Raw genomic sequence first — 115,343 nt, 5'->3', positions numbered from 1 at the left:
ATTCGGGTCCGCGACCTGAATAATCCGGATTTGGTACCGCCAAAAGGCGATGGGACATACACGGTTACCAGCAATATGGAGTACGGAATCGGTGCGTCAAAAGCGCCGTATGAATATGAGCTGGTCAGTGACGACAGATGGGGAATCACGAAGGAACTGATCAGGCAGGACGGAAACACGTATAAAGTGAAAGAAGAAAACGGCTCTAAGACAGTCGTAGTAGCATATAAAGTGAGCCTGGGGCTTGTGGCAGGAGAGACGGAGAAAGGACTCAGCCTTGTTCCCGCCGGAGAGGCCGCTTATAAGGAAGCAGGCAGAGTTCCGTTTGCAGACGGCAGCTTTATGATTACGGATACCCCGCAGGCAGAAGGAAAGAACGGTCTCATTTCTCCGGAATCCATAAAGATCTGGAAGATGAAAGACGGCCACAAACCGGACGGCGCGCCCATTTCAACAGATGGCATAATTAACACGTATGATACAAACGGCAACAGCGGCGACAACGAATTTAACGTGGATGAGGGAGCGCCTTATTATACGGAATATTATGTGGAAACAGAATATCCATATGAAGCCTTTGAAGTGGACTTCTGGGAATCGGCGGCCAACGAACCGTCCAAATTCCCGGTGGACAATACGGCCGTTCTGAACTACAAACTGGCAGGAAGTCCGGATGAAGCGGTGGTAGAGGCAACCGTCGGCACTACGGTGAAATTTGTCAGGAACAAGGCTGTTCTGAAAATTACAAAGAAAATCAAAGTTCCTTCCAATTTAAACGGCGGATTTACGTCCGAACGGTATGATGAGGTGATGGGAACGGAATTCGGCGGATATGCGGAATTTAAGATTGAAAAGCAGGATCCGTCCAACTCTGCAAAATGGGATTTGTATGAAGAAGCTCAGGTGGAGATGAAGGATGAAGACGGCAATACCACTTACCTGCCTGTGGAAGGCCGGCCGTATATCAACCCTGTAAAAGATGCCCAGGACGGTGACCGGATTGCAGTGGGAAAAGACGGTACGATTACGCTCTATGTAGAGCCGGGTACATACAGGATAACGGAGGAAACAACACCTGACAGAACGGAAAAACCGGCCGATGGGTATGTGAAAAATACAGGGAAGCTGGAAGCCGGCACTACGAAAGAGGTTACGATTGAAAACGTGGCTCCTGAAATCGGCGGAATCCTGTTTGAGAAAAAGGGCCTTAATAAAGACGGAAGTGAAACCGTACTGGTAGGTGCGGAATTCGGCGTGTGGAAGGGCAGCACCACCGCAGGGGAGCCGCTTCTGACAGAAATATCCGGCAGCGATGGAACGGTTGCTTTTTATCCTTTGGAAAAAGGCGATTACATGATTCGGGAAACGAAAGCTCCGGCCGGGTATGTGCTGGATGACAGGGAGTATTCTGTTACGGTTGAAGGCAGTAAACTCACGACTGTTTCCGGCGGAACGATTGTCAATAAGGTCAATGAAGGAAGCCTGACCGTTGAGAAGATGGTTGAAGACGGCAATTCTTATGTGACGATGGGAGAATATCCGGCTGCCATTGCCGACTATAACGGGGCATTTACGATTCAGCAGAGTTTGGACGGGAATACATGGTCGGACTGGAAAGTGGGAATCTCACTGGGGACTGAAGGAGAAAGCCAGGGAAAGATTCAGGAAACGGTTCCGGTTTATCAGCTGGATGAAACTGGAGCAGTAACAGGCACTTACCAGTACCGGATCGTTGAAAATGTTCCTCAGGGATATCAGTCCTTATCTTCCGACAGCCTGGAGCAGGTTTATGACGAAACCGGAAGAACCGTTACCACAAAAGAAAAGCTTCTCCGATGGGATGAACCTTCCGGAAAATACGTTCAGACCTACAATGTTTACAATATTCCGGAAGGACAGCTGAATCTGATCAAAAAGCAGCTCAGTTACGATGAGGAGTCGGGAGAGTTAAAAGACACCGTCCAGCCGGGGAAGACCTTCTGGCTGTTCCGGAAGACGGATGATGGACGTTACGAGAGAGTCGTCATAACCGGTCCGGAAAATTCCGTGATCGATTCATGGATCAGTGATGAAAACGGCAGAATCAGCCTTGCGGGACTTTTGATCCGGGAAAATGGTACTGCTGTGGAGTATTACTGGTATGAAGCGGATACGGCAGAACATGAGATTTTCCATGGCTACAGCAGCGCGGATACGAAAGAGGAAAATGACAGAACGACGGAAATTGCTGATTTGCCGGGAGTGACGGGAACAGCTAGGCTTGCAGGCCCGTTTGCGGCAACTCCGTATATGACAAAGGACGACAGTCAGGTCGCAGCTGCTTACGGATACAATGTGGTACAGAAATTCCCGCTGTGGATAGAGAAGCTGGACGGCATGACGGATCAGAAGCTGAACGGCGCGAAGTTCGCCGTCTATGAGGTGAATGAGGACGGAACACTGCAGGAGAATCCGCTGTCCGGTTATGAAGAAGTCGAGGCAACAGAATCAGTGCCGTCATGCTGGATACCGGCAGGAAATATGCGGTAAAGGAAACATCGGCTCCGGAAGGATATTATGGATTTAGCGGAGAAGAGGGAAAAGATTATATACTGGTGGACCTGACCGGTATTCTTGTCGGGCCGGATACGAAGACAGATAAAGAAAAAATATTCGATAGGGGTGCCCTGCCGACTGGCAATAAGGTATCCTTCGAGAATATACCGAAACCTCAGCTTCAGGTAGTGAAGAAGCAGTATGACAAGGGCAACGGAAAGACAGCGCCGGAACAGAAAAACGATGTTGTATTCGACATTTTCCAGGATTATGAGAATCCGGAAAGCAAAGTCGGCACCATCAAATCAGGAAGTGAGAGGCTCACCCTGAATGACGGCGTATATTATCTGAAAGAACAGCTGACAGTGGATGTAATCAATCCAAACTCCTATCTTACGGCGGAATCTGAGGAAGTGATGAGCGGGAAAGCCGTGATCGGAAGCGACGGTGAAGTCTACTGGAAGGTGAATCTGAAAAAACCGTCCGCATCAGGGACGGGGGCTGCGGAAGCAGAAATTATACAGACAGTGAACATTGACAACTATAAAAACAGCGGCTCCGTAACGGTAAAGAAATTCCACGCATGGACGAAAGCCGACCTTTCAGGGGCCGCCTTCAGTCTGTACCGGGTCGATTCAGATGGGGCCGGCGCAGAATCAGAAACACTAATCGAGACGCTGCCGGGAGCAAACGGTAAGCAGGCTTCTACGTTTACGTTTAATAACAAGCCGATTTACGGTGATGACGGCCGGCTGATTACTTACCGGATTCGTGAGACAAATCCGCCGCAGGGCTTCCAGAGCGACAACAGCTATTTTGAATTCCACTTAAACAGGGATCAGGTGGTAACAAAGGGCAGAAAGAACGGCTCCGGAGAAAATACGGATATTTCCTTCTATAATAAACCGCTTATAAGCCTGACCGTGAAAAAATTCGGCAGGGATAGATGGGAATCGGAGTTCCAGCCGATCAACCATGAGCTTCCCGGTATTCATCTGGCGCTTCTTCACGAGGTGGAAGGTAATGTCGTACCAGTGCTGGATCAGAACGGCGAGCCTGTAATAAAGACGACGTCGGCCGACTGGGCACACGTCACTTTCGATAATCTGAGCCTGGATGAGACGTACTACATCGCAGAAGTCTATCATCCCGGAAACAGCTATGTGATTCCGGACGGAAAGAAACCGCTTCTGGATGCAGACCGAACCGGCAAGACGCTTGCGAATGCAAAGAATGAACTGAAGGGCTTTAGCCAGCCGGCAGCTGATTTCCTGAATACGTTCTACGGTGTAAAATTCAATGGGGAAACAGACGTTTCCGCAGACGACAAGAAGGCAGGAAAAGACGCCTTTGAACTGGATCCGATGGTCAATGAAAAGAACTGGGTTCAGTTTGAGGTCAACAAGGTTGAGAAGCATAAGCTGGTGGAGATTCAGGAAGAGGCTTTTCATGAACTGCCGCCGGATGAGAGATTGACGGTTACAGATGATAACGGAACGGTTCACTATTATAAGAAGGTTCCACTGAACAATTCTGAAATCAAGAATCTGAATGGAGCAAAATTTGAGCTGTATTCTCAGAATGCCGACGATTTCAAGACAGGTGACCACGGATATGGCTCCGTAGCCTTCGACAAGACGAGGCGGATTATATCGGCGCATATGAGAGCGGTACGATTCTGGATGCAGAAGGCAATCCAGTTGACGGACTTCTCAGAACGGATATTTTCAACGATACCTCAAAGATTTACTGGATGGTAGAAGTAAAGGCTCCGATCGGCGGCGATTACGTTGAGTATCCTGCAGGCACTACGATCGCATTCATCCCCGAATTTATGGGAGATATTGACGGTGACAACTGCACGGTTCAGCCTTATAAGCCGAATGAAATCGCAAAAGCAGAGATAGAAAACTACAAAGATCCCGGTTCCGGTGGCTATGGCGAAAACCCTGTAGCCAGTCTGAAGCTCAATAAGTGGCTGGCAGCAGGAGACGGAAATGGTTCTTATAAACCATTAGGCGGCGTTAAATTCCAGCTGAAGGTGAAAGGGTATGACTACGTCCTTTCCGAACTGACCACTGGTCTTGAAAATGATTTTACGACTGAGGATCAGCTCACAGCCTCTGCAATGACGGGATATCTGAGATGGGAAGATGAAAAGAACAGCTTCCAAACATGCTGATGGAGTCTCAGAAGAACACGGCAGAAGAGGCTGGAGTGATTGCCGATGAGGTCTTTGGTACCAAGGAAGCCGGTAAGAAAGAATACGCGGTGGAGTGCAGTCTGGTGGAAACTTATGCTCCTCAGAAAGTGGAGATGAGCCAGAGCTCCTACGACGTCACTCTCAGATTCAATACCGATGAAGACACGGTCAATGAACAGTATTTCTACTATGAAGACAGCGATGGGACACCTCACAATACAAGGATCATCAACTACCTGCGCGATCAGTATCCCGTAACCGTTCATAAGTTCGGATACCGCGCTACCGATGAAATACTGGCCCAGAAACCAACCGATCATATTCTGAAGGATATAGAAGACCTTCCTGGAAAGAAGCCTCTTTCCGGAGTGCTATTCGTACTGGAGAAGTACAACTATGTCACGGGCAAATACGAGGCATATGGATTTGATACGGCAGAAAAGCAGCAGGGAGCAAATGCAGCGAAGGGAGAGTTTAAGTCCAGAGGTGACGGAACTTTCAAGTTCGACAAGGGGCTTCCGCTGGGAGATTACCGGATCTATGAGAAGAACCTGGGAGATAATAAAGGATATTATAACATGTATCCTGGCCAGAAGAACGATGGCTCAGGCGCATGTAAGTACTTTACAGTAGGAACAGACGGTGCGGACGTATACATTTTCAACCCGGAACTGCTGAAACTGGAAGTGGAGAAAACCCTTCTCCCCGGAGCAGACGAAACTGGCGTATCGTTGAACGGAATTAAGTTCCAGCTGAAAGGCAACAACAGGACAATAGATAAAGAACTGACAGGACAGACAGATAAGGTTCTCTTTGGCAGTCAGGATCCCCTGCAGCCGGGAACGTATACTCTGACAGAGACCCTTGGCAACAACAGCGTGACAAACGCCTACTTCAACAACTATTATCCGGCAGCTTCCAGAAAAATCTATCTGGGTTATGTGAGAAAGTGGGATGGGAATACGAAGACACATCGCCTTGAAAAGCTGACCGGAAAGGACGGCGTCGTTCCTGAACTGAAATCCAGTGAAGACGGCACGTATACGATAGCCAGCTTGGCGTACGCCAACCCGCGTACCGGCGGCCTGGAAATTGCGAAGGTGGATGCAGAAGACAATACGCTGCTGCTGGAGGGAGCAACGTTCTCATATGCATTTGCTAAATTCAGAAATGAGGATTTCGTTAAGAACGGAGGAAAAACTCAGCTGAAGAGCCTGGAAGAACTGACGGATGAAACGAACATGGCGGGTCTGGGAAAACTGACATATGAGACTAAAAAGGATAAGCTGACAACGGGTGCTGACGGCAAGGCGAAGGTGAACGGCCTGATCCCGGGATGGTATAAGATATGGGAGTCGGCGGCACCAAAAGGATATGCCGCGGATGGCACGCCGAAGTATGTGGCGGTGACAGGCGACATGGCCTCTAAAGACGGCGCGTACCATTATGCAGAGTACACGGGAGTTACCTTTGAAGACAGAAAAACCGTGCAGCTGAACCTTGAGAAGATTCTGGACTACGGAAATCTGAATCTGCAACTGATCCAGGAAAGCGACCGGGCGCCTGAAAGCGTCACATTTGAGATATTTAAGGGAACAGCACCTGAAAATGCAGTGACGACCGGAATCTCCCATACATTCAGTAAGGCAGATTTTACGGCGGATCAGGGAATTATCAACGCATGGAAGGAACTGACAAATAAACTTCCTCAGCTGGCATTAGAGTATGAACATTATTATCTGAAGGAAGAGGTCAGAATAAAAGAAGGCCAGAACTGGTATTACCTCTATGGTGACGCGGCTCCTAAGGGCAGTCAGCAGGAGAACAGCCTGACTCAGGGCTATGGCGGTATGATCCAGATCGACAGTCTGAAATCTGAAGGCGGCCGTTTCCGTGTGAAAGAGGATGTGTCCGTATCGCTTACAAACCGCATCGGCATGGCACAGATCACAGTTAAGAAGGTGGATAAGAACGACCATTCGAAGCCTCTTTCCGGAGCAGAATTCGCCGTATATGACGGAGCTCCAGGAGCAGACGGCAGGCCGACAGGAACGATCGTGGCTTCCGGAACGACAGACGAAACAGGAACGTGCGTAATGAACGTATGGCTGGGAGATCTGGATGAAAATGGAGAGGATGCGTTCTGGATTTTAGAGACAAAAGCGCCGTCACATTACGTGCTGAATGAAAAAGCAGTTTCCGTAAAAGTGAAGCCGGGCGAAGTAGCAAGCTATGATAAAGCAGCGGACCATGTGAGGGTGTATGAAGACCTCCTGTTTGAAAATGAAGCTGGCATCGATATAAACCTTACAAAGTACAGGGATACCTATGAAAATCTGTTCGGAGAGGACGCGTCAGAATCCAATCCGGAAAATCAGGTACAGGAAAAGGATGCGTTCTTTGACCTCTATACGGCCGATCTGGATGATTATGAAGCGGGCCGGCCTGTATGGGTGAAGGTGAAAGCTGGAAGCGGCATTGAGATCGCGCCGGAAAACGGTGAGGTCAGCGGAACAGGGAGGCTCAGTTGGACTGGACTTCCTGTAGAAGGAAAGGTATATGCACTCTATGAGCATGAAATCACTTCTGGCGATTATAAAAATTATATGCTGAATTCCGTCCACAGAATGGACGGAAACGGGCCGTCGGAAGAAAAGCTCACCTTGCTTGAGAATGCAGAGACGAAGGAAAGTGCCGACAGCACAGACTCGGCAAGTAGAAATATTTATCTTCTTGGCGATGGTTCTGTTCTCGAAAGCGGAGCTGCCTATGGATTTGCGGCGTTTAATAAGCCTGCTGCCAGAGTGCGGATTCTGAAAGAGGCGGCGGAAAATGACCCGACTGCGAATGCGCCGCGGGCTGCGTTCCGGATCGTGGACATTTCTGATCCTGAGAATGAAACCATTGTAGAAGACAGAATCGAGACACAGCCGATTACTTATGAAACGGATCTTCCGGATATCAGACGATATACGATGGCCGTGGTTCCGCTGAAAGAGGGAAGATACAGAATCGAGGAAATCGAATCACTGACGGATGGATTTGCCATCGTGAAGAACGATTCCAGAGTTGTATGGAAGCAGGAGATTACAATTCCTTCAAAAGAAGGTGGAAACAGCTATGTATTTGCAAATTTAAAGACGGATGAAAGCCTGGCTATTGATAAGAAGGCGACGAACGGACCTCTCGAGAATCTCTGGTGGACAGACGAGCAGACGGCTTCCTATGATATTGCTCTGAAGATTTCCAACAAGCTTCCGCTTACTTCCTTTACATTCACTGACAAGGGTCTTTCCATGATGGATGGAAATGGGACGGAGCTGGAGTCTTCGTATAGCTATGAAACGTTTTCCCTGAAGGAACTGGCGATCCCGGTGCCGACAGCGGATAACCGGTTTGTAGCAGATGAAGACGGAACGCCTTATCAGACGGAAGAGGAGAGTGCAGCTCCTCGATTACGGCCACAGTTGTACTTTACGGATTTGATAAGCAGAAGATAGAGACCAGCAGCCCGATCGCCGCAGTTGTAGCAGATGCTGCTGACGCGGACGGCATGTGGAAAATCCATATACCAGATTATACGAATGAAAAGGTGGAATCTTTTGAAGTCATTTACGAGGATAAAAACCTTTCTGAAAAGTCGGGTGGAAAATACAAACTGGGAAGAGATTTCACCCCGGGAACGCTGAAAGCTGATTTCATCATATGGAAACAGGAGCGTCTGGATTCCAACGGCAATGAAGCAAAACAGATTACGCAGGTTAAGAATACGGCTTTTGCTGAAATGACGTATGATAAGTACGACAGCAGGGGAGAACTGACAGCAGGGACGAAGGATGTGACGAGTCTGGCGGCTGTCGACGTAAAAGAGCCTCCGGTTCCGACAGTTGCGCTGACCAAGGATGTGGCGAAACAGAAAGCGGCAGGTGATATCACCGTTAAAGTGGATGATGCTCTGACGTATACGCTTAATCTTGAGAATGTCAGCACAGATATTGAGGTTCCGATGGTTAATCCCGTATTCTTTGATAAGCTGCCATACGGTATGGAGCTTCAGGGAGCCGGTATCGACAAACAATTTGCAATCAGCGCTCCGGACGGCGTAAAACTGGATAAAGACAACGCTATCACCAGTGTAATCGATGGAAATACGTATATCTATCTGCCGTTCAAGGGAGATTTCAAAAAAGGCGAAAAGATCACCATTTCCTACAGTGTAGACATCAAGGCAGGAATCATCAGCAATCCGGAAGACATTCCGAACTATGTATACGTTACAAGCCCGAAAAAAATGGAGCCGTTTACAGGCAATGCAGGAGGAGCTTCCTTCAAGGCAGCCGGCAGCTCTGCATGGCCGGGTACCAAACCGGAACTGGATTCTGCAATTGCCAATTTCGATCATGAGCTTTTGGGTAACGGCTGGATTTCCGCTTACAAGAACGTAGGCTACCGCAGCGGAGCTGCTATCGACGTTCTGAAGGAAGAGATGGGCGACATGGACAGTGCGTTCGTTTCAGGAACCACAAGTGCAAAAGCTTCAATTGATGACGGATGGGTCCGCTACCGACTGACTGTTGTTAACAGTGATCAGACAAATACCGTTAATAACCTGAGAATCCTGGATATTCTTCCGGCAGTAGGGGATACGGATTTGGGCTCTACCAACCAGAGATACAGCAAGTGGCAGGTGGAAGCGCCTGACCTGGAAGAAGCGGGCACAGATGATTTTATCGTTACAAAGTATGACAAGAACGGGAAGGGAGAAGATATCCGTTCAGATGTCAATGTATATTACAGCAAAAAGAATTCTTTCAGCGATAAGGCTGACAGAAGCAAGTTCCTGAACAATGATATCCCAGATTCTGCAGACTGGTCGGACGGATATCTGCCATCCAGAGCCGCGGCGCTTATGTTCGATATGGATCAGAACATTATGCTTGAGCCAGGGGAGCGTATTGTCATTGAGTTCCTTACAAATGTACAGGAATTCAAGACACAGGCAGAAAAGGAAGAGGCAGTATTTACCTATGCCGTGAATAACTTCTCCCTCAGATACAAGATTAAGGGCAGCAACGGAAGCGGAGACGTACTCCAGGATATCGTACCAAGCAATAAAGTCAACGCTCTACTTTCACCAAGCCGTGTGAAAGTAGGAGGAAAGATATGGATTGATGCCAACAACAACGGCATACAGGATGAGAACGACACATATCTGGAAGAGAAGGTACAGGAACTCTGGAACAATGGATATTTCGGAATCAAACTTTACAAGTCGGGAGAAGAGGCAGGAATTGTAGACGGTACGCTGAATGGCGACAACACCTTCCTGTTTGACCATTTGATTCCTTCCAGACCGAAGACGGCGGACCAGAAGGGGCTGTACACCAAAGGCTCCGAAGCGGTCAAAAACATTCTGAATCCTGATAAGCTGCGTGGTGACAACCCTGAGAATTTTATAATCAGAATTACAACGCAGGAAGAGAACGGGTTAGGGATTATCTGGAGAATTGCGCATACAACGACCCAGCTGGACAACGGAAAGATGACGGCGAATCAGGATTCCGGAAAGTCCAGAGTTCCGGATGATACGGATCTGTATGGAGAAAACAGCAGAGAATCTGTAGACAATAACTTCTATACAACATCTGATTCTGAGGGTCACCGTACGGTCGCTTCTGAGAAGTTCTTCCTCTGGAAGGCAGGAAACGACAGGGAAGGCAACGAGTGGTACGACCACACGAAAGACCTTGGTATCGTTCCTTACCGCAATATCAAAGTCAAGAAGACTGATGAAGACGGCCGCGGGCTGCAGGGTACGAAATTCTCGATTTACGGTCCGTTTGCAACGCCTTTAGAAGCGAGCGAGGATCCGGAAAAGCTGGTCTATCCGCTTACAAAAGACAGGGATGCCGGAAGGACCAATGAAAACGGCGAACTGGAGAATCTGCCGGAACTTCTCTACTATCAGAACTATCTGCTTGTAGAGGAAGAGGCGTCTGCCGGATTTGTGGTTTCAGGGGCAGAGGCGGATCTGGAAACAGCTTCCGTAGGTGAAGGAAAGTCCGGCTGGATTATTCCGAATATGGCAGCGGTGGACAGCAGTCAGCTTTCATCGGCAAACGACATCCACGTCAAAGATCCTTACGACACAGGTATGCTGAGGTACAGAAAGATCGACAAGTCCTCGAATGAGAACCTGGAAGGAGCAGGCTTTGAACTGATCTGGACCTATGATGGAGTACAGGCGAACAAAGGAATGACGGAAGAATCCGCCAGGGCCGCATGGGAGGAATACAGAAGCCGTTTTGCAGTCGAAGCCGATCTTTCGAAGGGAATCCGCAATAAGAATGTACCTGCAGATCATGAGAATAAAATTGCCTTTGAAACGGACGGAACGGGAGAAATCGCTCTGAACGGCCTGCCATACGGCAGCTATCTCTTAAAAGAGACGCTTCCTCCAGAAGGGTATTCTGACATGATCGATAAATGCCAGAAAGAATTCATTATTGACAGAGATCACAAGTCCGTTCCTGACGTGAAAGAAGAACTCGTCTTTACAAACGAAAGACTGCCGTTTAATCTGAAATGGCAGAAGAAGAACATTTATGGAAGCTTTGCAGATGGTATACAGTTCAAGGTAGAAGGGCCTGGTGTCTATAAAGAAGGCATGATCTTTAAGAGCTTCCATGAGAATGAGACGCTGCCAGAGGGCTGTTTACGACAGAAAACGGCGGCATTACGGTCAACGGACTTCTTTATGGAGACTATAAGATCACCGAGATGGCTTCCACTGTGTATGAGGAGATCAAGCCGTTTTATGTCCGGATCAGTAAAGACGGAACCATTTCCCTCCTTACGGATGCAGGCGGAAAGGCAGAACTGAATTCTTCCGTGCAGAACGAGATCAACTTTACCGTAACAAATACACCTCTTACCGGAGCGGTAACCCTTGAAAAGGTAGATAGGGAAGCTGCTTCCAGAAAGCTTGCAGGCGCTGAATTTAAGCTTACCGGTTCAAGTGATGTGGAAGAGGCATTTGAAGAATATGTCAAGACGGTATATGGAAGCGGAATCACCGTTCTTTCCACCGGCTCAAAAGGAAATCCGGAGATTGCGTTCCGCGTAGACGGAACGAAGAACATTTTCGGCAGTTCAGATGGAGAAGGCAGCATTACGAGACTGCATACGCACCTATACACTGACAGAGACGAAAGCCCCTGAAGGATACGTACTGGGAGATGTGCCATGGAGCGAATCGTTTACCATCAGTAAGGAAAACAGCCATGTATGGTTCAAGGATGGACAGCTGAATTCCGAAGGCTCCGTACAGAATGATCCCCACCGGCTGAATGTGACGAAAGTGTCTTCAGACGACGGAAACAAGAAACTGGCTCATGCTTCCTTCATTCTCCGTGCAGCAGACGGAAGGTACGTAGTACTGAAAGGCGGAAGCTTCTCAGGCTGGACGACAGAGGAAAGCAAAGCGACATCCTTGAAACGGATGCGAACGGCCAGGCAGAGATCAAACGTCTTCCGTCTGGAACGTATACGCTCCTTGAAACGGTTTCACCTTCCGGATATCTGATTAATAAGGATATCCCGAGCTTCTACGTAGGCGACAGCCATACGGCAGTTATCGTAGCTGATCAGCCGAGCAGCGGCGGAAGCCACAGTGGTGGCGGAGGCGGCGGTAGCGGCGGCGGTGGCGGCGGAACGCCGACAGAAACACCGACTACCACTATTCCGGAAAATCAGGTTCCGCTCGCAAACCTGCCGAACCAGATTATAGAAAATCCTGTCATACCGATCGATGATATGGAGGTGCCTCTCGGCGCTCTTCCAAAGACAGGAGATTTTGCCAAGAATCACGGTTTAATGGCCATCATTACAGCAACGCTCGCGCTGTTTTTGCTATTGTCAGGAAAGAAAAAAGAGGATGAAGACGGTTAAACGCTTCATTGCCAAAGGCTCCGACAGCCAGCCCTGCATACCATGCAGGCAGGCTGACGGAGCCTTTGTTCCTTTCCGGGAAAGACCTTGTTCTTATAAAGTACTTGATTCCTGGAAAGTAAAAAGCGCTCCGCTATGGACATCATGCCCCGCTTTATCGAACTCTTTGTTACGCATTGGAGAAAAATTTTCCCTGCAGCAGAAACTGCTTTATAAAGACACCGTATGAAAATCTTATTGATTTATGAAATGATATCGGGTATATTATTTAGTAGATTATTGTTAGAATAAAGTTAGGCAAAAGCCGGGAGGAGAGTCAAATGGTCAAGATAGCAGTAGATGCCATGGGTGGTGACAATGCGCCGGGAGAGATTGTAAAAGGCGCGGTCCAGGCTGTGAATAAAGGAACTGATGTTTCTGTTGTCCTCGTTGGAAAACAGGAAGCGATCGAGGAAGAGCTGAAGAAGCATTCGTATCAGAAGGATCGAATTACGATTCAGCCTGCCTCGGAGGTTATTGAAACAGAGGAACCTCCTGTCACGGCAATTCGCTCCAAAAAGGATTCCTCCATCGTAGTGGGGATGAATATGGTAAAATGCGGGGAAGCGGATGCCTTTGTCTCTGCCGGCAGTTCAGGAGCAGTTCTCGTAGGAGGTCAAGTGATCGTCGGCAGGATAAAAGGTGTGGAGAGACCGCCTCTGGCCCCCCTGATTCCCACAGAGAATGGAGTTTCCCTGCTGATTGACTGCGGTGCCAATGTGGATGCTAGGCCTTCTCATCTCGTTCAGTTTGCCAGAATGGGAGCTATTTATATGGAGCACGTAGTAGGCGTAAAGAATCCCAGAGTGGCGATTGTAAATATCGGCGCAGAGGAGGAAAAAGGCAATGCTCTTGTAAAAGAGACGTTTCCTCTGCTGAAAGAATGCCATGACATAAACTTTATCGGCAGCATTGAAGCAAGGGAAATCCCTCATGGAGGCGCGGATGTTATCGTATGTGAAGCCTTTGTGGGAAATGTAATTCTAAAGCTTTACGAAGGCGTAGGCGCGACCCTTCTTTCGAAAGTGAAGGATGGCATGATGACAAGCCTGAGGAGCAAGATCGGAGCTGCTGGTTAAGCCGGCTCTGAAGGCGACTTTAAAATCCTTTGATGCAAGCCAGTACGGGGGAGCGCCTCTGCTGGGACTGAAGGGCCTTGTTGTGAAGACGCACGGCAATTCCACAGCCAATGAAGTCTGCAATTCCATTATCCAGTGCGTTACTTTTAAGGAACAGGCGATTAACGATAAGATAAAGGCCAGTCTTGGAACAAAACGCCAGGAAGGAAGCCAGGATGGAATTTGAGAGAATGAGGGCTGTTCTTGCAGATCAATTCAACATCGACCCGGAGGAAATAACAATGGGTTCCAGGCTGGTAGCGGATTTCGGAGCGGATTCTCTGGATATCGCAGAACTGATAGCAGCGATTCAGGAGGAATTCGATGTGTATATCTCGGAGGAAGCGGCAGAAGGGATTGCAACAGTTGGTGACCTGCTTGAGAAAATTCGGTGAATAAATTGATGAGAGTGCTGTAAACTAAAATCAGACATGCCCCCGATACCAGATTTCGTTCCAAGGCAGTGGCCAAGTCACTCCGTCTGGTATACGGGGGCAATGCGTTTTTCTTTGGTGACATACTCTGCCAGACAGGAAATCAAGAAGGAAGGACATATAAAAATATATGAACAGAAAATTAAACGACTTAGAACAGAAGATCGGTTATGAATTTAAAAACAAGGGACTGCTGTCCCATGCGATGACCCACAGCTCCTATGCGAATGAAAAACGGTGGGAGAAGTCAAGATGTAATGAACGGCTGGAATTTTTGGGTGACGCTGTACTGGAACTGGTATCCAGCGATTTCCTGTTTCATAAGAATGATAAAATGCCGGAAGGGGAGCTGACGAAGACGAGGGCCAGTATGGTGTGTGAGCCAGCTCTTGCATACTGTGCAGGCGAAATCCATCTGGGAGATTATCTGCTTCTGGGAAAGGGAGAGGACGCGACAGGGGGCAGGGAACGCAATTCAGTCGTATCAGATGCGATGGAGGCGCTGATTGGCGCGATTTATCTGGATGGTGGTTTTGCTAGTGCGAAAGAGTTCATCCATCAGTTTATTCTGAACGATATGGAACACAAGCAGCTCTTTTACGATAGCAAGACTATCCTGCAGGAAATGGTTCAGAGTATAGGGGACACTCCTCTTTCCTATGAACTGCTCAGGGAGGAGGGCCCTGATCATAACAAGACATTCGAGGTATGCGCAAAGATCGGTGAAGAAGAGATCGGCCGGGGGACGGGAAGAACAAAAAAGGCCGCGGAAGCTGCGGCCGCTTATCATGGAATTCTAAAATTAAGGAAATCACAGGTGTAATATGTATTTAAAAAGTATCGAGGTACAGGGTTTTAAATCATTTGCAAATAAAATACTGTTTGAATTTCACAATGGAATTACAGGCATTGTAGGGCCAAACGGCAGCGGTAAGAGCAATGTGGCGGACGCGGTGCGGTGGGTTCTGGGAGAGCAGAGGATTAAACAGCTGCGCGGCGCCAGCATGCAGGATGTCATCTTTGCAGGTACGGAAGCCAGAAAACCGCAGGGATTTGCTTCTGTTGCCATTACGCTGGATAATTCAGACCATGAACTTGCGGTGGAATACGACCAGGTGACGATTACCAGGAGGCTTTACCGTTCCGGAGAAAGCGAATACCGCCTGAACGGGAGCGCGTGCAGGCTGAAAGATATTAACGAGCTGTTCTATGATACTGGAATCGGTAAGGAAGGATATTCCATCATCGGCCAGGGCCAGATTGACAAGATCCTGAGCGGAAGGCCGGAAGAGCGGCGCGAGCTCTTTGATGAAGCGGCAGGAATTGTGAAGTTCAAGAGAAGAAAGGTCATTGCCCAGAAAAAACTGGAAGATGAAAAACAGAACCTGCTGAGAATTACAGATATCCTGACAGAGCTGGAAAAGCAGGTTGGACCGTTAAAAAAGCAGTCGGAAGCGGCCAGAGAATATCTGAGGCTGAGGGATGAGCTGAAGAAATACGATGCGAACCTGTTCCTGATGGAGACGGAAGGCTTAAGAGCAGAACTCCACGAGACAGCCAGAAAGGAAGAGATCGCCTCTGCGGAGCTGAAAGAAGCCGTAGAGAAGCAGGAAAGCCTGAAGACGGAGTACGAGGCCCTTTCCCAGGTAATCGAAGCTCTGGAACGTGAGATCGCTTCCATGCAGGAAGAACATTCCAGGGCCAACGGAATGAATGGCAGTCTGGAAGGCCAGATCAACGTCCTGCTGGAACAGATCAATACGGAAAAAATGAACGCAGAACACATCAAGGCACGGATGGCCGCCATTGATGAAGAACTGAGGGAAAAGCATCAGAAGAAAGAAGAGTATGAAAAAGAGCGAGAAGGGATTTCTGCCGAAGCGAAGGAAGCTCTGAAGCGTCAGGAAGAGGCGGAGAGCAATCTGAAACGGGCCGAGGAGGCAATACGTAAGCTGGATGAGGACATTGAAGCGGACAAGAACAGGATGATTGGGAACCTCAATGAGAAGGCTGCCCTTCCGGAAACAGCAGCGCTACATGACTATGCTGGAACAGGTACAGGTCCGCAGGTCGGAGGTCTGCCAGAAGCTCCTGAAATTTAAAAGCGATGAATCGGTTCAGGAGGAGCAGCTTAAAGAAGAACAGAAGGCTCTGGATATGATCAGCCTGATGATCGATGAAATGGAAACATCTCAGACAGAGGCGGAGGAACGGATCACTTCTTTGGAGCAGGATGTAAAGCGGCTGAATAAAAATCTGAATGACGTCCAGCAGGAATATCATACGTGCTATACAAAACTGGAGTCGCTGAGGAATCTGGCAGAGCGGTATGAAGGATACGGCCAAAGCATTCGGCGCGTGATGGAAGCCAAAGACAGGGTGAAGGGCATTCACGGCGTTGTGGCGGACCTTATAACGACAGAGAAAACGTATGAAACAGCCATCGAAACGGCCCTTGGAGGCAGTATTCAAAATATCGTTACGGATTCTGAACAGACGGCGAAACAGCTGATTGAGTATTTGAAAAAGAATAAATACGGAAGAGCGACCTTTCTTCCGCTTACGAGCATTGGCGGAAAGAACGCCTCAGTCAGGAAAAGGCGCTGAGGGAGCCGGGAATTATCGGGCTGGCCAGCGACCTTGTACACGTGGAAAAACAGTATGAAGGGCTTGCAAAATACCTCCTGGGCCGCGTGGTGGTAGCGGAGAACATCGATTACGCCATTGCCCTGGCCAGAAAATTTCAGTATTCTCTGAGAATCGTAACGCTGGACGGCGAACTGTTAAGCGCCGGCGGCTCCATGACGGGCGGTGCCTTCCGGAATTCCAGCAACCTGCTCGGACGAAAGAGAGAGATCGAAGAGCTGGAGGCCGCATGTAAGAAAGCTCTCGTCAAGGTGGATGAGATACAGCAGAGCCTGGTGCTGAAAGAGGGGCTTCTGGAGGAAGAGAAGGAACAGATTGAAGTCCTGAAGAAACAGAAGCAGGAGCAGTATTTAAAACAGAATACGATACGCATGAACATTGCGAAAATGGAAGAGAAGAAATCGGAAATCGCCGAATCTTCTACGGATCTCGTTCAGGAAAATGCCCAGCTGGAAGAACAGCTGAAGGAAATCGCGGCAGAAAAGAAGAAACTGGAAGAGGAGACCGCCGATCTGGAAGATACGAACAGCCGCCTGAGCGAAGAGATGGAGCGGCTGTCCCAGACGCTGGAAGAGGCGAAAACCAATCGGGAAGAGATGGCGAGACATCTGTCCGAGGTACAGATGGAGACGGGAAGTCTTCATCAGAAACATCAGTTCGCCCTTGAGAATATCAGGCGTGTACGCGATGAGATGATGAAGCTGGACGAGGAAAAAGACGGTCTGGGTGCCGGAACAGAGGGAAGCGCCCAGGCAATTGAAAGCAGGAATTCAGAAATAGCCCATTTAAAAGAGCTGATAGCAGACACCAGGGAGAACATGGAACAGCTTTCCGGGCAGATTGCTGAAAAAATGAGGGAAAAAGAAGAGAGCACAGGAAGGCAGAAGCGTTTTTTTGAAAAAAGAGAAGAAGCCGCCGACATGGTCAGCCGCCTGGACAAAGAGATGTTCCGCCTTCAGAACCAGAAGGAAAAGATGGATGAGCGAATGGACAGCCATGTCAATTATATGTGGAATGAATATGGCCTTACGTTCTCTACGGCAGAAGAATTCCGCAATCCGGAGTTTACATCTTCATCAAGCATGAAAAAGCAGATCGACAGCCTCAAGTCCGCCATCAAAGGCCTTGGCAGCGTCAATGTCAATGCGATCGAGGATTATAAAGAGATATCGGAGCGGTATGAATTCATGAAGGCACAGCATGAGGATCTTATAAAAGCGGAAGAAACGCTCCTAAGGATCATAGAGGAACTGGATACTGGCATGCGCCGCCAGTTTACGGAAAAATTCAAGGAAATCCGAAGTGAATTCGACAAGGTCTTCAAGGAAATGTTCGGCGGAGGTCACGGAACGCTGGAACTGATGGAGGACGCAGATCTTCTGGAGGCGGGAATCCAGATAATCGCCCAGCCGCCGGGCAAGAAGCTGCAGAACATGATGCAGCTTTCCGGCGGAGAAAAAGCGCTTACGGCAATTGCGCTTCTGTTTGCGATTCAGAATTTAAAACCGTCGCCGTTCTGCCTTCTCGATGAAATCGAAGCGGCTCTCGACGATTCTAACGTGGACCGCTTTGCAAAATATTTACATAAACTGACGAAGAATACCCAGTTTATCGTGATTACCCACCGAAGAGGAACCATGGTGGCCGCAGACAGGCTCTATGGAATTACCATGCAGGAAAAGGGTGTATCAACACTTGTATCCGTCAATCTGATTGAGGATGATATGAAATAAAATACTCTGCCCCATTATGCAGGGTACGAAATTAGGAGGACAACGTATGGAAGAGCAGAAAAAAGGATTTTTCAGCCGCCTTGTTCAGGGGCTGACCAAGACCAGGGATAACATCGTTTCGGGAATCGATTCGATATTCAGCGGTTTTTCGGCTATTGACGACGACTTTTATGAGGAGATTGAAGAGACTCTGATCATGGGCGATATCGGTATTCAGACTACCATGTCCATCGTAGAGCATCTGAGGGAGACGGTAAAGGAAAAGCATATCAAGGAGCCGGCGGAATGCAAGGCTCTGCTGATTGAGGGAATCAAAAAGCAGATGGACCTGGGAGAAAATGCGTATGAATTTGAAAACAGGAAATCCGTGGTGCTTGTGATCGGCGTAAACGGAGTGGGAAAAACGACTTCCGTTGGGAAGCTGGCCGGACAGTTAAAAGACGGAGGCCGAAAGGTACTTTTAGCGGCAGCCGACACCTTCCGCGCGGCGGCGATTGAACAGCTGACGGAATGGGCAAACCGCGCCGGCGTGGACATTATTGCCCAGCAGGAGGGATCGGACCCTGCGGCTGTCATCTACGACGCCGTGGCTGCGGCAAAGTCCAGAAATACGGACGTGCTGATCTGTGATACGGCAGGCCGCCTTCACAATAAAAAGAATCTGATGGAAGAACTGAAGAAAATTAACCGGATTATTGATAAAGAATACCCGGATGCCTATCGAGAGACGCTCGTTGTGCTGGACGGCACGACAGGGCAGAATGCCCTGGCTCAGGCGCGCCAGTTTATGGATGTGGCCGATATTACAGGTATCATTCTCACGAAGCTGGACGGAACGGCAAAAGGAGGAATCGCCGTCGCCATTCAGTCGGAACTGGGGATTCCTGTAAAATACATCGGAATCGGCGAGCAGATCGACGATCTCCAGAAATTCAATGCTGACGAATTCGTCAGCGCACTGTTTGACGTAAGGAAGTAGACAAACCGTATTGGTTCAGACGGCTTTATCCTACTGACCGGAAGAAGGCGGTCAGGAAGCAACGGATATCCATCCGATGTGAACATTCACGCAGAAAACGGTTTACAAGGCAGCTTGACGCTGTTTTCTGTGCCAATGTCCCAGCCGTCTGAACTGTTACGACAAAATTAAGATAAGGAGTAATAAAATTATGGCAGAAGCAATGACATTAGAAGCGTTTGAAGAGGCATCGGAACTGGTAAGCAAAGTGACTTCAGAAACTAAACTGGTATACAGTGAATATTTTTCTGAACAGACAGGAAACAAAGTATATTTCAAACCGGAAAATATGCAGTATACGGGCGCGTATAAGGTAAGGGGTGCTTATTATAAAATCAGCACTCTGACGGAGGAAGAGAAGGAACGCGGCCTGATCGCAGCTTCTGCAGGCAACCATGCACAGGGCGTTGCATACGCGGCGAAACTGGCAGGTGCGAAAGCGACTATCGTTATGCCGAATACGACTCCCCTGATTAAGATTAACAGGACGAGAGGGTACGGCGCCAACGTCGTGCTTTACGGAGATGTCTTTGACGAGGCTCTTCATCACGCATTTGAACTGGCAGAACAGAACGGGTATACATTTATCCATCCGTTCGATGATCTGAACGTAGCGACAGGACAGGGAACTATTGCCATGGAAATCATCAAGGAACTTCCGACGGTCGATTACATCCTGGTGCCGATCGGAGGCGGCGGACTGTGTTCCGGCGTTTCTACTTTGGCAAAGCTTTTGAACCCGAAGATCAAGGTGATCGGCGTAGAACCGTCCGGTGCGGCGTGTATGAAAGAATCTCTGAAGGAAGGCCATGTAGTAGAACTTCCGGCAATCGATACGATTGCTGACGGCACGGCTGTAAAACGCCTGGTGAAAAGCTGTTCCCATACATACAGGAAAATGTAGACGACATCATTACGATTCCGGACACGGAGCTGATCGTTGCCTTTCTGGATATGGTAGAGAACCATAAAATGGTCGTTGAAAATTCCGGCCTTCTGACCGTAGCCGCGTTAAAACATATGAATGTACAGAAAAAGAAAATCGTATCCATATTGAGCGGAGGAAACATGGACGTAATTACCATGGCTTCCATTGTACAGCACGGATTGATTCAGAGAGACAGGATCTTTACCGTATCTGTACTTCTGCCGGATAAGCCAGGCGAGCTCGCAAAAGTTTCCACGCTTCTGGCAGGTGAACAGGCCAATGTCATCAAGCTGGAGCACAATCAGTTTATCAGCATAAACCGAAATGCTGCCGTAGAACTGAGAATTACGATGGAAGCGGATGGAACAGACCATAAGAATAAGATCGTCAGCGCGCTGAATGAAGCTGGCTATCGTCCGAACTCGTTAAATCAAAAGGCGTTTACAGTGACTGATAACTGATATCGGAAACGGAAATAGCAGAGGTGACGAAAGATTATGTACCGCTTTGAGACGAATACTCCATGGGGAGACAATCTCCATTACTTTTTAAAATGGACATGTATTTCCTGCTTTATCGGCCTTCTGGTAGGCGCTGTAGGCATGATTTTCGGTTACGGCGTCCAGTGGGTAACGTCGGTCTGGAAAGAGCACAGCTGGACGCTCTATCTCATGCCGGTTTCCGGCGTGGTGATTATCTGGCTGTACAGGACGTTCAATGAGGAAAAGAATAAGGGAACGAATATGGTGCTGGAGGCGATCTCTTCCAACAGAAACATTTCGTTTGCAACAGCGCCCCTGATCTTTATCGGAACGCTGCTGACCCATATCGTAGCCGGCTCTTCCGGCCGTGAGGGAGCGGCTCTTCAGCTGGGAGGCAGCCTGGGCAATCAGATCGGACGCCTTCTGGACCTGGATGAAAAGGACAAAAAAATTGCCGTTATGTGCGGAATGAGCGCCTGCTTTGCAGCACTGTTCGGAACGCCCATGGCGGCCGGAGTCTTTTCCATGGAAGTGATCAGCATAGGGATTATTTATTACGCAGCTCTCGTACCATGCCTGTTCTCTGCCTTTATCGGAGCGGGAATCGCCAGGCTGTGCGGCCTTGCGCCGGAACAGTTCCTGATCCAGTCCGTACCCGCATTTACCCCGCGTACCGCAGTTTTTACGGTAATACTCGGTATGCTGTGCGCGGTAGTCAGCGTCCTTCTGTGCGTTGTCCTTCATCAGTCTGAGCACATGTACCGGAAGTATTTCCCGAATCCTTATCTCAGAATCATAGCAGCCAGCCTGATTTTCATCTTGCTTACGCTGATGGTGGGAAGCCGGGATTACAACGGCAGCGGAATTCATCTGATCGCCCGCTGTATGGAAGGAGAGTCTGTGCGGTATGAAGCGTTTCTGATGAAAATGATCTTTACCGGCGTTGTTTTGGGCGCGGGATTCAAGGGCGGCGAGATCGTTCCTACTATGTGCGTCGGAGCGACATTCGGAGCGGCTGTGGGAGAAATCTGCGGATTTGATCCCGTGCTCTGTGCGGCATGTGGTGTAACGGCTCTGTTTGTAGGCGTAACCAACTGTCCGATCGCAACGGTACTGCTGGCATTTGAGATGTTCGGTTACGGAGCAATGCCTTACTTTTCAATTATAGTTGCCGTAAGCTTTACGCTGTCCGGCTATTACGGGCTGTACAGCAGCCAGAAATTCATCTATTCGAAAATCAGGACGGAGTATATAAACATCAAGTCACACTGAGGTAGAAACCATGAATATAATCATTTCTCCGGCTAAGAAAATGCAGGTGGAGGCCGATATCATAGAGAAAGCCGGCACACCTGTATTTTTGGACCGGGCAAAAAAACTGCTGGGTATTCTGGAAGGATATACGAAGGAAGAACTGAAAATGCTGTACAAGGCGAATGACAGCATTACGGATCTGAATTACAGGCGGCTGAAGGAGATGAACCTGGACACAGCTGTCACACCTGCCGTACTGGCATATGTGGGCCTGCAGTACCAGTCCATGGCTCCCCGGATTTTTACGGATCGCCAGTGGGAATATGTGAAGAAGCATCTGTTCATTCTCAGCGGGTTCTATGGCATACTGAGAGCGATGGACGCGTCGTGCCTTACCGCCTGGAGATGCAGGCAAAGCTGGAGGCGGACGGAATTCCGGATCTGTATGGATACTGGGGGGACCGCCTGTACGGAGAACTGGTAAAAGAGAGCCGTACAATTGTAAACCTGGCTTCCAAGGAGTACAGCCGGGCGGTGGAGCCTTACCTTGCGGATCAGGACGTATTTATTACTTGTGTTTTCGGAACTATGATTAACGGAAAGATAAAGGTAAAAGCGACGGAAGCAAGATGGCCCGTGGCTTTATGGTCAGCTGGATGGCGGAGCATGAAATCGAAGATGCAGAACGTCTGAAAGATTTTTGCGAGTGCGGTTACAGGTACGCCCCTGAATATTCAGGAGAACGGGAGTTTGTATTTTTAAAGGGAGGCAGAAATGAAAGTACAAAAGAGACATAAGCGGTTTTTCAGGACCACTGCGGCCGTCTGCATAGCCGCAGGCATGATTCTTCTGTCCGGCTGCGGAAAGAAGGAGCCGGGGGAAGAATTTAAACTGGACATAGGAAATGCGGATTCCGTTACGATCTATTATGGAGAAAACTGCTACTCTTTCTACAGCGAAAAGGCGGAGGACGTCCGACAGTGTGCTGATTTTTTTCAGGGCCTGCGTGTAGAAGATACGGAAGAAGCCATAAATAAAGAAAAAGAGTTCAGCATTTATTTCACTGGTCCGGACGGACAGAACGCTCTTGTCTGCGCCGACGACAGCGGAGTCTTATGGACAGGAGAGAGCCAGAAGTTTTATAAGATCGTATCCGGTAGCTTCCAACACGAAGAACTCCTGAAATTATATCTGAACGGCATGTACGCAGATGGATTCGACGGCAACATGTGTACGGTACCATCAGGAGAAGGGGAAGGGCAGACAGAAGCTTCCGGGACATTCCAGGAACTGAATCCTTGATGTGCCTATTTGAGAAAGGAAAGAGAAATGATGAATGTCAACGGGCTTCTGAAGCAGGAAAAGGTGTTGAAGGCTCTGGAAATCATAAAAGACAGCGAAAAGAGAACGATTGAAGAACAGCTGGAACTGTGTGTGATTCCGGCCCCTTCCGGCAGGGAGGAGCGGCGGGCCGCCTGGGTAAAGGAAAAATTTCAGGCGGCAGGGCTTTCTGATGTACAGGAAGACGAACTGCACAATGTGACCGGCATGATACGTGGAGCTGCCTGGCCGGAAAAAGAAGGAATGGTCGTTCTGGCCGCCCATATGGATACCGTTTTTTCAGAGGACACGGACCTGACGGTCCGGGAAGAGAACGGGACGTATTACTGCCCCGGAATCGGCGATGATACGAGAGGGGTGGCAGAGCTGGCGGCGGTAGCAAAAGCCATTGCTGCCAGCGGAATCCATCCGGAAAAGACGATTTTGTTCTGCGCCAACGTCTGTGAAGAAGGTCTGGGCAATCTGGCGGGAACGAGACATCTGTTCCGGGAGAAAAAGCAGATTGAGGCATTTGTATCCATTGATGACGGGGAAACGGGAAAAATCATATATGGAGCTACTGGCAGTCTACGGTATGAGATACGTTTCCTGGGACGCGGCGGCCACAGCTTCGGAGATTTCGGCCTTCCGAATCCAGTGCATGCCATGGGCAGGGCAATTGCTGAAATCAGTGACTTCCAGGTGCCGGCAGTGCCGAAAACGACCTTTAGCGTAGGTGTTGTGTCAGGAGGAACTACGGTTAATACCCTTCCTGCAAGAGCTCCATGCTGGTGGATATCCGGTCAGGAGATGATAAAGAAATCAAACGGCTGTCAGAGTGCCTGCTGAAGGCTGTGAATTCGGCTGTCAGAGCAGAGAATGAACGATGGCATGTGGCAGCAGACGATCATACAAAGGCTGTCAGGGCTGAAATAATCGAAAAGGGAAACCGGCCGGGCGGAGCCCAGTCTCCGGATGATCCCATTATCCTGGCGGCCTGCGAAGCCGTAAAGGCCGTTGGGCTTGAACCGTCTTTTCTTGGGGAAGGCAGTACGGATTCTAACATCCCCATCAGCCTGGGAATTCCGGCAGTAACTGTTGGTATGGGTGGTAAAGGCGGAGGAGAACATACGACTGGAGAGTGGTACCGGCCTGATGAAGCGTGGAAAGGCGTACAGAAGAATATGCTTTTAATTTTGTCACTTGCCGGTTTGAATCTTTAAATGAAGAAGGGATCTGCGTGAAGAAAATCAGAATGATAACGGCTGCCTTCTGTTTGTCAGCTGCTGTGACGGTGACATCATACGCAGGCGCATGGAAGCAGGAAGAGGCCGGATGGAAGTATGAGGAAGATAATGGGACATATGCTGCCGGCGGTTTAAAAACGGTAGACGGCTTTTTGTACTGTTTTGATAACGAAGGCCGAATGACGAAGGGCTGGACTGTTGTGGAAGGCAAGTATTATTATCTGGAACCGTTTGGAAATTACTGCAATGGAATATGGCTGCCGGAAGGCGCGCTGTGGACGTCTTCATGGACGCCGGACGGCTGGTACGTGGACAGAAACGGCGTATGGGACGAAGCGGCCGGACAGAGACCAGGGCTGCAAGATGAAACGATCACCTCAGAGCCGGAAGACGGCGGGACCTTTATTTCTCTTGACGAACTGGAGAAAAACGAAAACTTCAGGGACAGCCTAGCAGAGGAGCTGATCGGCTGCGTCAACAAACGGCGCCGGAATGCCGGACTGAAAAAGCTAAAGACGAATGAAAAGCTTATGAAACTGGCCAAGGTGAGGGCGCTGGAACTGGCGTCTTCCTATACGTACAGCCGGCCGGATGATTCCGGGTTCGAGACGCTTTTTCTGGATTACGATATGGATTACAGAATCTGCGGACAGAGCATCAGCGGCGGAGGCGATATGAGAATTCCTGAGGCGGTGGAAAACTCCTGGAACCGGTCGGAAGCGGACCGCGATCATATCCTCAATAAAAAATTTGAAGAGACAGGAGCAGCGTGTTACTGTATCAATGGCTTTTATTACTGGGTGGAGCTGTATTATACAGAATCATGAGAAGAAAAGCAGGCATATAAGCGCCTCTATGATTTCACAGGACGGCTCTTCCAAGTAAAAATCAAAAATATAATGGCGTCAAGAAAAAATACTTGACACCACACTTTTTCTAGTGTATGATAGCACAGGTGACAGGAATGGAAAAAATCGTAAGACAGGGTCAGCTCTATGATTTCTATGGAGAACTGCTGACCGATCATCAGAAAAAAATATATGAAGACGTCGTATTTAATGACCTGTCATTGAGTGAGATCGCAGCAGAACAGGGGATCAGCCGTCAGGGCGTCCATGATCTGGTTAAACGCTGTGACAGGATATTGGAAGAGTACGAAGAAAAGCTCCGCCTGCTGGAAAAGTTTCAGAAGACAAGACAGATGGTGGAAGAGATCAGAATCCTTGTGAGACAGTACCAGGAGACAGAAGACAGAGACTTGATTAAGAAGATCGACGAGATTACAGGAGAGATCATAGACCTGTAAGAAAGGCGGATTTGGCCGCTGTATTGGAATCAGGAGGATTGTAAATGGCTTTTGAAAGCTTATCCGATAAATTGCAGAATATATTTAAGAATCTGCGCGGGAAAGGCCGCTTGTCCGAAGCGGATGTAAAGGCTGCCTTAAAGGAAGTCAAAATGGCCCTTTTAGAGGCAGATGTCAGCTTCAAGGTAGTGAAGCAGTTTATAAAAACCGTGCAGGAACGTGCCATTGGACAGGATGTGCTGAACAGCCTGACGCCAGGGCAGATGGTGATTAAGATCGTCAATGAAGAGCTCGTTTCACTGATGGGTTCTGAAACCACGGAAATTGCACTGAAGCCGTCCAATGAAATTACGGTCATCATGATGGCGGGCCTTCAGGGCGCCGGAAAGACGACGACGACGGCAAAGATCGCCGGAAAATTAAAAGCGAAGGGAAGAAAGCCTCTTCTCGCAGCGTGTGACGTCTACCGTCCGGCAGCGATTAAGCAGCTGCAGATCAATGGTGAAAAGCAGGGCGTTCCCGTGTTTTCCATGGGTGAGCATCACAGCCCGGTGAACATCGCAAAAGCAGCGGTGGAGCATGCCAGAAAAGAGGGCATGAACGTAGTCATCCTGGATACGGCTGGCCGTCTCCATGTGGATGAAGAAATGATGGAAGAACTGGTGGCCATCAAGGAAGCTGTGGAAGTATCCCAGACAATCCTTGTCGTAGACGCGATGACTGGTCAGGATGCAGTCAATGTAGCCGGTATGTTCAATGAAAAAATAGGTATCGACGGTGTCATTCTTACAAAACTGGATGGCGATACACGAGGCGGCGCGGCTCTTTCCATCCGTTCCGTTACGGGAAAACCGATTTTATATATAGGTATGGGAGAAAAGCTTTCCGATCTGGAACAGTTTTATCCGGACCGAATGGCTTCCAGAATTCTTGGAATGGGAGATATCCTTTCCCTGATTGAAAAGGCAGAACTGGAAGTAGATCAGGAGAAAGCCAAAGAGCTTTCCCAGAAGCTCAGAAAAGCGGAATTCGATTTCAACGATTTTCTCGATCAGATGCAGCAGGTCAAGAAGATGGGCGGAATGACGAGCATTCTCGGGATGATGCCTGGAATGGGACAGTTGAAAGATGCGGATGTGGACGAAAAGGCCATGGACCGCGTTGAGGCCATTATCCTTTCCATGACGGAGAAGGAACGAGCCAATCCGGCGATTTTAAATCCTTCCAGAAAGCAGAGGATTGCGAGAGGCGCAGGAGTGGATATCAGTGAAGTCAATCGTATTGTGAAGCAGTTTGAACAGATGAAAAAGATGATGAAACAGCTTCCGGGCATGATGGGCGGAAAGAAAAAAGGCGCCTCGGCAGTCTGGGCGGCATGATGGGTAAGTTTAAAATGCCGTTTTAAATTGTGACAACAACTCAGGTTTCCTGTGTTTGTTATATATAGTCAGCATAAATCCAAGGAGGTGAAATTACAATGGCAGTAAAGATGAGACTTAGAAGAATGGGACAGAAGAAGGCTCCTTTCTATAGAATCGTAGTAGCAGATTCCAGATCCCCGAGAGATGGAAGATTCATCGAAGAAATCGGTTATTATGATCCGACCGTAGACCCAAGCGTAATCAAATTCAACGAAGAGGCAGCTAAGAAGTGGTTAGCAACAGGTGCTCAGCCAACTGAAACAGTAGGTAAACTTTTAAAAATCGCCGGCATCCAGTAAGTGAGAGGTGAATGGTATGAAAGAATTAGTTGAAGTTATCGCGAGAGCATTGGTTGATAACCCCGACGAAGTTGTCGTTACAGAGACTGAGAAGGAAGACGCGACCGTAATTGAGCTCAAGGTTGCCGCTTCCGATATGGGCAAGGTAATCGGAAAGCAGGGACGTATTGCCAAAGCAATCCGTTCTGTTGTGAAAGCAGCAGCTTCGAAAGAAGAAAAAAAAGTGATTGTAGACATTCAGTAACTGCGAAGAGGGCGTTGCAAAAGTGAAATCAGATACGTTCCCGAAGTCAGAAGTTGTTCCAGGGCGTCAGCCAGGTTACTAAATCTGATACGGGACGATGCTTTTTTCCTTTTTGCATCGCCCTTTTCTTTTTATCCTTCAGAAAGCAGAGAAAGGGACAGATATGGAAGATTTATTGCGGGTTGGAGTGATCTCCTCTACCCATGGAGTACGCGGTGAGGTGAAGGTATATCCCACAACAGACGATGCCCAGCGCTTCAAAAAGCTGAAAGAGGTGTTGATGGATACGGGCAGAGAGAACATAACCATGGAAATCGAGGGCGTAAAGTTCTTTAAAAATATGGTGATCCTGAAATTCAAAGGTTATGACAATATAAATGATATAGAAAAGTTCAAGGGGAAAGACCTGCTGATTCCCCGGGATCAGGCAGTGCCGCTCGGAAGTGATGAGAACTTTGTTACCGATCTGATCGGACTTACTGTCAAAACGGAAGAAGGCAGCGGCTTGGCACGTTGAAGGATGTTCTGTTCACAGGAGCAAACGACGTCTATGTGGTAGAAATGGAAAGCGGAAAAGACCTGCTGATTCCGGCCATTAAAGAATGCATACGGAAGGTGGATCTGGAAAAACAGGAGATGACGGTTCATCTGCTAGATGGCCTGCTGGATCTGTAGTAAGGGGGACGGCAGCATGAATTATCATATTATGACACTTTTCCCGGAGATGGTTATGGATGGTTTAAATACCAGCATCATCGGGCGGGCTGTGGAGAAGGGAACGATTTCCATAGAGGCAGTCAATATCCGTGACTATACGAAGGAGAAACACGGCCATGTGGATGACGCGCCGTACGGCGGAGGCGCCGGAATGGTCATGCAGGCCGACCCGGTGTGCAGCTGTTATGAAGCGCTGTGCGAACGAATCGGAAAACGTCCCCGCGTGCTCTATATGACGCCTCAAGGGAAGGTATTCAATCAGAAAATAGCAGAAGAGCTGGCGGCGGAGGAAGACCTGGTGTTCCTCTGTGGCCATTACGAGGGGATTGACGAAAGGGCTCTGGAACTCATCGTAACGGACAATCTCTCTATCGGTGATTACGTTTTAACAGGAGGAGAGCTGCCTGCAATGGTGATGATCGACTGCATATCCAGGCTCGTTCCAGGAGTACTGAACAACGATCTGTCAGCAGAAGAGGAATCCTTCCACGACAGCCTTCTGGAATATCCTCAGTATACCAGGCCGGAGGAATACAGAGGAATGAAGGTGCCGGAAGTGCTCCTGTCAGGCCATCACAAAAAAATTTATGAATGGCGCCGCAGAGAATCGATCAGACGGACAATGGAGAGAAGACCGGATCTCCTGCCTCTGGCAAATCTGGATAAAAAAGAACGCCAGTTCCTGGAAGAACTGGAAAAAGATCATGAGTCCAAGGCGTGAAAAAGGTTTTTTTTTGTTGAAAATACGGTTATTTTATGGTACAATGTCCGCTATGCGGGCATTGTACCTGCGCATATTAAATTCTGCGTCAACCGCAGAATTTAAGCGCTGAAATCCGCCGGAGGCATTGTATCCGCACAGCAGATATAATACAATGTCCGCTATGCGGGCATTGTACCTGCGCGGAACGGGTATTACGGCCTTTGCGCTTTATAGTGCTACTAAGAAAAAGAGAGAGGAAGTTTTATTTATGAAAAAGGCAATAAGCGTTGCTTTGACAGCAGCTATGATCGCAGTAATGACAGCAGGCTGCGGCGGCTCTTCCAGCAAGACACCGGACGCCGGAAGCTCATCTGCTGCAACAGCAGAATCAGGAACACAGGGAACGGCTGCAACAGGAGACAAATACGTGAATTATGCGGCAGTAGATCCTCAGGTTGCTCTTGACCCACAGAGAAATACTTACAGTATTATCATGAAAATGACAGACAACATTATTGAGTCTCTCGTTACGACAATGGATGACGGAACTTTAGAGCCGACACTGATCACAGCACTCCCGGAATTGTCAGAGGACAAGCTTACTTATAGTTTTGAGCTGAAAGACGGCGTGAAGTTCCACAACGGCGAGACAGTTACAAGTGAAGATGTCAAATATTCTTTAGAGAGAGTTGTTAAAATGCAGAAGATGGCCAGCCTTATGGAAAAGGTAGAAGGCTATGAGGCTCTTGCAAGCGGCGAAGCCGACGAGCTGACAGGTATCAAGGTTGTGGATGATACGCATTTCACAATTACTCTGACAAGCGTTTATACACCATTTGTATCCGTACTTTCCACACCATACTGCGCTGTTTATCCAAAAGCGGCATGTGAAGAGGCAGGAGAGAACTGGGGCAAGACTGTACTGATCGGTACAGGCCCGTTCAAAATGGACAGCTACACCACAAGCGTTGGCTGTGATATCTCCAGATTTGATGATTATCATGGAGAAAAAGCAAAGCTGGACGGCGTTCATTTCAAGTTTATCGAAGATGTGAACACACAGGTAATGGAATATCAGAAGGGCAATGTGGACTATACAGATTTGGACACTTCCCTGTATCCTGTATATGCTAATAATCCTCAGCTCAAGGATCAGATCCACGGATTCCAGCCGGTAGGCGGATATTCCATGTCATTCAATGTTAAGACGATCTCTGATCCGAAGGTAAGAGAGGCTATTTCACTTTCCATTGACCGTCAGGCGATCTGCGAAAGCATCCTTCACGGAACAGCTACGCCGGCTTCCTCTTATATTCCGGACAGCCTGATCGGCCATGACGACAGCCTGGAAGTATTCCCATATGATCCGGAAAAGGCAAAACAGCTTCTTGCAGAAGCAGGGTATCCGGACGGTTATGATTTAAGAATCTCTGTAAATACGAAATACAGCGTATCTGTTGCGCTGGCAACAGCCGTTCAGGAACAGGCAAAGGCTGCTGGCATCAATGTTCAGATCGAACAGGTTGACTCCGCTGCATGGTCCGATATGAAACTGGCAGGCGGTATTGACTGCTCAATCAGCAACTGGTATGTGGATTACAATGATCCTGACAGCATGCTGTACCCGGTGAACGAAACGGCAACCCAGACAAACTCTACTTTCTATCAGAATGACGAATTTACAAAGCTGATGAATGAAGGAATCCAGACGGCTGACGAAGCTGAAAGAGATGAAATCTACAAGAAGGCTGAGCACATTCTGACAAGAGAAGACTGGGCAGTTGCTCCGCTTTACAATGAGACAAAGTACTATCTGCTGAATCCGAGGGTAACCGGCTTTGAGATCGGCTCCACCTTCCGTACATTCTTTAAGAATGCAGATATCCAGTAGTCTGTCTGCAAAGTGAAACGTCTGAGTAGGCTTTCGTTTTAGTCTGGCGTATATATCATAAGCAGGGTATGGCTACGGCGTCTTTGACACCGTAGCCATTTTCTGCGAAAAGGAGGACTTATATGGCTTCATATATTTTAAAGCGACTGGGGCAGACGGTTCTGGTACTTTTCGGTATCAGCCTGATTACTTTCATCCTTCTTCAGGTTGTCCCCGGTGATCCGGTGGCGCTGATGCTGGAAAAAAGAGCGGATCCGGCAACGATCGAAAGAATCCGCCACGAAATGGGACTCGATCTTCCTCTTTATGTACAATATTTCAATTTTATCAAAGGTGCCATCCATCTGGATTTCGGCACTTCCTACTTTACGAAGGAAGTCGTAACCGTAGCGCTTTTCCGCTGCTTTAAGGTTACGCTGAAACTGGCTTCCATGTCGTTTATCTTCGCTGTTGTAATCGGTATTCCATGTGGTATGGTAGCGGCGATCTTCCGTGGAAAATGGGTAGATTCCGCCCTGATGACACTTTCCATTATCGGCGTGTCCGCGCCGTCCTTCTGGTTTGCGATTCTGCTTCAGATTTTCTTTGGACTGAAGCTGGACCTGCTTCCGATTTCCGGTTTTGAGACGCCGATCTACTTTATTCTTCCCAGTATCGCACTGGGCGCCCGCTATGCAGGCAGTATTGCCCGAATCACCCGTACCAGCATGCTGGATGTGGTCCGTCAGGATTACATAAGGACGGCCAGGGCAAAAGGCGTAAAGGAAAAGATCGTCATTATGAAACATGCGTTAAAGAATGCCATGATTCCGATCATCACTCTGGTCGGTACGGAGCTGGGCTACATGCTGACTGGTTCCATGCTGATCGAGAAGGTGTTTTCCATTCCGGGTATCGGCAAGCTGGCTGTGGATTCCATGGCCAACCGTGACCTTCCGCTGCTGGAAGGAACTGTTATGTACATCGCATTTATTTTCGTTATGGTGAACTTAATCGTAGACATTTCCTACGCGTTTATCGACCCAAGGATCCGCTACGGGAAAGGAGCTAATTAATGAAGATTTTAGGATTTTTAGGAAAACAGAAGAAGTTTGAAGCAGACGTGTTAAATGGGGAGATGGAGTATTCCAGCTACTACAAGGACAGCTTCAAGCGCTTCCGCAAAAATAAAATGGCAATGTGCTGTCTTGTGGTGATTATCCTGCTGATTCTTCTGGCAGTATTCGCCCCGCTGATCGCACCATATGATCCGACGTACCAGGATTATGCCAGCGTTCTTCAGGGACCGTCCGCAAAGCATCTGCTGGGGGCAGACGAATTCGGAAGAGATATCCTTTCCAGAATCATTTACGGAACGAGAGTCTCTCTGAGCATCGGTATTTTCGCGCAGGTTCTTGCATCTATTATCGGAATCACCCTGGGTTCCCTGGCCGGATATTTCGGCGGATGGGTGGATACTACAATTTCCCGTATTATGGAAGTATTCGCAGCCTTTCCGGACCTTATTTTCGCAATGGCGATAATGACCTTTATGGGCCAGGGAGTGGTGAACCTCTACATCGCAATGGGACTTCTTACGTGGGTAAGAACGGCCCGTCTGATCCGTGGTTCTGTTATGCAGCTGAAGGAGAAGGAATACGTAGAGGCCAGTAAGGCCAGCGGAGGAACGTCCTTCCGCATTATTGTGAAGCATTTGATCCCCAACTGCCTGTCCACAATTATCGTCCTGATCACTCTGGGTATTCCGAACGCCATCATGTATGAAGCGTCCTTAAGCTTCCTGGGACTGGGAATCCAGCCGCCTACGCCAAGCTGGGGCAACATGATCAGCGCGGCCCAGACTTTTATCGGTTTCCTGCCGCTCTACAGTATCATGCCAGGTATTGCGATCATGATCACAGTAATCGCTTTCAACATCTTTGGTGACGGTTTAAGAGATGCGCTCGACCCGAAACTGAGAACCTGATAGGAGGAGAGAAGATGGCTGAGAATAAATTGCTGGAAGTTAAAAATTTAAAGACGTATTTTTATACGGATAACGGCCTTGTAAAGGCTGTAGACGACGTGTCCTTTTCTCTGGAAAAGGGAAAAACTCTTGGAATCGTAGGAGAGTCCGGATGCGGAAAGAGCATCACCTCACTTTCGATTATGGGGCTTGTAGAATGTCCTCCTGGAAAGAACGAAGGTGGGGAAATCCTTTTCGAGGGAGAGGACCTGTTAAAGAAAAGCAGTGATGAACTGAGAAAAGTAAGGGGAAAGAAGATCGCCATGATCTTCCAGGAACCGATGACCTCATTAAATCCAGTATTTACCGTAGGACAGCAGATCACAGAAGCACTTAAAATTCATGAAGGACTTGATAAACACGCGGCTAAGGAAAAGGCGATCGAGATGCTGAAAATGGTTAAGATACCTCTTCCGGAACGCCGTTTCGGAGAGTATCCCCATCAGCTTTCCGGCGGTATGCGCCAGAGGGTAATGATCGCCATGGCGCTTTGCTGCAATCCTGACCTGCTGATCTGCGACGAGCCGACCACGGCTCTTGATGTTACAATCCAGGCGCAGATACTGAACCTGATTAATGAACTGAAGGAAAAATCGGGTACCTCCGTTATGATGATTACCCATGATCTGGGAGTCATTGCGGAGGTGGCTGACGATGTGATGGTCATGTACGCAGGCAAGGTTGTGGAGCAGGCAACGACGGACGAAATTTTCGAAACGCCGCTGCATCCGTATACGGCTGGCCTGATGAAGTGTATTCCGAAGCTTCATGAGAATGTGGAGGAACTGGCGACCATCAAGGGTATGGTGCCCAGCTTTGACGATATGCCGAAGGGCTGTGCATTCTGTCCCCGCTGTGAGGAATCCAGAAAGATATGTGAAGAGCAGATGCCGGGCCTGACGGATGTGGACGGCAGAACTGTGCGCTGTTTTAAATACGAGAAACAGTATAAGGACTTGTGGAAGGAGGAAAAATGATGGAGCAGAATGAGAAAAAAGAGTCTCTGGAAAAGGCGCCTTTGCTGGAAGTAAAGCATCTGAGAAAATGGTTTTCTGCAAAATCGTCTCCATTTTCCACGAAGAAATATTATATTAAGGCCGTCGACGATGTGAATTTTACATTGAATTACGGCGAAACACTCGGTGTGGTAGGAGAGTCCGGATGCGGAAAATCCACGATGGGCCGTTCCGTGCTGAGGCTTTTGGAGCCGACGGATGGGGAAGTGTATTTTGAAGGCAGGGATTTTAGAAAGCTTAAGGATTCCGAACTGAGGAAAGCACGCAGCCAGATGCAGATCATTTTCCAGGACCCGTATGCTTCGCTCAATCCGCGTATGACGGTAGGGGAAGTCATTGCAGAACCGCTGGATATCCAGCTGAAGCTGAGCAGGGAAGAAAAAAGAGACCGTGTGTTGAAAGCTATGGAGACGGTAGGACTCAATCCAAGATATTACAACCGCTATCCTCATGAATTCTCCGGCGGACAGCGCCAGAGAATTGGTATTGCCAGGGCGATTATCCTGCAGCCGAAGCTGGTGGTATGTGATGAACCAGTTTCCGCACTAGACGTATCGATTCAGTCCCAGGTAATTAACCTGTTAAAGGATCTTCAGAAGGAAATGGGAATGGCTTATATCTTCATTTCTCATGACCTGAGCGTAATCAAGCACATTTCCGACCGTGTAGCCGTAATGTACCTTGGCCACGTGGTGGAGCTTGCCGGCAAGGACGACCTGTACAATCAGCCGCTTCATCCATATACGAGGGCGCTGATGTCGGCAATTCCCGTACCGGACAGAAAATATAAAAAAGAAAAAATTATTCTGGAGGGAGATCTTCCGAGCCCGGCCAATCCGCCGTCCGGCTGTATTTTCCACACCAGATGCTATATGGCGCAGGACATCTGCAGCAAAGAAGTGCCTGAGTTCAAAGACTATGGGAACGGCCATTGCTGCGCATGCCATTTCTGCGGCGGTGAAGCGAACAAGGATCATTAAGTCGTATACGGAGGGATAAAAAATGAAGATTACGAATGTAGAAGTAAAGAAGGTAAAAGTGCCGCTGATCGAACCGTTCCGAATTTCCCTGGGGGTAATCACACATGCGATCAGCGCAGTCGTAAAGATCGAGACAGATGAAGGTCTTGTGGGATATGGAGAAGGCGCTCCAGGCGTTCTCATCACAGGAGAAAACCTGGATGGAACCATCGCAGAGATCAATATGCTTGCCGATAAGCTTAAAAATACGGATCCGACGGATATGGAAGCCGTATACTGGGTAATGGACCGTGCTTCCGCACACGCGCCGTGTGGTAAAACAGCCATCGATATCGCCTGCCACGACCTGCTGGGAAAAAAGGCCGGACTGCCTGTTTACAAGCTTCTGGGCGGATATGAAGGAACGATCGATACGGATATGACGGTCGGGCTTAATGACGCAGAAGTTATGGCTTCAAAGGCTGCAAAGCATGTGGCCGCCGGTTTTGATACCATTAAAACAAAGGTAGGAACAGGGCTGGAAAGCGATATCGCCCGCGTAAAGGCAATCCGTGAAGCGGTCGGACCGGATGTGAAAATCCGCCTGGATGCAAATCAGGGCTGGACGGCCAAAGAAGCGGTTAATATTATCGAACGCCTGAACGAATACGATATCGAACTGGTAGAACAGCCTGTTCCGTATTATGATATTGCCGGACTGGAATATGTGACGAAAAATACAAAGGTTCTGATTATGGCTGATGAGAGCTGCTTTACGGCAAAAGATGCCCTTCGCCTGGCGGAAAGAAGAGCCGTTGACCTGGTAAATATCAAGCTGATGAAGTGCGGCGGTATCCGTGAAGCGCAGAAGATCAATGCAGTCTGCGAGGCTGCCGGAATCCAGTGCATGCTGGGCTGTATGGGCGAAGAGACGAATATCGGCGTAACAGCTGCCGCAAGTCTCGGAGCTGCAACGAGAAACATCACGAGAGCAGACCTGGATGCGACCTTCTCCCTGAGCGAACTGCCGTTTAAGGGCGGAATGATCGTAGAGAATGCAAAGCACATTATTCTTCCGGAAGAGCCGGGCTTCGGCTTCAGAGGATTTGAGGAGGCATAAGTGTGATTACAGTTTCCGAAGAAAACAGGGAAAAGTTTGAGCGCTTTGTGGAAGCGGTGATGGAAGCAGGGAAGGCCCGCGGCCTTGCCGCTGCTGTCATAGATAAAAACGGCAGCATCATATATGAAAAATACTGGGGATACAGAGACGAGGAGAGGCAGCTCCCCATCAACAGGGATACCATATTCGGCCTGGCATCCGTTACGAAATCCTTTACCAGCCTGGCAATTATGAAGCTGGCAGAAGACGGTCTGATCTCCATCGACGATCCGGTCAGCAGATACGTACCTGAATTTACGAACAAGAATCAGACCGGCGCCGTTAAAATATGGCATCTGATGTGCCATACGGGAGGTTTTTTTCCGCTTCCGCGTATCGTGGTAGACAAAGTGGCAGAGGAGATGGGACTGGATGAAGCTGTCTGCGGCGATCTTGCCTACAGGGAGGATTTCGCAGCAGAAGGCGTGAAAAGAGTCGCATCCCGCCTGGATGAGCAGACGAAATTCTTAGGCCGTCCGGGCGAGCTGTTCAGTTACTGCAATGACGGCTTCGGACTCCTGTCTGATATCATCCGCCGCGTATCCGGTATGTCATTCGCAGAGTATCTGGAGGAGCGGATCTTAAAGCCTCTGGGAATGGACAGGAGCTGCTGCGGCTTTGTCAGCCCTTCCGAAGATGACAATGCCGCTGTCCTTTACAGCCTGGAAAACGGCAGCTGGCGGGCGGACAGAGACTATCACAACGACGCGTTCGTTCTTAACGGAGGCGGGGCGATGAAGTCCACAATCAGCGATATGGCAAAATACATCTGCATGTATCTGAACGAGGGAATTGGTCTGAACGGAAGGGAGATAGCAGGCCAGTACACGGTCAGAGAAATGATTAAACCACGTATCGACTGCCGCCCGGACGAATACTACGGCTACGGCCTGGAGACAAAACAGCTGGGCCTCATCAACGTCCATGAACACGGGGGAAGCCTTCCGGGCGTTTCTTCGAATCTGGCATTTTCCTATGAACTGGGAGCAGGAGTTATGATCCTCTGCAATACGATGGACGTGTCTGTGGGAGCCGTTTCCGACGCGGCAATGCGTATGATCAGCGGATGTGATCCCATTCCAAAACGACCGGAATATCCCAAAATTTCCTGGACGGAAGAATTTATCCGACAGATATCGGGAGACTATGTTTCAGGAGAGGGGGACGCGTTCCGCCTGTGGCTGAAGGAAGATGGTACGCCGGGGATGGAAGTGAACGGTAAGGAAGTGGAACTTGTGCCGGTCTGTGAATACCGCGGGCTGGTTAGAAAGCGCTTCGGCGACATGTTCCTTCAGATCGAACATGACAGGACGCGGGGAATCTGGGGCGCCAGATACGGAAGCCGCGTATTTCCGAAGATATAGATAATAATAAGGGCCATTTGAAGTGATACGAATAATGAAAGAAAGGCGGGTAAGGGACCATGAAGAAAAACAGGTGGTTCATACTGCTCTTAATACTGGCGGCATATGTAGCCGTGACGAGTCTGACAATCGGCTGCCCAATTCGCTATGTGACGGGAATTCCATGTCCGGGCTGCGGAATGACCCGGGCCTTTCTTTCCCTGCTTTCCGGCCACGTCCGGGAAGCATTTTCCTATCATCCGCTTTTTTGGGCGGTGCCCGTTTTATTTTACGGCGTCTACCGGTATGACAGGAAAGCGGACAGAGCCTCCATTGTGATATTGGGACTAACGGCTGCCATGTTCCTGGCTGTGTGGCTTTGCGCCTTTTAACCGGTGATCCCGTGATGAGAGAAGGGACAGAGGGCGGCCTCTTCCTGCAATTGAAAAATCTGTATGATGTCCTGATAAAAATACTATACTGATACTACACAAAGTGGTATAATCGGAACGTAAGGTGAGGGGGTTTCACCGAGTCTGTTTCATGAGGATTCCGGGCTTTAGGAACAGCGATACATAAGCTTTAAGACGTTTTAGTATTTTTGGGAATGGAAAAGGAGAAAACGTATGAAGAAGAGAAATTTCTGGATGATGCTTTTGCTGACGATCATCACATGCGGTATCTACGGAATCTACTGGTGGTACTGCTTCGTTGAGGACATGAACGCATTATGCGAGGGAAGATCAAACGAAAAACCAAGTCCGAATTATATCATCGTAATACTTTTGTCATTTGTAACATGCGGTATTTACAGCCTTATATGGATGTACAAACAGGGAAACCGCATGGCTGACGCAGCCGAGACATATGGTATCCGTACAAACTTTAACGGAACGACGCTGCTTCTCTGGTTTGTAGTAGGCCAGCTGCTCTGCGGCTTTGGTCCGCTGATCGGCCAGTATATGTGGATCGATCTGTTCAACCAGATGGCTGACGCATACGGTGTAAAATATTAATGCTTGAGTAATGAATAAGGAAGTTCCTGCGGCAAAGCAGTGGCAGATCCCGGAACTGCAGCCGCCGCGGACTTCTTTTTCACTTTACGGGAAAGAACCTGTTCTTTTAATGTTGGCTGAATACGCTAAGAACTTGAATTCTGCGTAAAAGACTAAATTTAGACTTGCAATTAAAAATAATTTATGGTAAACTAGACCGGTGTGAAAAATAAGAGATGGTCCTCTGCTGCCGACAGACAGGCATTAAGAACATCGAATAGATTCAGGAGGTTCAGAATGAACGATATTATCAAAAACATCGAAGCAGCACAGTTAAAGGAAAGCGTACCGGAGTTCCACGTTGGAGATACTGTAAGGGTACACAACAAGATCGTCGAGGGTACTCGCGAGAGAATCCAGATTTTCGAAGGAACAGTAATTAAGAGACAGAACGGCGGCGCAAGAGAAACATTTACCGTTAGAAAGAATTCCAATGGAATCGGCGTTGAGAAGACATGGCCAGTACATTCTCCTTCCGTTGCTAACATTGAAGTTGTTAGAAGAGGTAAAGTAAGAAGAGCAAAACTGTACTACTTAAGAGACAGAGTTGGTAAAGCAGCTAAGGTGAAAGAATTAGTAAAATAATCAGAAACCGGCGGAAGGGACAATGTAAATTGTCCCTTTCTTAATAGAAAGATTTAACAGGCGGATGGGGGTTCATACATGGAGTTTTACCAATATGAAGAAAAAAGTATGCTTCGGCGTATGATCAGCTGGACGGTTGATGTCATCCTTGTTATCGCCTTTGCATGGTTTACCGTTTTTACATTTGGAACTGAAATTAAAATTGCAGGGCATTCGATGTCACCGTATCTTGAGAGCGGCGATGTGGTCCTGATGAACCGTCTGATCTATGACGTTGCCAGCCCGAAACGCTTCGACGTCGTTGTCTTTGAACGGGAGGATAAACGGACAAATGTAAAGAGAGTAATCGGTTTGCCGGGTGAAACAGTCCAAATCCGGGACGGATATATTTTTATTGATGGAAAACAGCTGAAAGCAGAAAACAATTTAGACGCGGTTTCTCTCGCAGGGCTGGCTGAAACGCCGATTACACTGGGAGAAGGAGAATATTTCCTTCTGGGCGATAATCGGGACAGCAGCGAAGACAGCCGGTTTATAAACGTGGGAAACGTAAAAAAAGACCAGATATTAGGCAAAGTGTGGATTCGAATCCTTCCGATTATAAAGTTCAGTATAATCGGTTCATGAATATAGAAGAGTTTAGGTGATAGAATGAATATACAATGGTATCCAGGACACATGACAAAGGCAAAACGTGCCATGCAGGAAAGCATAAAATTAATTGACCTGATTATAGAGCTGGTAGACGCGAGAGTGCCACTTTCCAGCAGAAATCCGGATCTTGATGTTCTCGGAAAGGGCAAAGCCCGCCTCATTCTGCTGAACAAATCGGATATGGCAGATGAACGCTATAATGATGCGTGGACAAATTATTTTAAAGATAAGGGCTTTTACGTGATAAAGGTAAATTCCCGCTCCGGCGCCGGATTAAAGCAGATCAACAGCGTCGTACAGGAAGCATGCCGTGAAAAGATTGAAAGAGACAGAAAGAGGGGAATCCTGAACCGTCCGGTCCGCGCCATGGTGGCGGGAATACCGAACGTGGGAAAATCCACCTTTATTAATTCGTTTGCAGGAAAGGCATGTGCAAAAACGGGCAATAAACCAGGTGTGACAAAGGGAAACCAGTGGATTAGGCTGAACAAGGCTCTGGAACTGCTCGACACGCCCGGAATTCTCTGGCCAAAATTTGAAGACCAGCAGGTAGGCCTGAAACTGGCGTTTATCGGCTCTATAAACGATGAAATCCTGAATAAGGAGGAACTTGCCTCAGAGCTGATTCTGTTCCTGATGAACAATTATCCGAAGAGCCTGAACGAGCGGTATCAGTTGGATGCGGAGCAGGAGGCGGGCAGTTATGAGGATCCTTCCAGCCGCGCATACGCTGTGCTCGCCGGAATTGCAAAGGCAAGAGGCTGTCTGCTGAAAGGGAATGAGTATGATACGTCCAAAGCGGCTAATCTGTTGCTGGATGATTTTAGAAGCGGCCGCCTCGGCAGAATTACGCTGGAGTTTCCGGAGGCTGCAGGAGAGATTTAATATCAGGACAGGGAATGGAATATGGCAAGAAAACTGACAGAAGAAAAGCTTCAGGCAGAACTGGAACGTCTGGAGAAGATGAAAGAATATGAATATACGTATGCGGCGTGCGACGCAATCTGCGGCATAGACGAAGCAGGAAGAGGCCCTCTGGCCGGCCCTGTAGCGGCGGCGGCGGTGATTCTGCCAAAGGACTGCCGGATTCTCTTTCTGAATGATTCCAAAAAGCTTTCTGAAAAGAGAAGAGAAGAGCTTTTTCTCGAAATAAAAGAAAAGGCCGTCAGCTTTGGAGTAGGTCTTGTAAGCCCGGAACGGATTGATGAGATCAATATCCTCCAGGCAACTTATGAGGCCATGCGGTCAGCGATCAGTCAGCTGGCGGTAAAACCGGATCTCCTTTTGAATGATGCTGTTACGATCCCCGATGTGGAAATCGATCAGGTCCCGATCATCAAAGGCGATGCAAAGAGCGTTTCCATCGCAGCGGCCAGTATCCTGGCCAAGGTGACAAGAGATCATATGATGACGGAATACGACAAGCTGTTTCCGGAATATGGTTTTGCAAGGCACAAGGGTTACGGAACGGCCGTTCACATCGCTGCAATCAGGGAACATGGGCCATGCCCAATACACCGCAGATCGTTTATAAAAAATTTTATATGATCCGGAGCTATTTGCTACGGCTAGACCACGAGGTCGAGCCGGTTCCCGCGCGTTTTTATGGCGCTTGCTCCATAAACAACAGGAAATCACAATCAGACAAGTCCATGAGGCCGCTTATTTTTCTTTTGCAGAAGCCTCAGGACTGGGTCTTTTTTCATTTTATGGACTGCTTGTTTTGGCGTCCGGTACCGTTGTCAAAGAATTAAAGTAAAAGGAAATTCTGGAGGGAATACGATGAATCGCCGTCAGACGGGGAGTGAAAAGGAAGCTTTGGCCGCTTCCTATTTGGAAAAACAGGGCTGCCGGATTCTGGAACGAAATTACAGAAACCACTGCGGCGAAATCGATTTGATTGCAAAGGACGGGGATACGCTCGTATTTGTGGAGGTGAAATACCGCAGAACGATTAAGAACGGCTGGCCTGAGGAGGCTGTAGACTTAAAGAAGCAGAAACGGATCAGGACAGCAGCATGTCTATACCTGGCAGGAAAGAGCATGGATATTCCATGCCGGTTCGACGTAGTGAGCATACTTGGAGAGACGATCCGGTGGATCAGGGATGCGTTTTAAGCAACTGTTAAAAATAGACGGATGAAGCGAATGTATTTGCTTCGCTTTCATGTGACAATCAAGCCGTTTCCTACGGTTTTAAAAGAGCAGAGAACGAGAAAAACAGAAATAGAATCATAAGGAGACAATATGAGATTAGACTGGAAGAAAAAAGACGGCAGGGATGTATTGGCGGAGCGGGAGAAGAACGGAGTTGTATACCTGACATTTCCGCCATTGGAAGAGACAGGGCTGGTAACTCACGCGTTCTCAACAAGGCTGGGAGGCGTCAGTGAAGGCGCCTGGTCCACGATGAATTTTTCGTTTACAAGAGGGGATAATCCGGATCACGTACAGGAAAACTATAGCCGCATGGCAAAAGTGCTGGGCGGAAAAAAGGAAAACATGGTGCTCACTTACCAGACCCATACGACGAATGTGCGCCTCGTTACCGGGGATGATGCGGGAAAAGGCGTGGTAAGGGACCGTGATTACCGTGATGTAGATGGGCTGATTACGGATATTCCCGGTCTGATTCTCGTCACCTTTTTTGCAGACTGCGTGCCCCTTTATTTCCTGGATCCTGTGCATAAGGCAATCGGGCTGTCTCATTCCGGATGGAGGGGAACAGTTAACAGGATGGGCGGGGTGACGCTCAGAAGAATGGGCGAAGCCTTCGGCTCCAGACCGGAGGATATGATCGTCTGTGTAGGCCCGAGCATCTGTAAGGACTGCTTCGAAGTGGGAGAAGAGGTTGTAGAAGAGTTCCGGGAGTCCTTTGACCAGAAGTATGAGAAGGAACTGTTTTCAGAAGGCAGAAAACCCGGAAAATATCAGCTGGACCTGTGGAAGGCCAACGAGATCATTTTCCGGGAGGCGGGCGTAAAGGATGAAAATATCCACGTTACGAACATCTGTACCTACTGCAATCCTGAGCTCTTGTTCTCCCACAGGAGAACGGGAGAACAGAGGGGGAATTTGTGCGCGTTTCTGGGGCTGAAGGAGTGAATAGACATCAGGAGTATTTCTTCAGAAGTTTTTCCCATTTAGCCAGTTCTGCTTCTTGTGATTTTTCTTTTGTTTTCAGATCAGATAATTGCTTTCTGCAGGCAGCAATCCCGTCTGTGAGAATTTTGATCTGACTCTGCAGCATGTCCTGATCTGTGGTATCCCCTGAGATGCGATCGTACTCTCTCTGAAGCGCCTGCTGGCCTGTATAGTTGGCTGCAAGCTTCTCCGATATTGTATCAATTTGTTTTTGCAGATCAGTTAATTGCTTCTTCTGCGCTGGGGTAAGAACTGCCGGAGTCGGGGCAGGGTTGGATGGCACAGGAGCAGAAGGTTTGGGCGCCGCGGCTATAGGTACAGGATGGGAACCCGGCTTTCCCTTGACCGGTTTGCTTATAACCGCCGACTTCTTGGACAGGAGAGATGTGCCTTTTTGAGCAGGGGGTGTCTCAAACCGGGCGCGAAGAGTTCCGTATTCACTTTGGAGGGCGGCCTGCTGGGCGGAGAGTTTTTCATACTCTTTTTTGTAGTTTGTCAGCTTACGATTTAAACCAGTTAATAGCGTGGACGCATTATTACGTTCTGTCAGGTGGGCAGTTGTATCTTTGAGCTGCTGACTGTCAGATGTAATCTTTTTTTCATGGTTATTTTTCTGCGTTCTTATATCGGATAGACTTTTTGTAAAAGAAGTCACCTCGGAATCGGCTTTTTGATGGATAGTATCAAAAAAACTCTTTCGATAGCCATCCAGCGTTTTGTCCCGATCTATATAATTAATACGATATTCTTTGAATTTACTTAAAAGTTCCTCAGGGTCCTGATCTGCGCCTGGAAGTCCCTGATTGGCTATGTATTGATGTGCTAAGATGGAGATGTTTCGATATTTTTCGTTGTTCAGCAGACCCTTCAATGTACTGACAGCAGAATTAAAACCGGTAATTGATGGCTTGATATCATTATACTTTGAAGCAGAGTTGGCGTCCGTTTGATATTTTGTAAGAGTTTTTTTGCATTTATCGATTTTAATCAAATGGGAACAAAACAATTCTTTATTTGACCTTGCCAGTTTCAGTACATGCTCAGGGGATTCGTTTGAATATATTGCTTTGGTATAGCCTTCTGCCGGGGGTATTATGAAAGATTTTACCCTGTCGGGAATTGCTTTGCTGCGCCGCCCAGGCACAGCCGGAACTAAAGGTGGAGCAGAATCTGATACCGGAGAGCCGGAGGATATGCCTGAAATATCGTTGGCTGTTGTCACCAGCAGAACGACTTTCTCAGCCAGGTCCCTCCATTCGCCAGGCTGTACGTTGTTTTTCAGCTGCCGCATCTCTAAAATAGCATCGGGTATCTTTTCATTGTCCCGAATGTGCCAATCTCCGATATCCGTAGAGCTTCTTGTTAACGTCCCTGTAGTGTTGCCTTTCATACCGGAGACGCTGTTGAAATTACCTTTGAGCAAATCCGCCGGAGACGGGGAAGTTAGAGCGTCCAGCCAGTCACGGACCAGGAAGCCGCGAAGGATGACTTCAGAATCATCCTCCGTGATTCTGTATTTCATAAGAGTTGTCTTTTTAACATCGTCTGGATTATAGTCATGAATATAATGGGGAGAATATACACCTGACATGCTATGAACTCATCTCTATATGGTTCCAGGCATTGAGTAATGAGTGAGATGGCTGCCGGATCGGTTATTTCGTTTAAAAGACTGGTAAAATCGGTTCTGTTCATAAATGGCATGGCGAACTTTGCATTCTTCAGCCAGTTAACAGGATTTCCTCCACTGTTCAGATAATTTTTCAATGTGAGAATATGGGTGAGGACAAGGGTTAGAAATCCTTTGATTTTAGCATCGCTCATACCGGCTTCACTGACTGCGGCAACGGCTCCCTGCACCCCCTGCTTAGAGGCGCTTTTCTTTGTAAGATATTCATAATCCAGAAATGTCTCGTCTTTAGCTGCCTGTTCAATAAAATCGGCCAGCTTTTCCAGACGAACTCCTACTGTAGCCTGAGGATGTGCATTTACACCTCCTTTTTTATTTATAATATAATTTACATCGTTCTCTTTAATCTGGTAAACATTTGGATCTTTTGTCGGGGTTAACTCATTAAATGCATATTCCCCGTTCAGAATATCCAAGTGGGTCTGAGCTGCCAGCTCCACCGTATCAAGCAGCGCGGTGTCTTTTTCATCAAATGGGTCCGTCACATATTCCAGATCGCAGCCGTCGCTGGTAATGGCGAATTTATTCTCCTGCTTATGAAAATGAGGATCAGGGGTTACATCTTCCGTCCCTTTCCCATTTTCTTTTACGATTTCTTCCTTTATATTCCAATCCCCGCCTACCGTCTGAAATTCAAATCCGATCATTCTCTGAATGACAGAATTGCTCATGGAAGAGACCTGAGGAGGGGCAGCAGACAGGTGAGAGAGGGCGGCCTGATTGCCGCCGGGATAATTGACGGGAGAGGGGCGGCCTTCTGTCTCTGTGGTGGCCTTCGATTCTTGTTTTTCTGTTTTCGGAACGTACATTTTTTAACAGCCTCCTTTTCATATGGTAAACAAAACATGTTTACTGACAAGTCAATTACTCCGCGCTTTTGCGCTCCCGCAATCGCTGCCGTCCGGGACTTTTATAGTAAATTTGCCGAATACTTTGTGTGATACTAATATAATATCACATAATTATCCATTTTTGGATAATAAAAAAGGATGTTTTATAAAATAAAATCAACATCCTTTTTAAAGACTATTTTATTAAACGAGGCTCTGGTAATACTCGTACCCGTCCGCCTGTTCCTGATATTTCTTAACCAGCTTCTGCAGCTTGTAAGTGGGCGTCAGCGTGGAGTTGATCGAGGCGTCATGGTTGAAAGAATTGATGATTGCAGCCATGTACTTGCTCATATCGGCCTCCAGATACCATGGGCGGTCAAAAAGGCTTTCCGGACGGTAATTTAAATTGGTGGTAATCACGTAGTCCAGATATCCCTTTGCATAATAATCATCGAATTTCTCCAGACCGTTTGTAAAGAGGCCGAAGGTACAGCAGAGAATTACCTTGCCGGCTTTTCGCTCTTTCAGTGCCTTTGCCGTATCCAGGATGCTCTCTCCGGAAGAGATCATGTCGTCGATAATCAGCACCGTTTTTCCCTCTACGGAAGTGCCCAGGAATTCATGAGCCACGATCGGGTTTCGTCCGTCGATCACTTGGGAATAATCCCTTCTTTTATAAAACATGCCCATATCAACGCTTAAGTTATTGGCCAGATAGACGGCACGGTGCATAGCTCCCTCGTCAGGACTGATCACCATAAAGGAATCTTTGTCGAGTTTCAGGGAAGTATCGTGCTGGAACAGTGTTTTGATAACTGGTACGTTGGGGAGAAGCTGTCGAAACCGCATAAGGGAATGGAATTCTGCACACGCGGATCATGGGCATCAAACGTGATGATGTTCTTTACACCCATATTGGTCAGCTCTTCCAAAGCGATCGCACAGTCCAGAGATTCACGTTTGCTTCTCTTGTGCTGGCGTCCCTCATACAGGAACGGCATGATGACGTTGATGCGGTGCGCAGTCGTTGCTGCAGCAGCAATGATTCGCTTTAGATCCTGAAAATGGTCGTCAGGAGACATATGATTCGTCATTCCGTTCAATCTATAAGTAAGGCTGTGGTTCGTCACGTCTACCATCGCGAAGATATCTGCGCCGCGGACGGATTCCTTAATGATTCCCTTAGCCTCTCCGGAACCGAAACGGGGACACTCCAGACTTAGAAGATAAGAGTCCACCTCATATCCGCGATAGTGCAGGTCGGCTTTTCTCTGCCTCATCAGTTCCTCCGCATCATTTTTGCGGAAGCTGACAATGTAGTCATTTACTTTTTCTGCCAGGGGACGGCAGCTTTCCAATGCAGCTAATTTTAACGGTGCAACAGGAAGGGAATCTTTAAAAACATAGTTGTTCGCCATAAGATATATCCTCCATAGAATATAGACAGATATCCGTCACATGGAGACGGCAGGGACATCTGTAAACTTTAGGTAAAAACCCACACTAAATTTATATCATTTTTCCGGCTTTAACGTCAATAGACAACCGTTAAATTTGCGGGATTATACAAAAAAATACAAAGTGTGAAACTTTACAAAAAACGGGATTGTTGCTATGATAAGAGGTAAGGAAAGACAGGAGAATGAAATGAAAAAAGAAAATGGACATTTAATTAAGGAAGTCGCCCCAGGTTCGATCGCAGAAGAGCTGGAGCTGGAGTCCGGCGACCGTGTGCTCAGCATAAATGGAAATGAAATCGAAGATATCTTTGATTATGAATATCATATAAACAGTGAATCTCTGACGATGGTGATCAGAAAAGCAGATGGAGAAGAATGGGAACTGGATATAGAAAATGACTATGAAGATCTCGGTCTTACGTTTGAAAACGGACTGATGAGCGATTATAAATCATGCTGCAATCGGTGTATTTTCTGCTTTATCGACCAGATGCCTCCCGGTATGCGGGACACGCTTTATTTCAAGGATGACGATTCCAGGCTTTCGTTCCTTCAGGGCAATTATATCACGCTGACGAATATGAAAGACAGAGACATTGACCGGATTATCAAATTTCACCTTTCACCGATCAATATTTCCGTCCAGACGACGAATCCGGCGCTTCGCTGCAAAATGCTGAACAACCGATTCGCAGGAGAGGCGCTGAAGAAGATTGACCGTCTTTACGAGGCGGGAACACCAATGAACGGTCAGATCGTCCTATGCAGAGGGGTGAACGACGGTGAAGAACTGGAACGTACGATCGGTGATCTGACGAAGTATATTCCATGTATGGAAAGCGTTTCTGTGGTACCGGTGGGGCTTTCAAAATTCCGCAGCGGCCTGTATCCGCTGGAAGCATTTACAAAAGCAGATGCACAAGCCACGATCGATATGATTGAAAAATGGCAGAGCATGATATATAAAGAACATGGAATTCACTTCATTCACGCCAGCGATGAATTCTATATGCTGGCGGAACGGCCCATGCCGGAGGCGGAGCGGTATGACGGATATCTTCAGCTGGAAAACGGCGTGGGGATGATCCGGCTCATGACAGAGGAAGTGAAACAGGCTCTTATGGAGATGGAAGCGGACGAGGAGTGTGAAGAACTTTCCATTGCAACAGGAGCCCTGGCTTATGACTGGCTAAAGATCTATCTGGAAGAGATCAGGGCAAAGTTTCCGGGCCGGAACGTCCGCCTGTATAAAATCGATAATGAGTTCTTTGGAACTTCCATTACGGTGGCAGGCCTGATTACAGGCCATGACCTGATTGCACAGCTGAAAGGGAAAAAACTTGGGAACCGCCTCCTGCTTACAGAGAATATGTTCCGCAGCGGAGAAGAGGTATTCCTGGATGATGTGACGAGAGAGGATGTACAAAAGGCTTTACAAGTACCGGTGAATATTGTAAAATCAAGCGGACAAGACTTTGTGAACGCAGTGCTTGGCCGGGAAAACGGCAGCGGGGCTGCCGCATATGAAGGATATGAGTTAAAGGAGAATCCATATGAGTAAACCGATAGTAGCAATTGTAGGGCGCCCGAACGTTGGCAAATCTACGTTGTTTAATGTTTTAGCCGGGGATAATATTTCAATTGTAAAAGATACCCCTGGTGTTACGAGAGACCGTATTTATGCAGACTGCAGCTGGCTGGATATGAAGTTCACCCTGATCGATACGGGCGGAATCGAACCGGACAGCAGGGACGTCATCCTCTCACAGATGAGGGAGCAGGCGGAGATCGCCATCGCTACGGCCGATGTCATTGTTTTCATCGTAGATGTAAGGCAGGGGCTTGTGGACTCGGATGCCAAGGTGGCCGATATGCTGCGCCGTTCCAAAAAACCGGTTGTGCTGGCAGTGAACAAGGTAGACAGCTTTGCCAAATTCGGCAACGACGTGTACGAATTCTACAATCTGGGTATCGGAGAGCCAATTCCCGTATCCGCTGCTTCCAGGCTGGGACTGGGCGAGCTTCTCGATGAGGTGACGAAGCACTTTACAGACAAAATGACAGATGATGAGGACGACGACAGGCCGCGAATCGCCATTGTAGGCAAGCCGAACGTAGGCAAATCTTCTATTATAAATAAACTGGTGGGTGAGAACCGCGTAATCGTGTCCGATGTGGCCGGTACGACGAGAGACGCGGTGGATACGTCCATCGTACACAACGGTACGGAATATGTCTTTATCGATACGGCAGGATTAAGGCGGAAGAACAAAATCAAAGAGGAGCTGGAAAAGTACAGCATTATCCGTACGGTTGCCGCTGTGGAACGGGCGGATATCGTCGTGCTCGTGATCGATGCCTCGGAAGGGGTTACAGAGCAGGATGCCAAGATCGCCGGAATCGCCCATGACAGGGGAAAGGGAATCATTATAGCTGTCAACAAGTGGGATGCGATTGAGAAGACGGACAAGACCATTTATGAATTTACAAAGAAAATCAGGGATACGCTGGCATACATGCCTTATGCAGAGATGATTTTCATATCAGCAGTAACCGGGCAGCGCCTTGTCAAGCTCTATGACATGATCGATATGGTACGCGAAAATCAGACGCTGAGAGTGGCTACAGGCGTTCTCAATGAGATTATGACAGAAGCGGTAGCTCTGCAGCAGCCGCCTTCCGATAAGGGTAAGCGTCTGAAGCTGTATTATATCACGCAGGTAGCGGTGAAGCCGCCGACTTTTGTCATTTTTGTAAATGACAAAGAGCTCATGCACTTTTCATATACGAGATACATTGAAAATAAAATCCGTGAGGCTTTCGGCTTCAGGGGTACTGCATTGAAGTTTATCATTCGGGAACGGTCCGGAAAGGAGCAATAGAACACCATGCTGCAAAGAATATTCTGCCTGGCCTTCGGCTATTTATTTGGATTATTCCAAACGGGATATATTTACGGAAAAGTAAATCACATTGATCTGAGAAAACACGGAAGCGGCAATTCCGGTACGACAAATGCCCTCCGGGTGCTCGGATGGAAGGCGGGCCTCATTGTATTCATCGGTGATTTCTTAAAAACGGTCATCCCATGCCTGATCGTCCGCGTTGTGTTTGCAGGCAGGGAAGACATGCTTTATCTTCTGATCCTCTATACGGCCTTCGGCGTCATCCTGGGTCATAATTTCCCATTTTATATGGGATTTAAGGGTGGAAAGGGAATTGCGGCAACAGCCGGTCTTCTCGTTTCCATCGACTGGCGGATCACCCTGATCTGTCTTGTGATTTTCGTAGTTACCGTAGGCGTGACACGTTATGTTTCCCTGGGATCCATTCTGGTTGTAACGGCATTTCTGATCGGTGCCGTCTACTGGGGGAGCCGCGGAGATTATCTTCTCGGTGATCCGTATCTGTATGAATTTTACGCGCTGGCTGCCCTCGTTGCAGGAATGGCAGTCTGGCGCCATAGAGCCAATATCGTAAGGCTGCTGCATGGAACGGAAAATAAACTGGGAGCAAAGAAAGAATAAAAGGGGTATAGGATTATGGCAAAAATCGGTATCATCGGAGCGGGAAGCTGGGGAATCGCCCTGTCTTTTCTGCTTTCAAACAATGGACATGAAGTGTGTGTATGGTCAGCACTGGAAGACGAAGTGAAAGAACTGAAAGAAACACATGGATATCATTCTCTCCCAGGCCTTGAGCTTCCGCTTTCCATGAACTTTACTGCGGATATTTCCGAGGCCATGAAAGATAAGGATCTGCTTGTGACGGCCGTTCCTTCCGTATTTGTCCGTCAGACAGCGCAGAAGATGAAACCATACTGCAGGGAGGGACAGATCGTCGTCAACGTGGCCAAGGGAATTGAAGATACGACGCTGCAGACCTTGTCTCAGATTCTGGAGGAAGAAATCCCGCAGGCAAATGTAGCCGTCCTTTCCGGACCGAGCCATGCAGAAGAAGTCAGCCGCGGCATTCCGACTACATGTGTAACAGGAGCACATGACAGAAAGACGGCTGAGTATATCCAGAACATTTTCATGAGCGAAGTGTTCCGTGTCTATACGAGCCCCGACATCCTTGGCATCGAACTGGGCGGTTCCTTAAAGAACGTCATCGCCCTGGCGGCCGGAGTCGCTGACGGGCTGGGGTATGGAGATAATACGAAGGCAGCCCTGATTACGAGAGGAATTGCGGAAATTACCCGTCTTGGAATGGCTATGGGCGGAAAATTTGAAACATTCTGCGGCCTTTCCGGTATCGGCGATTTGATCGTGACGTGTGCCAGCATGCACAGCCGCAACAGGCGGGCAGGTATCCTGATCGGCAAAGGCTATACCATGGAAGAGGCTATGAAGGAAGTAAAAATGGTAGTGGAAGGCGTGTATTCTGCCAAAGCAGCACTTGCGCTTTCGAAGCAGTATGATATCCCCATGCCGATTATTGAGCAGGTAAACGAGGTCCTTTTCGATGGAAAGTCAGCGGCAGAGGCAGTGAAAGAGCTGATGCTGAGAGATAAAAGGATTGAAAATACAGGGCTTTTGTGGGAAGATTTCAACACTTTTTCGCTTTAAAATATTGACAAGGGAAATCGATATATATATAATTGAACAAAGCTTATTTCGAAAATGGCTTTTGCAGGAACTCCTGGAAAGCCATTTTTGCATATTCGCTTAAAGAAGAGGAGGAATTATTATGAAACGAGTAGTAAGCTTAGGTCTGGCTGCTGTTATGGCGGCATCCTTAACCGCATGCGGCGGTTCAGACACAAAAGAGACTGCAGCAGATAGCAAGGCGGCTGAGTCAACAGCAGCAGAGGCAAAGGAAGACGCTTCCAAACCTGCAGAAGGTACAGAAGCGGCAGACGGCAGCGTATTTAAGATCGGCGGTATCGGCCCGATCACAGGCGGTGCAGCCGTATACGGAACAGCCGTACAGAACGGCGCACAGATCGCTATCGATGAGATCAATGCGGCAGGCGGTATCAACGGATACCAGGTTGAGTACAATTTCCAGGATGATGAAAACGATTCTGAAAAAGCGCTTAACGCTTATAACACATTAAAGGACTGGGGAATGCAGGCGCTTGTAGGAACTACCACATCTACGCCATGTATCGAGGTTGCAGGACAGTCTTTCGCTGACGGCGTTTTCCAGATTACACCATCCGGTTCTGCAGTAGAGTGCGCGGCGAACCCGAACGTATTCCGCGTATGCTTCTCCGACCCGGCACAGGGCGCAGCTTCCGCAAAATATATCGGCGAACACAAGCTTGCAAGCAAAGTTGCAGTTATTTATGACAGCTCCAGCGTTTACTCCAGCGGTATTTACGAGCAGTTCGCAGAAGAAGCAGAGACACAGGGCATTGAGATTGTAACAGCAGAAGCATTTACAGCCGACAGCAACACAGACTTCAATACTCAGCTTCAGAAGGCAAAAGACAGCGGCGCAGAATTGGTGTTCCTGCCGATTTATTATACAGAGGCTTCTCTGATCCTTTCTCAGGCAAACGCCATGGATTTCGCACCGGCATTCTTCGGATGCGACGGTATGGACGGTATCCTTCAGGTAGAGAACTTCGATACGTCCTTAGCAGAGGGACTTATGCTTCTGACCCCATTCGCAGCAGATGCAACGGATGAGCTGACAGCTAATTTTGTAAATACATACAAAGAGAAATATAAAGAAATTCCGATCCAGTTTGCAGCAGATGCATATGATGCAGTTTATGCGATCAAGCAGCAGCAGAAGATGCAAAGGCTACTCCGGATATGGATACAGCAGCTATTTGTGAAGCACTTTCCGCTTCTATGCCGAACATTTCCATCGAAGCGCTTACAAGTGTAAGCGGCGAAAAGATGACCTGGACAGCAGAAGGCGAGCCGAACAAGGCACCAAAGGCTGTTAAGATCGAAAACGGCGCATATACAGCTATGGAGTAATCCATAACGTACGGACAATTCCCGGATTTTCCGGAATGAAGACCTGGCGGCAGGAACGTAACAGCGTTCCTGCTTCTATGGTTTTACACAGGCAAGTATGAAAGAGGATTTCAACCGGCGGCTCTGAGCCGCCAAAAATCCTCTTTTTCTTTCATATTCATATCCTTTTACAAAAATGAAAAAACAAGAGGTGTAAGAAATGAGCTTTATTTCCTATTTAGTTAATGGCGTCAGCTTGGCAGCGTATACGCGATTATAGCCCTTGGATATACAATGGTTTACGGAATTGCCAAGATGCTGAATTTCGCTCATGGAGATATCATCATGGTTGGCGGTTATATGGTATTTGTTACAGTCAGCAGCATGGGACTGCCGCCTGCTGTGGGCATCCTGGTCGCTGTCGTTGTCTGCACGCTTTTAGGCATGATTATTGAGTTTGTTGCTTACCGCCCACTCCGCGGAGCTTCACCTCTGGCAGTTCTTATTACGGCAATCGGTGTCAGTTATCTGTTACAGAATATTGCGCTTCTCATGTTCGGCGCAAATACAAAGTCATTTACTTCCGTAGTTTCCGTGCCATCGTTAAAGCTGGCAGGAGGAAAACTGATTATTTCCGGGGAAACCATGGTTACCATTGCAGCATGTATCGTGATCATGATTGCATTGCTGACCTTTATCAATAAATCAAAAGCAGGACAGGCCATGCTGGCCGTTTCCGAAGACAGAGACGCGGCTACGCTTATGGGCATTAATGTAAACGGAACAATTGCCCTTACATTTGCAATTGGTTCTGCTCTGGCTGCTGTTGCAGGCGTACTCCTTTGCTCTGCATATCCGACCCTGACTCCATACACGGGCGCAATGCCTGGTATCAAAGCCTTTGTGGCCGCCGTATTCGGAGGAATCGGCTCTATACCGGGGGCTTTCCTGGGCGGAATCCTTCTTGGCGTAATCGAATCGCTGTCAAAGGCTTATATCTCTTCACAGCTTTCTGATGCGATCGTATTCTCTGTGCTTATTATTGTGCTGTTAGTTAAGCCGACTGGGATTCTGGGAAGAAAAATCAGTGAGAAAGTGTAGGTACGGATATGAAAAAGAGAAAAGTACGGAATAAAACTTGGAAAGAAAATGCAGTTACGTACGCAATTGTAATTGCAGCTTATATAATCATTCAAATGATGTTAAGGGGCGGCCATGTATCGAGCCTGATGAAGGGACTTCTCGTGCCTGTATGCATCTATGTAATTATGGCCGTTTCTCTGAACCTTGTCGTGGGAATTTCCGGAGAGCTGAGCCTTGGGCACGCCGGCTTTATGTGCGTCGGTGCTTTTAGCGGAGCGCTGTTTACGAAATGCATGACGGCGGCAATCCCAAATACGACGATATGCTTTATCTTTGCCGTCCTTACAGGCGCAGCGACAGCAGCTCTGTTCGGAATACTGATCGGTATTCCCGTTCTTAGGCTGCAGGGAGATTATCTTGCGATTGTAACTTTGGCCTTTGGCGAGATTATAAAAAATATCGTCAATGCCATGTATCTCGGCCGTGATTCTCAGGGCTTTCACTTTTCCATGAAAGATGCGGCCTCCCTTCACATGGAAAAGGGAGGGGAAATGCTGATCAAGGGAGCACAGGGAATAACGGGTACACCGAAGGCAGCCAATTTTACAATAGGGATTATTCTGATTCTCATTACCCTTTTTATCGTACAGAATCTGATTAATTCCAGAACGGGCCGCGCAGTTATGGCGATCCGGGACAACAGGATTGCGGCTCAGTCCGTCGGCCTTTCCGTGACAAAATACAAACTGCTGGCATTTACGGTTTCAGCTGCCCTGGCAGGTGTTGGCGGTGTTCTTTATGCCCATAACCTGACGACGCTGACAGCCCTTCCGAAGAACTTCGGATACAACCAATCGATCATGATCCTTGTATTCGTGGTGCTGGGCGGCATCGGCAATATCCGGGGATCGGTGATCGCAGCAGTCATTCTGACTGTACTTCCGGAGCTGCTCCGCGGCATGAACAATTACCGAATGCTCATCTATGCGATTATCCTGATCGTTATCATGATTTTCAGCTCCGCACCGGCTCTGATTTCATACAGAGAGCAATTCATGGGCAAATTCAGGAAGAATAAACCACAGGCAAAGGAGGCGGCATAATATGGCTATGCTGGAAGTTAAAAATCTCAGTATCTCCTTCGGCGGCCTGAAGGCAGTAAATAATTTTCACATTACTATAGAAAAAGGGGAACTTTACGGACTAATCGGACCGAACGGCGCCGGAAAAACGACGGTATTCAATCTCCTGACAGGCGTGTATAAACCGGATACCGGTTCCATTCTGCTGGACGGAAAGAATATCAGTGGGAAAAATACGATCGATATCAACAAAGAAGGCATCGCGAGAACCTTTCAGAATATCCGCCTTTTTCACAATTTAAGCGTACTGGACAACGTTAAGGCAGGCCTTCACAATCACTATTCCTACTCCACCCTGAGCGCTGTTTTCCGCCTTCCTTCATACTACAAAAAAGAGCATGAAATGGATGAACGGGCTATGGAGCTTCTGAAGGTATTCGATCTGGATGGGGAATATGATTACAAGGCATCCAACCTTCCTTACGGCAAACAGCGCAAGCTGGAGATTGCGAGAGCCCTTGCTACGAACCCGAAGCTTCTGCTTCTGGATGAACCAGCCGCCGGTATGAACCCCAACGAAACGGCGGAGCTGATGGATACCATACGCTTTGTAAGAGACAATTTTGACATGACGATCCTGCTTATCGAGCATGATATGAAGCTTGTTTCAGGAATCTGTGAGCATCTGACCGTACTCAATTTCGGCCAGGTGCTCACAGAGGGAGAGACATCAGAGGTGCTTCATAATCCGCAGGTAATTACGGCATATCTTGGAGAGTAGGAGGAAACGGTTATGGCAATGTTGGAAGTAAAGGATCTCGAAGTCTTTTATGGGGTCATTCAGGCTTTAAAAGGAATTTCCTTCGAAGTAAACCAGGGAGAAATCATCGCTCTGATCGGCGCGAACGGAGCAGGCAAGACGACCACCCTGCATACGGTTACAGGACTGATTCCTTCCAAGGAAGGCAGTATCATATATGAAGGAAAAAATATTACGAGGCTGCCCGGATATAAACTGGTTCCATGGGAATCGCCCATGTGCCGGAGGGGCGCAGAGTGTTCGCTCACCTGACGGTCCTTCAGAACCTGAAGATGGGAGCGTATACGAGAAGCGATAAGAAGGAAATGGAAGATACGCTGGCGATGATTTACAAGCGGTTTCCGCGTCTGGAAGAGAGAAAAGAGCAGATGGCAGGCACGCTTTCCGGAGGAGAACAGCAGATGCTGGCGATGGGAAGAGCGCTTATGAGCCATCCAAAGCTGATCGTCATGGACGAGCCTTCCATGGGACTTTCACCGATTTACGTAAATGAGATTTTTGATATCATACAGAAAATTAACGAGGACGGAACAACGGTTCTTCTCGTCGAACAGAACGCCAAAAAGGCCCTTTCTATTGCGGACCGGGCGTACGTTCTGGAAACGGGAAACATCGTACTGACCGGCGACGCGAAAGAACTGATGAATAACGACCAGGTAAAGAAAGCATACCTGAGCGAATAGCCCGTATTTCCAGGCGGCTAGTGCTGTAAAAAACAAAGAATTGTCAACGATACCAGATGGAGTGACTTGGCTACCGCCTGGAACGGAATCTGGTATTGGTGGCAATGCTGATTTAAATTTTGCAATAATCACGGCCGTTTTTTGTATGAATGTTGAATACCCCCTTTGCATATACTGTATCAGCATAGCAAGGGGGTATTTTTATGGACAATTTTAATGTATACAAGGATATTGAAGCCAGAACAGGAGGCGAGATCTACATGGGTGTCGTAGGTCCCGTCCGCACAGGAAAATCCACATTCATCAAACGCTTCATGGAATTGATGGTTCTGCCTGAACTGACAGAGGAACACCAGAAAATGCGGGCGAGGGACGAACTTCCTCAAAGCGCGGCAGGAAAGACGATTATGACGACAGAACCGAAATTTATCCCCAAGGAAGCGGCACTGATTCAGCTGGATGACGGAATTCAGGCAAAAGTACGGCTGATCGACTGCGTCGGTTTTATGGTGGAGGGGGCGGGCGGCCATATTGAAAATGATGAGGAACGCCTTGTAAAAACCCCCTGGTACGATGAAGAGATACCGTTTACAAAAGCCGCGGAAATTGGCACGCGCAAGGTCATTACGGACCATTCCACCATAGGAATTGTGGTGACATGCGACGGTTCCTTCGGGGATCTGAAACGGTCCAGCTACATACCGGCTGAAGAGAGGACGATTCAGGAACTGAAAGCTCTCAATAAGCCTTTTATCCTGCTCCTGAATTCCATGAAGCCATATTCCGGGGAGACCCAGTCCATGGCGGAAGACCTTCAGAACAAATATGGGGTCACCGTTCTTCCGGTCAACTGCGAACAGATGAAAAAAGAGGATATCTATCACATACTGGAACAGGTACTGAAAGAATTTCCTGTGACAGAGATGGATTTCTTTATTCCGAAATGGCTTGAAATCCTCCCCTCTACTCACTGGCTGAAAGCACAGGTGATTCAGGCGGTCAAAGAGATGATGAAAAACATTCTCCACATGAAAGATGTAAGTGATTACATACCGGAATCTTCCGAAGCGATCACCGGGATGAAAATACAGAACATGGAAATGGCAGACGGCAGCGTTTCGGTCGGTGTAAATGTAGACGACAGCTATTATTATCAGATATTAAGCGATTATGTGGGAATACCGATTGAGGGTGAATACCAGCTTATGCAGCTGCTGTCCGACATGGCTAAGATGAAATCGGAATATGAAAAGGTGCAGAATGCAATGAGTCAGGTACGTCTGAAAGGATATGGCGTCGTCACTCCGGAACGGTCCGAGATTATGCTGGATGAGCCGCAGGTAATTAAACATGGCAATAAATACGGAGTGAAGATGAAGGCGGAGGCTCCTTCCATCAATCTGATCAAAGCACATATTGAAACAGAAATCGCTCCGATTGTAGGAAGCGAACAGCAGGCAGAAGATTTGATTGCCTACATAAAGGAAAATGCCAGAAACAGCGAAGACGGAATCTGGAATACGAACATTTTTGGAAAGTCCATCGAACAGATTGTAGAAGATGGAATCCAGGCAAAAGTATCGCAGATGACGGAGGACTGCCAGATGAAACTTCAGGATACTCTGCAGAAAATTATTAACGACAGCAATGGCGGTATGATTTGCATTATCATCTAATATGAGTTATACTTATAACAGAAAGCATGCGGGGCTGCCGGGGAGGAAAAGGGGCCGGAGTTCCGCATTCTTATTTGCAGGACAGGGGACATGCTGCATTTGTAGATGCAGGACAGAGATAATTCTGGATTAATTACGGAGGAGGGATTTCATGAGACTTACGTTTATCGGCGCCGACCATGAAGTGACAGGAAGCTGCCATTTTCTGGAAGTTGGTGAATCAAAGATACTGGTCGACTGTGGCATGGAACAGGGGCAGAATGTATATGAGAATGCAGAGCTTCCAGTCAGTTATGCACAGATCGATTATGTGCTTCTTACCCATGCACATATTGACCATGCCGGAATGCTGCCGTTCATCTATGCCAGGGGGTTCCGCGGCCAGGTTGTCACTACGGTAGCAACTGCGGATCTCTGCAGTATCATGCTGCGTGACAGCGCCCATATCCAGGAGATGGAAGCAGAGTGGAAGAACAGAAAGGCAAAGCGTGCCGGCCGGGGCGAAGTGGAACCGCTGTATAAGATGTCCGACGCCATCGGTGTTCTGAGACATTTTATGCCTGTCATGTATGGAGATACGCTAAAGCTGAGCGACTGGATTACAGTTAAATTTACCGACGTCGGTCATCTGCTCGGTTCCGCATCCATTGAAATCTGGATGAAAGAAGAGGAGGTCGAGAAGAAAATCGTCTTTTCCGGAGATATCGGCAATAAGAATAAACCGATCATCCGCGACCCTCACTATCTGGAAAGTGCGGATTACGTCGTAATGGAATGTACCTACGGTGACAGATACCATAAAAAGAATGTAGACCACGTTCCGGAACTGGCCCGTATTATCCAGGAGACGCTGGATCGCGGCGGAAACGTAGTAATCCCTGCATTTGCCGTAGGCAGGACCCAGGAACTCCTCTATTTTATCCGCCAGATTAAGGCGAACAGAATGATTACCGGCCATGACAATTTCGACGTATATGTGGACAGCCCGCTGGCCGTAGAGGCTACGAGCGTATTTTCCAAAAACCTGATGGACTGCTATGACGACGAAACGAGAGCCCTGGTGGAAAAGGGAATCAACCCCATCGGTTTTAGGGGGCTGAAGCTCTCCATTACGAGTGATGAATCCAGGAACATCAACTTCGATGAATCGCCTAAGGTCATCATATCGGCAGCCGGTATGTGTGATGCTGGACGTATCCGCCATCACTTAAAACACAATCTCTGGCGGTCGGAATGCAGCGTTGTATTCGCAGGCTATCAGGCTGTTGGAACGCTGGGACGAAGCTTGATCGACGGCAGTCCGTCTGTGAAAATATTCGGAGAGACGATCGACGTCCGTGCCCATATTGAGCAGATGGAAGGGATCAGCGGTCATGCGGATGAAGGCGGCCTGATCGAGTGGGTCAGCGCATTTAAAAAGAAGCCGGATAAGGTGTTCCTGGTTCATGGCGACGACAAGGTATGCGACAGCTTTGCAGAGCTTCTCCACGAGTCCTACGGATTCGACACGGCGGCGCCGTTCAGCGGTTCTTCCTTTGATCTGGCGTCCGGTGAGTGGATTACCGTAACAGAGGGCGTTTTAGTGGAGAAAGAGACTCCGGCAGCGTCAAGGAAGGCAACAGGCGTATTTGCCCGTCTCGTGGCGGCAGGAGAGCGTCTCATGCAGGTGATCCGCCATAATGAGGGCGGAGCCAATAAAGATCTGGCAAAATTCGCCGATCAGATTCAGTCCCTGTGCGATAAATGGGACAGATAAACTGTTCAGAAGGTGTTGCAAAGTCAAATTAGTATTGCCGTCGCTGCCAGATTCCGTTTCAGGCAGCGGCTGCAATGCTTGATCATTTTTTGCAATACACTCTGGGAACGAAAGGTGAAGGAGATAGTGAAGAGTATGAGCAGAGTACAGATATATACAGATGGTTCGGCAAGAGGCAATCCGGACGGACCGGGCGGATATGGAACCGTCCTTCAGTTTACAGATTCCAAAGGCGTACTTCACGAGAGGACGATGTCGGCCGGATATGTGAGGACAACCAATAACCGCATGGAACTGATGGCAGCGATTGCCGGGCTGGAGGCTCTGAATCGACCGTGTGAAGTGGAGCTGTACTCTGATTCCAAATATCTTACGGATGCATTTAACCAGCACTGGATTGACAATTGGGTGAAGAATAACTGGAGCAGAGGAAAGAGCGGTCCGGTGAAGAACATTGATCTGTGGGAACGGCTTTTGAAGGCCAAAGCTCCTCATAAGGTGACGTTTATCTGGGTAAAAGGCCATGCGGGCCATCCCCAGAACGAACGCTGCGACCAGCTGGCCACCAGCGCTGCGGACGGAGATGACCTGCTGGTGGACGAGGGAGTCGTATCGTAAATACGAACAGAAGCCTGTTTCTTTTATCTGCTCCGGCCGCCTCTTACGGCCGGCATGCAGGAAAGGAGGTCTCATGTACGAATATATTTCTAGAGACGAAAGGCCGGAATCTCCTGTGATTCCGGCCTCTAACGCTGTCATGCTGAGTATGATGAATAGAAGAGAGAGTGAGAGTAATTCCGAATTTTCGGTCATCCAGCGCTTTACCTTGACGCAGAATGAACATGGGTGTATTATTGTGGATTTCAACCGGGAAGATTTCAGCGGCTATATGCCTTATCCGAATGACGACAGCGCAATGAGCCACAATCACAGCAGTTCCTGTCTGCTATATATAGACGGCGTAAAAAAACGCATTCAGGGTATTCATATCAGCCGCGTTTTGGAAGCTTTTAACAATTTTATTGGTTGCATTAACTGTTTTCCGGATGCAGGGCAGCAGGCGGCGGCAGTTCTGCCCCCTGTTTACAGGGGAATCTGGGAAGACGGCGAAATGTCTACAGAAAATAAAGTCAGAGAGATGATAGGGCGGACGCTTAACTATATCAACAGTTTGCCATTTACCTATGTGCCCCATGGTAACAATTCCGACGGAGCAGGAGAAGGCGCAGCAAAGGCCAGGCTGGATTCCAGATTGTCTAAAGACGCTGGCCGCACCGAGCTTGCAGAAGCCATGTACCGTCTGTTTGATACCCAGGCGTTTTATGGGATACCGCTCTCTGAGGAGCAGATTAGAAAATATCTGCATCACCATGATATGGCTTTGCGCTTTGCATATCCGGAGCAGCTACTGAATTCAGATTTCACAGGCGCCATTCAGACAGCAAAGGAAGCTATTTATAGAGTTTTGACAGGAGCCCCGTACACCAGCCAACTGCTGGTAGGCAAGCCGCTCAATAAAGGATGGCAGGGTAAATCTTATAAACTGATTCGGAATAAGTATGGGTGGATTCCTAGGGGTGTTCTGATTGCGATTGCGAAAGGAATGGTGCAGACATACGGTTTAAACTCACCAAGACGGGAAGTAATAAGGCATACTGCAAAGCTTTATCTATGGTTTGATCGATATTATGAATTCCTGCAACAATACCTGATAAGCGGTCCGCAGCTGGTACTGCCGCCTCAGCCTGTACCGGCTGCACTGCCACCTGCTAACCCGTCATTGAATGTCATGGCCCCGCAGCCTGCAGCAGATGTTCAAGAATCTGCATATAATCCAGTTGATATAAAACAGGATGAAGATATTTGGAATTTGATGATGCAGAATACGGGGTTTAAAGTAGAAGATTTGTAATTTTAAATGCAATTGTTAATTTAATCTTACAAAATATTACCATTTTCAAACTTGTATTTCTTTTCGGATTCGTTTATGATATGTTATTCTCAAAGCAAATAATCATGAGAATAAACAGATCACAAAAGGATGACGATGATGAACAGGATGAAATGGATGCTGGCAGCAATTGCCGTAATTACTCTCCTTGGAGCAGGGATCACGGCATATACCAGTAAAATGATAGAAAAGCAGGAATCTGCCGCCGCAACGGATACGATGTTGGCAGCAGATGGCCCGGCAGAGGCCGGCGGGGCCGTTTCTCCCGAACGATCTTATCCGGAGGAGCAGATGGCCGTTTCGAATGACGTCGCGGACACCTATTTTTCTTCAACGGTCGGAGTAGTGGAAGGCGTTCCACGGAATAAAGAAAAGGCTGCGGAAGAAAAGCAGAGTGAGGCAGCGGCGGCGGCTTCTCCAGTCGAAGGCGTACAACAGGATACGTACCCGGCGGCAGTCCAACGTTCGGCGGAAAGATCGGATGAGGAATATGCAGAAGCGGCAGCCGGTGGTTCCGGTATTCCCGGGAATCAGGCAGATGTTGGAGATGAGAAAGCCATACAGCAAAGCGCGTCCGCAGATGTCAAGGCTGAGATGTACGTAATTGTAGAAAGGGACGATTCTTCCGGAACAGAACCCTATTCCAAGCGTTTGGAGGAGCTGGAAGATCAGGCTGAAAAGCTGAGATCTCAGGATGGTACGACGAATCAGTATACGATCCGGAATGCGGCGGACAGTGAGTGGAAGCTGTGGGATACGGAACTGAATGCTATTTACAATAAGATTTTGGATTCCCTGAGCCGGGAAGACGCAGAAGCTCTTGTAAAAGAAGAGAGAGAATGGGTAATCACCAGAGACGGGAAAGCTGCCAAGGCAGCAAAGGACTACGGCGGTTCTATGGAAAGCGTGGAGTACAGGATGTCGCTGGCAGCGACGACGAGAGAACGGGTCTATGAACTGGCAGACCGGTACGGCCAGTATCTGACATATGAACCGTAAATAATTTCAGCAGTATGAAGTATGAAAAGACTGCGGAATATAAAACAGGATTAACAGCAGAGAGATCACATTTTGAAGAAAGGCCGTTTTACGGACTCAAAATGTGATCTCTCTGCTGTTTTTCCATCGTCCGGACGATTACAGTTATTTCTATCTTGATAAATGGGAATTCCTATGGTACGATATTGAAGATAATTATAATAAGAGTGTTGCAAAAAGAATAAAGCATTCCCAGAAGTACCGGATGCAGTGACTTGGCCGCTGCCTCGGAACGGAATCCGGTACTTCTGGGAATGGCTGGATTATTTTTTGCGATGCCCTCAATGGAGGATGAAAAACGTGCAGAAGTATGGTGTGAACGAACTGAGGAAGATGTTCCTGGAATTTTTCGAAAGCAAAGGACATCTGGCTTTACCAAGCTTTTCCCTGGTTCCGCATAATGACAACAGTTTATTGTTAATTAATTCAGGCATGGCGCCCTTAAAGCCATATTTTACGGGACAGGAGATCCCGCCGAGAAAACGTGTCACCACCTGTCAGAAGTGTATTCGTACAGGCGACATCGAGAACATCGGAAAGACGGCCCGTCATGGAACCTTTTTCGAGATGCTGGGCAATTTCTCGTTTGGAGATTACTTCAAGACCGATGCGATCCACTGGACATGGGAATTCCTGACGGAAGTCGTAGGTCTTGATCCGGAACGTCTGTATCCGTCCGTATATCTGGACGATGATGAGGCTTTTGAAATCTGGAATAAAGAGATCGGCATCCCGGCAGAGAAGATTTTCCGCTTTGGCAAGGAAGACAACTTCTGGGAGCATGGAGCAGGTCCGTGCGGCCCGTGTTCGGAGGTTTATTATGACCGCGGGGAGAAATACGGCTGCGGAAAGCCGGGCTGTACGGTAGGCTGTGAATGCGACCGTTATATCGAGGTATGGAACAACGTATTTACGCAGTTTGACAACGACGGCCACGGAAACTATACGGAACTGGAGCACAAGAATATCGATACGGGCATGGGACTGGAGCGCCTTGCCGTAGTTGTACAGGATGTGGATTCCCTGTTCACTGTAGATACGAATAAAGCGCTTCTGGATGCCGTATGTGCCCTTGCTCATACAGAGTACATGAAGGATGAGAAGAAAGATGTGTCCCTTCGAATTGTTACGGATCATATCAAATCCTGTACATTCATGATTTCCGACGGAATTATGCCGTCCAACGAAGGCAGAGGGTATGTACTGAGAAGACTGCTCAGACGTGCGTCCCGCCATGGAAGGCTTCTTGGCATTGAAGGTAAATTCCTTGCTGATTTGAGCAGAATCGTCATTTCCCTTTCCAAAGACGGTTATCCGGAACTGGAAGAAAAGCAGGCGATGATTCTGAAGGTCATTACAGAAGAAGAGGATAAATTTAATAAAACGATCGATCAGGGGCTTGCTATTCTTTCTGAGATGGAAGAGGAGATGAAGCAGGCAGGCCTGACGACGCTGTCAGGAGAGCATGCATTTAAGCTGTACGATACGTATGGATTCCCGCTGGATCTGACGAAAGAAATTCTGGAAGAAAAATCATACGCTGTCGATGAAGACGGATTTAAAGCATGCATGGATGAGCAGAAGAAGAAAGCCCGTGCTGCGAGAAAGACAACCAACTATATGGGAGCCGATGTAACGGTATACCAGTCGATTGATCCGAAGCTTACGACAGAATTTGTCGGATATGACAGCCTCATCTGTGACTCCGAAATTACGGCGCTTACGACGGATACGGAACTTGTCGAAGCGCTTACGGATGGAGAAGCCGGAACGATCATCACGGAGCAGACTACGTTCTATGCGACGATGGGCGGCCAGCAGGGAGATAAAGGTGTAATAGCCAGTCCGTCCGGCGAATTTAAGGTGGAAGATACCATTAAATTACAGGGTGGAAAAGTCGGCCATGTGGGCAGAATGATAAAGGGAATGTTCCAGGTCGGTGAGACAGTGACGTTAAAGGTATGTGAGCAGAACCGTATGGCGACAGGCAAGAACCACAGCGCGACGCATCTGCTCCAGAAAGCGCTCCGCATGGTACTGGGCGATCACGTTGAACAGGCTGGTTCATACGTAGATGCGGACAGGCTGCGTTTTGACTTCACCCATTTTTCGGCCATGACTCCGGAAGAGATCCGTAAGGTGGAAGAGATTGTTAATGAAGAAATCCGCGCAGCGCTTCCTGTCAGAACAGAGCTTATGACTTTGGATGAAGCAAAGAAGACGGGCGCAATGGCTCTCTTCGGCGAAAAATACGGCGATACGGTGCGTGTTGTCCGTATGGGTGAATTCTCTGTAGAACTCTGCGGAGGTACTCATGTAGCGAATACAGGAACCATATCGGCATTCAAAATCCTGTCCGAGTCCGGAATTGCAGCAGGTGTACGAAGGATTGAGCTCTGACGGCTGACGGCCTTATGAATCATTATAAAGAAATTGAGGCGGAACTTCATGAAGCTGCTGTTACGGCAAAGACGACTCCGTCCGAACTGAAAAAGAAGATTGAATCCATGCTGGAGGAAATCAAGGCGCTTCATTCTGAGAATGATAAATTAAAGAGCAAAATGGCCAATGATTCTCTGGGCGACGTCATGAATCAGGTCCAGGAAGTGAAGGGCGTAAAACTTCTGGCTGCAGAAGTTGCAGGAGCTGATATGAACGGCCTCAGGAATCTGGGAGACCAGCTGAAGGATAAGCTGGGAGACGGTGTGATCGTGCTCGCGTCCGTTGCAGACGGAAAGGTCAGCCTGATGGCGACTGTGACAGACAGCGCTCAGAAGAAGGGCGCCCATGCCGGCAACCTGATCAAAGCGATCGCAGGACTTGTAGGCGGAGGCGGCGGCGGTCGTCCGAATATGGCTCAGGCAGGCGGAAAAAATCCGGCTGGGGTAGAGTCAGCACTGAAAAAAGCCGCTGAAGTAGTGGCTGAACAGATAAAATAAATCCATTTCGGGAATAAATTTGCAAAATGTTGTTGACGAAAATGGAATTTATGATATAATCATAGCAGTGCTAAAATACCCAAACAGTTGTTTTTCGCACTCTATACTACGCAACTGGAGGGAGGTTAGGTGTGAGCTATGTCAAACGTAATTGTTAAAGATAATGAGAGTTTGGACAGTGCTTTACGCAGATTCAAAAGAAACTGTGCAAAGGCTGGGATTCAGCAGGAAATCCGTAAGAGAGAACATTACGAGAAGCCAAGCGTAAGACGTAAGAAAAAGTCTGAAGCTGCAAGAAAACGCAAATTCAATTAATAATCCATAATTCCCGGTGAAACTTCGCCGGGAATTTTTTCTCTTTTTGAGAATTATTTTGGCTGTTCAGGGAATTTTGAATCTTCTTGTATAACCTGAGGCATGTGAGCAGATACTCCGTTCTGAACAGCTGTGACCTGTAAGTACAACATAAGATATGAGGTGAATTATGAAACAAGACATGCTGCACGGGAGCCCGGGGAAATCCCTGTTCCTGTTTGCGCTCCCAATGATTATCGGAAATTTATTTCAGCAGTTTTACAACATGGCGGATACGGTTATTGTCGGAAAGTTTGTCGGGGAAGATGCCTTGGCTGCTGTAGGAGCCTCCTATTCTCTTACAACGGTATTCATTATGATTGCCATTGGTGGAGGAATCGGAGCTTCCGTGCTGACAAGCCAATATCTTGGGGCGGGCGACTACGGGAAGATGAAAACTTCGATTCATACGGCGCTTATGAGCTTTCTCTGCCTGAGCATTCTCCTGGCAGTATTCGGCCTGATTGTGAATCCGTCGATTCTGCGTCTTCTAAAGACGCCGGACAATATCATGGATGACGCTCTGCTATACCTGCAGATCTATTTTCTTGGAATGCCGTTTCTGTTTATGTATAACGTACTGGCATCTACGTTCAACGCCCTTGGAGAGTCTAAAATACCGCTGTACCTCCTGGTGTTTTCTTCAATTCTAAATATTTTTCTGGATCTTTTCATGATCAGAAACCTCCATATGGGGGTGGCCGGAGCCGCGATCGCAACCGTAATGGCCCAGGGGGTGTCTGCGGTGATCTCATTTGCAATACTGAGAAAGAGGCTGAAAGCTTACGAGGCAAGGAAAGGAGCCGTAAAACTATTCGATCCATCCATGCTCTGGACAGGAACACAGATCGCCGTACCTTCCATTATACAGCAGTCCATTGTCAGCATAGGAATGCTGCTGGTGCAGTCCGTGGTCAACGGCTTCGGCTCCTCCGTTCTGGCAGGATATTCTGCCGGTATGCGCGTGGAATCGATCTGCATCGTTCCCATGATTGCAACGGGAAACGCCATGTCCACATTTACAGCACAGAATCTGGGGGCCAAACAGGCTGACCGGGTGAAAAAGGGATATGTTTCCGCCTATGGTCTGATCATCAGTTTTGCGGTGATCATCTGGCTGATCTTAAAACTCTTCCACAATGAGATTATTTCCGCATTTATGGATACGGACGCAGCTGCAGCCGCCTTTGGGACTGGCAATGCCTACCTTACATTTATCTGCTGGTTCTTCGTGCTGATCGGTTTCAAGGCGATTACGGACGGAGTGCTCAGAGGCGCGGGAGATGTGGGCGTATATATGGCAGCCAACCTTGTAAACCTTGGTATCCGTGTGTTTGTAGCCAATCATTTTGCCGCTGCATGGGGCGTAGCGGCCGTCTGGTATGCCGTTCCCATGGGATGGGGAATGAATTACCTGATTTCTTTTGCCTGGTTTCTGACAGGCAGGTGGAGCAGGAAGCGGCTTATCAAAGAGGTATAAGAAAAGACGCCGGAAGGACGGACGATGTATAATCGCCGTCCTTCCCCCATATATTGATAATAATTGAAAATCCGGTGTATGAAGAATGGCAAACAAAATTAAAACAACGGCTGTGTCTGCCATGAAACTTCCCCGGGATGTATGCATGGGGGAAGCGCTTGTTTCCATGGAAGGAAGACACAGCCTGGTCATAGAAAATTATAGGAACATACTGCTGTATACGGAAAATGAAGTGAAAATTCAGGCCAGAACGTGCAAGATTTCCGTTCGTGGCAAAGGCCTTTCCATTCAGTACTACGACAAGGAAGAGATGAAGATCACGGGGCGGATCGCCTCAGTAGAAATGGATGCAATCTAGGAAGAGGGGGATGGATATGGCAGGGAGGTTACGCCATTACCGCCGGGGGTATTTGAGAATTTGTATGACCGGCTGTGCTCCGGAGCGTTTTTTCAACATATGCGGCGGCCGGGATATTGAAATCTGGGACGTGGTCTGCAGAGATGGCAACTATGAATTTTACATGACAATCGAGGGCTTTAAACGCGCAAAAGCCCTTGTGAGGAAGGCTGGAGTCAGGCTTAAAATTATTGGAAAGCTGGGTCTGCCTTTTTTTTATACAGAAACAGAAAACGCAAGCTGTCATTGATCGGCTTTCTTGCATTTTTCATTTTTCTGTACAGCATGTCTCTCTTCATATGGGATATTGAAATCTACGGAAACAGCCGTTACAGCAGCGATACGCTCATGGATTTTCTGGAGAGCCAGAATATCCGTTATGGGATGATGGCGGGAACGGTTAGCTGCGAATCACTGGAAAGTGCCATGAGATCAGAATTTTCGGAAATTACATGGGTGTCGGCCCAGGTATCGGGAACGCGCCTTCTGGTTAAGATAAAAGAAAATGAAGTACTGTCCTCGATTCCGGTCAGAGATACGTCCCCCTGTGATATTGTAGCGGAAAAGGGTGGAACCATTACGAAAATGATCGTCCGACAGGGTACGCCTGCCGTAAGGCCGGGAGATACTGTGGAAGCCGGCCAGATCCTGGTATCCGGTATCGTAACGGTGACGGATGATTCACAAACGGTAGTGGCAGAACATCCTGTCCATGCAGATGCAGATATCCGGGCAAGGACAATCTCCGAAGAAGAGAAAACATTTCATTCCTGGAGAAAGGTGGAGGCTTATACGGGGAAAAAGAAGACAGGGCTTTTCTTAAAGGCGTTTCATTCGTCATTCTCTCTGATTCCCCCATCTGATCTGATTCCAGGAAAGCAGAAAAAAGAAAATCTTCCCTGGAAATTTACCATGGAGGAACAGCAGGCCAGGCTGTTTGACAATTTCTATCTGCCCTTTTACTGGGGAAAAATCACAGGAAAAGAGTATGAAACGTATGAGCGCCCTTATACGGCGGATGAAAAAGAACGGCTGAAGGTGGAGGTGAATTCACAGTTTTTGGAAAAATTAGGAGAAAAGGGGGTGCAGATTATTGGAAATAATGTTAGAATACAAGAAAGTGGAGGCGGTTTCTCCGTTATCTGCACGGCGGATACGGAAGAGGCTATTGGAACAAGCCGTCCGCTCACCATCCAGGAACCGGCTGACGACGGCCAGGAACCTGTATCAAATGAATCAGAGGAGACAGATAATTAAATGAGCGTAATGGAGACTATCATTGACATCCCGGCAGAACATGAGCGGAATGTCTGTGGCCAGTTCGACAGTTATTTGAAAAAAATAGAACGGACGCTTCATGTGACCATGATTGAAAGAGATGGAGCTTTGAAAATCATCGGTCCGGAAGCTTCGATTCAGAAGGCAAAGAGCGTTTTTAACAACTTGATTGAGCTGTCAAAACGGGGCAATACCATAACAGAACAGAATGTAGATTATGCCCTTTCCCTGTCTTTTACGGAAAACGACGGGCAGATTCTTGAAATTGACAAGGATATTATCTGCCGTACCGTCAACGGAAAGCCTGTAAAGCCAAAAACCATGGGACAGAAACATTATGTGGATATGATCCGGAAAAAAATGATCGTATTTGGCGTGGGCCCTGCCGGGACGGGGAAGACATATCTGGCTATGGCTATGGCGATCCAGGCATTTAAGAACGGAGAGGTAAACAGGATCATACTGACCCGTCCGGCGATAGAAGCCGGGGAAAAGCTGGGATTTCTTCCGGGAGATCTCCAGAGCAAGATCGATCCCTACCTGAGGCCGCTTTATGATGCCCTGTATCAGATTATGGGAGCGGAAAGCTATCTCCACAATTCGGAGAAAGGGCTGATCGAAGTGGCGCCTCTTGCCTATATGAGAGGACGCACGCTGGACAGCGCGTATATCATTCTGGATGAGGCGCAGAATACGACACCTGCCCAGATGAAGATGTTCCTGACCAGAATCGGGTTTGGTTCCAAGGTAATCGTTACCGGAGACCAGACGCAGAAAGACCTTCCGGCAGGTGCAGTCTCCGGCCTGGACATGGCGATGAAGATTCTGCACAAAATCGATGACATCGGCTTCTGCCAGCTGACCAGCGGTGACGTTGTACGCCATCCTCTGGTCCAGAAAATTGTACAGGCATATGATGATTACGAAACGAGACAGAAAAAGGATGAAAAGCCCGCTAGGCGCTTTAAGGACAGGAGGGGAAAAGGATGACGGTCAATATCGAATATGAAGCCGAAAAAAAGCTGGAACTCCCATATGAGACGATTATCAGAGACGTGGTGGAAGAGTCCCTGGATTACGAGGGCTGCCCCTACGAGGCCGAGGTCAGTGTGATTCTCACCGATAATGAAAGTATAAGGGAGATCAACCGCGATCATCGGCAGATTGACAGTCCTACGGATGTACTTTCCTTTCCAATGGTGGATTACGAAACGCCGTCTGATTTCAGCAGACTGGAAGACTATGCAGAAGATTATTTTAATCCGGAGACCGGAGAGCTGATGTTGGGGGACATCGTGATTTCCGTGGACAAGGTGGAAGAACAGGCAGAAAAGTATGGCCATTCAGAAGGGAGGGAACTTGCATTTCTGGTGGCTCACAGCATGCTTCACCTGTGCGGATATGATCATATGGCGGATGAAGAACGGATTGTGATGGAGAGGAAACAGGAGGAAATCCTGGAAAGAAGGGGGTACAGGCGATGAAAAAACGGGGGAGGTTTCTCATTGCGGCGCTGTCTGTTTTCAGTATGGTCTATCTTTTGACCGGCTGTCAGAGTAAAAACCGTCTGGTATCCGTTCCGGAAGCAGATATGGAGGAAGAGACGAAAGAGATCATCGAAGTGACAACAGCTGCCGAGCCTGAAGCGAACGAAACACAGACAGAGGTTCCCGATGAGAGAATCGAAGTCGACGGAAAAATTCAGAGCTACCTCACAGGAGAGATGGTAGATGTGGCAAAAGCGGACCGCAGGCCCATTGCTGTTATGATCAGCAATGATAAGGAATCCATGCCAAGTTATGGAATAAACCGGGCCGGTGTCATCTATGAGGCTCCGGTGGAGGGCGGAATGGTCCGCTATATGGCCCTGATCGAAGATTATGATGACTTGGAGCGCATTGGCTCCGTAAGAAGCGCCAGGACGTATTATATTTACTTTGCAAGGGAATTCAATGCCATACTGACACACTGCGGACAGAGCACGTTTGCGAAGCCTTACCTCAAGTATGTGGATGACATCAACGCGCTGGAGGGCGCTGGAGGCGCGGCCTTTTACCGGTCCAAGGACAAGCGTTCTCCTCACAACGCATATACGAGTTTTAAACTGGTACAGACAGCTGCGGACAATCTGGGATTTTCTCAGGACTACGACGAAGACTATGCAGGCCATTACCGTTTTGCGAAGCCGGACAGCCCTACCATTCTGACTCAGGACAACGCGGTAGATGCATATAAGATTTACCCGGGATATCAGCTGAATAATCCCTATTTTCTTTATGATGAAAATGATGGTTTATATCACCGCTATCAGTACGGCGCCGTGCACAGCGGGGATGAAGGGCCTTTAACGGCAAAGAATATCATTATTCAGTACTGTCAGCAGGGCTATTATGCCACAACACCGTATCTGAATATCAATGTACATAACCGGGAATGGGGCTATTATGCCACGAATGGCAAGGCCATGCCCGTTTACTGGGTGAAGGACGGCGAGTTCGGAGTAACCCATTATTACGATTTCGCTGATCATGAGATTGAGCTGAATCCAGGAAAAACCTGGGTGTGCATCGTATCGACGAAAGACGAATCAAGGACAGAACTTCATGGAAAAGAATAGACAGATCAAACAAAGAGAAGCAACACAGACAAGCCAGACCAACAGAAAGAAAAGCAAGGGAGCCAATTTCATCATACAGGGCAGCATTCTGGCCGTAGCCGGAATTATCGTCCGCCTGATCGGAATGGTGTACAGGATTCCTCTGATTAACATTATAGGAAAAGAAGGCAACGGTTACTATACGGCGGCGTATGACATTTATGTCATCCTCCTGATCGTATCTTCCTACAGCCTTCCTACGGCTGTTTCCAAAATGGTTGCCGCAAAACTGGGAAGAGGAGAATACAGAAATTCGGCCAGAATTCTGAAGACAGCTTTATGGTATGCTACAGTTGTCGGAGGAATTGGAGCTGTTATTCTGTGGTTTGGAGCTGACGCCCTGGCAGGACTTCTCCGAATGCCATACTGCCGATACGCCATGCAGGCCTTTGCGCCGACAATCTGGATTATGGCTTATCTTGGCGTACTGAGAGGATATTTTCAGGGAACAGGAAATATGGTTCCGACAGCGATTTCCCAGATACTGGAACAGCTTGTGAATGCGGTGGTCAGTATCGGAGCCGCCAGCTTCCTTTTTACGAAAGGTCTGGCAGCAAATGCAGTACATGACAGTGAAAACTACGCCTATGCTTACGGTGCGGCAGGGGGAACGATTGGAACGGGAGCAGGAGCTCTTGCTGCCTTTCTGTTTTTCCTTCTGCTTTTCTGGATGTACCGGCCTGTGCTGCGCCGCCAGAAAAGAAAAGATACATCGCGACGTCTCGATTCTTACCGCCATGTTACGCTGATTATGACGATGACCATCGTGCCGATCGTGCTGAGCAGCGCCGTTTATAATGTGAGCGCTGTTGTGGATAATTATTTCTTTTCCCATGGCATGGAAAAGCTGGGAATGATGGAGGAAATAGCAACCCAGTGGGGAACATTCGGACAGTACCATCTGCTTTTCAATATACCGGTAGCGATATCAAATGCTCTTTCTTCTTCTCTGATCCCATCGCTTACGAGAGCAGTAGCCTGCCATGACAGAAGGGAGACCATCGACAAGGTCCAGACTGCAATCCGGTTTTCCATGATCATTGCAATTCCTTCTGCAGTCGGTCTCTGTGTTCTTGCGGGACCGATCAACAACCTGCTGTTTACCGGAGGGGAGAATGAACTTTTAATCAAGATCACCATATCGGGTGCGCTAGCCGTAGTATTTTTCTCTCTTTCCACGGTGAGCAATGCCATTTTGCAGGGAATCAACCGTATGAATGTACCGATGAAGAATGCTGCTATTTCCCTCATCGTCCACATAGGAGCTCTTGAAGTCATGCTTCTGGTGTTCAAATGGGGGCTTTACAGCGTGGTGTTCGCAAATATCATATTCTCACTGCTGATGTGCCAGTTGAATGCAGCGGCGATCCGGAGATACCTTCACTATCGCCAGGAGGTGAAAAAGACATTTCTTCTTCCTATAATCGCGGCGCTGCTCATGGGAGCGGCATCATACGGTACGTATCATGGAGTCTTTGCAGTCTGCCGCAAAAATGCGGTTGGAACGTTGGCTGCAATTCTCGTTGCCGTGGCGGTATACGGCGTTCTTCTGATTAAGCTGCACTGTATCGATGAGAGGGAACTGAAAAAAATGCCGGGCGGTACGCGGCTTTTCCAAATAGCCAGGAAACTGCATTTAATGTAAAACGGTAGATATGATGTGAGTGGATATACCTGCTCAGGAACGACATGTTCAAAAGAAATAAAATAGCAGTTTTTGTATAAACTGTTTTTAAGAGGCAGATACTATACTGAATATATTTCGTCCGGAACGGAATGCTCCGGTGAAAGGAAGGGTAATCCCGTGAAAAAGTATAGATTCTGTCTCTTATTATTTCTGATCGTAAGTCTTGTCTGCATAGCAGTAGGATATGGCGCCAGGAAATACAGTGAAAGACAAAAAGAAAGCCAGGAAAATGAAATTATGAGTTCCGAAACAGCCGTTGAGAATCATCTGGCAGAGAGTTCCTCGGAAGAGGAGAGTGAAGCAGAACCGGCAAACCAGGAATCGATCAATAAATACTATCTCGTTTGCGAAGACAATTTTCTCCTGGTATTCTGCAAAGATAAAAGTACGGTCTGCCTTTATACGCACGTACCTATAACCGATTTTCCAGAAGATGAACAGGCCAGACTAAGGGCCGGAATATGGTTTTCGTCCATGATGGACATTTTCAGCTATCTTGAATCCTACACCAGCTGAAAAAGGGAAGGTTTCTGCCTCGGAACAAAATCCGGTGACAGAAACCTTCCTTTTTTAGCAAATTGATAATTGTAAGATTTGGGCCGTTATGCTAAGATAGCACTTATAGAAAAATGAGCAGTAAAAAGACAGGGGAAAAGGAGCGGAAAGATGGCAAAGCATATTATTGTTGTTGGCGGCGGAGCCTCGGGACTGACAGCGGCGATTCAGGCGGCAGGAAGAGGCGCCCGCGTAACAGTGCTGGAACATATGGACCGGGTGGGGAAAAAAATACTCTCTACCGGAAACGGCAAGTGCAATATGACCAACAGGAATCTTACAAAAGACTGTTACAGGAGTGACAATCCCGGCTTTCCAATGGATACAATCCGGCATTTTTCCGTAGAAGATACACTCGCATTTTTTGAAGGACTTGGAATTCTGCCTAGGGAAAAGAACGGATACATTTATCCGAATTCCGAACAGGCTTCTTCTGTTTTGGACGCGCTCCGCATGGAGGCGGAGCATCTGGGCGTTGAAATGGTATGCGGCTGCCATGTGAAGGCAGTCCGTCCCGGAAGGGCCTTCGAAGTATCATGCGTCCAAATACAGGAAGGATCTAAACGGCCGGTGCATTTTACCTGCGAGGCCTGATCCTTTCCGCCGGTTCAAAAGCAGCTCCTGTTACCGGTTCTGACGGAAGCGGATATGACCTTGCAAAATCCCTTGGACATCGGATTATCCGGCCGCTTCCTGCCCTCGTTCAGCTCATCTGTGAGGGAAAAGAATATAAGGCTTTGGCTGGAATCCGGACGGAAGCCAGACTGACGCTTTTTGCAGACGGGAAAGAGACAGCCAGTGACATGGGAGAACTCCAGCTGACGGACTATGGAATTTCCGGTATTCCCACCTTTCAGATCAGCCGTTATGCCGCAAAGGCACTGGACAGACATCAGGAGGTTTTTGTATTTGTTGATTTTCTTCCTTCCATGGGAGAAAAGGAACTGGAAGATTTTCTTCTTGCCAGATGGAAAATGGCAGGCTACCGGATGGGAGAAGATTTCCTCACCGGTGTGCTGAATAAAAAACTGGCGGCAGTGCTGATGAAACGGGCCGGAATACCGGCAGGAATCCGGATGTCTGAGGTGAAGCCGGAAGCCATTCTGACCCTCAGCAGGCAGATTCACGGCTTTCGTGCAGCAGTCAGGGAAACGAAACCGTTTGCGAATGCCCAAATCTGCTGCGGCGGAGTCGATACGAAAGAAGTCCGCAGTGATACGATGGAATCTAAAATCGTCCCGGGCCTGTATCTGACGGGAGAACTTCTGGATGTAGACGGAATCTGTGGAGGCTATAATCTCCAGTGGGCCTGGTCCAGCGGGAGTCTGGCCGGAATTGCGGCGTCTGGACGCCAGAATATAAAAGAAAGAGAGCGTACATATGATTCGGATTAACCAGTTGAAATTACCGATCCGCCATACAAAAAAGGATCTGGAGGAAAAAATCGGAAGGACGCTTCATATTCCTGCGTCATCCATAAAATCATATAAAGTTGTAAAACAGTCCGTGGATGCCAGGAAAAAGGATGAGATTCTGTATATTTATTCTGTTGACGTTCAGGCAGACAGGGAAGAACGCCTGATCAGACAGGCGAAGAACAGAAATGTGGGGAAGGCGGAGAGAATTTCCTACCGGTTCCCGGATCACGGCAGCAGCAGGCTTTCCACGCCCCCCTGTAATTATCGGAGAAGGGCCGGCCGGCCTTTTCTGCGCACTCATGCTTGCCAGAGCCGGTTATATGCCAGTCATTCTGGAGCGGGGAGAAGCAGTAGAAGTGCGCCGGGAAAAGGTGGAGCGTTTCTGGAATGGGCAGGCGCTGGATCTTCGCTCCAACGTACAGTTTGGCGAAGGCGGGGCCGGAACGTTTTCCGACGGAAAGCTGAATACCCTTGTAAAGGATCCGGAGGGAAGAAATAAAAAGGTTCTGGAACTCTTTGTGGAATTCGGAGCCGATCCCGCCATTCTGTATCAGAATAAGCCTCATATAGGAACAGATGTACTGGGCAAAATCGTAATCTCCATGAGGGAGGAGATTATAAGACTTGGCGGAACGGTCCGCTTTTTAAGCCAGGTAACCGATGTGATTACAGAAAACGGAACAATTACAGGACTGATAGTCAACGGAACAGAAACCGTTCATACGGAGGCGGCCGTTCTGGCCGTGGGTCACAGCGCGCGGGATACGTTTGAGATGCTGAACAGCCGGATGGTCCCCATGAGCCGGAAGTCTTTCGCCGTAGGACTGAGGATTCAGCACCCTCAGGAGATGATCGACATTTCCCAGTATGGTCCGAAAGGCGCAGAGATTCTCGGCGCCGCCAGCTACAAACTGACCCACCAGGCTTCCAATGGAAGAGGTGTTTATTCTTTCTGTATGTGTCCGGGCGGATACGTGGTGAACGCGTCGTCGGAAGAAGGCAGGCTTGCAGTGAATGGAATGAGCAATCATGCAAGAGATGGAAAAAATGCCAACAGCGCCTTAATCGTGACCGTGACTCCGGAGGATTTCCCTGGCGATTCTCCTCTTTCAGGTATTGCTTATCAGAGACAGCTGGAAGAGGCGGCATACCGGATCGGGAATGGAAAAATTCCTGTTCAGCTGTATGGTGATTTTAAAGAAAATAAAGCAACAGAACGACTCGGCAAAGTGGAGCTCCAGATGAAAGGCGGGTATGCATTTGCCAATCTGAGGGAAATCCTTCCATCTTACCTTTCCGAAGCGCTGATGGAAGGTGTTGAGTCGTTCGGCCGTACGATCCGCGGGTTTAACCGTCCGGATGCTGTATTTGCCGGAATTGAAAGCCGTACGTCCTCTCCCGTCCGGATTGAACGGGACAGCCGGTTTGAAAGCAGTTTGAAAGGCCTGTTTCCATGCGGAGAAGGAGCGGGGTATGCAGGGGGAATTACTTCTGCAGCCATGGACGGACTGCGCATTGCGGAGGAGATATGCAGGCGGTATGAACCCTTCGGAAAAACAGGCGGAAACAGCCGTGATATAGAAAGGACATTGTCAGATGGAACAGACAGAACTTGTGAGCAGAAGCCAGTTAAAGAATAAAAAGAGAGTCGTTATAAAAATCGGTTCGTCCTCTCTGACCCATCCGGAAACAGGCGACCTGAATCTCATGAAAATAGAAAAGCTGGTTCGGGTAATCAGTGATCTGAAGGGCAGCGGAAAAGACGTAGTGCTTGTATCATCAGGAGCAATTGCAGCAGGAAGGCAGGCTCTCGGAAGTAAAACCAGGCCGGTTACCATTTCGGAGAAGCAGGCTTACGCCGCTGTTGGTCAAGCCAGACTGATGATGGTATATCAGAAAATATTTTCTGAGTACAACCAGACGGCGGCTCAGGTGCTTCTTACAAAAAATACAATGGTCAATGACAACACGAGATACAACGCGCAGAATACCTTTGATGAACTGTTGAAACTGGGTGCGATCCCGATTGTAAACGAAAATGATACGGTTTCCACCCACGAAATTCAGTTTGGTGATAATGACAGGCTTTCTGCGATCGTAGCTGCGCTGATCGGGGCTGACCTGCTGGTCCTGCTTTCCGATATCGACGGTCTGTATTCCGATGACCCGCGCTCGAATCCGGATGCACGTTTTATCAGTTATGTGGGAGAGATCACCTCAGATCTTCTGGAAATGGGGAAAGCGTCTACGGGCAGCGATGTGGGAACAGGAGGGATGGCCGCCAAACTGGCTGCCGCCAGAATTGCAACCGACAGCGGTTCCGATATGATCATAGCCAATGGAGACGATGTGGAAATTGTAGAAAAAATCGTAGCAGGAGAAACGAAGGGCACCCTGTTTTTAGCCCACGCCAACCTGGACTTTGATCTGATGGACTATATCAACAACCAGTATTAGGAGGAGAATATGAATCAGGATAAAATAGACCGTATCAATACATTGTATCACAAATCCCAGGCAGTCGGCCTGACGGAAGAGGAAAAAGCGGAGCAGGCGGCCCTGAGGAAAGAATACATCGAGGCAATCCGCAAAAACATGAGGTCTGCGCTCAACAATATCTCCGTAAAGGAAGCAGACGGAAGCATTACGGATCTGGGGAAGAAATACGGTGACGCGGATGTTTCACACAATAACTGAAAATAAAGAAGGAATCCGCATATATATAAAAGAGAAGCGCATACAGCTGACGGCAGAAGAAAAGGAAGAAAAAAGCGTCCTGACTGCTGCGCGGGCAGTGAAGCTGCTGGAAGAATTTTGTCTGCTTCATGAGACGGGATGGCTCTACTGCTATATGGATCTGCAGAAGGAGGCGGGAACTCGGGAGATTTTCAGCTGGTGCTGGAAACATGGCATCCGCACGGCCGTACCCCGCGTATCGGGAAGACATATGGATTTTTATGAGATTGCGTCACCTGAGGACTGCACAGCGGGAACCATGGGAATTCTGGAGCCGAAAGACACCTGTGCTCCTGCGGCTGAAGCCTCGGGGGGACGTTCTCTGACGTGCCCGGTCATTGTTCCGGGAGTAGCCTTTGGAACGGACGGCAGCCGAATCGGCTATGGAGGCGGCTATTATGACCGCTTTTTTGAAAGGGAACGGGAGCATACGGCAGTCGGATACTGCTTCGACTTCCAGACGGCTTCCAGCGTTCCGGCTGAAACACATGACAAACGGATGGATTTTCTCATAACGGAAACATCCGCACTGATGATTGAATGAGAAAGGAGCAGCACGCGTATGGAATTACTGGAAATCGGCAGACGGGCGAAAGAGGTTTCAAGACAATTAAACAAATTGGGAACCAACGATAAGAATAATGGCCTTTTAAAGGCCGCAGAAGCCCTTTTGGAAGGTGAAAACGAGATCCTTGAGGCAAACAGCCATGATGTGAAAAAGGCCGGAGAAAACGGCATGAGCCAGGGCCTGATCGACCGGCTGGCTTTAAACCATGACAGAATTGAAGCCATGGCGGAGGGCCTGAGACAGATTGCCTGTCTGGATGATCCGATCGGCGAAGTGATTTCCATGAAGCGCCGTCCTAACGGTCTGGAAATCGGAAAGAAACGGGTACCTCTCGGAGTAATCGGAATCATTTATGAGGCGCGGCCGAACGTGACGGCCGATGCCTTCGGACTGTGCTTCAAAACGGGTAACGCCGTGATTCTGAAAGGAGGAAGCGATGCCCTCTGCTCAAATGAGGCCATTGTCGCATGTCTGAAAAAGGGACTGGCGGCTGCGGGCGTGCCGGAAGATTCCCTGCTTTTAATCACTGACACGAGCCGTGAGACGACAAAACAGCTGATGAGAATGAACCAGTACGTCGATGTACTGATTCCAAGAGGCGGGGCTGGGCTGATCCGAACCGTCGTGGAAAACAGTACGGTTCCGGTGATCGAGACAGGAACGGGAAACTGCCATGTCTTTGTAGACGAATCCGCTGACGTTCAAATGGCTCTGGATATTATTTTCAATGCCAAGACGCAGAGGATCGGCGTATGCAATGCGTGCGAATCCGTGGTTGTTCACAGAAAAGCCGCAGAGGCCTTTCTGCCGCTTTTGAAATCCAGACTGGAGGAGAAGGATGTGGAAATCCGCGGGGACCGGGAGGCATGTGCGATCGTTCCTGAGTTTTCGGAGGCGTCGGAAGAAGACTGGGGAAAGGAATACCTGGACTATATTCTCTCGTTAAAGCTGGTAGACAGCCTGGACGAAGCCATTGACCATATCAACCGCTATAATACTGGCCATTCAGAAGCAATTATCACATCCAGCTATGAGAATGCCCAGAGATTTTTAAATGAAATCGATGCCGCCGCCGTGTACGTCAATGCTTCCACACGGTTTACCGATGGCTTTGAATTCGGCTTTGGAGCGGAAATTGGGATCAGTACCCAAAAGCTCCACGCCAGGGGGCCGATGGGGCTCCTGGAACTGACGACGACAAAATATATCATTTATGGAAACGGGCAGATACGCCCTTAGGGACGAACGAAAATTCTAACGATTAGGGGACACAAAAAAGAAAGAAGGCATGGTCTTCCATGCCGGACGAAGGAACTTGGCCGCCGCCTCGGAACGGAGTCTGATATGGAAGGCCGTGTCTGATTTCACTTTTGCGCCCCTTATTTTTTGGGTTTGCAATAAATCCTGTTTATGCTATAATATCTTGAAGCTAAAATTTGATCATAACGAGGATAAGAGATGAACCATATAAATAAGACGTATGAAGAAATATGCCGGATTGCACCGGCAGAAGAACCGGCCAGACAGCAGTTTTTTATTGAACGCTGCCGCGAGCTGCTGGATGGGAAGGAACGTGATTCAGCCAGTCCGGCCAAAACGTTTCACATCGAGACGTACGGCTGCCAGATGAACGCCAAGGACTCAGAAAAACTTTCCGGTATTCTGAAAAAATGCGGAATGCAGGAAACCGATTCTGAACAGGCGGATCTTGTTCTTTATAATACATGTACGGTCAGGGAGAATGCAAACCAGAAGGTTTACGGCCATCTGGGATATGTGCACAGCCTGAAAAAGAAAAATCCCGGCATGATGGTAGCGCTCTGCGGCTGCATGATGCAGGAAAAACAGGTAGTAGAAAAAATACGCCGCGACTACAAGTTCGTGGATCTGATTTTCGGAACCCACAATATTTTCAAGCTGGCAGAACTGCTGTATCACCGCCTGATGAACGGCAGCATGGAAGTGGATATATGGGAAGGAACGGACGACATAGTAGAAGACCTTCCGGCTGAACGGAAATATCCGTTTAAGTCAGGTGTCAACATCATGTTCGGCTGCAATAATTTCTGCAGCTACTGTATTGTCCCCTATGTAAGGGGACGTGAGAGGAGCCGGGAGCCGGAAGAGATTATCAAGGAAATCAGGAATCTGGTTGCTGACGGCGTAGTGGAAGTCATGCTTCTGGGACAGAACGTGAATTCTTACGGAAAGACCCTGGAGCATCCCATCAGCTTTGCCGAGCTTCTCAGCCGGATTGAAGAAATTGAAGGGCTGCGCCGGATTCGTTTTATGACATCCCACCCGAAGGACCTTTCGGACGAGCTGATTGAAGTGATGAAAACTTCCGAAAAAATCTGCCGCCATCTCCATCTGCCCATGCAGTCTGGCAGTACAGAGATTCTGAAGGTGATGAACCGCAGATATACAAAAGAGCAGTTTCTGGCGCTGGCGGAGAAGATCAAAGCCGCAGTTCCAGGAATCTCTCTGACTACGGACATCATTGTGGGATTTCCGGGCGAAACGGAAGAAGACTTCCAGGATACGCTGGATGTTGTAAATCAGGTGCGGTTTGACAGCGCCTTTACATTTATCTATTCCAAGAGAACGGGAACTCCGGCAGCCGCCATGGAAAATCAGGTTCCGGAACAAGTGGTAAAGGACCGCTTTGAACGTCTGCTTGCACAGGTGCAGAAGATATCAGGAGAAGTCTGCGGCCGCGATGTGCATACGGTTCAGGACGTTCTGGCGGAGGAAAAAGATACCCATACAGAAGGCTGGCTGACCGGACGCCTCAGCAACAATACGATTGTTCATTTTCCGGGGGACGAATCCCTGATCGGAACGATCGTCAGCGTATATCTGGAAGAATCCAGAGGCTTTTATTATATGGGACGCCTGGCAGAAGCATAGTTCCTGCCGACAAAAGAGAAAACAGAATGATATTTGAGATAAAGAGGGAAAAAAAGTGGCGGGATTATCACCGATGATGCTCCATTACATGGAGACGAAAAAACAACATGAGGACTGCATCCTTTTTTACCGTCTCGGCGACTTCTATGAAATGTTTTTCGATGACGCAGTTACGGTATCAAAGGAGCTGGAAATTACCCTGACAGGGAAGGAATGCGGACTTGAAGAACGGGCTCCCATGTGCGGAGTCCCTTACCACGCCGTGGACACTTACTTAAACAGACTGGTGCAGAAAGGGTATAAGGTCGCTATTGCAGAGCAGATGGAGGATCCGAAGTTTGCCAAAGGTCTCGTAAAGCGCGAGGTAGTCAGAATCGTTACGCCTGGCACGATAACGAGCGCAGTCGCTCTGGATGAAACGAAAAACAATTATTTAATGGGGATCGTATACCTTGGAGAGACGTTCGGAGTTGCCAGTGCAGATATCAGTACTGGTGATTTTTTGGTAACAGAGGTGTCTACCGAACGGGAGCTTTTCGACGAGATCAATAAGTTCTCACCTTCTGAAATCATCTGCAATAACGCTTTTTATATGTCAGGAATCGATCTGGAGGATTTAAAAAATAAATACCAGTTTATCATATCGGCTCTGGATTCCAGGTTCTTTTCTGAAGAACAATGCAGAAAACTGCTGAAAGAGCACTATCATGTCGGCAGTCTGGACGGCCTTGGGCTGGCTGATTACGATTCCGGAGTGATCGCCGCCGGAGCGGTCATGCAGTATATGTATGAGACGCAGAAGAGCACGCTGGTCCATATTACAGGAATTACCCCTTATTCCAGCGGCCAGTTTATGGTCCTGGATATTTCTACAAGAAGAAATCTGGAACTGCTGGAAACTCTTAGGGAAAAGCAGAAGAGGGGCACGCTTTTGTGGGTTCTGGACAAGACAAAGACGGCTATGGGAGCTAGGCTTTTGAGAAGCTATATCGAACAGCCTCTGATAAAAAAAGAAGCGATCCTCGATCGTCAGAACGCGGTGGAAGAACTGAACATGAACTACATATCCAGAGAAGAGCTTCGGGAATACTTGAATTCCATCTATGATCTGGAACGTCTGATCGGAAGAATCAGCTATAAAACTGCCGGTCCAAGGGATCTGATTGCATTCCGCAACTCCCTGTCCATGCTTCCTTACATCAAGAACATCTTAAGCGAGTTTACGTCAGGTCTGTTAAAAGAACTCTATGAAGAGCTGGATACACTGGAGGATATTCACGAGCTGATTGAGCGTTCGATTGTGGAGGAACCACCGATCACCGTCCGGGACGGCGGTATTATTCAGGAAGGCTTCGACGAAGAAGCAGATAAGCTGCGCAGTGCCAAAACGGAAGGAAAAACATGGCTTGCCCAGCTGGAGGAAACTGAAAAAGAAAAGACGGGAATCAAGAACCTTAAAGTCAAATTCAACAAGGTGTTCGGCTATTATTTCGAAGTTACGAATTCCTTCAAACATATGGTGCCGGATTATTTTATCAGAAAGCAGACGCTTGCCAATGCGGAGCGGTATACGACGGATGAGCTGAAAAATCTGGAGGACATTATCATGGGGGCGGAAGATAAACTCTTCTCCCTGGAATATGAACTGTTCTGCGGCGTCCGGGATAAGATCGCCGCTGAGGTACTCAGAATCCAGAAGACTGCGAAGGCAGTTGCCGGAATTGACGTATTTGCTTCACTGTCTCTGGTGGCTACGAGAAATAATTACGTAAAGCCGAAGATCAATGAACGCGGTGTAATTCATATTAAAAACGGCCGTCATCCCGTAGTGGAACAGATGATGCGTGACGACTTGTTCGTAGCAAACGATACGTATCTGGACAACGGAAAAAACAGAATATCGATTATTACAGGGCCGAATATGGCTGGAAAATCCACCTATATGCGCCAGACAGCTCTGATCGTCCTGATGGCGCAGCTGGGCAGCTTTATTCCGGCTGACGACGCCAACATCGGCATTTGCGACAGGATATTTACGCGTGTCGGAGCCTCCGATGACCTGGCTACCGGCCAGAGCACGTTTATGGTAGAGATGACGGAGGTGGCCAACATTCTCCGCAATGCAACGAAAAACAGTCTGCTGATCCTGGATGAAATCGGCAGGGGTACGAGCACTTTCGACGGCCTTTCTATCGCGTGGGCTGTGGTGGAATACATTTGCAATACGAAAATTCTGGGCGCGAAGACGCTCTTTGCCACTCATTACCATGAACTGACGGAACTGGAAGGAACGATGAGCGGAGTAAACAACTACTGCATCGCTGTTAAGGAACAGGGAGACGATATCGTTTTCCTACGGAAAATTATAAAAGGCGGCGCCGATAACAGCTACGGAATTCAGGTGGCGAAACTGGCCGGAGTGCCGGAAGCTGTGATTGTCAGGGCTAAAGAAATCGTCGATGAACTGAGCGATGCCGATATTATGGCCAAAGCGCGGGAAATCGCAGAGGTCAGTTCCAATGTTAATCAGCATAAACCGGTTCCAAAGCCGGACGATGTGGAGCTGTCCCAGCTGACCCTCTTTGATACGGTAAAAGAGGATGATATTATAAAGGAGCTGGGTGAGCTGGAACTGGGCAATATGACACCGATCGATGCTCTGAATACGCTGTACCGCATTCAGACGAAGCTGAAAAACCGCTGGAACGGCAGCCAGTTGTAAAATAGAATTCTGCGGGCGGGATTTTCCGCCTGCGGCGAGGCGTCTTGGCGCCACGATACCCTGCCGCTGCGGTGCGCTGCCAGAGGAACGTTTTTAGCCATGGGGACATGTCCCATGATATAAAAAAGGAAAGGACAGGATATGCCTCACATTACAGTACTTGATAAAAATACGATAGACAAGATTGCCGCCGGAGAAGTCATTGAACGCCCGGCTTCTGTCGTTAAGGAGCTGCTGGAAAACGCCATCGATGCAAGGGCGTCGGCAGTAACTGTGGAAATACGGGACGGAGGAACTTCTTTTATACGTGTGACTGACAATGGATGCGGTATTCCAAAAGAAGAGGTCGCCCTCGCTTTTCTGCGCCATTCTACCAGCAAAATACAGTCTGTGGAGGATCTGTTTACCGTCTCCTCCCTGGGATTCCGCGGTGAGGCTCTTTCCAGTATAGCCGCTGTATCTCAGGTAGAGGTCATCACCAAGACGAGCGGCAGCCTGACGGGAACGCGGTATCAGATCGAAGGCGGGACAGAAAAAACATTGGAGGAAGTCGGCGCTCCGGACGGAACGACCTTTATTGCCAGGAATCTGTTCTTCAATACGCCGGTCAGAAAGAAGTTTCTTAAAACGGCCCAGACGGAGGGGGCCCATGTGGCCGATCTGGTAGAAAAGATTGCCCTTTCCCATCCGGAAGTATCGATCCGGTTTATTCAGAATAATCAGAATAAGCTGCATACATCGGGAAATCATAATCTGAAGGACATTATCTATACTGTGTTCGGAAGAGAAATCGCTTCAAACCTCCTTTCTGTGGAGGCCGCGGGAGAAGCGGTATCCATCAGAGGATTTATAGGAAAACCGGTTATTGCAAGAAGCAACCGCAATTATGAAAATTATTATATAAACGGCAGGTATATTAAGAGCGGAATCATCGCCAAGGCGATTGAAGAGGCTTATAGACCATATATGATGCTGCATAAATATCCCTTTACCCTGCTGCATTTTTCCATCGAACCGGAATTTCTGGATGTCAATGTCCATCCGACCAAAATGGAGCTTCGGTTCAGAGACGGAGAGCGGATTTATCAGATGATCCTTTCCTCCATTCAGGCAGCACTATCCCAAAAAGAACTGATACCGGAAGTGGAGCTGGCGGAAAAGGAGAGAAAACTGGCAGAAGCAGGAAAACGTCTGCCGTCTTCTGACCAGAGAAAGCCTGCGGCTTTGGAACCGTTTGAAGTAAACAGGATGAAGCAGCTCCACATTACGCCTTTGGAACGGGATAAGCCTGCGCTTACGGGAGACTGCAAAAGCAGGCATACCCTGTTCGGAAAAACAAGCGCAGCTGGCACGGCAGAGAGAAGCTTCGCTTCGGGACAGGGCGGAATCGGCGAAGGGCCTGGCCTGTATGCCGGAAAAAAAGCATATGAGGAACCTTTACAGGCAAAGGAGGAAAGCATTCCGGAGCAGCTGGACCTGTTTAACGGTAGACTGCTGGAGCCGGAGTCCAGAAAACGCCATAAACTGATCGGACAGCTGTTCGATACGTACTGGCTCGTGGAATTTGACGGCCATCTCTATATTATTGACCAGCATGCGGCTCATGAGAAGGTGCTTTATGAGAAAACGATGGATTCCTTAAAAAGCAGGGAGTATACGTCTCAGGCCGTGAATCCTCCGATCATTCTGACTCTGAATACGAATGAAGAGCTGCTTCTCACGAAACATATGGAGTATTTTACAAAAATCGGATTTGAGATCGAGCCTTTCGGCGGAAAAGAATACGCGGTCAGAGGCGTGCCGGGCAACCTGTTTTCTATCGCCAAAAAAGAGCTGCTGATGGAAATGATCGACGGGCTGTCTGATGATATATCCGTTTCTAGTCCAGATATTATTTATGAAAAAATAGCCTCTATGTCCTGTAAAGCCGCCGTAAAAGGAAACCATCAGATGTCTGCTGCCGAAGCGAATGAGCTGATTGAACGGCTGCTTACACTGGAAAATCCGTACGCATGCCCTCATGGGAGGCCGACGATTATTTCCATGAGCAAGTATGAGCTGGAGAAAAAATTTAAAAGGATTGTCTGAGAGGATTGATAATATGAGTCAAGAAAGAGAGACTGGGCATTTCGGAAAAAAACGGCCTCTGATCATTCTCACCGGACCGACGGCCGTAGGGAAAACGGCTCTGTCGATCCAGCTGGCAAAAGCCATTGGGGGAGAAATTATAAGCGCCGATTCCATGCAGGTTTATCGCGGTATGGACATCGGATCTGCGAAGGTGACGGCAGAAGAGATGAAGGGAGTTCCCCACCACCTGATCGATGTCCTGGAACCGGAAGAGGATTTCAATGTCGTCCTGTTTCAGCAGATGGCGAAGGAAGCCATGGAGAAGATTTACAGCCGCGGCCATATTCCTGTAATTGCCGGAGGAACAGGCTTTTATATTCAGGCGCTTTTATACGATATTGATTTTAAGGAAAACGAAGAGGGGAACGCTGTCCGTGAGGAGCTGGAACAGATCGCCCGAAATCAGGGCGTTCATGCGCTACACGAAATGTTGGAAGCGGCAGACCCAAAATCGGCTGCGGCTATTCATGAAAATAATGTAAAGCGCGTAATCCGGGCGTTGGAATATTACCGCCAGACCGGAGAAAAAATTTCCAGCCACAACGAGGAGGAACGCCTGAAAGAATCCCCCTATAATTTCCTCTACTATGTGGTGAATACGGACAGGAAGCTGCTTTATGAACGAATTGACAGACGCGTCGATCTCATGATGGAAAACGGTCTGGAAGAAGAGGTGAGGTCGCTGAAAAAACGGGGGATGAAGCAGGGAATGGTCTCGATGCAGGGGCTTGGATATAAAGAAATTCTGAATTACCTGGATGGAAACTGCTCTCTGGAGGAGGCCGTGTATATCCTGAAGAGGGATACTCGCCACTTTGCCAAACGGCAGCTTACATGGTTCCGCCGCGAACGGGATGTCTGCTGGCTGAACCTTCCTGAATTTGGGAATGATTTGGAACAGGTGAAAGAAAAGATCATAAATGACTGCCGTGAGAAAGGGATTCTTCCGGCAGCTGTAATATGACGGCGGTAAAACAGCAGCGACAGAAAAATACGGAAGGAAAAAATTATCATGGAAATCAACGATATTTATGAAAGTCTCGGAATCAGCAGGGAGGTACTGGCCTTTGGAAAAAAAATTGAAGACTCTTTAAAAGAACGCTTTCAGGCAATTGACGAGACGGCAGAATATAACCAGATGAAGGTAATCCGGGCCATGCAGAAAAACAGAGTCAGCGATATCCACTTTGCGGCGACTACCGGGTATGGCTATAATGACCTCGGAAGAGACGTTCTCGAAGACGTCTACGCAGACGCTTTTCACGGTGAAAGCGCCCTCGTCCGCCCTCAGCTGATGAGCGGCACTCATGCACTTCACATCGCTCTTTCTGGAAATCTGCGTCCAGGGGATGAACTTTTATCGCCGGTGGGAAAACCGTATGATACGCTGGAAGAGGTCATTGGAATCCGTGACTCCGTCGGCTCTCTGAAAGAATATGGTGTCATTTACCGTCAGGTGGACCTGTTGGAAGACGGCTCCTTCGATTATGACAACATAGCGGCAGCTGTAAACGAAAAGACAAAACTGGTGACGATCCAGCGGTCCAAGGGCTACGCTACAAGGCCGACATTGTCCGTAAAACGGATTGGAGAGCTGATTTCGTTCATCAAGAATATCAAGCCGGATGTCATCTGTATGGTTGACAACTGTTATGGGGAATTTGTGGAACGGATTGAGCCGACAGACGTCGGAGCCGACATGATTGTAGGCTCTCTGATCAAGAATCCGGGGGGCGGTCTGGCGCCGATCGGCGGTTATATTGTGGGCAGGAAAGATTGTATTGACCGGGCCTCCTACCGCCTTTCAGCACCGGGACTGGGCAAAGAGGTCGGCGCAAGCCTGGGTCTGAATCAGCAGATGTTCCAGGGCTTTTTCCTATCTCCGACCGTAGTGGCAGGAGCTCTGAAAGGAGCCGTATTTGCGGCACGCGTGTACGAAAAGCTGGGCTTTCCGGTAGTACCGGACGGGACAGAATCACGTCACGACATCATTCAGGCGGTTACTTTGGGAACGCCGGAGGGAGTAATCGCGTTCTGCCAGGGAATTCAGGCGGCGGCTCCTGTGGACAGCTATGTGAGCCCGGAACCGTGGGATATGCCGGGATACGATGCGCCTGTCATCATGGCGGCCGGGGCATTTGTCCAGGGCTCGTCCATAGAGCTTTCTGCAGACGGCCCGATCAAGCCTCCTTACGCCGTTTATTTCCAGGGCGGACTTACATGGTATCACGCAAAACTGGGAATTCTCATGTCTCTGCAGAAGCTTATGGAGGCAGGAATTGTGAGTGGCAGTTCGCTCTGTGAGCAGTAGAAATTGTATCTCTTAAAAAACTATGAAGTCCGTGGAAATTGTATACATGACAGGAAACTTGTGGTAAACTAAGGTGAACCGGATACCGGGTAATCATTTTCAGGGAGATCCGTTCCGGTCTAAGAGGGTTTGATTTATGGGAAGTAAGAATTTCTGGGTGCTCCTGCTTTTAATGATGGCGGGAATTGTGCTCGGCGGATTTATCGGCAATGCGGCAGGCGGAATATCCGGCTTTTCATGGCTGAATTTCGGCCAGTCGTTCGGACTGGATTCGCCGCTAATTTTAAATTTGGGAATACTTGTAATTACATTTGGACTGAGTATTAAAATCACCATGGCCAGCATCATAGGCATGGTGATTGCGCTTCTTATTTTCCGCTGGATGTAAGAGCGCATAAAACCTTCCTTCTGCAGGAGTACTTGGAGAGGTACACGTAAACGATGGGAGGAATTTCAATGAATTCAAAGACAATGAAAGAGCTTCCGAAAGAGGACCGGCCGTATGAAAAGTGCCTGCGTCTCGGTTCGGAGGCTTTGAGTGATGAAGAGCTTCTTGCAATTATTATCCGAACCGGATCGAGAGGAGAAAATTCGCTGGAGCTGGCAAAACGGGTATTGGCAGCCAGTTATCCGAGGGAAGGTCTTGTAGGTCTCATGCACATGTCCCTTAATGATCTGACTTCCATGAAGGGAATCGGCCGCATTAAGGGGATTCAGCTGCTCTGCATCGGCGAACTCTCCAGGAGGATCTGGAAGCGCAGGCTGTATCAGGAAGAACATGCTTTCCACAGCCCCCAGGAAATTGCAGAGTACTGTAAGGAAGATATGCGCCATACGGAACAGGAGGAACTGATCATGATGTGCTTCAATACGAAGCAGGTATTGATCAGAGAGGTGCTCCTTTCCAGAGGAACGGTCAACGCGTCTGCAATTACGGCCCGGGAAGTGTTTATTGAAGCGCTAAGGTCAGGGGCCGTGAACATTATTCTGGTGCATAATCATCCCAGCGGCAATCCTTCGCCCAGCAGGGATGACCTGCAGTTTACTGAGAATACGAAGAAAGCCGGAGAATTAATTGGCATCCGGCTGATTGATCATATCATTATAGGGGATAATTCCTATATTAGTTTAAAAGAACGGGGAATGTTATAGAATGGAATCAAAACGCAGTAAATACACCTTAATCGGTCTCACTATATTTTGTATCCTGCTTATCGGTGTCACATCCATCAACAGCAGTTTCCTGGCGCCGCTCAGGACCGGGGTCGGTTACGTCCTGATTCCGCTTCAGTCAGGAATCAATAAAGTCGGACTTGCCGTATACAATCAGCTGAACGATTACTCCAGCCTCAAGACGGCAGTGGAAGAGAATAAGCAGCTGAAAGAACAGATTGCTTCCCTGGTAGAGGACAACAACAGGCTTCAGACAGAAAGCTTTGAACTGTCCCGTCTGAGAAAGCTCTATGAGCTGGACGAAGAGTATATGCAGTATCATAAAGTCGGGGCCCGCGTAATCGCAAAGGATTCGGGAGACTGGTTCCAGGTGTTCCGCGTGGACAAGGGCTCGGTAGACGGAATCCGTGAAGATATGAACGTCATTGCAAACGGAGGCCTCGTGGGAATTGTTACCGATGTGGGAGCTAACTATGCAACGGTCAGGGCGATTATCGATGACGCAAGCGAAGTCGGTGCAATGGCTCAGCAGTCCGGTTCGACCTGTATCGTAGCAGGTGATCTGAAACTGTTTAAGGAAGGACGCCTGCGGATGACCGATATCGCGAAAGACGGCGACGTAAAGGACGGAGATAAGATTATAACTTCCAACATCAGCTCCGTATTTCTTCCGGGTCTTTTGGTTGGCTACGCATCCGATATTACGGTGGACAGCAATCAGCTGACGAAATCAGGTTATCTGATCCCTGTTGCGGAGTTTGACACGCTTCAGGAAGTTCTGATTATTACGGACCTGAAAGAAGATATGACAGGCGAGACGGAGAAGGGGACGGAGGGGCAGTCATGAAAAAAAGACTTTTGAATCTGGTTCTCATCCTCCTTGCCTTTGCCGTGCAGAACTGCATTTTTCCGCAGCTGCCGTTTCTTTCCGCGTCTCCGAATCTGCTGCTCATTCTAACCTTTTCTTTTGGTTTTATCCATGGCAGGGATGCCGGCATGTTCTGCGGTTTCTGTTCCGGAATTCTGCTGGACCTGTTTTACAGCGGTCCCTTTGGTTTCTATACCCTGTTTTATGTGTGGATGGGATATGCCAATGGAATTTTTACGAAATATTACTATGAGGATTACATTACCTTTCCTCTGGCGCTGAGTTTCATCAATGACCTGATGTACAATATGTATATTTATATTTTCCGCTTCCTCATCAGAAACCGTCTGGATTTTTTCTATTATTTCCGGAGTATTATGGTTCCTGAGATCATCTTTACCGTAATAACCACACTCTTGATCTACAGGATTGTACTGGCATTTACAAGAAAGATGGAGGAGTGGGAGCAAAGGAGAGATACGACGATTGTTTAGCGACTTTCTTGAGATAATAAAAGAATTTTTTCGAAAACTGCTGTCATCGCGGATGACAGCTCTTGGCGTGATTTTTGTCTGCATGTTTATAACGCTTGTGAGCCATCTGTTCCGCCTTCAGATCATAGAAGGCGAAAGCCATCTGAAGGAATATATCCAGAAGACGGAAAAACTGGTGACTACCCCAGGCACCAGAGGCAACATCTATGACAAGAACGGAAACGTGCTGGCTTATAACAAACTGGCTTACGTAGTGACCATCCAGGATACGGGGAAATACAGAAGAAGTGCTGAAAAGAACGCCATGCTCCTCCAGCTGGTAGAGATCCTGGACCGTCATCAGGTGAACGTTGAGGGGAAATTCGAGGTCGCCATCAACAGCAACGGGGAGATGGTTTATACGGCATCGAATGAAACAGGGCGAAGGAGATTCCTGAGGGATTACTACGGGCTGAAAAGCGTGGATGACCTGGATTCTCCGGATGGGAAAACTCCGGCCGCTCTGTCCGCCAGAGAGGCTTTCGAGCGTAAAAAAAACGTTCTATGGGCTCGATAAGATGAAGGATGAAAAGGGAAATACCCTTGTGCTTCCCGACGATGTTGCCCTTGACATTGTAAACATCCGCTATACCATGGATCTTACCGCGTTCCAGAAGTACGAGACGACGACAATCACCTCCTACGTGGACGAAGAGACCGTCGTGGACATCAAGGAACATAAAGGAGAACTGGATGGCGTCAGCATAGAAGAATCGACGATTCGCGTCTATAACGACAGCATCTATTTTGCTCCGATTATCGGATATACGGGTAAGGTACAGGAGGACCAGCTGGAGAAGCTTAAAAAAGAGGACGACTCCTATGAGCTTACGGATATTGTCGGACGAATCGGCATAGAGGCTTCCATGGAGACAGAACTGCAGGGCAAAAAAGGAAAGAAGACGATCTGCGTCGACAATATGGGCCGCATCATGGAAGTGCTCTCCAGCACGGAGCCTACGGCAGGAAAAGATGTTTATCTGACGCTGGACCGCGACCTGCAGATCGGTATTTATTATCTTCTTGAACAGCAGCTTGCAGGCGTTTTAACGAGTAAAATCGTCAATCAGGGAGAAGAAGTAAATGAAAACAGAGACTCTTCCAGCCGATTAATTCCTGTAAAAGATGCATATTTTCAGCTTATCAATAATAATGTACTGAATATGAGCCATTTTTTTGCTGAAGATGCTTCGGAGACCGAGCGCGGTATTGCAGAGCGCTTTTCCGCTTCCAAAGAACAGATCATAAACAACATAAGAAACGAGCTTTACAGCGAACATGCAACGCTTATGAAAGATCTGCCGAAGGATATGTACGCATATATGCTCTATATCAAAACCTACCTTCAGAAGCCGACGGTGGGTATCCTGACTCAGGACGATTTAATGGACAAGACCAGCGAGGATTATTTGGCCTGGAAGGACGAAACCATCAGCCTGAGAGACTTTATCTATGCAGGAATCGCCAATACATGGATTGATACGACGAATCTCAAAATCGGAAGCAAGTACTCCAATGCTGACGACATCTATTCGGTCCTGGTGGAATATGTATTGGAAAGCCTGGAAAACGACAATGAATTCCACAAAAAGATTTACCGGTATCTCATCAATGACGACATTATAACCGGAAGAGAACTCTGCCTCGCTTTATATGATCAGGGCGTTCTTCCTTACGATGAGGCCCAGGTAAATGCGCTGCGTTCCAACGGCGCCAACTATGCTTTTACATTTATTAAAGATAAAATTTCCAACCTGGAACTGACGCCGGCTCAGCTGGCTCTGGATCCATGTACGGCCGGCTGTGTTGTAACGGATGTCAATACCGGAGAAGTCCGGGCTCTTGTAACGTATCCGAGCTACGACAACAACCGCCTGTCCGGCACGATGGACAGCGCATATTACACACAGCTTCTGGAAGACCTGTCGAATCCGCTGTACAACAACGCGACTCAGACAGTAAAGGCTCCCGGTTCCACGTTCAAGCCGATTTCTGCGATTGCCGCACTGGAGGAAGGCGTTCTGAGCGTAACGGAGGAAATTAACTGTACCGGTTATTATGATAAAGTCAGTCCGCCTATCAAGTGCTGGATTTATCCGGGACATCACGATGAAGAGACTGTTGTGGAGGGTATACAGAATTCCTGCAACTATTTCTTTGCAGAACTGGGACACCGCCTCTCGACCGACGAACAGGGCAATTACATTCAGAACCTGGGTCTGGACAGAATCCGCAAATATGCGACGATGTTCGGCCTGGATCATACATCAGGAGTAGAGATTTCTGAACTGAACCCGCGGATCAGTACGGAGGACCCGGAACGTTCCGTTATGGGACAGGGTACTCATGCATATGCCAATGTACAGCTTTCCCGCTATGTGGCCGCTCTGGCTAACAGGGGAACCGTCTTCGAACTGAGCCTGATTGACAAGGTGACGGATTCTGACGGCAATCTGCTGGAAGATTACACGCCGACGGTGAATTCTCATGTGGATATCTCTGATTCTACGTGGGATTCCGTACAGCAGGGCATGCGGCAGGTTATTACGGAAAGCTCTTCCAAGAAAATTTTCAATGATCTCGAAATTGATATTGCCGGCAAAACAGGTACTGCCCAGGAGTCCAAAAACAGGGCAAACCATGCGTTCTTTATTTCTTATGGACCGTATGAAAATCCGGATATCTGCGTGACCGTTAATATCCCTTACGGATATTCGTCCGCTAATGCGGCCGCCCTGGCGAAAAGCGTCTACCGTTTCTATTACAAATATACCGATCTGGATTATATTCGCAATACGGGTGCGCTGGACGCTTCAAATGTAGAAATCAGAGATTAGAAAGTTTAAAAGAGAGAAAAAAGGATAGGATAGAGGCAGGTGAGTGACTTATGCATAATACGGTTGTGATAAAGGGAAGCAAATCCGGACTGTCGGTCTATCTGGACCCGGAGCCGCCTTTTTCTGAGCTTCTCCATGATGTCGCCACAAAATTCCGGGAAAGCGCCAGATTCTGGGGCTCCGTACAGATGGCGCTTACACTGGAGGGAAGGGAACTGACTCCCGCAGAAGAGTTTGCCGTAGTCAATACCATTACTGAAAATTCTCAGATAGAAATACTATGTCTGCTGGATACCAATGCCCAGCGGGTAGAACGATGTGAAAAAGCACTGAACGACAAGCTGATGGAGCTGAATTCCAGAACGGGCCAATTCTACCGGGGAGACCTTCTTCCCGGAGAATCCTTTGATTCAGAGGCCAGCATTGTCATAATAGGAGATGTGATGAGCGGAGCCCGCGTAACTGCCAGAGGCAATATCATTGTGCTCGGGGAATTAAAGGGGGCTGCCCACGCAGGCGTAGCCGGTTCCATGGATGCGGTAGTGGCCGCTCTGGATATGGCTCCGGCACAGATTAGAATTGCTGATTGCAGCAGTACATTCGGCGGCAGAGGCAGACGCCTCGGCAGGGGACCTATGGTTGCCGTCGCTTCGGAAGGAGAGATTTCTGTAAGGTCTTTAAAAAGGAATTTATTGAATTTCATTAAATTTTCATAAATTTCCCGAAACACTGGAAATATGATGAAATTTAATGTACAATATAAGGTGGTACATTGATAACAGGAGGATATTCATTTATGAGTGAAGTCATTGTGATTACTTCCGGAAAAGGCGGGGTAGGCAAGACGACGACCTCTGCAAATGTGGGGACAGGCCTGGCAATTTTAGGTTTCCGCGTAGCTCTGATTGATACTGATATCGGACTCAGGAACCTGGATGTTGTGATGGGACTGGAAAACCGCATAGTCTACAATCTTGTAGACGTTGTAGAAGGCAACTGTCGTATGAAGCAGGCCTGATAAAAGACAAAAGATATCCAAACCTGTACCTTCTTCCATCTGCTCAGACAAGGGACAAGACAGCTGTCAATCCCGAACAGATGAAGAAACTCGTCGATGACCTCAGAGACGAATTTGATTACATACTGCTTGATTGTCCGGCCGGTATTGAAAGAGGCTTTCAGAACGCCATAGCCGGCGCAGACAGAGCCCTGGTCGTTACAACACCTGAAGTGTCGGCAATCCGCGATGCGGACAGAATTATCGGCCTTTTGGAGGCGGACGGCATGGAGGACATTGAACTCATCGTCAATCGTATCCGAATGGATATGGTCCGGCGCGGAGACATGATGTCCCTGATGGATGTGATGGACATTCTGGCAGTAGACATTATCGGAGCAGTTCCTGACGACGAAGACATCGTAGTTTCGACCAATCAGGGAGAGCCGCTTGCAGGAATCGATTCTGCGGCAGGACAGGCATATATGAACATATGCAGGCGGCTTACGGGAGAACATATCCCCCTGATGAACCTTCAGTCACAGAAGGGGATTCTGTACCGTCTTTCCACGTTCTTAAAAAGAGCCTGAGGGGGATGGAATATGAGACTGCTGCCGATTTTTCAAAAGAGAAATTCCGGTGACATGGCAAGAGAGCGGCTGAAGCTCCTTCTTGTCGCCGATAAGACAGACTGTTCACCGGAGATGATAGAGATGGTGAAAGAAGACCTCGCAGGAGCTGTTTCCAGATATATGGAAATCGACACCAGAGGGATTGAAATACAGATTAGGGAGACTGCCGCTTCCTGCGGCAGAAAAGTACCTGCCTTTATGCCAATATTCCGATCCTGAACATAGGAAATAAGGGGACATTCTAAATGTTATTTGATTACGATTTCAGAAAATTCAATTTTCGACTGCTGCTTTATACAGTAGCACTAAACATTATAGGGATTCTTGTTATACGCAGCGCTACCAATCAGGACATGTCCATGGTTGGAAAGCAGATTGCGGGAGTTATCGTGGGCATCGCCCTGGCAGCCGCCCTTTCTCTGATTCCATATCAGAAAATTGTGGGATTCAGCGGAAGTATTTATCTTGTGTGTACAGCGCTTCTGATTGCGGTTCTGTTTGCCGGACGCAATGTCAACGGCGCGACCAGATGGATCCGGCTTCCTGTCGTCGGACAGGTGCAGCCTTCCGAGTTTGCCAAAATCGGTCTTATTATTTTTGGGGCCTGGTATCTTGGGAAATTTGCTGAACGGATCGATGAAGTGAAGATACTGGCAGCGGCAGCCGCTTTATTCGGCTTTCCTGTGGTGCTTGTTTTAGCGGAACCAAACCTTTCCACCAGCCTGGTAATCATTTTTACGCTTGTCTGTATGATTTTTATTGCAGGCATCAGCTTTAAATGGATCGGCGGAGCGCTGGCAGTCCTGCTGCCTTGCGGAGGCCTGTTTATCTATCTGCTGAAATTCGACATGGTGCCGTTTCTGCAGGATTATCAGGCCCGGCGTATTCTGGCCTGGGTCGATCCGGCAAACTATGCGGATGCCAACTATCAGCAGGATAATTCCATTATGGCAATCGGTTCAGGGCTGCTGAGAGGAAAAGGACTTAACAACAATACCCTCGCTTCTGTAAAAAATGGCAATTTCCTCTCTGAGGAACAGACAGATTTCATTTTCGCAGTCATTGGGGAAGAACTGGGGTTTATAGGCTGTGTAATTGTAATTACGCTGTTTGCAGCAATCGTATTTGAATGCCTGTGCATGGCAAACCAGGCGAAGGATATGACGGGCCGTCTTCTCTGTACAGGGATGGCTGCTCTTCTGGCATTTCAGACATTTTCCAACATCGCGGTAGCAACGGGGATTTTCCCGAATACCGGCCTTCCGCTTCCGTTTGTCAGTTATGGGGTCAGTTCGCTGATCAGTATGTATCTGGGCATAGGAATTGTATTAAATGTAGCACTTCAAAGAAAAAATAAACACTGATTAAGGAGGTATTTCGAAATGAACATCGGTTTAATTGCTCATGATTCGAAGAAAAAACTGATGCAGAACTTCTGCATCGCCTATAGGGGGATTCTCAGCAAAAATACATTATATGCCACCGGAACAACCGGAAGGTTAATCGAAGAGGTAACAAACCTGAACATACACAAGTATCTGGCCGGCCATCTCGGCGGTGAACAGCAGCTGGGAATACAGATTGAACAGAACGAAATCGATCTTTTAATATTCCTGCGCGAACCGCTGGCTCCAAAGCCGCATGAGCCGAATATGAACAACGTAGCCAGATTATGTGATATTCACAATATTCCTCTGGCAACGAATGTCGCGACGGCAGAACTTCTTATAAAATCTTTGGATCGCGGAGATTTGGAATGGAGAGAATTATACAAGTAAAGAAAAAAGGGATTGTGGCGGCGCTGACAGGGCTTTTCCTGATCGTTTCCATGATTACAGGCGGCTGTGGAAAGGCCGGCCTGGAGCAGCCTTACAATTTTGCAGAACGCAGTTTCAGGCCGTCAGTGAAGGCGGTAATCATGCCGCTGCCTTTGCCGACGGCCTTTGCGTTGTAATGGATGAGAGCCGCTTCCAGGACGATTCCATTCATTCAGAGGCAGCCGCTCTGTTCTCTCTGAACGACAAGGAAGTCATGTTTTCGAAAAATGCCTTTGAACGTCTTTATCCCGCCAGCATTACCAAGGTTATGACTGCTCTGGTAGCAATTAAATATGGCCGTCTTACTGATGTAGTCACGGTTACGGATGAAGCGGTTATCACAGAGGCAGGAGCGTCCCTGTGCCATATAAAGCCAGGAGATAAACTAACGATGGATCAGCTCCTTTACGGTCTTATGCTGCCGTCCGGCAATGATGCAGGGGCGGCGATTGCAGTACATATGGCTGGCAGTCTGGAAGGCTTCAGCGAAATGATGAATGAAGAGGCAAAAAAGATTGGAGCAACTGGAACCCATTTCATGAACCCCCATGGACTCAGCAATGAAAATCACTATACGACAGCTTATGATCTGTACCTGATTTTTAATGAGGCATTAAAACTGCCGAAATTCCGCGAAATCATCGGAACCACTTCTTATTATGCAGAGTATGAGAGCGGAAGCGGTGAGAAAGTAAACCAGACGTGGAAGGGTGGAAACTGGTATATGACAGGAGAGCGTGAAGAACCGCAGGGTCTTACCGTCTTTGGAGGAAAGACAGGAACCACGAAGGCAGCCGGATACTGCCTGATCATGGGAAGCAAAGATGAGTCGGACAGAGAATACATTTCTGTTGTCCTGAAAGCGGACAGCCGGCCTGCTCTTTATGAAAATATGACAAATATAATTAATAAAATTGTCAATTAGTGATTGCGTTTTTTCTAAATTTATTCTATAATTAGGATAATATGAATTGACTTTTTATACAAATTAAATAAAACTCAAGGAGGAGATCGTTATGGTTCAGATCATTGCAGGAGAAAAGGGGAAGGGTAAGACAAAGTATTTATTGGACAAAGCGAATCAGGCCATTAAGGAATCCAATGGTTCCATTGTATATCTTGATAAAAGTTCAAAGCATATGTACGAACTGAGTAACAAAATCCGTTTAATTAACGTAATTGAGTATCCGATCACTTCAAGTGAAGCGTTCATTGGTTTCTTGTGCGGAATCATTTCACAGGATCACGATTTGGAGATGATGTTCTTAGACAGCTTCCTGAAGCTTTCCTGTCTGGAGGGGGAAGACATCACAGAGATTATTTCAACTTTGGAAAAAATTGGTGAAAAATATAAAGTGACATTTGTTTTAAGCGTTTCCAGAGACAAGGATAAACTTCCGGAGAATGCACAGAAAGATGTCATAATTTCATTATAATCATACATATTAAAAAGGAAAAGGATCTCTGCACTACAGGGCAGCGGTCCTTTTTTGGAGGTTTTCCTGATGGCAAAAAAGAAGAACAAAAAAGTAATCCGTTACCCGCGCTCTTTTCATATTAACGTCGGTATGATTATTTTTTTCCTTATTTTTGTATACATGGCTTTCTATGTTTCTGCATACATACGCAGGGATAAAGTACAGTTTTATGAAGTAGAAGCCGGAGGCATCGTAAATGACAGAAGTTATACAGGGCTTATACTCAGACAGGAAGATGTAAAATATACGGACAGAGCGGGATATATCAACTATTATATCAGGGAAGGCAAACGTGCCTCCGTGGGATCCAGGGTGTATTCTCTTGATGAGACAGGCAGTCTGGCCGGTTATCTGGAAAAGAATCCCAATGCGGGAGGTCAGCTTGTAGAAGAAGACCTGGCCGATTTGAAGCGCCAGCTTTCCGCTTTCAGCCTTTCTTATCAAGATATTGACTTTTCAGAAGTGTCGGATGCGAAGTATTCTCTAGAAGCTTCCGTAATGGAATACATGAATTTCAGCAATATGGAGAACCTGGATGCTGCATTGGCCAGCGCAGGAATAAATTTTCAGCAGGTGCGGTCCAACGAGTCCGGCATTATTTCCTACGCGATCGATGGATTTTCAGATACAGCCATAAAACCGGCTAAAAAATCCGATAAGAAAAAGGACAAGAAAAAAGAAGAGAAAAAGAAGGAAGAAAAAAAAGAGGACGACGAAAATAAGAAAGAGGAATCCGGAGCGCAGTCAGAAACAGATCCGTCGTCCCAGGATGAAGCCCCCTCTGGCATTGAAGACAGGGAAGGTGAAAACAGTACGGCGGGACAGGAGACCGAAGCGGATGAATCCAAAGAGACGGCTGCCGCAGACAGTCTGGAAGAAGATAAAGCATATGCGGAAGAACAGGCCGAGATCACACGCAGCATGACGATGTATTCCGATATTACAGCTTCCAATATTTCCGAAGACCTTTTTGATAAAAGCAAATATATCCGAAATATTACAAAATCCGGCCAGCTGATCGGTAAGGGGGTTCCCGTTTATAAAGTAATCAGCTCCGAAAACTGGTCCGTCGTATTTCAGATGACCGAGGACGATGTAAAAGAATACGGCGACCGTCAGACGCTGGATGTCCTGTTTGGCGGCCATGGCCTGACTATGACGGGAAAATTCTCCATGATCGCAGGAACGGACGGAAAGACGTATGGAAAGCTAGACTTTGACAAATATATGGTCCAGTTCGCATCAGACCGTTTTATTAATTTTGAAATCATATCGGAAGAGGTGAAAGGTTTAAAGATACCGGTGAGCGCCGTTACATCAAAAGACTTTTTCTTAGTGCCGGTAGATTATATCTCTCAGGGCGGCGACAGTTCCAAGATGGGGTTTATGAAAGAGATTTATTCTGAAAAAGGAACTTCCGTACAGTTTGTGCCCGCAGATGTTTACTATTCTACGGAAGAGTATTATTATATTAATAAGTCTGATTCGTCGGAACTGAAGGAAGGGGACTATATTGTAAAGCCAGGTTCCGCCTCAGACCGATTCCAGATCGGACAGACGGCATCCCTTCAGGGTGTTTATAATATAAATAAGGGATATGCCGTTTTTCGTCAGATTGAAGTCCTTACTTCCAATGATGAATACTATACGGTGGAAAAGGGGACGAAGTATGGGCTGTCCGTATACGATCATATTGTATTGAATGCGGATACGGTCCAGGAAGGTGAACTGATTTATCAATAGGAGATGAAAGACATGATACAGGAGAACATCAAAGCTGTTAGAGAACGCATAGAGGCTGCATGCCGGAGGGCAGGAAGAAGTACAGACGAAGTGACGCTGATTGCTGTCAGCAAGACGAAGCCGGCTCCATGATAGAAGAAGCGCTGAAGACGGGAACTCTCGATTTCGGAGAGAATAAAGTCCAGGAAATACTGGAAAAGAAACCGCTTTTTCCTGACGATGTCCGTTTTCATATGATCGGTCATCTGCAGAGAAATAAAGTGAAACAGGTGATCGACAAGGTGGTGCTGATCCATTCCGTCGATTCCATCCGACTTGCAGAACAGATCGAGGAAGAAGCACAAAAGAAGAATCTTCATGTCGATATCCTGCTGGAAGTCAACGCAGCCAGAGAAGAGAGCAAATTTGGATTTTTTATGGAAGAAGTGGAAACGGCTGTTAGAAAAACTGCCGAATATTCCCATTTGACAGTCAGAGGCCTTATGACAATAGCTCCTTTTGTTGAAGATCCTGAAAAAAATCGGGAAGTTTTTAAAAAATTATATCAATTATATGTTGACATCAAAAGTAAAAACATCGATAATGGTACTATGAATGTGCTATCCATGGGAATGACCGGTGATTACGAGGTCGCAATCGAGGAGGGCGCAACCATGATCAGAGTTGGTACCGGAATTTTTGGTACGAGATAGGAGAGACAGTATGAGTTTTTTTGGAAGAATTGTGAATGCTATGAAGTTTAGCGAAGACGATGATGACGATTACTTTTTAGATGAAGACTATGATGATGAAAAACCGGCTAAGAAAGGCCTGTTTTCAAGAAATAATACAGATGATGACGATTACTATGATGACGAGGACAAGCCGGCGGTAAGACCTCATTTCCTTCCACGTTCCACCACCAGCAACAGTAAGGTAGTGCCTATGAAGCGCGGAATGGAAGTATCTCTCGTTAAACCTACGACTATGGAAGATTCCAGGGAAATTTCCGATTATCTTCTGGCCGGTAAGGCTGTTGTTCTGAATATGGAGGGTATCCACACGGAAATCGCTCAGAGGATTATTGATTTCACCTCAGGCGCTACATATTCCATGAACGGAAATCTGCAGAAGATATCGAATTATATCTTTATTGCTACGCCGGATTCTGTGGAATTATCCGGGGATTTTCAGGACCTTCTCTCTTCAGCGGGAGGCAATCTGGATGTATCCGGAATTAAACTCCGCCTGTAAGAGACAGAAAATTTGGTTGCGAAGAGACTGATATGGAAAAAGAAGAGCAGTTACTGAAGAAAAGAATACTGGAACTGGCCGAAACTTGTTTTCAGCGGGATGTTCCGGCACATACTGATTTTTTAAATTTAAATGAGCAGACAATTTTTCATTCCATTGCCCGAGAGCTGCCGCCTGTCCGCCATATTATGGCCGGCGGTTATCCGATGGCTGAACGGAAGGTTGTTTGCTTTCTTCCGTCCTATATGGAGGAAGAATATTTTGAAGCTCCTGTTTCCTGCATCCGCTTAACCCCACTGAATGTGAAATTTGCCGAGCACCTGACTCACAGGGACTATCTCGGTTCTGTCATGAATCTGGGGATTGAGCGCTGCAAGACAGGAGATATTTTATTAATTGGAGATGAAACTTACATGTTCTGTATGGAGGATCTGGCCGGATACATTGGAGGAGAACTCACCAGGGTGCGCCATACTTCTGTGAAGACGGAGATATGCAGGCCCGTGGATTTGTCATTTACTCCCTCGTTCGAGACGGTCGAAGGTAGTATCGCTTCCGTCCGTCTGGATAATGTTCTGGCTCTCGTATACCGATGTTCCCGCTCCAAAATCGTTCCATATATCGAAGGCGAACGTGTATTTATCAATGGGAAAATGGCTGTTTCCAACAGTGCGCCTCTGAAGGAGGGAGACATTGTCTCCGTCAGAGGCTGGGCCGTTTCCGATATGAGGGCGTACAAAACGAGACGAAAAAGGGCCGCGTTTTCGTGGCTGTACAGAAATACTGTTAAGATAAATAGATACTGGAGGTTTGATAGACATGTCTGAAAGAATAACTGTTCACTTAAATGAAAATCCTGTTTATGATATTGTGCTGGAGCATTCCTTTGACCGGCTCGCAAAAGAGGCGGCTCCATTTACCGAAGGGCGCCGCGTATGTATTGTGACCGATTCCAATGTAGCCGGCCTTTATCTGGAAGAAGTATCCTCTGCCATGAAGCCTCACTGCAGCGAAGTGACCTCGTTTGTATTTCCTGCCGGCGAGGAACACAAGAACTTAGACACGGTCCGCAGGCTTTATGAATCACTGATCCTTGCCAGATTTGACAGAAAAGATATTTTGGTCGCGCTCGGCGGCGGAGTCGTCGGGGATCTGTGTGGTTTTGCAGCGGCTACTTATCTGCGCGGAATTTCCTTCATTCAGATCCTACAACTCTGCTTTCTCAGGTAGACAGCAGCATTGGCGGAAAGACAGGCGTCGATTTCGATGCATATAAGAATATGGTAGGCGCGTTTCATATGCCGCTTCTCGTATACAGCAATACGGCAGTATTAAAGACGCTTTCCGACGAGCAGTTCTCTGCAGGCATGGGCGAGATTATAAAGCACGGCCTGATTCAGGACGGGGACTATTACCGCTTTCTGGAGGAAAAGGCTGATGCGATAACGGCACGTAATCTGGATATTTGTGAGCAGATGATTGTCGGAAGTGATCTGATCAAGCGGAGAGTGGTGGAAGAAGATCCTACGGAGCAGGGGGTTCGGGCATTCCTCAATTTCGGTCATACCCTGGGCCATGCCATAGAAAAACTCGGCCGCTTTCAAATGCTTCATGGACACTGCGTCGGTCTCGGAAGCCTGGCTGCCGCTTATATGTCTGCTGAGAGAGGCATGATCTCGATGGAGGAGGCCGATCATTTAAAGGCCATGCTCAGCCGTTTTTCCATCCCTGTATCCGTTTCCAATATGGATGCAAAAGCAATTATTACAGCGACAAAGAATGATAAGAAAATGGAAGCCGGAGTGATAAAATTCGTCCTTCTCGAGAAAATCGGCAGCGCTTATACAGACCGTACCGTAACCGAAGAAGAGATGAGAAAAGGCCTTTCCTATATTTTAAAATAAGGAGCGGAACATATGAATCAGAAAATCAAACAGCTTTCCGGAGTTGTGCTGGGTATTCTCCTCTTAATCGGGCTGGATCAGTGGACAAAGCGTCTGGCCGTTGCCCATCTGATGGGGAAAGAACCGCTTGTAATCTGGAAGGGCGTTTTTGAGCTGCGATACCTGGAGAACAGGGGGGCAGCATTCGGAATGCTGCAGGGAAAGCAGGGCTTCTTTTTCCTCGTAGCAATTGTTGTACTGGCCGCTGCCGTATTTTTCTTCTGCCGTCTGCCGTATTCCAGGAAATACCTTCCTCTCGGGCTGTGTGTGCTGGGCATCGTGGCCGGTGCAGTAGGTAATATGATCGACCGTATTTCTCAGGGCTATGTCGTGGACTTTCTCTATTTCAGCCTGATCGACTTTCCGATTTTTAATGTGGCAGACTGTTATGTGACAGTAGGTGCGGCGATGCTCGCCATACTGATTATGACTTATTATAAAGATGAAGATTTTGCAGTATTTTCTCTGAAAAAAGGAGGGGCAAACGGTTGAAACTGGAATTGACTGCCGGCCCTTCAGAAAAGGGGCTGCGTCTGGACAGCTTTATCAGCGGAAGATGCGATGATTTGTCCCGCTCTCACATACAGAGAATCATAAAATCAGGTGGTGTGTCTGTAAATGAGAAAGCCGTCAAAGCCAGCTGGAAAATGGAAGAGGGCGATGTCGTATCATTTGAAGTTCCGGAAGCCTCTGAACCGGAAATCACAGCGGAAGAAATGATGCTTGATATCATCTATGAAGACAAGGATATCATACTGATTAACAAACCGAAAGGAATGGTAGTACATCCTGCCGCAGGACATTACAGCGGCACGCTCGTAAACGGCTGATGGCCCACTGCAAAGAGGACCTTTCCGGAATTAACGGCGTTATGCGACCCGGTATCGTCCATCGAATTGATATGGATACGACCGGGGTTTTAATTGTGTGCAAAAATGATTTTTCCCATAACAGCATAGCAGAACAGCTGAAAGTTCATTCCATCACCAGAAAATACTATGCGATTGTCCATGGTGTAATTAAAGAGGATGAAGGAACGGTCGATGCCCCCATCGGACGCCATCCCATTGACCGAAAAAAAATGAGCGTCAATCATAAAAATGGACGGGATGCCATAACCCATTACCGCGTCCTCAAGCGTTTTCAGCAATTTACGTATATTGAATGCCGTCTGGAGACAGGGCGCACCCACCAGATCCGGGTGCATATGGCCAGCCTCCACCATCCGCTGCTTGGCGACCGGGTATACGGGCCGGCGAAATGTCCTTTCCCTTCCCTCCAGGGGCAGACGCTCCATGCAGGAATTCTGGGCATTATCCATCCTCGTACAGGTAAATATATGGAGTTTTCTGCTCCATTGCCTGACTATTTCCAAGAACTTTTGGAAAAATTGAAATAATTCATGTACTTTTTCCTTATTTTGTTGTATAATATCTACAAGAGTAATAGGCAGCGTATCAAAAGCAGAAGGCATAAACTTCGATGCACTGCATATAACCGTATAGATCCATAAGTGGACGACAATGATGCAACGACAGAAAGGAGAGGTATTTATGAGTAAGAACTTAATAATTACCATAGGCAGGCAGTGCGGAAGCGGCGGAAGAATGATTGGACAGAAGATAGCAGAGCGCCTTGGCGTTAAATGCTACGATAAGGAGCTTTTAAATCTGGCCTCCAAACACAGCGGGCTGTGCAAGGAGCTGTTTGAATCCCACGATGAGAAGCCGACCAGCAGCTTTTTATATTCCCTTGTCATGGATACGTATTCTTTGGGATATACGACTTCCGCATATACGGATATGCCGATCAACCACAAGATTTTTCTGGCCCAGTTTGATACAATTAAAAAGCTGGCAGACGAGGAATCCTGTGTAATCGTAGGACGGTGTGCGGATTATGCACTCGCCGATTATCCCAACGTTCTGACCGTATTTATCACGGGTAATGAAGATGACAAGATCAAGCGTCTGGCGGAGCTTAACAAGACCGAACCGGCAAAGGCCAGGGATATGATGATTAAGACTGACAAACGCCGTTCCAGTTACTACAATTACTATTCCAGTAAAAGGTGGGGAGACGCACAGAGCTATGATTTATGTATCAACAGCAGCTCTGTAGGAATGGAAGGTGCCGTAGACATGATTCTGGACTGTGCCAGAAGGAAAGATGAGTGGCTGAGAACTAAATAGGGACGGCCGTAAAAAGCATTCTTACAAATAAATAATTAAAAAGCAGATATAACGGAAACCATTCCCAACGGGAGGTCTTAAAACGGTTATATCTGCTTTTTTATTCTCTGTATGAATGAAGTATTATTCCACAGTTACCGACTTGGCCAGGTTTCTCGGCTGATCCACATCCAGCCCTTTGAGAAGAGACGCATAGTAGGCGACCAGCTGAAGGACGACGGCAATCGGAAATACAGTAAACCGGTCATTCATATCCGGAATTCTGATCTGTATGTCTGCAAGGTCGTCAGGAATGACAGCATTTTCTTTTGCAATCAGAATTACAAATGCACCTCTGGCCTTTACTTCACGGACGTTCGATATCATTTTAGGGAAAATGGAATCCTGGGTTGCGGTGGCAATCACGGGAACATGATCGGAAATGAGAGCAATCGTGCCGTGTTTCAGTTCTCCGGCCGCGTATGCTTCCGCGTGAATATAGGAAATTTCCTTCAGCTTCAGGGCTCCTTCCAGAGAAAATGCATAATCGAGTCCACGGCCGATGAAGAATGCGTCAGGATGATTAATCAGATGCGTAACGACTGATTTTATAGTTTCTTTTTTCTTGATTATGGCCTCCATAGCCGGAATAGAATCCAGGAGCTCAGCCATAAACGAACGCCCATCAGCATCCTTCATACAGCCGCGCGCAAGAGCCATACGGCAGCTTATCATGTAGAGCGCCGCCAGCTGAACGGAATATGCTTTTGTGCTGGCCACTGCGATTTCCGGACCGGCATGCGTATACAGGACGAAATCGCTTTCCCGTGCAATCGTAGATCCTTTGACATTGACAACCGCCAGTGTGTGTGAACCGCAGGACTTTGCAAGGCGCATGGCGGCCAGGGTGTCGATCGTCTCACCGGACTGGGATATAATGATCACAAGCGTCTGTTCATCGATCAGCGGATTTTCATAGCGGAACTCGGAGGCGATGGACACCGTAACAGGAATTCTCAGAAGCGGTTCCATAATCGCTTTTGCAACCATGCCTGCATGCATTGCCGTACCGCAGGCTACAATTCTGATCTGGCTGCAGTTTCGGAACAGATCATCAGAAATCCCGTCATCTAAAAAATCGGGAAGGCCGCGGCTGATTCTCGGAAGAATCGTATTTTTCAGAGCTTCGGGCTGTTCATGGATTTCCTTCAGCATGAAATGGGGGTATCCGTTCTTCATGGCGGCATCCATATTCCAGTTGACTTCCAGCATTTCCGGAACCACCTTGTTTCCGTCTTCATCATATAAGGTCACCTGATACGGCGTAAGCTTCAGAATCTGATTTTCCGGAACTACGAAATATGATTTCGTATATGGTATGAGCGCCGTAAGATCGGATGCTACAAGCGATCCTGAGTGCGTATAAGCGGCTACAAGGGGGCTTACTCTGCGGACGGCATAAACTTCTCCCGGTCGGTCAGAAAACATGATACAGAAGCCGTAAGAGCCATCCAGAAGTGGGAGAAACCGTCGAATTGCTTCCATAGGGTTTCCCGTGTAGAGACTGTTCAGCACCCATGCCGCAACCTCGCTGTCTGTCTGTGAAACGAGTTTTTCTTCCAGGCCGTAATCTTCTGTGAGGCGATGATAATTTTCAATAATTCCATTATGTATCAGCGTCACCTGTCCGGCCGAATGCGGATGTGCATTCGCTTCTGTAACTCCGCCGTGAGTCGCCCATCTGGTATGGCCGATTCCGCAGTGGGACAGCTCCTCTTCAGCAGAACCGCAAAGCTCTTTCAATTTCGAAACTTTTCCGGTTGTCTTAATCTGATGAATTCTGGAATCGCTGCCGAAATATGCGATTCCGGCGCTGTCATATCCACGGTATTCCAGCTGCGCAAGGCCGTCCAGTAGTACCATTCTCGCTTTTAAAGGACCGGTATATCCTATAATTCCACACATAATTCATTCTCCTATCTCTGTTGGCATTAAGGTTTCATGTCTGTAAAAATAACTGTAAAACAGCAGGATTTCCTATGAAGTAAGATTATAGCGCCAGACAAATCATGCGTCAATAATATCTTTTGCGATATTTTCGAATGATTTTCTTAATATTCTGTGAATACCCTGCGTTTTATCTTATGCGGAAGGAGTGAAAGCTGCGCCGGATAATTTTTATATGCATAATATTTCTATGAACTAAAAAAATCTTAATAATTGTTAAGCTCTTGCCACTATTTTTTCCCATTCAGCTGTGTTATACTAACCAAGACAGCTACGGCTGTTTTTTCGATGATAAAACGGAGATTCCGGAGATGAACATACATATGAATCAATTGAAAAGACTGATAGATAAAACGAAGGACCTTTCTCCCCGCAGCCAGCAGGCTGTTGCTGTCTGCATGATGATCGCTGCAGGAGCAGTATCAATTGGGGTGTCCGAATGGTATGTGCCGAAAGTCCCGGCCATATCGGTTCAGGAAACTTCTGAACCGGCAGCCCAGAAAGAGGTGGAAGAGGAGACTGCTGCAGAGCGTGAAACGGAAGAAGAAACTTTTATACCAGCTGCGGATAAATTTAATCTGGCCTTCCTGTTTGAGGACGGAGCAGATGTCTCCAATCCTATGGATAGCTTGGGAGGCAGAATTTATAAAGAGCTTTCGGCCATGGAAGCCGACTGGCTGGGCAATATTTACAACTATACCGGAATGACTCCGGAGGAGGCCGCCCGCCATTTGGGACGGTCCAGAGAGTCTGTGATGGGCAAATACAACAGGAATGATGAAAAGCAGAAGAAAAGTGATCCATCCACCTGGACCATACATTCCTGGAAAAAAATCAATATGGCAATCTATGACGGAGACGGAAAAAAACTTTCCGGCGACTCCAACCTTAAAGATATTCTTTCCATGATCAGTGTATATACTTTTTATCATGATTATGAAGATCATCATGCATTCCTGGAACACGCCAGACAGCTGTGGAACGACTCCCATACATATACGGTCAGCATGGGCAATGTCTATTACTGTGACGGCTGCCTGGACGAGGATGAGGAATACGAGGAATTTGATCTGGATACGCTGATGAAAGGAATCGCGGCAGAGGCTACCGGAGCCTTGGCGCCGGAAACGGCTTCTGCAGAACCGCCGCCAGAATCAGGAGCCCAGGCTGAAACTCTGGCAGAAACGGCGGCAGAAACGACAGCGGAGGATTCGCTTAATTCAGAGATAGTTGCAGCGTCAGTGGCTACACCGGCCGAGGCGGCTATGGGCCCCGGCGTACTTCTAAGTGCAGAAACTGGCGAAGCTGAAGGAACAAAAGACGCTGCAGAAAACCAGACGGAACCTTCCGATGAATCCGAAGGAGCGAAGGAGGAAGAAGAGATTTCATGCCCTGGCCATATCGACTTAAATATTACGATACGGATAACTGGCATGGATGAAAGAAAGAGCCTTTTTTCTCTGGATCAAAAAGGAAATACAGAAGATGAATTCTGGTCTGGCTGGAGCGATGATATGAGAAATTACGCACGGCTTTTAAGGGATCAGGATTGGTTTGAAAATTATGGAATATCCATTTCCAATATCGCGCCAGGCCAATCCATCAGCGCGGAAGAAATATCGGCCTACATGGCGCAGCTTCCCGACGGCATTTCTCAAACCCGGCGTGATTTGGTCCGCTTTGCCCTGGAATCTGTGGGAAAGGTTCCATATTACTGGGGCGGCAAGCCATCCGCCAGAGGCTATACAGGCAACCTGTTCGGTTCGATTGTGGAACCGGATAAAAAAGGGCGCATTCGAAAGGGACTGGACTGTTCCGGATGGATCAGCTGGGTATACTGGTCCGTTACCGGAAACCACCTGCCTTCAGAAAGCACGGCCGGCCTTGTAAACTGCGGAACAGCAGTGGCGCCAAAGGATCTTCAGCCGGGAGATATTCTGATTCGGCGCGGCGAGGAAGCCATGTAGTGATGTTCCTTGGATGGGGCAGCAATGGAAAAATCAAATGTATCCATGAAAGCAGTGCTTCTGTCAATAATGTGGCGGTAGGAGAAAAGGCACTGGACTGGCAGTACTATAGAAAATTAGTGGAGTAAAAAAATGAGCTACGAATATGAAGATGAATTAGAGCGTATGAAAAAGCGCAGACAGCAGAAAAAGCAGCGGAACGGTTCTAGAAACAGGGAGTCTGATTTTATCAGTGCTCACCAGGAGGAATTTGAAAACAGGAAAATCAGCCGTGCGAAGGCGGCCAGAAGAAGGAAAAAGAAGAAAAGAATTATTCTTATGATCGAGATTCTGGCTCTTATTATTCTTGCCTGCGTAATTTTTTCAGTAATCAAAAAGAAAAATGACGACGGCTACTGGACAATTGCTGTATTTGGTGTGGATTCCAGAGACGGGAATCTGGGAAAGGGTTCCTTGTCTGATGTGGAAATGATCTGTAATATTGATAAGAAAACGGGAGAAGTTAAAATCGTATCCGTTTTCCGTGATACATACTTGAAGATCAGTTCAAAAGGCGAATACCATAAGATCAATGAAGCATATTTTAAGGGAGGTCCGAAACAGGCAGTTGCCGCTCTGGAAGAAAACCTGGATTTGAGCATCGACAGCTATGCGACTTTTAACTGGAAGGCCGTTGTGGACGCAATCAACATTCTGGGCGGAGTAGATGTGGAGATTTCGGATGCAGAATTCGCTTATATCAACTCATTTATAACGGAAACAGTCAACTCCACCGGCGTCGGTTCCTATCAGCTGAAAAAGGCCGGAATGAACCATCTGGACGGTGTTCAGGCTGTCGCATATGCGCGCCTCCGTCTGATGGATACTGACTTTAACAGAACGGCACGCCAGAGAAAAATCGTTGAACTGGCTATGGAAAAGGCCAAGAATGCGGATTGGGCTACACGAAACAATGTACTTGTTACCGTTTTTCCTCAGATTCTACGAACATCGGTATCGATGACGTGATTCCGATGGCTAAAAAATTGGGAGACTACCACATTACGGAGGCGACCGGTTTTCCATTTTCCAGGGAATCCAAGAAAATCGGAAAGATGGACTGTGTGATTCCGACCACCCTCGAAAGCAATGTCGTTCAGCTTCACCAGCTGCTTTTCAATGATATGGAATATTCGGCGCCGTCTTCTATAAAGAAAATCAGCAATAAAATAGCAGAAGACAGCGGATTGAAGGATGTAGGGAAGAATGCCGCACCTGATAAAACAGGAGGCGGAATCGTTCCTAAGAAAACAGAAGCTCCTGCCGTGGAAACCGTGCCTGAAAGCACAGAAGAAACGTCGGAAGAAGAGACAACCGAAGAATCCACCGAGGCAGAATCGACCGAAGAGACGGCACAAGAGACCGAACAGGAGCCAGAAGAGGAACAGGAAGGTCCGGGAAGCAGTCTGAATCCTACATCAGGTCCGCTTAAACCAGGGGATTCCGATAAAAAGCCGAGTCTGTCCGAATCAGACAGCTCATCAGAGACTCATGAAGCAAAGCCTTCTGAAGAACCAAAGACGGAACCGCCGACGACCGCGGCAGTCAAAGAACCTTCGTCTGACAACAGCTCTGGTCCAGCTCCAGAGGGAGGACCAGGAGCCGGTCCGGGGGGAGAAATTCAGTAAATCAGAAAATCATAGTGCATTCAGTCAGATATGAAAAAAGAGTGCTGCAAAGAATCATATATGTCTTCGATACCAGATTCCGTTCCGGGCAGTAGCCAGGTCATTTTACTTGATATCAAAGACAATGGTTTTTGCAGCACTCTCTTATTCTATTCTGATGGTTTTATTTTTTACATGTTATTTAATGCCGGATCTGAATACTGGCCAGCTTTTGACGGCGGAAAGCAGCATATTCTTCAGCCAGGCCGATCAGTTTTGGTTCATCAGGAAGGTCTGTCCATAATGTCATGTTAACCTCCATACCGCGGCCTTTCTTTTTATTCGTCCAAATCCCGATAATTTCCCCACGATATAGCACTGCACCCGGATTCGCCGTGAATTTCCAGATTTGCCGCTGCCGTGATCGATCCGGCTGCAGCACCATACGGTCCCGCTGATCCAGGAAGGGATCATGCCCCCCGAGCAGGAGCAGCTCTCTGTCAAAAGAGGCAGGAGAAAATAGACGCTCTCTATCTGCGGACAGAATAAATGCCTTCTTTCCGTTTACTGTTACCGCTTCAATTTCTTCCGACACCGTATTCCACATGCGCCGTCCCTGTTTTCCAGAACAGCCCAGCCAGCTAATAAATGTATCGACAGTGGCTGGTCCGTAACAGTGCAGATATTTCCTTACAAGTTTTTGCACAAGCTTTTCTGACTTCGTCCTGCTTTCATTAAACGTGCAGCCGGTCCATCCCCTGTAGGATGTGAAAGAAGGGCTGACTCCTTTTCGCTCGCCGAATACAACAAGCCCCTGAAATGCACACGGCCTGAGCATAAAAGAGACGACGGCACCGCCGACTGTCTGTACATCAGGATTTCCATACATGGAAGGCTGATTCCACAATCCCCTTTTTTCTAGCGGAAGCAGAGGAAGCATCCATTCCGCCAGCACCTGGTCCAGCGAGCTTTTACTGACAATCATCTGCTCATCTAACTGAGGTATCACCTGTTCCAGCAGTATCAATAAATCATCAAAATCCATGTGCAGAAAATCAAGGGCCAGGGAAATACCCTGAGTATAAATCCACGGTTCATCCTTTTCAGCGGCTAGAGCCGCCAGAAAAACACCACTTTCCTGCGTTGGAAAGACGATGGGAACGCCTCTCAGACTCCATGCCTGCAGAAGCGATTTTTCTTCATAAAGCAGGTATTCCATCTCAGCCAGGCTGCAACCGGGAACACGGTTGTAGAGAGCAGTTTCCCATGCGCCCGGCGGTGAATTCTGTAGACCGCAGGCGCCTGCAATCTCCATAATATTATTATTTTGACAGACAGAATCCAGATGGTGAGAATGTAGGCGGAAACTTCTAATTTTTTCAATGCCTGGTTCGTTCATTCATACGTTCCTTTCAGCGCTTCGGCCGGTAAATGATCTCGTTGACCGTATAAACAGTCACAAATGCGTTTTCATCTGTTTTCAGAATATAAGTCATCAGCATCGAATATTCGCTTTTATCGACAATCGCTATAATCTCAGTACGTGGCTGATTATTATAAGCGCCGATCGCCTCATAAATAGTTGCTCCGCTGTGGAGACGATGCAGGATAAAGTCCTTAATTTCATCTTCGTGTTCTGATATGATGCAGACCCGCTTTTTGCTGTTGAAGCCGAAAATAAAATGATCCAGCACGATTCCGTTTAAATAGGTTCCCAGCACGCTCAGAACTACGATCTTTTTATCATATACAAACGCGGCTGACAGAGCCACGCACATACCGGAAAGTGACATGGCCTTTCCCAGTTCCATATGCAGATATTTATTCAGAAATTTTGCTACAATATCAAGGCCGCCGGATGAGGCGTTGCGGTTGAACAGCATGGCCAGACCGATGCTCACTACGAATATATAGCAGATCATATCAAGAAACGCGTCGTTTGTGATAGACTGATTATTTGGAAAAACCACTTCAAATACAGCTAGGGCAACGGGAAGCAGGAGAGAAGTATACACTGTTTTTGCACCAAATTCTTTGCCGATAAACAAAAATCCCAAAACCAGCAGAAACATATTAAGGATGAAAGTAATTGCTGAAATTTTAAGCGGTATAAAGTTTCCAAGAACGATAGCAAGACCTGAAATACTCCCTACCGATACATGGCTCGGCATAAGAAAGAAAAACACGGCTGCCGCTACGATAATGGTTGCTGCTGTAATCATCAAAAATTCCCTGACTGATTCCCATTTTTTCATAATAACCTCCCAAGACATTTGTTGATACTGTTTAACTTATGGACGACGGATATTCGTCAAAAACTCTGTCTGGTATTGTAACATATCAAAACCATTCCTGCAATTCACAGATTGATGATTTCTGTCGGAAAAGCGACGCGGCAAACGCTGTAATGGCTGAATTGAAAAAGTAAATTCCAGTGCGGGACTAAATTCCACTGGTCTTTAAAATTTAGCCTGAATTATCAGGTTTTTAACGTAAAGATTCCAGATATCTGCTATAATTAGTTTGACTTCTTATAAAAAATCCGATTTCCGGACATGGCAAACGGGCTACTGGAATTCTGCGTGCGAGACTAAATTCCACCAGCCACATTCAATAAATGTGAAAAGTTTATTTCCAGTCCGACAGCAGATTTTTATAAGTTAGTTAGTGATTGAAGCGAATCAGCTTAGGCGTCAGATTAACCTCATCGGGTGAAATACGCTTAAGCTGAAGTGCTTTCAGGGTATTTTCACTGAATG

The 115,343-nt window shown here is 47.8% G+C and carries 101 protein-coding genes and 13 pseudogenes (1 of these 114 running past the window's edge); 108 read left to right on the top strand and 6 right to left on the bottom strand.

Translation table 11 applies throughout. The features are described 5' to 3' along the window. The 45 genes and pseudogenes from DXA13_RS01510 to pgeF form a co-directional block, all read left to right on the top strand. Nucleotides 1-2,529: the 3' portion of a SpaA isopeptide-forming pilin-related protein gene (locus DXA13_RS01510; protein WP_118241390.1), read on the top strand. It extends 1,953 nt beyond the left edge of the window; only the last 2,529 of its 4,482 coding nucleotides appear in the window; its start codon lies off the left edge, out of view; it ends in the stop codon at nucleotides 2,527-2,529. Beyond that, entirely contained in the window at nucleotides 2,499-4,295 is a 1,797-nt protein-coding gene (locus tag DXA13_RS01505; RefSeq protein WP_118241389.1) for a prealbumin-like fold domain-containing protein, read from the top strand. The genes DXA13_RS01510 and DXA13_RS01505 overlap by 31 nt, the downstream gene beginning before the upstream one ends. Then, on the top strand, nucleotides 4,289-4,717 hold the full coding sequence (locus DXA13_RS01500) for a hypothetical protein (protein ID WP_118241388.1): 429 nt from the start codon (nucleotides 4,289-4,291) through the stop codon (nucleotides 4,715-4,717). The genes DXA13_RS01505 and DXA13_RS01500 overlap by 7 nt, the downstream gene beginning before the upstream one ends. Further along, a complete protein-coding gene (locus DXA13_RS01495) occupies nucleotides 4,711-8,238 on the top strand; it encodes a SpaA isopeptide-forming pilin-related protein (protein WP_118241387.1) in 3,528 nt (1,175 codons plus the stop codon). Before DXA13_RS01500 ends, DXA13_RS01495 begins: the two co-directional genes overlap by 7 nt. A 53-nt stretch (nucleotides 8,239-8,291) precedes the next feature. Beyond that, nucleotides 8,292-11,621 carry a SpaA isopeptide-forming pilin-related protein gene (locus DXA13_RS01490; RefSeq protein WP_118241386.1) on the top strand — a complete coding sequence of 1,110 codons (3,330 nt, stop codon included), beginning with the start codon at nucleotides 8,292-8,294 and terminating at the stop codon, nucleotides 11,619-11,621. Beyond that, complete coding sequence (locus DXA13_RS01485; protein ID WP_118241385.1) at nucleotides 11,531-11,959, top strand: hypothetical protein; 429 nt, start codon at nucleotides 11,531-11,533, stop codon at nucleotides 11,957-11,959. The genes DXA13_RS01490 and DXA13_RS01485 overlap by 91 nt, the downstream gene beginning before the upstream one ends. After that, entirely contained in the window at nucleotides 11,895-12,323 is a 429-nt protein-coding gene (locus DXA13_RS20845; protein ID WP_181995490.1) for a prealbumin-like fold domain-containing protein, read from the top strand. Before DXA13_RS01485 ends, DXA13_RS20845 begins: the two co-directional genes overlap by 65 nt. Continuing rightward, entirely contained in the window at nucleotides 12,227-12,688 is a 462-nt protein-coding gene (locus DXA13_RS22660) for a doubled motif LPXTG anchor domain-containing protein (RefSeq protein ID WP_181995497.1), read from the top strand. The genes DXA13_RS20845 and DXA13_RS22660 overlap by 97 nt, the downstream gene beginning before the upstream one ends. A 320-nt stretch (nucleotides 12,689-13,008) precedes the next feature. Further along, a pseudogene (gene plsX / locus DXA13_RS01470) lies at nucleotides 13,009-14,032 on the top strand (phosphate acyltransferase PlsX). After that, complete coding sequence (gene acpP / locus DXA13_RS01465; protein WP_118241382.1) at nucleotides 14,022-14,240, top strand: acyl carrier protein; 219 nt, start codon at nucleotides 14,022-14,024, stop codon at nucleotides 14,238-14,240. Before plsX ends, acpP begins: the two are co-directional and overlap by 11 nt. A 169-nt stretch (nucleotides 14,241-14,409) precedes the next feature. Beyond that, a complete protein-coding gene (gene rnc, locus DXA13_RS01460) occupies nucleotides 14,410-15,102 on the top strand; it encodes a ribonuclease III (RefSeq protein ID WP_118241381.1) in 693 nt (230 codons plus the stop codon). A 1-nt stretch (nucleotide 15,103) separates the two neighbouring features. Beyond that, nucleotides 15,104-16,381 carry an AAA family ATPase gene (locus tag DXA13_RS22655; RefSeq protein WP_347559644.1) on the top strand — a complete coding sequence of 426 codons (1,278 nt, stop codon included), beginning with the start codon at nucleotides 15,104-15,106 and terminating at the stop codon, nucleotides 16,379-16,381. Continuing rightward, nucleotides 16,323-16,886 carry a hypothetical protein gene (locus tag DXA13_RS22650; protein WP_347559643.1) on the top strand — a complete coding sequence of 188 codons (564 nt, stop codon included), beginning with the start codon at nucleotides 16,323-16,325 and terminating at the stop codon, nucleotides 16,884-16,886. The genes DXA13_RS22655 and DXA13_RS22650 overlap by 59 nt, the downstream gene beginning before the upstream one ends. Next, nucleotides 16,814-18,658: an AAA family ATPase gene (locus DXA13_RS22645; RefSeq protein WP_347559648.1), complete on the top strand. Its 1,845-nt coding sequence runs from the start codon at nucleotides 16,814-16,816 to the stop codon at nucleotides 18,656-18,658. The genes DXA13_RS22650 and DXA13_RS22645 overlap by 73 nt, the downstream gene beginning before the upstream one ends. Before the next feature lie 46 nt (nucleotides 18,659-18,704). Then, entirely contained in the window at nucleotides 18,705-19,637 is a 933-nt protein-coding gene (gene ftsY, locus DXA13_RS01450; protein ID WP_118241380.1) for a signal recognition particle-docking protein FtsY, read from the top strand. A gap of 202 nt (nucleotides 19,638-19,839) precedes the next feature. Next, a pseudogene (gene ilvA, locus DXA13_RS01445) lies at nucleotides 19,840-21,058 on the top strand (threonine ammonia-lyase). A 43-nt stretch (nucleotides 21,059-21,101) separates the two neighbouring features. Next, a complete protein-coding gene (locus DXA13_RS01440) occupies nucleotides 21,102-22,358 on the top strand; it encodes a chloride channel protein (RefSeq protein WP_118241379.1) in 1,257 nt (418 codons plus the stop codon). A gap of 10 nt (nucleotides 22,359-22,368) precedes the next feature. Beyond that, nucleotides 22,369-22,824, top strand: coding sequence for a YaaA family protein (locus tag DXA13_RS22640; RefSeq protein WP_347559642.1), 456 nt, complete (start codon nucleotides 22,369-22,371; stop codon nucleotides 22,822-22,824). Then, nucleotides 22,746-23,033, top strand: coding sequence for a peroxide stress protein YaaA (gene yaaA, locus DXA13_RS22635; protein ID WP_347559641.1), 288 nt, complete (start codon nucleotides 22,746-22,748; stop codon nucleotides 23,031-23,033). The genes DXA13_RS22640 and yaaA overlap by 79 nt, the downstream gene beginning before the upstream one ends. Beyond that, the gene (locus tag DXA13_RS22630) at nucleotides 22,970-23,137 is read left to right on the top strand and encodes a hypothetical protein (protein ID WP_347559652.1); all 168 of its coding nucleotides are present in this window, start codon (nucleotides 22,970-22,972) and stop codon (nucleotides 23,135-23,137) included. Before yaaA ends, DXA13_RS22630 begins: the two co-directional genes overlap by 64 nt. Beyond that, nucleotides 23,115-23,642, top strand: coding sequence for a hypothetical protein (locus DXA13_RS01430; RefSeq protein WP_118241378.1), 528 nt, complete (start codon nucleotides 23,115-23,117; stop codon nucleotides 23,640-23,642). Before DXA13_RS22630 ends, DXA13_RS01430 begins: the two co-directional genes overlap by 23 nt. 27 nt (nucleotides 23,643-23,669) lie before the next feature. Then, nucleotides 23,670-24,509, top strand: a complete 840-nt coding sequence (locus DXA13_RS01425) for a M20/M25/M40 family metallo-hydrolase (RefSeq protein WP_118241377.1) — start codon at nucleotides 23,670-23,672, stop codon at nucleotides 24,507-24,509. Next, nucleotides 24,452-24,883 (top strand): hypothetical protein, encoded by a 432-nt coding sequence (locus tag DXA13_RS01420; protein ID WP_147347977.1) that lies wholly within the window; start codon nucleotides 24,452-24,454, stop codon nucleotides 24,881-24,883. Before DXA13_RS01425 ends, DXA13_RS01420 begins: the two co-directional genes overlap by 58 nt. A gap of 17 nt (nucleotides 24,884-24,900) precedes the next feature. Continuing rightward, nucleotides 24,901-25,734 carry a CAP domain-containing protein gene (locus DXA13_RS01415; protein WP_118241375.1) on the top strand — a complete coding sequence of 278 codons (834 nt, stop codon included), beginning with the start codon at nucleotides 24,901-24,903 and terminating at the stop codon, nucleotides 25,732-25,734. A gap of 137 nt (nucleotides 25,735-25,871) precedes the next feature. After that, the gene (gene ylxM, locus DXA13_RS01410) at nucleotides 25,872-26,213 is read left to right on the top strand and encodes a YlxM family DNA-binding protein (protein WP_181995489.1); all 342 of its coding nucleotides are present in this window, start codon (nucleotides 25,872-25,874) and stop codon (nucleotides 26,211-26,213) included. A gap of 44 nt (nucleotides 26,214-26,257) precedes the next feature. Beyond that, nucleotides 26,258-27,618: pseudogene (ffh, locus tag DXA13_RS01405) on the top strand (signal recognition particle protein). 72 nt (nucleotides 27,619-27,690) lie between these two features. Beyond that, complete coding sequence (rpsP, locus tag DXA13_RS01400) at nucleotides 27,691-27,933, top strand: 30S ribosomal protein S16 (protein ID WP_118241373.1); 243 nt, start codon at nucleotides 27,691-27,693, stop codon at nucleotides 27,931-27,933. Nucleotides 27,934-27,949: 16 nt separating this feature from the next. Beyond that, on the top strand, nucleotides 27,950-28,177 hold the full coding sequence (locus DXA13_RS01395) for a KH domain-containing protein (RefSeq protein ID WP_118241372.1): 228 nt from the start codon (nucleotides 27,950-27,952) through the stop codon (nucleotides 28,175-28,177). 163 nt (nucleotides 28,178-28,340) lie between these two features. Then, nucleotides 28,341-28,852, top strand: a pseudogene (gene rimM, locus DXA13_RS01390) (ribosome maturation factor RimM). 16 nt (nucleotides 28,853-28,868) lie between these two features. Beyond that, nucleotides 28,869-29,615, top strand: a complete 747-nt coding sequence (trmD, locus tag DXA13_RS01385) for a tRNA (guanosine(37)-N1)-methyltransferase TrmD (RefSeq protein WP_118241371.1) — start codon at nucleotides 28,869-28,871, stop codon at nucleotides 29,613-29,615. Between the two features lie 250 nt (nucleotides 29,616-29,865). Next, on the top strand, nucleotides 29,866-31,488 hold the full coding sequence (locus DXA13_RS01380; protein WP_118241545.1) for an ABC transporter substrate-binding protein: 1,623 nt from the start codon (nucleotides 29,866-29,868) through the stop codon (nucleotides 31,486-31,488). A 122-nt stretch (nucleotides 31,489-31,610) separates the two neighbouring features. Further along, nucleotides 31,611-32,543: an ABC transporter permease gene (locus tag DXA13_RS01375; RefSeq protein WP_118241370.1), complete on the top strand. Its 933-nt coding sequence runs from the start codon at nucleotides 31,611-31,613 to the stop codon at nucleotides 32,541-32,543. Then, nucleotides 32,543-33,454 carry an ABC transporter permease gene (locus DXA13_RS01370; RefSeq protein WP_118241369.1) on the top strand — a complete coding sequence of 304 codons (912 nt, stop codon included), beginning with the start codon at nucleotides 32,543-32,545 and terminating at the stop codon, nucleotides 33,452-33,454. The genes DXA13_RS01375 and DXA13_RS01370 overlap by 1 nt, the downstream gene beginning before the upstream one ends. Before the next feature lie 14 nt (nucleotides 33,455-33,468). Then, nucleotides 33,469-34,470, top strand: a complete 1,002-nt coding sequence (locus DXA13_RS01365) for an ABC transporter ATP-binding protein (protein ID WP_118241368.1) — start codon at nucleotides 33,469-33,471, stop codon at nucleotides 34,468-34,470. Then, nucleotides 34,467-35,489 (top strand): dipeptide ABC transporter ATP-binding protein, encoded by a 1,023-nt coding sequence (locus DXA13_RS01360; RefSeq protein ID WP_347559640.1) that lies wholly within the window; start codon nucleotides 34,467-34,469, stop codon nucleotides 35,487-35,489. The genes DXA13_RS01365 and DXA13_RS01360 overlap by 4 nt, the downstream gene beginning before the upstream one ends. A 22-nt stretch (nucleotides 35,490-35,511) precedes the next feature. Continuing rightward, entirely contained in the window at nucleotides 35,512-36,588 is a 1,077-nt protein-coding gene (locus DXA13_RS01355; protein WP_118241366.1) for a dipeptide epimerase, read from the top strand. A gap of 2 nt (nucleotides 36,589-36,590) precedes the next feature. Then, the gene (locus DXA13_RS01350) at nucleotides 36,591-37,991 is read left to right on the top strand and encodes a serine hydrolase domain-containing protein (protein ID WP_118241365.1); all 1,401 of its coding nucleotides are present in this window, start codon (nucleotides 36,591-36,593) and stop codon (nucleotides 37,989-37,991) included. A gap of 59 nt (nucleotides 37,992-38,050) precedes the next feature. After that, the gene (locus DXA13_RS01345) at nucleotides 38,051-38,362 is read left to right on the top strand and encodes a DUF2752 domain-containing protein (RefSeq protein ID WP_207662140.1); all 312 of its coding nucleotides are present in this window, start codon (nucleotides 38,051-38,053) and stop codon (nucleotides 38,360-38,362) included. Between the two features lie 234 nt (nucleotides 38,363-38,596). Next, entirely contained in the window at nucleotides 38,597-38,986 is a 390-nt protein-coding gene (locus tag DXA13_RS01340) for a DUF4234 domain-containing protein (RefSeq protein WP_118241364.1), read from the top strand. A gap of 276 nt (nucleotides 38,987-39,262) precedes the next feature. Beyond that, nucleotides 39,263-39,610 (top strand): 50S ribosomal protein L19, encoded by a 348-nt coding sequence (rplS, locus tag DXA13_RS01335; RefSeq protein WP_118241363.1) that lies wholly within the window; start codon nucleotides 39,263-39,265, stop codon nucleotides 39,608-39,610. 78 nt (nucleotides 39,611-39,688) lie between these two features. Then, complete coding sequence (gene lepB, locus DXA13_RS01330; RefSeq protein WP_118241362.1) at nucleotides 39,689-40,237, top strand: signal peptidase I; 549 nt, start codon at nucleotides 39,689-39,691, stop codon at nucleotides 40,235-40,237. Between the two features lie 24 nt (nucleotides 40,238-40,261). Then, entirely contained in the window at nucleotides 40,262-41,149 is an 888-nt protein-coding gene (gene ylqF, locus DXA13_RS01325; RefSeq protein ID WP_118241361.1) for a ribosome biogenesis GTPase YlqF, read from the top strand. Nucleotides 41,150-41,170: 21 nt separating this feature from the next. Then, on the top strand, nucleotides 41,171-41,812 hold the full coding sequence (locus DXA13_RS01320; protein ID WP_118241360.1) for a ribonuclease HII: 642 nt from the start codon (nucleotides 41,171-41,173) through the stop codon (nucleotides 41,810-41,812). A 234-nt stretch (nucleotides 41,813-42,046) separates the two neighbouring features. After that, on the top strand, nucleotides 42,047-42,382 hold the full coding sequence (locus DXA13_RS01315; protein ID WP_118241359.1) for a YraN family protein: 336 nt from the start codon (nucleotides 42,047-42,049) through the stop codon (nucleotides 42,380-42,382). Between the two features lie 129 nt (nucleotides 42,383-42,511). Next, a complete protein-coding gene (gene pgeF / locus DXA13_RS01310; protein ID WP_118241358.1) occupies nucleotides 42,512-43,369 on the top strand; it encodes a peptidoglycan editing factor PgeF in 858 nt (285 codons plus the stop codon). Nucleotides 43,370-43,376: 7 nt separating this feature from the next. Here pgeF and DXA13_RS01305 read toward each other — a convergent pair whose 3' ends face one another. From DXA13_RS01305 to DXA13_RS01295, 3 genes and pseudogenes are all read right to left on the bottom strand, one after another. After that, nucleotides 43,377-44,930, bottom strand: coding sequence for a hypothetical protein (locus DXA13_RS01305; RefSeq protein WP_118241357.1), 1,554 nt, complete (start codon nucleotides 44,928-44,930; stop codon nucleotides 43,377-43,379). Beyond that, nucleotides 44,927-45,907 (bottom strand): hypothetical protein, encoded by a 981-nt coding sequence (locus DXA13_RS01300; protein WP_118241356.1) that lies wholly within the window; start codon nucleotides 45,905-45,907, stop codon nucleotides 44,927-44,929. The genes DXA13_RS01305 and DXA13_RS01300 overlap by 4 nt, the downstream gene beginning before the upstream one ends. Before the next feature lie 225 nt (nucleotides 45,908-46,132). Beyond that, a pseudogene (locus tag DXA13_RS01295) lies at nucleotides 46,133-47,349 on the bottom strand (ribose-phosphate pyrophosphokinase). A gap of 196 nt (nucleotides 47,350-47,545) precedes the next feature. Between DXA13_RS01295 and DXA13_RS01290 the strand changes: the two are divergent. From DXA13_RS01290 to DXA13_RS01015, 59 genes and pseudogenes are all read left to right on the top strand, one after another. Next, the gene (locus DXA13_RS01290; protein ID WP_181995488.1) at nucleotides 47,546-48,952 is read left to right on the top strand and encodes a DUF512 domain-containing protein; all 1,407 of its coding nucleotides are present in this window, start codon (nucleotides 47,546-47,548) and stop codon (nucleotides 48,950-48,952) included. Continuing rightward, nucleotides 48,945-50,273 carry a ribosome biogenesis GTPase Der gene (gene der, locus DXA13_RS01285; protein ID WP_118241354.1) on the top strand — a complete coding sequence of 443 codons (1,329 nt, stop codon included), beginning with the start codon at nucleotides 48,945-48,947 and terminating at the stop codon, nucleotides 50,271-50,273. The genes DXA13_RS01290 and der overlap by 8 nt, the downstream gene beginning before the upstream one ends. A gap of 9 nt (nucleotides 50,274-50,282) precedes the next feature. Next, nucleotides 50,283-50,918, top strand: coding sequence for a glycerol-3-phosphate 1-O-acyltransferase PlsY (plsY, locus tag DXA13_RS01280; RefSeq protein ID WP_118241541.1), 636 nt, complete (start codon nucleotides 50,283-50,285; stop codon nucleotides 50,916-50,918). A gap of 15 nt (nucleotides 50,919-50,933) precedes the next feature. After that, the gene (locus DXA13_RS01275) at nucleotides 50,934-51,962 is read left to right on the top strand and encodes an NAD(P)H-dependent glycerol-3-phosphate dehydrogenase (protein ID WP_118241353.1); all 1,029 of its coding nucleotides are present in this window, start codon (nucleotides 50,934-50,936) and stop codon (nucleotides 51,960-51,962) included. A gap of 121 nt (nucleotides 51,963-52,083) precedes the next feature. Further along, a pseudogene (locus DXA13_RS01270) lies at nucleotides 52,084-53,330 on the top strand (ABC transporter substrate-binding protein). A 199-nt stretch (nucleotides 53,331-53,529) separates the two neighbouring features. Further along, nucleotides 53,530-54,410, top strand: a pseudogene (locus DXA13_RS01265) (branched-chain amino acid ABC transporter permease). Between the two features lie 8 nt (nucleotides 54,411-54,418). Continuing rightward, complete coding sequence (locus DXA13_RS01260; RefSeq protein ID WP_118241352.1) at nucleotides 54,419-55,495, top strand: branched-chain amino acid ABC transporter permease; 1,077 nt, start codon at nucleotides 54,419-54,421, stop codon at nucleotides 55,493-55,495. Between the two features lies 1 nt (nucleotide 55,496). Further along, nucleotides 55,497-56,255, top strand: a complete 759-nt coding sequence (locus tag DXA13_RS01255; RefSeq protein ID WP_118241351.1) for an ABC transporter ATP-binding protein — start codon at nucleotides 55,497-55,499, stop codon at nucleotides 56,253-56,255. 12 nt (nucleotides 56,256-56,267) lie between these two features. Further along, a pseudogene (locus DXA13_RS01250) lies at nucleotides 56,268-56,977 on the top strand (ABC transporter ATP-binding protein). A gap of 203 nt (nucleotides 56,978-57,180) precedes the next feature. Then, the gene (gene spoIVA / locus DXA13_RS01245; protein ID WP_118241350.1) at nucleotides 57,181-58,653 is read left to right on the top strand and encodes a stage IV sporulation protein A; all 1,473 of its coding nucleotides are present in this window, start codon (nucleotides 57,181-57,183) and stop codon (nucleotides 58,651-58,653) included. Nucleotides 58,654-58,804: 151 nt separating this feature from the next. Then, entirely contained in the window at nucleotides 58,805-60,409 is a 1,605-nt protein-coding gene (locus DXA13_RS01240; RefSeq protein ID WP_118241349.1) for an MBL fold metallo-hydrolase, read from the top strand. A gap of 135 nt (nucleotides 60,410-60,544) precedes the next feature. Further along, a complete protein-coding gene (gene rnhA, locus DXA13_RS01235) occupies nucleotides 60,545-61,027 on the top strand; it encodes a ribonuclease HI (RefSeq protein WP_118241348.1) in 483 nt (160 codons plus the stop codon). A gap of 73 nt (nucleotides 61,028-61,100) precedes the next feature. Next, complete coding sequence (locus DXA13_RS01230) at nucleotides 61,101-62,321, top strand: hypothetical protein (RefSeq protein ID WP_118241347.1); 1,221 nt, start codon at nucleotides 61,101-61,103, stop codon at nucleotides 62,319-62,321. Between the two features lie 135 nt (nucleotides 62,322-62,456). Further along, the gene (locus DXA13_RS01225) at nucleotides 62,457-63,359 is read left to right on the top strand and encodes a lysozyme inhibitor LprI family protein (RefSeq protein WP_181995487.1); all 903 of its coding nucleotides are present in this window, start codon (nucleotides 62,457-62,459) and stop codon (nucleotides 63,357-63,359) included. 330 nt (nucleotides 63,360-63,689) lie between these two features. Then, a pseudogene (gene alaS / locus DXA13_RS01220) lies at nucleotides 63,690-66,337 on the top strand (alanine--tRNA ligase). Between the two features lie 138 nt (nucleotides 66,338-66,475). Continuing rightward, nucleotides 66,476-66,652, top strand: coding sequence for a 30S ribosomal protein S21 (gene rpsU / locus DXA13_RS01215; protein ID WP_087218105.1), 177 nt, complete (start codon nucleotides 66,476-66,478; stop codon nucleotides 66,650-66,652). Nucleotides 66,653-66,821: 169 nt separating this feature from the next. Next, a complete protein-coding gene (locus DXA13_RS01210; protein ID WP_118241345.1) occupies nucleotides 66,822-68,171 on the top strand; it encodes an MATE family efflux transporter in 1,350 nt (449 codons plus the stop codon). An 85-nt stretch (nucleotides 68,172-68,256) separates the two neighbouring features. Next, entirely contained in the window at nucleotides 68,257-68,529 is a 273-nt protein-coding gene (locus DXA13_RS01205; protein WP_118241344.1) for a YabP/YqfC family sporulation protein, read from the top strand. Nucleotides 68,530-68,545: 16 nt separating this feature from the next. Next, nucleotides 68,546-68,818 carry a sporulation protein YqfD gene (locus DXA13_RS01200; RefSeq protein ID WP_181995486.1) on the top strand — a complete coding sequence of 91 codons (273 nt, stop codon included), beginning with the start codon at nucleotides 68,546-68,548 and terminating at the stop codon, nucleotides 68,816-68,818. Beyond that, nucleotides 68,815-69,825 (top strand): sporulation protein YqfD, encoded by a 1,011-nt coding sequence (locus DXA13_RS01195; protein ID WP_118241342.1) that lies wholly within the window; start codon nucleotides 68,815-68,817, stop codon nucleotides 69,823-69,825. The genes DXA13_RS01200 and DXA13_RS01195 overlap by 4 nt, the downstream gene beginning before the upstream one ends. Continuing rightward, complete coding sequence (locus tag DXA13_RS01190; protein WP_118241341.1) at nucleotides 69,826-70,836, top strand: PhoH family protein; 1,011 nt, start codon at nucleotides 69,826-69,828, stop codon at nucleotides 70,834-70,836. Next, on the top strand, nucleotides 70,833-71,330 hold the full coding sequence (gene ybeY / locus DXA13_RS01185) for an rRNA maturation RNase YbeY (RefSeq protein WP_118241340.1): 498 nt from the start codon (nucleotides 70,833-70,835) through the stop codon (nucleotides 71,328-71,330). Before DXA13_RS01190 ends, ybeY begins: the two co-directional genes overlap by 4 nt. Then, on the top strand, nucleotides 71,327-72,463 hold the full coding sequence (locus tag DXA13_RS01180; protein WP_118241339.1) for a DUF3048 domain-containing protein: 1,137 nt from the start codon (nucleotides 71,327-71,329) through the stop codon (nucleotides 72,461-72,463). The genes ybeY and DXA13_RS01180 overlap by 4 nt, the downstream gene beginning before the upstream one ends. Next, the gene (locus DXA13_RS01175) at nucleotides 72,450-74,147 is read left to right on the top strand and encodes a polysaccharide biosynthesis protein (protein WP_118241338.1); all 1,698 of its coding nucleotides are present in this window, start codon (nucleotides 72,450-72,452) and stop codon (nucleotides 74,145-74,147) included. The genes DXA13_RS01180 and DXA13_RS01175 overlap by 14 nt, the downstream gene beginning before the upstream one ends. Nucleotides 74,148-74,306: 159 nt before the next feature. Beyond that, nucleotides 74,307-74,705 (top strand): hypothetical protein, encoded by a 399-nt coding sequence (locus DXA13_RS01170; protein WP_118241538.1) that lies wholly within the window; start codon nucleotides 74,307-74,309, stop codon nucleotides 74,703-74,705. A 150-nt stretch (nucleotides 74,706-74,855) separates the two neighbouring features. Continuing rightward, a complete protein-coding gene (locus tag DXA13_RS22260) occupies nucleotides 74,856-75,338 on the top strand; it encodes an NAD(P)/FAD-dependent oxidoreductase (RefSeq protein ID WP_278287013.1) in 483 nt (160 codons plus the stop codon). Then, nucleotides 75,326-76,138 (top strand): aminoacetone oxidase family FAD-binding enzyme, encoded by an 813-nt coding sequence (locus tag DXA13_RS22255; protein WP_347559647.1) that lies wholly within the window; start codon nucleotides 75,326-75,328, stop codon nucleotides 76,136-76,138. The genes DXA13_RS22260 and DXA13_RS22255 overlap by 13 nt, the downstream gene beginning before the upstream one ends. Further along, a pseudogene (locus tag DXA13_RS01160) lies at nucleotides 76,125-77,709 on the top strand (FAD-dependent protein); the annotation flags it as partial. The gene DXA13_RS22255 and the pseudogene DXA13_RS01160, both read left to right, overlap by 14 nt. Before the next feature lie 49 nt (nucleotides 77,710-77,758). Then, nucleotides 77,759-78,619, top strand: coding sequence for a glutamate 5-kinase (gene proB / locus DXA13_RS01155; protein WP_118241337.1), 861 nt, complete (start codon nucleotides 77,759-77,761; stop codon nucleotides 78,617-78,619). Between the two features lie 9 nt (nucleotides 78,620-78,628). After that, nucleotides 78,629-78,859: a DUF896 domain-containing protein gene (locus DXA13_RS01150; protein WP_118241336.1), complete on the top strand. Its 231-nt coding sequence runs from the start codon at nucleotides 78,629-78,631 to the stop codon at nucleotides 78,857-78,859. Further along, on the top strand, nucleotides 78,840-79,442 hold the full coding sequence (locus DXA13_RS01145) for a 5-formyltetrahydrofolate cyclo-ligase (RefSeq protein ID WP_118241335.1): 603 nt from the start codon (nucleotides 78,840-78,842) through the stop codon (nucleotides 79,440-79,442). Before DXA13_RS01150 ends, DXA13_RS01145 begins: the two co-directional genes overlap by 20 nt. Before the next feature lie 18 nt (nucleotides 79,443-79,460). Further along, nucleotides 79,461-80,705, top strand: a complete 1,245-nt coding sequence (locus DXA13_RS01140; RefSeq protein WP_118241334.1) for a glutamate-5-semialdehyde dehydrogenase — start codon at nucleotides 79,461-79,463, stop codon at nucleotides 80,703-80,705. 219 nt (nucleotides 80,706-80,924) lie between these two features. Further along, nucleotides 80,925-82,376, top strand: a complete 1,452-nt coding sequence (gene miaB, locus DXA13_RS01135; RefSeq protein WP_118241333.1) for a tRNA (N6-isopentenyl adenosine(37)-C2)-methylthiotransferase MiaB — start codon at nucleotides 80,925-80,927, stop codon at nucleotides 82,374-82,376. 73 nt (nucleotides 82,377-82,449) lie between these two features. Beyond that, nucleotides 82,450-85,098 (top strand): DNA mismatch repair protein MutS, encoded by a 2,649-nt coding sequence (mutS, locus tag DXA13_RS01130; RefSeq protein ID WP_118241536.1) that lies wholly within the window; start codon nucleotides 82,450-82,452, stop codon nucleotides 85,096-85,098. Nucleotides 85,099-85,239: 141 nt separating this feature from the next. Continuing rightward, nucleotides 85,240-87,186, top strand: a complete 1,947-nt coding sequence (gene mutL / locus DXA13_RS01125) for a DNA mismatch repair endonuclease MutL (protein WP_118241332.1) — start codon at nucleotides 85,240-85,242, stop codon at nucleotides 87,184-87,186. A 13-nt stretch (nucleotides 87,187-87,199) separates the two neighbouring features. Further along, nucleotides 87,200-88,192, top strand: coding sequence for a tRNA (adenosine(37)-N6)-dimethylallyltransferase MiaA (miaA, locus tag DXA13_RS01120; protein WP_243008912.1), 993 nt, complete (start codon nucleotides 87,200-87,202; stop codon nucleotides 88,190-88,192). A gap of 48 nt (nucleotides 88,193-88,240) precedes the next feature. Further along, on the top strand, nucleotides 88,241-89,539 hold the full coding sequence (locus tag DXA13_RS01115) for a methionine gamma-lyase family protein (RefSeq protein ID WP_118241330.1): 1,299 nt from the start codon (nucleotides 88,241-88,243) through the stop codon (nucleotides 89,537-89,539). A 136-nt stretch (nucleotides 89,540-89,675) separates the two neighbouring features. Further along, nucleotides 89,676-89,927 (top strand): DUF4321 domain-containing protein, encoded by a 252-nt coding sequence (locus tag DXA13_RS01110; RefSeq protein ID WP_118241329.1) that lies wholly within the window; start codon nucleotides 89,676-89,678, stop codon nucleotides 89,925-89,927. A gap of 68 nt (nucleotides 89,928-89,995) precedes the next feature. After that, nucleotides 89,996-90,691, top strand: a complete 696-nt coding sequence (radC, locus tag DXA13_RS01105) for a DNA repair protein RadC (RefSeq protein ID WP_118241328.1) — start codon at nucleotides 89,996-89,998, stop codon at nucleotides 90,689-90,691. 1 nt (nucleotide 90,692) lies between these two features. After that, a complete protein-coding gene (mreC, locus tag DXA13_RS01100) occupies nucleotides 90,693-91,559 on the top strand; it encodes a rod shape-determining protein MreC (RefSeq protein ID WP_118241327.1) in 867 nt (288 codons plus the stop codon). Beyond that, a complete protein-coding gene (gene mreD / locus DXA13_RS01095; RefSeq protein WP_118241326.1) occupies nucleotides 91,556-92,074 on the top strand; it encodes a rod shape-determining protein MreD in 519 nt (172 codons plus the stop codon). Before mreC ends, mreD begins: the two co-directional genes overlap by 4 nt. Continuing rightward, nucleotides 92,067-92,630 (top strand): hypothetical protein, encoded by a 564-nt coding sequence (locus DXA13_RS22625; protein ID WP_347559639.1) that lies wholly within the window; start codon nucleotides 92,067-92,069, stop codon nucleotides 92,628-92,630. Before mreD ends, DXA13_RS22625 begins: the two co-directional genes overlap by 8 nt. A gap of 1 nt (nucleotide 92,631) precedes the next feature. Next, nucleotides 92,632-94,950 (top strand): penicillin-binding transpeptidase domain-containing protein, encoded by a 2,319-nt coding sequence (locus DXA13_RS01090; protein WP_347559638.1) that lies wholly within the window; start codon nucleotides 92,632-92,634, stop codon nucleotides 94,948-94,950. A 50-nt stretch (nucleotides 94,951-95,000) separates the two neighbouring features. Then, a complete protein-coding gene (locus DXA13_RS01085) occupies nucleotides 95,001-95,666 on the top strand; it encodes a septum site-determining protein MinC (RefSeq protein ID WP_118241325.1) in 666 nt (221 codons plus the stop codon). Between the two features lie 80 nt (nucleotides 95,667-95,746). Beyond that, nucleotides 95,747-96,537 (top strand): annotated as a pseudogene (minD, locus tag DXA13_RS01080) (septum site-determining protein MinD). A 12-nt stretch (nucleotides 96,538-96,549) separates the two neighbouring features. Next, nucleotides 96,550-96,798 carry a cell division topological specificity factor MinE gene (gene minE / locus DXA13_RS01075; protein WP_243008911.1) on the top strand — a complete coding sequence of 83 codons (249 nt, stop codon included), beginning with the start codon at nucleotides 96,550-96,552 and terminating at the stop codon, nucleotides 96,796-96,798. Nucleotides 96,799-96,824: 26 nt separating this feature from the next. After that, nucleotides 96,825-97,943 (top strand): FtsW/RodA/SpoVE family cell cycle protein, encoded by a 1,119-nt coding sequence (locus DXA13_RS01070; protein WP_118241324.1) that lies wholly within the window; start codon nucleotides 96,825-96,827, stop codon nucleotides 97,941-97,943. An 18-nt stretch (nucleotides 97,944-97,961) separates the two neighbouring features. Beyond that, nucleotides 97,962-98,357, top strand: a complete 396-nt coding sequence (gene mgsA / locus DXA13_RS01065) for a methylglyoxal synthase (protein WP_118241323.1) — start codon at nucleotides 97,962-97,964, stop codon at nucleotides 98,355-98,357. Next, entirely contained in the window at nucleotides 98,336-98,533 is a 198-nt protein-coding gene (locus DXA13_RS22620; protein ID WP_181995485.1) for a hypothetical protein, read from the top strand. The genes mgsA and DXA13_RS22620 overlap by 22 nt, the downstream gene beginning before the upstream one ends. Next, the gene (locus DXA13_RS01060; protein ID WP_181995484.1) at nucleotides 98,533-99,321 is read left to right on the top strand and encodes a D-alanyl-D-alanine carboxypeptidase family protein; all 789 of its coding nucleotides are present in this window, start codon (nucleotides 98,533-98,535) and stop codon (nucleotides 99,319-99,321) included. Before DXA13_RS22620 ends, DXA13_RS01060 begins: the two co-directional genes overlap by 1 nt. Nucleotides 99,322-99,412: 91 nt before the next feature. Continuing rightward, the gene (locus DXA13_RS01055) at nucleotides 99,413-99,832 is read left to right on the top strand and encodes a twitching motility protein PilT (protein ID WP_118241322.1); all 420 of its coding nucleotides are present in this window, start codon (nucleotides 99,413-99,415) and stop codon (nucleotides 99,830-99,832) included. 69 nt (nucleotides 99,833-99,901) lie between these two features. Then, complete coding sequence (locus tag DXA13_RS21375) at nucleotides 99,902-101,617, top strand: HlyD family efflux transporter periplasmic adaptor subunit (RefSeq protein WP_118241321.1); 1,716 nt, start codon at nucleotides 99,902-99,904, stop codon at nucleotides 101,615-101,617. Between the two features lie 128 nt (nucleotides 101,618-101,745). Then, a complete protein-coding gene (locus tag DXA13_RS01045) occupies nucleotides 101,746-102,309 on the top strand; it encodes a YggS family pyridoxal phosphate-dependent enzyme (RefSeq protein WP_347559637.1) in 564 nt (187 codons plus the stop codon). Nucleotides 102,310-102,319: 10 nt separating this feature from the next. After that, a complete protein-coding gene (locus DXA13_RS01040; protein WP_118241320.1) occupies nucleotides 102,320-102,850 on the top strand; it encodes a cell division protein SepF in 531 nt (176 codons plus the stop codon). A 32-nt stretch (nucleotides 102,851-102,882) separates the two neighbouring features. Continuing rightward, on the top strand, nucleotides 102,883-103,677 hold the full coding sequence (locus DXA13_RS01035) for a YlmH/Sll1252 family protein (RefSeq protein ID WP_243008910.1): 795 nt from the start codon (nucleotides 102,883-102,885) through the stop codon (nucleotides 103,675-103,677). Beyond that, nucleotides 103,670-104,754, top strand: a pseudogene (aroB, locus tag DXA13_RS01030) (3-dehydroquinate synthase). The gene DXA13_RS01035 and the pseudogene aroB overlap by 8 nt, the downstream one beginning before the upstream one ends. 12 nt (nucleotides 104,755-104,766) lie before the next feature. Next, nucleotides 104,767-105,285, top strand: a complete 519-nt coding sequence (gene lspA / locus DXA13_RS01025; RefSeq protein WP_118241319.1) for a signal peptidase II — start codon at nucleotides 104,767-104,769, stop codon at nucleotides 105,283-105,285. After that, nucleotides 105,282-106,192: pseudogene (locus DXA13_RS01020) on the top strand (RluA family pseudouridine synthase). The gene lspA and the pseudogene DXA13_RS01020 overlap by 4 nt, the downstream one beginning before the upstream one ends. Before the next feature lie 154 nt (nucleotides 106,193-106,346). Next, on the top strand, nucleotides 106,347-106,985 hold the full coding sequence (locus tag DXA13_RS01015) for a cytidylate kinase-like family protein (RefSeq protein WP_118241318.1): 639 nt from the start codon (nucleotides 106,347-106,349) through the stop codon (nucleotides 106,983-106,985). Nucleotides 106,986-107,108: 123 nt separating this feature from the next. Here DXA13_RS01015 and glmS read toward each other — a convergent pair whose 3' ends face one another. Next, a complete protein-coding gene (glmS, locus tag DXA13_RS01010; protein ID WP_118241317.1) occupies nucleotides 107,109-108,929 on the bottom strand; it encodes a glutamine--fructose-6-phosphate transaminase (isomerizing) in 1,821 nt (606 codons plus the stop codon). Nucleotides 108,930-109,294: 365 nt separating this feature from the next. Here glmS and DXA13_RS01005 point away from each other — a divergent pair, with 365 nt between their 5' ends. Genes DXA13_RS01005 through DXA13_RS21365 form a run of 4 tightly spaced genes read left to right on the top strand, consistent with a single transcriptional unit; the run spans nucleotide 109,295 to nucleotide 112,605 of the window. Beyond that, nucleotides 109,295-110,938, top strand: coding sequence for an NlpC/P60 family protein (locus tag DXA13_RS01005; protein WP_181995483.1), 1,644 nt, complete (start codon nucleotides 109,295-109,297; stop codon nucleotides 110,936-110,938). A gap of 2 nt (nucleotides 110,939-110,940) precedes the next feature. Beyond that, the gene (locus DXA13_RS22250) at nucleotides 110,941-111,066 is read left to right on the top strand and encodes a hypothetical protein (protein WP_278287012.1); all 126 of its coding nucleotides are present in this window, start codon (nucleotides 110,941-110,943) and stop codon (nucleotides 111,064-111,066) included. Nucleotides 111,067-111,070: 4 nt separating this feature from the next. Continuing rightward, nucleotides 111,071-111,946, top strand: coding sequence for an LCP family protein (locus DXA13_RS21370; protein ID WP_243008909.1), 876 nt, complete (start codon nucleotides 111,071-111,073; stop codon nucleotides 111,944-111,946). A 5-nt stretch (nucleotides 111,947-111,951) separates the two neighbouring features. Further along, nucleotides 111,952-112,605, top strand: a complete 654-nt coding sequence (locus tag DXA13_RS21365) for a hypothetical protein (RefSeq protein ID WP_243008908.1) — start codon at nucleotides 111,952-111,954, stop codon at nucleotides 112,603-112,605. A 181-nt stretch (nucleotides 112,606-112,786) separates the two neighbouring features. Here DXA13_RS21365 and DXA13_RS00995 read toward each other — a convergent pair whose 3' ends face one another. Continuing rightward, on the bottom strand, nucleotides 112,787-113,983 hold the full coding sequence (locus DXA13_RS00995; protein WP_118241315.1) for a winged helix DNA-binding domain-containing protein: 1,197 nt from the start codon (nucleotides 113,981-113,983) through the stop codon (nucleotides 112,787-112,789). Between the two features lie 13 nt (nucleotides 113,984-113,996). Then, nucleotides 113,997-114,839, bottom strand: a complete 843-nt coding sequence (locus DXA13_RS00990) for a YitT family protein (protein WP_118241314.1) — start codon at nucleotides 114,837-114,839, stop codon at nucleotides 113,997-113,999. Nucleotides 114,840-115,343 lie beyond the last annotated feature (504 nt).

This window comes from Clostridium sp. AM58-1XD (genome assembly GCF_003464085.1).
Lineage (GTDB): Bacteria > Bacillota > Clostridia > Lachnospirales > Lachnospiraceae > Lachnoclostridium_A.
This window is presented reverse-complemented; position numbering and strand designations above follow the sequence as displayed.

What these genes read in the sequence shown, in the direction of transcription:
- DXA13_RS01505 (WP_118241389.1), top strand. Translation starts at nt 2,499, where the DNA reads ATGCTGGATACCGGCAGGAAATATGCGGTAAAGGAAACATCGGCTCCG.
- DXA13_RS01500 (WP_118241388.1), top strand. Translation starts at nt 4,289, where the DNA reads ATGGTAGAAGTAAAGGCTCCGATCGGCGGCGATTACGTTGAGTATCCT.
- DXA13_RS01495 (WP_118241387.1), top strand. Translation starts at nt 4,711, where the DNA reads ATGCTGATGGAGTCTCAGAAGAACACGGCAGAAGAGGCTGGAGTGATT.
- DXA13_RS01490 (WP_118241386.1), top strand. Translation starts at nt 8,292, where the DNA reads ATGTGGAAAATCCATATACCAGATTATACGAATGAAAAGGTGGAATCT.
- DXA13_RS20845 (WP_181995490.1), top strand. Translation starts at nt 11,895, where the DNA reads ATGGAGAAGGCAGCATTACGAGACTGCATACGCACCTATACACTGACA.
- acpP (WP_118241382.1), top strand. Translation starts at nt 14,022, where the DNA reads ATGGAATTTGAGAGAATGAGGGCTGTTCTTGCAGATCAATTCAACATC.
- rnc (WP_118241381.1), top strand. Translation starts at nt 14,410, where the DNA reads ATGAACAGAAAATTAAACGACTTAGAACAGAAGATCGGTTATGAATTT.
- DXA13_RS22655 (WP_347559644.1), top strand. Translation starts at nt 15,104, where the DNA reads ATGTATTTAAAAAGTATCGAGGTACAGGGTTTTAAATCATTTGCAAAT.
- DXA13_RS22650 (WP_347559643.1), top strand. Translation starts at nt 16,323, where the DNA reads ATGCTGGAACAGGTACAGGTCCGCAGGTCGGAGGTCTGCCAGAAGCTC.
- ftsY (WP_118241380.1), top strand. Translation starts at nt 18,705, where the DNA reads ATGGAAGAGCAGAAAAAAGGATTTTTCAGCCGCCTTGTTCAGGGGCTG.
- DXA13_RS01440 (WP_118241379.1), top strand. Translation starts at nt 21,102, where the DNA reads ATGTACCGCTTTGAGACGAATACTCCATGGGGAGACAATCTCCATTAC.
- DXA13_RS22640 (WP_347559642.1), top strand. Translation starts at nt 22,369, where the DNA reads ATGAATATAATCATTTCTCCGGCTAAGAAAATGCAGGTGGAGGCCGAT.
- yaaA (WP_347559641.1), top strand. Translation starts at nt 22,746, where the DNA reads ATGCAGGCAAAGCTGGAGGCGGACGGAATTCCGGATCTGTATGGATAC.
- DXA13_RS22630 (WP_347559652.1), top strand. Translation starts at nt 22,970, where the DNA reads ATGGCCCGTGGCTTTATGGTCAGCTGGATGGCGGAGCATGAAATCGAA.
- DXA13_RS01430 (WP_118241378.1), top strand. Translation starts at nt 23,115, where the DNA reads ATGAAAGTACAAAAGAGACATAAGCGGTTTTTCAGGACCACTGCGGCC.
- DXA13_RS01425 (WP_118241377.1), top strand. Translation starts at nt 23,670, where the DNA reads ATGATGAATGTCAACGGGCTTCTGAAGCAGGAAAAGGTGTTGAAGGCT.
- ylxM (WP_181995489.1), top strand. Translation starts at nt 25,872, where the DNA reads ATGGAAAAAATCGTAAGACAGGGTCAGCTCTATGATTTCTATGGAGAA.
- rpsP (WP_118241373.1), top strand. Translation starts at nt 27,691, where the DNA reads ATGGCAGTAAAGATGAGACTTAGAAGAATGGGACAGAAGAAGGCTCCT.
- DXA13_RS01395 (WP_118241372.1), top strand. Translation starts at nt 27,950, where the DNA reads ATGAAAGAATTAGTTGAAGTTATCGCGAGAGCATTGGTTGATAACCCC.
- trmD (WP_118241371.1), top strand. Translation starts at nt 28,869, where the DNA reads ATGAATTATCATATTATGACACTTTTCCCGGAGATGGTTATGGATGGT.
- DXA13_RS01380 (WP_118241545.1), top strand. Translation starts at nt 29,866, where the DNA reads ATGAAAAAGGCAATAAGCGTTGCTTTGACAGCAGCTATGATCGCAGTA.
- DXA13_RS01375 (WP_118241370.1), top strand. Translation starts at nt 31,611, where the DNA reads ATGGCTTCATATATTTTAAAGCGACTGGGGCAGACGGTTCTGGTACTT.
- DXA13_RS01370 (WP_118241369.1), top strand. Translation starts at nt 32,543, where the DNA reads ATGAAGATTTTAGGATTTTTAGGAAAACAGAAGAAGTTTGAAGCAGAC.
- DXA13_RS01365 (WP_118241368.1), top strand. Translation starts at nt 33,469, where the DNA reads ATGGCTGAGAATAAATTGCTGGAAGTTAAAAATTTAAAGACGTATTTT.
- DXA13_RS01360 (WP_347559640.1), top strand. Translation starts at nt 34,467, where the DNA reads ATGATGGAGCAGAATGAGAAAAAAGAGTCTCTGGAAAAGGCGCCTTTG.
- DXA13_RS01355 (WP_118241366.1), top strand. Translation starts at nt 35,512, where the DNA reads ATGAAGATTACGAATGTAGAAGTAAAGAAGGTAAAAGTGCCGCTGATC.
- DXA13_RS01345 (WP_207662140.1), top strand. Translation starts at nt 38,051, where the DNA reads ATGAAGAAAAACAGGTGGTTCATACTGCTCTTAATACTGGCGGCATAT.
- DXA13_RS01340 (WP_118241364.1), top strand. Translation starts at nt 38,597, where the DNA reads ATGAAGAAGAGAAATTTCTGGATGATGCTTTTGCTGACGATCATCACA.
- rplS (WP_118241363.1), top strand. Translation starts at nt 39,263, where the DNA reads ATGAACGATATTATCAAAAACATCGAAGCAGCACAGTTAAAGGAAAGC.
- lepB (WP_118241362.1), top strand. Translation starts at nt 39,689, where the DNA reads ATGGAGTTTTACCAATATGAAGAAAAAAGTATGCTTCGGCGTATGATC.
- ylqF (WP_118241361.1), top strand. Translation starts at nt 40,262, where the DNA reads ATGAATATACAATGGTATCCAGGACACATGACAAAGGCAAAACGTGCC.
- DXA13_RS01320 (WP_118241360.1), top strand. Translation starts at nt 41,171, where the DNA reads ATGGCAAGAAAACTGACAGAAGAAAAGCTTCAGGCAGAACTGGAACGT.
- DXA13_RS01315 (WP_118241359.1), top strand. Translation starts at nt 42,047, where the DNA reads ATGAATCGCCGTCAGACGGGGAGTGAAAAGGAAGCTTTGGCCGCTTCC.
- pgeF (WP_118241358.1), top strand. Translation starts at nt 42,512, where the DNA reads ATGAGATTAGACTGGAAGAAAAAAGACGGCAGGGATGTATTGGCGGAG.
- DXA13_RS01305 (WP_118241357.1), bottom strand. Translation starts at nt 44,930, where the DNA reads ATGAAATACAGAATCACGGAGGATGATTCTGAAGTCATCCTTCGCGGC.
- DXA13_RS01300 (WP_118241356.1), bottom strand. Translation starts at nt 45,907, where the DNA reads ATGTACGTTCCGAAAACAGAAAAACAAGAATCGAAGGCCACCACAGAG.
- DXA13_RS01290 (WP_181995488.1), top strand. Translation starts at nt 47,546, where the DNA reads ATGATAAGAGGTAAGGAAAGACAGGAGAATGAAATGAAAAAAGAAAAT.
- der (WP_118241354.1), top strand. Translation starts at nt 48,945, where the DNA reads ATGAGTAAACCGATAGTAGCAATTGTAGGGCGCCCGAACGTTGGCAAA.
- DXA13_RS01275 (WP_118241353.1), top strand. Translation starts at nt 50,934, where the DNA reads ATGGCAAAAATCGGTATCATCGGAGCGGGAAGCTGGGGAATCGCCCTG.
- DXA13_RS01260 (WP_118241352.1), top strand. Translation starts at nt 54,419, where the DNA reads ATGAAAAAGAGAAAAGTACGGAATAAAACTTGGAAAGAAAATGCAGTT.
- DXA13_RS01255 (WP_118241351.1), top strand. Translation starts at nt 55,497, where the DNA reads ATGGCTATGCTGGAAGTTAAAAATCTCAGTATCTCCTTCGGCGGCCTG.
- spoIVA (WP_118241350.1), top strand. Translation starts at nt 57,181, where the DNA reads ATGGACAATTTTAATGTATACAAGGATATTGAAGCCAGAACAGGAGGC.
- DXA13_RS01240 (WP_118241349.1), top strand. Translation starts at nt 58,805, where the DNA reads ATGAGACTTACGTTTATCGGCGCCGACCATGAAGTGACAGGAAGCTGC.
- rnhA (WP_118241348.1), top strand. Translation starts at nt 60,545, where the DNA reads ATGAGCAGAGTACAGATATATACAGATGGTTCGGCAAGAGGCAATCCG.
- DXA13_RS01230 (WP_118241347.1), top strand. Translation starts at nt 61,101, where the DNA reads ATGTACGAATATATTTCTAGAGACGAAAGGCCGGAATCTCCTGTGATT.
- DXA13_RS01225 (WP_181995487.1), top strand. Translation starts at nt 62,457, where the DNA reads ATGATGAACAGGATGAAATGGATGCTGGCAGCAATTGCCGTAATTACT.
- rpsU (WP_087218105.1), top strand. Translation starts at nt 66,476, where the DNA reads ATGTCAAACGTAATTGTTAAAGATAATGAGAGTTTGGACAGTGCTTTA.
- DXA13_RS01210 (WP_118241345.1), top strand. Translation starts at nt 66,822, where the DNA reads ATGAAACAAGACATGCTGCACGGGAGCCCGGGGAAATCCCTGTTCCTG.
- DXA13_RS01205 (WP_118241344.1), top strand. Translation starts at nt 68,257, where the DNA reads ATGGCAAACAAAATTAAAACAACGGCTGTGTCTGCCATGAAACTTCCC.
- DXA13_RS01200 (WP_181995486.1), top strand. Translation starts at nt 68,546, where the DNA reads ATGGCAGGGAGGTTACGCCATTACCGCCGGGGGTATTTGAGAATTTGT.
- DXA13_RS01190 (WP_118241341.1), top strand. Translation starts at nt 69,826, where the DNA reads ATGAGCGTAATGGAGACTATCATTGACATCCCGGCAGAACATGAGCGG.
- ybeY (WP_118241340.1), top strand. Translation starts at nt 70,833, where the DNA reads ATGACGGTCAATATCGAATATGAAGCCGAAAAAAAGCTGGAACTCCCA.
- DXA13_RS01180 (WP_118241339.1), top strand. Translation starts at nt 71,327, where the DNA reads ATGAAAAAACGGGGGAGGTTTCTCATTGCGGCGCTGTCTGTTTTCAGT.
- DXA13_RS01175 (WP_118241338.1), top strand. Translation starts at nt 72,450, where the DNA reads ATGGAAAAGAATAGACAGATCAAACAAAGAGAAGCAACACAGACAAGC.
- DXA13_RS22260 (WP_278287013.1), top strand. Translation starts at nt 74,856, where the DNA reads ATGGCAAAGCATATTATTGTTGTTGGCGGCGGAGCCTCGGGACTGACA.
- proB (WP_118241337.1), top strand. Translation starts at nt 77,759, where the DNA reads ATGGAACAGACAGAACTTGTGAGCAGAAGCCAGTTAAAGAATAAAAAG.
- DXA13_RS01150 (WP_118241336.1), top strand. Translation starts at nt 78,629, where the DNA reads ATGAATCAGGATAAAATAGACCGTATCAATACATTGTATCACAAATCC.
- DXA13_RS01145 (WP_118241335.1), top strand. Translation starts at nt 78,840, where the DNA reads ATGTTTCACACAATAACTGAAAATAAAGAAGGAATCCGCATATATATA.
- DXA13_RS01140 (WP_118241334.1), top strand. Translation starts at nt 79,461, where the DNA reads ATGGAATTACTGGAAATCGGCAGACGGGCGAAAGAGGTTTCAAGACAA.
- miaB (WP_118241333.1), top strand. Translation starts at nt 80,925, where the DNA reads ATGAACCATATAAATAAGACGTATGAAGAAATATGCCGGATTGCACCG.
- mutS (WP_118241536.1), top strand. Translation starts at nt 82,450, where the DNA reads ATGATGCTCCATTACATGGAGACGAAAAAACAACATGAGGACTGCATC.
- mutL (WP_118241332.1), top strand. Translation starts at nt 85,240, where the DNA reads ATGCCTCACATTACAGTACTTGATAAAAATACGATAGACAAGATTGCC.
- miaA (WP_243008912.1), top strand. Translation starts at nt 87,200, where the DNA reads ATGAGTCAAGAAAGAGAGACTGGGCATTTCGGAAAAAAACGGCCTCTG.
- DXA13_RS01115 (WP_118241330.1), top strand. Translation starts at nt 88,241, where the DNA reads ATGGAAATCAACGATATTTATGAAAGTCTCGGAATCAGCAGGGAGGTA.
- DXA13_RS01110 (WP_118241329.1), top strand. Translation starts at nt 89,676, where the DNA reads ATGGGAAGTAAGAATTTCTGGGTGCTCCTGCTTTTAATGATGGCGGGA.
- radC (WP_118241328.1), top strand. Translation starts at nt 89,996, where the DNA reads ATGAATTCAAAGACAATGAAAGAGCTTCCGAAAGAGGACCGGCCGTAT.
- mreC (WP_118241327.1), top strand. Translation starts at nt 90,693, where the DNA reads ATGGAATCAAAACGCAGTAAATACACCTTAATCGGTCTCACTATATTT.
- mreD (WP_118241326.1), top strand. Translation starts at nt 91,556, where the DNA reads ATGAAAAAAAGACTTTTGAATCTGGTTCTCATCCTCCTTGCCTTTGCC.
- DXA13_RS01090 (WP_347559638.1), top strand. Translation starts at nt 92,632, where the DNA reads ATGAAGGATGAAAAGGGAAATACCCTTGTGCTTCCCGACGATGTTGCC.
- DXA13_RS01085 (WP_118241325.1), top strand. Translation starts at nt 95,001, where the DNA reads ATGCATAATACGGTTGTGATAAAGGGAAGCAAATCCGGACTGTCGGTC.
- minE (WP_243008911.1), top strand. Translation starts at nt 96,550, where the DNA reads ATGAGACTGCTGCCGATTTTTCAAAAGAGAAATTCCGGTGACATGGCA.
- DXA13_RS01070 (WP_118241324.1), top strand. Translation starts at nt 96,825, where the DNA reads ATGTTATTTGATTACGATTTCAGAAAATTCAATTTTCGACTGCTGCTT.
- mgsA (WP_118241323.1), top strand. Translation starts at nt 97,962, where the DNA reads ATGAACATCGGTTTAATTGCTCATGATTCGAAGAAAAAACTGATGCAG.
- DXA13_RS22620 (WP_181995485.1), top strand. Translation starts at nt 98,336, where the DNA reads ATGGAGAGAATTATACAAGTAAAGAAAAAAGGGATTGTGGCGGCGCTG.
- DXA13_RS01060 (WP_181995484.1), top strand. Translation starts at nt 98,533, where the DNA reads ATGGATGAGAGCCGCTTCCAGGACGATTCCATTCATTCAGAGGCAGCC.
- DXA13_RS01055 (WP_118241322.1), top strand. Translation starts at nt 99,413, where the DNA reads ATGGTTCAGATCATTGCAGGAGAAAAGGGGAAGGGTAAGACAAAGTAT.
- DXA13_RS21375 (WP_118241321.1), top strand. Translation starts at nt 99,902, where the DNA reads ATGGCAAAAAAGAAGAACAAAAAAGTAATCCGTTACCCGCGCTCTTTT.
- DXA13_RS01045 (WP_347559637.1), top strand. Translation starts at nt 101,746, where the DNA reads ATGATAGAAGAAGCGCTGAAGACGGGAACTCTCGATTTCGGAGAGAAT.
- DXA13_RS01040 (WP_118241320.1), top strand. Translation starts at nt 102,320, where the DNA reads ATGAGTTTTTTTGGAAGAATTGTGAATGCTATGAAGTTTAGCGAAGAC.
- DXA13_RS01035 (WP_243008910.1), top strand. Translation starts at nt 102,883, where the DNA reads ATGGAAAAAGAAGAGCAGTTACTGAAGAAAAGAATACTGGAACTGGCC.
- lspA (WP_118241319.1), top strand. Translation starts at nt 104,767, where the DNA reads ATGAATCAGAAAATCAAACAGCTTTCCGGAGTTGTGCTGGGTATTCTC.
- DXA13_RS01015 (WP_118241318.1), top strand. Translation starts at nt 106,347, where the DNA reads ATGAGTAAGAACTTAATAATTACCATAGGCAGGCAGTGCGGAAGCGGC.
- glmS (WP_118241317.1), bottom strand. Translation starts at nt 108,929, where the DNA reads ATGTGTGGAATTATAGGATATACCGGTCCTTTAAAAGCGAGAATGGTA.
- DXA13_RS01005 (WP_181995483.1), top strand. Translation starts at nt 109,295, where the DNA reads ATGAATCAATTGAAAAGACTGATAGATAAAACGAAGGACCTTTCTCCC.
- DXA13_RS22250 (WP_278287012.1), top strand. Translation starts at nt 110,941, where the DNA reads ATGTTCCTTGGATGGGGCAGCAATGGAAAAATCAAATGTATCCATGAA.
- DXA13_RS21370 (WP_243008909.1), top strand. Translation starts at nt 111,071, where the DNA reads ATGAGCTACGAATATGAAGATGAATTAGAGCGTATGAAAAAGCGCAGA.
- DXA13_RS21365 (WP_243008908.1), top strand. Translation starts at nt 111,952, where the DNA reads ATGGCTAAAAAATTGGGAGACTACCACATTACGGAGGCGACCGGTTTT.
- DXA13_RS00995 (WP_118241315.1), bottom strand. Translation starts at nt 113,983, where the DNA reads ATGAACGAACCAGGCATTGAAAAAATTAGAAGTTTCCGCCTACATTCT.
- DXA13_RS00990 (WP_118241314.1), bottom strand. Translation starts at nt 114,839, where the DNA reads ATGAAAAAATGGGAATCAGTCAGGGAATTTTTGATGATTACAGCAGCA.